This window comes from Amycolatopsis alkalitolerans (genome assembly GCF_006152065.1).
GTDB lineage: Bacteria > Actinomycetota > Actinomycetes > Mycobacteriales > Pseudonocardiaceae > Amycolatopsis_E > Amycolatopsis_E alkalitolerans.
Genome location: NZ_VDFW01000008.1, coordinates 55,956 through 165,433, shown reverse-complemented (window position 1 = coordinate 165,433; position 109,478 = coordinate 55,956). Strand labels below are relative to the sequence as shown.

At 70.5% G+C, this 109,478-nt stretch carries 119 protein-coding genes and 2 pseudogenes (2 of these 121 cut by a window edge); 69 read left to right on the top strand and 52 right to left on the bottom strand.

The window, feature by feature from the left end; genetic code table 11:
- On the bottom strand, window positions 1-545 hold the 5' portion of the coding sequence (locus FG385_RS12420; protein ID WP_139096837.1) for an IclR family transcriptional regulator. Its footprint begins 244 nt before the window's first position; 545 of the gene's 789 nt are visible here — the first part of the coding sequence; it begins with the start codon at window positions 543-545; its stop codon lies beyond the left edge, outside the window.
- An 87-nt stretch (window positions 546-632) separates the two neighbouring features.
- Here FG385_RS12420 and FG385_RS12415 point away from each other — a divergent pair, with 87 nt between their 5' ends.
- Genes FG385_RS12415 through FG385_RS12400 form a run of 4 tightly spaced genes read left to right on the top strand, consistent with a single transcriptional unit; the run spans window position 633 to window position 4,465 of the window.
- Window positions 633-1,688, top strand: coding sequence for a hypothetical protein (locus FG385_RS12415; protein ID WP_139096836.1), 1,056 nt, complete (start codon window positions 633-635; stop codon window positions 1,686-1,688).
- 12 nt (window positions 1,689-1,700) lie between these two features.
- Complete coding sequence (locus FG385_RS12410) at window positions 1,701-3,137, top strand: aldehyde dehydrogenase (NADP(+)) (protein ID WP_139096835.1); 1,437 nt, start codon at window positions 1,701-1,703, stop codon at window positions 3,135-3,137.
- 15 nt (window positions 3,138-3,152) lie between these two features.
- Window positions 3,153-3,752, top strand: coding sequence for a sulfite oxidase-like oxidoreductase (locus FG385_RS12405; RefSeq protein ID WP_139096834.1), 600 nt, complete (start codon window positions 3,153-3,155; stop codon window positions 3,750-3,752).
- Window positions 3,722-4,465, top strand: coding sequence for a ferredoxin reductase (locus FG385_RS12400; protein ID WP_139096833.1), 744 nt, complete (start codon window positions 3,722-3,724; stop codon window positions 4,463-4,465). The genes FG385_RS12405 and FG385_RS12400 overlap by 31 nt, the downstream gene beginning before the upstream one ends.
- A 21-nt stretch (window positions 4,466-4,486) precedes the next feature.
- On the opposite strand, the pseudogene FG385_RS12395 reads toward FG385_RS12400, so the two are convergent.
- Together FG385_RS12395 and FG385_RS12390 are read right to left on the bottom strand one after the other, a co-directional pair.
- Window positions 4,487-5,329: pseudogene (locus FG385_RS12395) on the bottom strand (ABC transporter permease).
- Window positions 5,326-6,303, bottom strand: a complete 978-nt coding sequence (locus FG385_RS12390) for an ATP-binding cassette domain-containing protein (RefSeq protein WP_200834418.1) — start codon at window positions 6,301-6,303, stop codon at window positions 5,326-5,328. The pseudogene FG385_RS12395 and the gene FG385_RS12390 overlap by 4 nt, the downstream one beginning before the upstream one ends.
- 101 nt (window positions 6,304-6,404) lie before the next feature.
- Here FG385_RS12390 and FG385_RS12385 point away from each other — a divergent pair, with 101 nt between their 5' ends.
- Window positions 6,405-6,986 carry a TetR family transcriptional regulator gene (locus FG385_RS12385; RefSeq protein ID WP_139096830.1) on the top strand — a complete coding sequence of 194 codons (582 nt, stop codon included), beginning with the start codon at window positions 6,405-6,407 and terminating at the stop codon, window positions 6,984-6,986.
- Here the strand turns inward: FG385_RS12385 and FG385_RS12380 are convergent.
- The 7 genes from FG385_RS12380 to FG385_RS12350 form a co-directional block, all read right to left on the bottom strand.
- The gene (locus FG385_RS12380; RefSeq protein WP_139096829.1) at window positions 6,963-8,702 is read right to left on the bottom strand and encodes a pyruvate dehydrogenase; all 1,740 of its coding nucleotides are present in this window, start codon (window positions 8,700-8,702) and stop codon (window positions 6,963-6,965) included. The genes FG385_RS12385 and FG385_RS12380 overlap by 24 nt on opposite strands.
- A 70-nt stretch (window positions 8,703-8,772) precedes the next feature.
- Window positions 8,773-9,738 (bottom strand): pirin family protein, encoded by a 966-nt coding sequence (locus FG385_RS12375; RefSeq protein WP_139096828.1) that lies wholly within the window; start codon window positions 9,736-9,738, stop codon window positions 8,773-8,775.
- Between the two features lie 299 nt (window positions 9,739-10,037).
- Window positions 10,038-11,132, bottom strand: a complete 1,095-nt coding sequence (locus FG385_RS12370; RefSeq protein WP_139096827.1) for a CaiB/BaiF CoA transferase family protein — start codon at window positions 11,130-11,132, stop codon at window positions 10,038-10,040.
- 1 nt (window position 11,133) lies between these two features.
- A complete protein-coding gene (locus FG385_RS12365) occupies window positions 11,134-11,967 on the bottom strand; it encodes an acyl-CoA thioesterase (RefSeq protein WP_139096826.1) in 834 nt (277 codons plus the stop codon).
- 9 nt (window positions 11,968-11,976) lie between these two features.
- On the bottom strand, window positions 11,977-12,741 hold the full coding sequence (locus FG385_RS12360; RefSeq protein WP_139096825.1) for a crotonase/enoyl-CoA hydratase family protein: 765 nt from the start codon (window positions 12,739-12,741) through the stop codon (window positions 11,977-11,979).
- 14 nt (window positions 12,742-12,755) lie between these two features.
- On the bottom strand, window positions 12,756-13,907 hold the full coding sequence (locus FG385_RS12355) for an acyl-CoA dehydrogenase family protein (protein WP_139096824.1): 1,152 nt from the start codon (window positions 13,905-13,907) through the stop codon (window positions 12,756-12,758).
- Window position 13,908: 1 nt separating this feature from the next.
- Window positions 13,909-14,961, bottom strand: coding sequence for an alcohol dehydrogenase catalytic domain-containing protein (locus FG385_RS12350; protein WP_139096823.1), 1,053 nt, complete (start codon window positions 14,959-14,961; stop codon window positions 13,909-13,911).
- An 85-nt stretch (window positions 14,962-15,046) separates the two neighbouring features.
- On the opposite strand from FG385_RS12350, the gene FG385_RS12345 reads away from it, so the two are divergent.
- Complete coding sequence (locus FG385_RS12345) at window positions 15,047-17,050, top strand: alpha-ketoacid dehydrogenase subunit alpha/beta (protein ID WP_235022534.1); 2,004 nt, start codon at window positions 15,047-15,049, stop codon at window positions 17,048-17,050.
- Between the two features lie 143 nt (window positions 17,051-17,193).
- Here FG385_RS12345 and FG385_RS12340 read toward each other — a convergent pair whose 3' ends face one another.
- The gene (locus FG385_RS12340) at window positions 17,194-17,853 is read right to left on the bottom strand and encodes a TetR/AcrR family transcriptional regulator (protein WP_139096822.1); all 660 of its coding nucleotides are present in this window, start codon (window positions 17,851-17,853) and stop codon (window positions 17,194-17,196) included.
- Window positions 17,854-18,045: 192 nt separating this feature from the next.
- Between FG385_RS12340 and FG385_RS12335 the strand changes: the two genes are divergently transcribed.
- The 8 genes from FG385_RS12335 to FG385_RS12300 are packed head-to-tail and all read left to right on the top strand — an operon-like array spanning window position 18,046 to window position 26,436.
- Entirely contained in the window at window positions 18,046-18,312 is a 267-nt protein-coding gene (locus FG385_RS12335) for a hypothetical protein (protein WP_235022533.1), read from the top strand.
- A gap of 19 nt (window positions 18,313-18,331) precedes the next feature.
- Window positions 18,332-20,362, top strand: a complete 2,031-nt coding sequence (locus FG385_RS12330) for a hydantoinase/oxoprolinase family protein (RefSeq protein WP_139096821.1) — start codon at window positions 18,332-18,334, stop codon at window positions 20,360-20,362.
- A gap of 10 nt (window positions 20,363-20,372) precedes the next feature.
- Complete coding sequence (locus FG385_RS12325; RefSeq protein WP_139096820.1) at window positions 20,373-22,304, top strand: hydantoinase B/oxoprolinase family protein; 1,932 nt, start codon at window positions 20,373-20,375, stop codon at window positions 22,302-22,304.
- 19 nt (window positions 22,305-22,323) lie between these two features.
- Window positions 22,324-22,710, top strand: coding sequence for a carboxymuconolactone decarboxylase family protein (locus FG385_RS12320; RefSeq protein ID WP_235022540.1), 387 nt, complete (start codon window positions 22,324-22,326; stop codon window positions 22,708-22,710).
- Window positions 22,707-23,414: an SDR family NAD(P)-dependent oxidoreductase gene (locus FG385_RS12315; protein WP_139096818.1), complete on the top strand. Its 708-nt coding sequence runs from the start codon at window positions 22,707-22,709 to the stop codon at window positions 23,412-23,414. The genes FG385_RS12320 and FG385_RS12315 overlap by 4 nt, the downstream gene beginning before the upstream one ends.
- 3 nt (window positions 23,415-23,417) lie before the next feature.
- Complete coding sequence (locus FG385_RS12310) at window positions 23,418-24,191, top strand: SDR family NAD(P)-dependent oxidoreductase (RefSeq protein WP_139096817.1); 774 nt, start codon at window positions 23,418-23,420, stop codon at window positions 24,189-24,191.
- On the top strand, window positions 24,191-25,702 hold the full coding sequence (locus tag FG385_RS12305; RefSeq protein ID WP_139096816.1) for an acyl-CoA synthetase: 1,512 nt from the start codon (window positions 24,191-24,193) through the stop codon (window positions 25,700-25,702). Before FG385_RS12310 ends, FG385_RS12305 begins: the two co-directional genes overlap by 1 nt.
- Window positions 25,699-26,436, top strand: a complete 738-nt coding sequence (locus FG385_RS12300; protein ID WP_139096815.1) for an SDR family NAD(P)-dependent oxidoreductase — start codon at window positions 25,699-25,701, stop codon at window positions 26,434-26,436. Before FG385_RS12305 ends, FG385_RS12300 begins: the two co-directional genes overlap by 4 nt.
- Here FG385_RS12300 and FG385_RS12295 read toward each other — a convergent pair.
- From FG385_RS12295 to FG385_RS12275, 5 genes are all read right to left on the bottom strand, one after another.
- Complete coding sequence (locus FG385_RS12295; RefSeq protein WP_235022532.1) at window positions 26,433-27,038, bottom strand: hypothetical protein; 606 nt, start codon at window positions 27,036-27,038, stop codon at window positions 26,433-26,435. The genes FG385_RS12300 and FG385_RS12295 overlap by 4 nt on opposite strands.
- Window positions 27,039-27,079: 41 nt before the next feature.
- Window positions 27,080-27,733 (bottom strand): M15 family metallopeptidase, encoded by a 654-nt coding sequence (locus tag FG385_RS12290; protein WP_200834417.1) that lies wholly within the window; start codon window positions 27,731-27,733, stop codon window positions 27,080-27,082.
- Window positions 27,734-27,916: 183 nt separating this feature from the next.
- Window positions 27,917-28,237 (bottom strand): GNAT family N-acetyltransferase, encoded by a 321-nt coding sequence (locus FG385_RS12285; protein ID WP_139096813.1) that lies wholly within the window; start codon window positions 28,235-28,237, stop codon window positions 27,917-27,919.
- Window positions 28,234-29,199: a pirin family protein gene (locus tag FG385_RS12280; protein WP_139096812.1), complete on the bottom strand. Its 966-nt coding sequence runs from the start codon at window positions 29,197-29,199 to the stop codon at window positions 28,234-28,236. Before FG385_RS12280 ends, FG385_RS12285 begins: the two co-directional genes overlap by 4 nt.
- A 30-nt stretch (window positions 29,200-29,229) precedes the next feature.
- A complete protein-coding gene (locus tag FG385_RS12275; RefSeq protein ID WP_139096811.1) occupies window positions 29,230-29,751 on the bottom strand; it encodes an ArsR/SmtB family transcription factor in 522 nt (173 codons plus the stop codon).
- A gap of 55 nt (window positions 29,752-29,806) precedes the next feature.
- On the opposite strand from FG385_RS12275, the gene FG385_RS12270 reads away from it, so the two are divergent.
- From FG385_RS12270 to FG385_RS12250, 5 genes are all read left to right on the top strand, one after another.
- Window positions 29,807-30,175 carry an MFS transporter gene (locus tag FG385_RS12270; RefSeq protein WP_235022531.1) on the top strand — a complete coding sequence of 123 codons (369 nt, stop codon included), beginning with the start codon at window positions 29,807-29,809 and terminating at the stop codon, window positions 30,173-30,175.
- On the top strand, window positions 30,172-30,495 hold the full coding sequence (locus tag FG385_RS12265) for a hypothetical protein (protein ID WP_139096809.1): 324 nt from the start codon (window positions 30,172-30,174) through the stop codon (window positions 30,493-30,495). Before FG385_RS12270 ends, FG385_RS12265 begins: the two co-directional genes overlap by 4 nt.
- 267 nt (window positions 30,496-30,762) lie before the next feature.
- Window positions 30,763-31,110 carry an ArsR/SmtB family transcription factor gene (locus tag FG385_RS12260; RefSeq protein WP_139096808.1) on the top strand — a complete coding sequence of 116 codons (348 nt, stop codon included), beginning with the start codon at window positions 30,763-30,765 and terminating at the stop codon, window positions 31,108-31,110.
- Complete coding sequence (locus FG385_RS12255) at window positions 31,100-31,585, top strand: SRPBCC family protein (protein WP_139096807.1); 486 nt, start codon at window positions 31,100-31,102, stop codon at window positions 31,583-31,585. Before FG385_RS12260 ends, FG385_RS12255 begins: the two co-directional genes overlap by 11 nt.
- Window positions 31,585-32,205: a dihydrofolate reductase family protein gene (locus tag FG385_RS12250; protein WP_139096806.1), complete on the top strand. Its 621-nt coding sequence runs from the start codon at window positions 31,585-31,587 to the stop codon at window positions 32,203-32,205. The genes FG385_RS12255 and FG385_RS12250 overlap by 1 nt, the downstream gene beginning before the upstream one ends.
- A 17-nt stretch (window positions 32,206-32,222) precedes the next feature.
- On the opposite strand, the gene FG385_RS12245 is transcribed toward FG385_RS12250, so the two are convergent.
- Window positions 32,223-32,840 carry a LysE/ArgO family amino acid transporter gene (locus FG385_RS12245; protein WP_139096805.1) on the bottom strand — a complete coding sequence of 206 codons (618 nt, stop codon included), beginning with the start codon at window positions 32,838-32,840 and terminating at the stop codon, window positions 32,223-32,225.
- A 48-nt stretch (window positions 32,841-32,888) separates the two neighbouring features.
- Here FG385_RS12245 and FG385_RS12240 point away from each other — a divergent pair, with 48 nt between their 5' ends.
- Window positions 32,889-33,770 (top strand): LysR family transcriptional regulator ArgP, encoded by an 882-nt coding sequence (locus FG385_RS12240; protein WP_139096804.1) that lies wholly within the window; start codon window positions 32,889-32,891, stop codon window positions 33,768-33,770.
- On the opposite strand, the gene FG385_RS12235 is transcribed toward FG385_RS12240, so the two are convergent.
- Entirely contained in the window at window positions 33,767-34,324 is a 558-nt protein-coding gene (locus tag FG385_RS12235) for a helix-turn-helix domain-containing protein (protein ID WP_139096803.1), read from the bottom strand. The genes FG385_RS12240 and FG385_RS12235 overlap by 4 nt on opposite strands.
- A gap of 31 nt (window positions 34,325-34,355) precedes the next feature.
- Here FG385_RS12235 and FG385_RS12230 point away from each other — a divergent pair, with 31 nt between their 5' ends.
- Window positions 34,356-34,877 carry a GNAT family N-acetyltransferase gene (locus tag FG385_RS12230; RefSeq protein ID WP_139096802.1) on the top strand — a complete coding sequence of 174 codons (522 nt, stop codon included), beginning with the start codon at window positions 34,356-34,358 and terminating at the stop codon, window positions 34,875-34,877.
- 144 nt (window positions 34,878-35,021) lie between these two features.
- Here FG385_RS12230 and FG385_RS12225 read toward each other — a convergent pair whose 3' ends face one another.
- Together FG385_RS12225 and FG385_RS12220 are read right to left on the bottom strand one after the other, a co-directional pair.
- The gene (locus tag FG385_RS12225; protein WP_160148779.1) at window positions 35,022-35,558 is read right to left on the bottom strand and encodes a MarR family winged helix-turn-helix transcriptional regulator; all 537 of its coding nucleotides are present in this window, start codon (window positions 35,556-35,558) and stop codon (window positions 35,022-35,024) included.
- A gap of 47 nt (window positions 35,559-35,605) precedes the next feature.
- Window positions 35,606-36,148 (bottom strand): MarR family winged helix-turn-helix transcriptional regulator, encoded by a 543-nt coding sequence (locus FG385_RS12220; protein WP_139096800.1) that lies wholly within the window; start codon window positions 36,146-36,148, stop codon window positions 35,606-35,608.
- A 94-nt stretch (window positions 36,149-36,242) separates the two neighbouring features.
- Here FG385_RS12220 and FG385_RS12215 point away from each other — a divergent pair, with 94 nt between their 5' ends.
- Both FG385_RS12215 and FG385_RS12210 read left to right on the top strand, forming a co-directional pair.
- Complete coding sequence (locus FG385_RS12215; protein WP_139096799.1) at window positions 36,243-36,794, top strand: flavin reductase family protein; 552 nt, start codon at window positions 36,243-36,245, stop codon at window positions 36,792-36,794.
- Window positions 36,791-38,245: a 4-hydroxyphenylacetate 3-hydroxylase family protein gene (locus FG385_RS12210; RefSeq protein WP_139096798.1), complete on the top strand. Its 1,455-nt coding sequence runs from the start codon at window positions 36,791-36,793 to the stop codon at window positions 38,243-38,245. Before FG385_RS12215 ends, FG385_RS12210 begins: the two co-directional genes overlap by 4 nt.
- Window positions 38,246-38,288: 43 nt before the next feature.
- Here the strand turns inward: FG385_RS12210 and FG385_RS12205 are convergent, their stop codons facing one another.
- From FG385_RS12205 to FG385_RS12190, 4 genes are read right to left on the bottom strand one after another with little or no spacing between them, the layout of a single operon-like run.
- Window positions 38,289-38,630, bottom strand: coding sequence for a cupin domain-containing protein (locus FG385_RS12205; RefSeq protein ID WP_139096797.1), 342 nt, complete (start codon window positions 38,628-38,630; stop codon window positions 38,289-38,291).
- 11 nt (window positions 38,631-38,641) lie between these two features.
- On the bottom strand, window positions 38,642-39,274 hold the full coding sequence (locus FG385_RS12200; protein WP_139096796.1) for a DUF2848 family protein: 633 nt from the start codon (window positions 39,272-39,274) through the stop codon (window positions 38,642-38,644).
- 11 nt (window positions 39,275-39,285) lie between these two features.
- On the bottom strand, window positions 39,286-40,188 hold the full coding sequence (locus FG385_RS12195; protein ID WP_139096795.1) for an ABC transporter substrate-binding protein: 903 nt from the start codon (window positions 40,186-40,188) through the stop codon (window positions 39,286-39,288).
- A gap of 32 nt (window positions 40,189-40,220) precedes the next feature.
- Window positions 40,221-41,567: an MFS transporter gene (locus FG385_RS12190; RefSeq protein WP_139096794.1), complete on the bottom strand. Its 1,347-nt coding sequence runs from the start codon at window positions 41,565-41,567 to the stop codon at window positions 40,221-40,223.
- Between the two features lie 186 nt (window positions 41,568-41,753).
- On the opposite strand from FG385_RS12190, the gene FG385_RS12185 reads away from it, so the two are divergent.
- Window positions 41,754-43,268, top strand: a complete 1,515-nt coding sequence (locus FG385_RS12185; RefSeq protein ID WP_160148778.1) for a UbiD family decarboxylase — start codon at window positions 41,754-41,756, stop codon at window positions 43,266-43,268.
- On the opposite strand, the gene FG385_RS12180 is transcribed toward FG385_RS12185, so the two are convergent.
- The 10 genes from FG385_RS12180 to FG385_RS33885 all read right to left on the bottom strand — a co-directional run bounded on the left by FG385_RS12180 (window position 43,199) and on the right by FG385_RS33885 (window position 52,487).
- Entirely contained in the window at window positions 43,199-43,882 is a 684-nt protein-coding gene (locus FG385_RS12180) for a DUF6338 family protein (protein ID WP_139096792.1), read from the bottom strand. The two genes, FG385_RS12185 and FG385_RS12180, sit on opposite strands and share 70 nt — an antisense overlap.
- Before the next feature lie 69 nt (window positions 43,883-43,951).
- The gene (locus tag FG385_RS12175; protein ID WP_139096791.1) at window positions 43,952-44,449 is read right to left on the bottom strand and encodes a LeuD/DmdB family oxidoreductase small subunit; all 498 of its coding nucleotides are present in this window, start codon (window positions 44,447-44,449) and stop codon (window positions 43,952-43,954) included.
- Window positions 44,446-45,633 carry an aconitase family protein gene (locus FG385_RS12170; protein WP_139096790.1) on the bottom strand — a complete coding sequence of 396 codons (1,188 nt, stop codon included), beginning with the start codon at window positions 45,631-45,633 and terminating at the stop codon, window positions 44,446-44,448. The genes FG385_RS12175 and FG385_RS12170 overlap by 4 nt, the downstream gene beginning before the upstream one ends.
- Window positions 45,630-46,901: a 3-isopropylmalate dehydratase large subunit gene (locus FG385_RS12165; RefSeq protein ID WP_139096789.1), complete on the bottom strand. Its 1,272-nt coding sequence runs from the start codon at window positions 46,899-46,901 to the stop codon at window positions 45,630-45,632. Before FG385_RS12165 ends, FG385_RS12170 begins: the two co-directional genes overlap by 4 nt.
- A 76-nt stretch (window positions 46,902-46,977) precedes the next feature.
- Window positions 46,978-47,472, bottom strand: a complete 495-nt coding sequence (locus FG385_RS12160; RefSeq protein WP_139096788.1) for a LeuD/DmdB family oxidoreductase small subunit — start codon at window positions 47,470-47,472, stop codon at window positions 46,978-46,980.
- The gene (locus tag FG385_RS12155; RefSeq protein WP_139096787.1) at window positions 47,469-48,548 is read right to left on the bottom strand and encodes an ornithine cyclodeaminase family protein; all 1,080 of its coding nucleotides are present in this window, start codon (window positions 48,546-48,548) and stop codon (window positions 47,469-47,471) included. The genes FG385_RS12160 and FG385_RS12155 overlap by 4 nt, the downstream gene beginning before the upstream one ends.
- The gene (locus tag FG385_RS12150) at window positions 48,545-49,465 is read right to left on the bottom strand and encodes a hypothetical protein (protein WP_139096786.1); all 921 of its coding nucleotides are present in this window, start codon (window positions 49,463-49,465) and stop codon (window positions 48,545-48,547) included. The genes FG385_RS12155 and FG385_RS12150 overlap by 4 nt, the downstream gene beginning before the upstream one ends.
- Window positions 49,465-50,586: a M24 family metallopeptidase gene (locus FG385_RS12145; RefSeq protein ID WP_139096785.1), complete on the bottom strand. Its 1,122-nt coding sequence runs from the start codon at window positions 50,584-50,586 to the stop codon at window positions 49,465-49,467. Before FG385_RS12145 ends, FG385_RS12150 begins: the two co-directional genes overlap by 1 nt.
- Window positions 50,579-51,976: an MFS transporter gene (locus FG385_RS12140; RefSeq protein WP_160148777.1), complete on the bottom strand. Its 1,398-nt coding sequence runs from the start codon at window positions 51,974-51,976 to the stop codon at window positions 50,579-50,581. Before FG385_RS12140 ends, FG385_RS12145 begins: the two co-directional genes overlap by 8 nt.
- Before the next feature lie 40 nt (window positions 51,977-52,016).
- Entirely contained in the window at window positions 52,017-52,487 is a 471-nt protein-coding gene (locus FG385_RS33885) for a MarR family winged helix-turn-helix transcriptional regulator (RefSeq protein WP_160148776.1), read from the bottom strand.
- A gap of 195 nt (window positions 52,488-52,682) precedes the next feature.
- Here FG385_RS33885 and FG385_RS12130 point away from each other — a divergent pair, with 195 nt between their 5' ends.
- The 8 genes and pseudogenes from FG385_RS12130 (at window position 52,683) to FG385_RS12100 (ending at window position 60,698) form a co-directional block, all read left to right on the top strand.
- Window positions 52,683-53,624 (top strand): ABC transporter permease, encoded by a 942-nt coding sequence (locus tag FG385_RS12130; RefSeq protein WP_160148775.1) that lies wholly within the window; start codon window positions 52,683-52,685, stop codon window positions 53,622-53,624.
- Window positions 53,621-54,337: a cupin domain-containing protein gene (locus FG385_RS12125; protein ID WP_139096781.1), complete on the top strand. Its 717-nt coding sequence runs from the start codon at window positions 53,621-53,623 to the stop codon at window positions 54,335-54,337. The genes FG385_RS12130 and FG385_RS12125 overlap by 4 nt, the downstream gene beginning before the upstream one ends.
- A 27-nt stretch (window positions 54,338-54,364) precedes the next feature.
- Window positions 54,365-55,435 (top strand): LacI family DNA-binding transcriptional regulator, encoded by a 1,071-nt coding sequence (locus FG385_RS12120; protein ID WP_139096780.1) that lies wholly within the window; start codon window positions 54,365-54,367, stop codon window positions 55,433-55,435.
- Between the two features lie 305 nt (window positions 55,436-55,740).
- Window positions 55,741-56,446 (top strand): annotated as a pseudogene (locus FG385_RS35595) (DUF993 family protein); the annotation flags it as partial.
- Window positions 56,447-56,480: 34 nt separating this feature from the next.
- Complete coding sequence (locus tag FG385_RS34800) at window positions 56,481-56,966, top strand: DUF6807 family protein (RefSeq protein ID WP_235022530.1); 486 nt, start codon at window positions 56,481-56,483, stop codon at window positions 56,964-56,966.
- Window positions 56,963-57,940, top strand: coding sequence for a DUF6807 domain-containing protein (locus FG385_RS12110; protein ID WP_139096779.1), 978 nt, complete (start codon window positions 56,963-56,965; stop codon window positions 57,938-57,940). The genes FG385_RS34800 and FG385_RS12110 overlap by 4 nt, the downstream gene beginning before the upstream one ends.
- Window positions 57,941-58,090: 150 nt before the next feature.
- Entirely contained in the window at window positions 58,091-59,491 is a 1,401-nt protein-coding gene (locus FG385_RS12105) for an MFS transporter (protein WP_200834416.1), read from the top strand.
- On the top strand, window positions 59,469-60,698 hold the full coding sequence (locus FG385_RS12100; RefSeq protein WP_139096778.1) for an alpha-hydroxy acid oxidase: 1,230 nt from the start codon (window positions 59,469-59,471) through the stop codon (window positions 60,696-60,698). The genes FG385_RS12105 and FG385_RS12100 overlap by 23 nt, the downstream gene beginning before the upstream one ends.
- Here the strand turns inward: FG385_RS12100 and FG385_RS35590 are convergent.
- The 5 genes from FG385_RS35590 to FG385_RS12080 all read right to left on the bottom strand — a co-directional run bounded on the left by FG385_RS35590 (window position 60,645) and on the right by FG385_RS12080 (window position 63,803).
- The gene (locus FG385_RS35590; RefSeq protein WP_160148781.1) at window positions 60,645-61,028 is read right to left on the bottom strand and encodes an MmyB family transcriptional regulator; all 384 of its coding nucleotides are present in this window, start codon (window positions 61,026-61,028) and stop codon (window positions 60,645-60,647) included. The genes FG385_RS12100 and FG385_RS35590 overlap by 54 nt on opposite strands.
- 239 nt (window positions 61,029-61,267) lie before the next feature.
- On the bottom strand, window positions 61,268-61,816 hold the full coding sequence (locus FG385_RS12095; protein WP_139096777.1) for a YceI family protein: 549 nt from the start codon (window positions 61,814-61,816) through the stop codon (window positions 61,268-61,270).
- A gap of 33 nt (window positions 61,817-61,849) precedes the next feature.
- Complete coding sequence (locus FG385_RS12090) at window positions 61,850-62,539, bottom strand: ABC transporter permease (RefSeq protein WP_139096776.1); 690 nt, start codon at window positions 62,537-62,539, stop codon at window positions 61,850-61,852.
- Entirely contained in the window at window positions 62,536-63,423 is an 888-nt protein-coding gene (locus FG385_RS12085; RefSeq protein ID WP_139096775.1) for an ABC transporter ATP-binding protein, read from the bottom strand. The genes FG385_RS12090 and FG385_RS12085 overlap by 4 nt, the downstream gene beginning before the upstream one ends.
- Window positions 63,420-63,803, bottom strand: a complete 384-nt coding sequence (locus FG385_RS12080; RefSeq protein ID WP_139096774.1) for a GntR family transcriptional regulator — start codon at window positions 63,801-63,803, stop codon at window positions 63,420-63,422. Before FG385_RS12080 ends, FG385_RS12085 begins: the two co-directional genes overlap by 4 nt.
- A gap of 138 nt (window positions 63,804-63,941) precedes the next feature.
- On the opposite strand from FG385_RS12080, the gene FG385_RS12075 reads away from it, so the two are divergent.
- Genes FG385_RS12075 through FG385_RS12040 form a run of 8 tightly spaced genes read left to right on the top strand, consistent with a single transcriptional unit; the run spans window position 63,942 to window position 71,940 of the window.
- A complete protein-coding gene (locus tag FG385_RS12075; RefSeq protein WP_139096773.1) occupies window positions 63,942-64,316 on the top strand; it encodes an NADH-quinone oxidoreductase subunit A in 375 nt (124 codons plus the stop codon).
- Entirely contained in the window at window positions 64,307-65,422 is a 1,116-nt protein-coding gene (locus FG385_RS12070) for a hypothetical protein (RefSeq protein ID WP_139096772.1), read from the top strand. The genes FG385_RS12075 and FG385_RS12070 overlap by 10 nt, the downstream gene beginning before the upstream one ends.
- Window positions 65,419-66,339, top strand: a complete 921-nt coding sequence (locus FG385_RS12065; protein ID WP_139096771.1) for a complex I subunit 1 family protein — start codon at window positions 65,419-65,421, stop codon at window positions 66,337-66,339. The genes FG385_RS12070 and FG385_RS12065 overlap by 4 nt, the downstream gene beginning before the upstream one ends.
- Before the next feature lie 18 nt (window positions 66,340-66,357).
- Window positions 66,358-66,921, top strand: a complete 564-nt coding sequence (locus FG385_RS12060) for an NADH-quinone oxidoreductase subunit J (protein ID WP_139096770.1) — start codon at window positions 66,358-66,360, stop codon at window positions 66,919-66,921.
- The gene (locus tag FG385_RS12055) at window positions 66,918-67,223 is read left to right on the top strand and encodes an NADH-quinone oxidoreductase subunit NuoK (RefSeq protein WP_139096769.1); all 306 of its coding nucleotides are present in this window, start codon (window positions 66,918-66,920) and stop codon (window positions 67,221-67,223) included. Before FG385_RS12060 ends, FG385_RS12055 begins: the two co-directional genes overlap by 4 nt.
- Window positions 67,223-69,046, top strand: a complete 1,824-nt coding sequence (locus FG385_RS12050) for an NADH-quinone oxidoreductase subunit 5 family protein (protein WP_235022528.1) — start codon at window positions 67,223-67,225, stop codon at window positions 69,044-69,046. The genes FG385_RS12055 and FG385_RS12050 overlap by 1 nt, the downstream gene beginning before the upstream one ends.
- Window positions 69,047-69,049: 3 nt before the next feature.
- Window positions 69,050-70,531 (top strand): complex I subunit 4 family protein, encoded by a 1,482-nt coding sequence (locus tag FG385_RS12045; RefSeq protein ID WP_139096768.1) that lies wholly within the window; start codon window positions 69,050-69,052, stop codon window positions 70,529-70,531.
- 5 nt (window positions 70,532-70,536) lie between these two features.
- A complete protein-coding gene (locus FG385_RS12040; RefSeq protein WP_139096767.1) occupies window positions 70,537-71,940 on the top strand; it encodes an NADH-quinone oxidoreductase subunit N in 1,404 nt (467 codons plus the stop codon).
- Window positions 71,941-71,946: 6 nt separating this feature from the next.
- Here the strand turns inward: FG385_RS12040 and FG385_RS12035 are convergent, their stop codons facing one another.
- A complete protein-coding gene (locus tag FG385_RS12035; RefSeq protein ID WP_139096766.1) occupies window positions 71,947-72,573 on the bottom strand; it encodes a sulfocyanin-like copper-binding protein in 627 nt (208 codons plus the stop codon).
- A 148-nt stretch (window positions 72,574-72,721) separates the two neighbouring features.
- Between FG385_RS12035 and FG385_RS12030 the strand changes: the two genes are divergently transcribed.
- Window positions 72,722-73,930 (top strand): FAD-dependent oxidoreductase, encoded by a 1,209-nt coding sequence (locus tag FG385_RS12030; protein ID WP_139096765.1) that lies wholly within the window; start codon window positions 72,722-72,724, stop codon window positions 73,928-73,930.
- 123 nt (window positions 73,931-74,053) lie between these two features.
- On the top strand, window positions 74,054-74,860 hold the full coding sequence (locus FG385_RS12025; RefSeq protein WP_139096764.1) for an SAM-dependent methyltransferase: 807 nt from the start codon (window positions 74,054-74,056) through the stop codon (window positions 74,858-74,860).
- Here the strand turns inward: FG385_RS12025 and FG385_RS12020 are convergent.
- Both FG385_RS12020 and FG385_RS12015 read right to left on the bottom strand, forming a co-directional pair.
- The gene (locus FG385_RS12020) at window positions 74,853-75,677 is read right to left on the bottom strand and encodes a hypothetical protein (protein ID WP_139096763.1); all 825 of its coding nucleotides are present in this window, start codon (window positions 75,675-75,677) and stop codon (window positions 74,853-74,855) included. The two genes, FG385_RS12025 and FG385_RS12020, sit on opposite strands and share 8 nt — an antisense overlap.
- A gap of 152 nt (window positions 75,678-75,829) precedes the next feature.
- Window positions 75,830-76,216: a DUF302 domain-containing protein gene (locus tag FG385_RS12015; protein ID WP_139096762.1), complete on the bottom strand. Its 387-nt coding sequence runs from the start codon at window positions 76,214-76,216 to the stop codon at window positions 75,830-75,832.
- Window positions 76,217-76,306: 90 nt separating this feature from the next.
- On the opposite strand from FG385_RS12015, the gene trxA reads away from it, so the two are divergent.
- Together trxA and FG385_RS12005 are read left to right on the top strand one after the other, a co-directional pair.
- Entirely contained in the window at window positions 76,307-76,669 is a 363-nt protein-coding gene (trxA, locus tag FG385_RS12010) for a thioredoxin (protein ID WP_139096761.1), read from the top strand.
- Between the two features lie 45 nt (window positions 76,670-76,714).
- A complete protein-coding gene (locus FG385_RS12005; RefSeq protein WP_139096760.1) occupies window positions 76,715-76,987 on the top strand; it encodes a metal-sensitive transcriptional regulator in 273 nt (90 codons plus the stop codon).
- On the opposite strand, the gene FG385_RS12000 is transcribed toward FG385_RS12005, so the two are convergent.
- On the bottom strand, window positions 76,974-79,325 hold the full coding sequence (locus tag FG385_RS12000) for an aminotransferase class V-fold PLP-dependent enzyme (RefSeq protein WP_160148774.1): 2,352 nt from the start codon (window positions 79,323-79,325) through the stop codon (window positions 76,974-76,976). The two genes, FG385_RS12005 and FG385_RS12000, sit on opposite strands and share 14 nt — an antisense overlap.
- A 127-nt stretch (window positions 79,326-79,452) precedes the next feature.
- Between FG385_RS12000 and FG385_RS11995 the strand changes: the two genes are divergently transcribed.
- Complete coding sequence (locus tag FG385_RS11995) at window positions 79,453-79,848, top strand: carboxymuconolactone decarboxylase family protein (RefSeq protein ID WP_139096758.1); 396 nt, start codon at window positions 79,453-79,455, stop codon at window positions 79,846-79,848.
- Here the strand turns inward: FG385_RS11995 and FG385_RS11990 are convergent.
- Entirely contained in the window at window positions 79,810-80,361 is a 552-nt protein-coding gene (locus FG385_RS11990) for a dTDP-4-dehydrorhamnose 3,5-epimerase family protein (protein ID WP_139096757.1), read from the bottom strand. The two genes, FG385_RS11995 and FG385_RS11990, sit on opposite strands and share 39 nt — an antisense overlap.
- Window positions 80,362-80,407: 46 nt before the next feature.
- Between FG385_RS11990 and FG385_RS11985 the strand changes: the two genes are divergently transcribed.
- The 16 genes from FG385_RS11985 (at window position 80,408) to FG385_RS11910 (ending at window position 97,391) form a co-directional block, all read left to right on the top strand.
- Window positions 80,408-81,487, top strand: coding sequence for a class I SAM-dependent methyltransferase (locus FG385_RS11985; protein ID WP_139096756.1), 1,080 nt, complete (start codon window positions 80,408-80,410; stop codon window positions 81,485-81,487).
- A 188-nt stretch (window positions 81,488-81,675) separates the two neighbouring features.
- The gene (locus tag FG385_RS11980; protein WP_139096876.1) at window positions 81,676-82,935 is read left to right on the top strand and encodes a class I SAM-dependent methyltransferase; all 1,260 of its coding nucleotides are present in this window, start codon (window positions 81,676-81,678) and stop codon (window positions 82,933-82,935) included.
- 4 nt (window positions 82,936-82,939) lie between these two features.
- Window positions 82,940-83,725: a glycosyltransferase family protein gene (locus tag FG385_RS11975; RefSeq protein ID WP_139096755.1), complete on the top strand. Its 786-nt coding sequence runs from the start codon at window positions 82,940-82,942 to the stop codon at window positions 83,723-83,725.
- On the top strand, window positions 83,722-84,747 hold the full coding sequence (locus FG385_RS11970) for an NAD-dependent epimerase/dehydratase family protein (protein ID WP_139096754.1): 1,026 nt from the start codon (window positions 83,722-83,724) through the stop codon (window positions 84,745-84,747). The genes FG385_RS11975 and FG385_RS11970 overlap by 4 nt, the downstream gene beginning before the upstream one ends.
- A gap of 64 nt (window positions 84,748-84,811) precedes the next feature.
- Complete coding sequence (locus tag FG385_RS11965; protein ID WP_235022527.1) at window positions 84,812-85,768, top strand: glycosyltransferase family 2 protein; 957 nt, start codon at window positions 84,812-84,814, stop codon at window positions 85,766-85,768.
- Window positions 85,755-87,917, top strand: coding sequence for a glycosyltransferase (locus FG385_RS11960; RefSeq protein ID WP_139096752.1), 2,163 nt, complete (start codon window positions 85,755-85,757; stop codon window positions 87,915-87,917). The genes FG385_RS11965 and FG385_RS11960 overlap by 14 nt, the downstream gene beginning before the upstream one ends.
- 33 nt (window positions 87,918-87,950) lie before the next feature.
- On the top strand, window positions 87,951-88,307 hold the full coding sequence (locus FG385_RS11955) for a hypothetical protein (RefSeq protein ID WP_139096751.1): 357 nt from the start codon (window positions 87,951-87,953) through the stop codon (window positions 88,305-88,307).
- Window positions 88,304-89,557, top strand: a complete 1,254-nt coding sequence (locus FG385_RS11950; RefSeq protein ID WP_139096750.1) for a lipopolysaccharide biosynthesis protein — start codon at window positions 88,304-88,306, stop codon at window positions 89,555-89,557. Before FG385_RS11955 ends, FG385_RS11950 begins: the two co-directional genes overlap by 4 nt.
- A complete protein-coding gene (locus tag FG385_RS11945; RefSeq protein ID WP_139096749.1) occupies window positions 89,554-91,557 on the top strand; it encodes a hypothetical protein in 2,004 nt (667 codons plus the stop codon). Before FG385_RS11950 ends, FG385_RS11945 begins: the two co-directional genes overlap by 4 nt.
- Complete coding sequence (locus tag FG385_RS11940) at window positions 91,554-92,087, top strand: acyltransferase (RefSeq protein WP_235022526.1); 534 nt, start codon at window positions 91,554-91,556, stop codon at window positions 92,085-92,087. Before FG385_RS11945 ends, FG385_RS11940 begins: the two co-directional genes overlap by 4 nt.
- Complete coding sequence (locus FG385_RS11935) at window positions 92,084-92,314, top strand: hypothetical protein (RefSeq protein WP_139096748.1); 231 nt, start codon at window positions 92,084-92,086, stop codon at window positions 92,312-92,314. The genes FG385_RS11940 and FG385_RS11935 overlap by 4 nt, the downstream gene beginning before the upstream one ends.
- A 22-nt stretch (window positions 92,315-92,336) precedes the next feature.
- On the top strand, window positions 92,337-93,191 hold the full coding sequence (locus FG385_RS11930) for a glycosyltransferase family 2 protein (RefSeq protein WP_139096747.1): 855 nt from the start codon (window positions 92,337-92,339) through the stop codon (window positions 93,189-93,191).
- A 34-nt stretch (window positions 93,192-93,225) separates the two neighbouring features.
- Window positions 93,226-94,041 (top strand): glycoside hydrolase family 16 protein, encoded by an 816-nt coding sequence (locus FG385_RS11925; RefSeq protein ID WP_139096746.1) that lies wholly within the window; start codon window positions 93,226-93,228, stop codon window positions 94,039-94,041.
- A gap of 96 nt (window positions 94,042-94,137) precedes the next feature.
- Entirely contained in the window at window positions 94,138-94,764 is a 627-nt protein-coding gene (locus FG385_RS11920) for a malonic semialdehyde reductase (protein WP_139096745.1), read from the top strand.
- Window positions 94,765-94,839: 75 nt separating this feature from the next.
- Window positions 94,840-96,867, top strand: coding sequence for a threonine--tRNA ligase (gene thrS / locus FG385_RS11915; protein WP_139096744.1), 2,028 nt, complete (start codon window positions 94,840-94,842; stop codon window positions 96,865-96,867).
- Window positions 96,864-97,391 (top strand): HIT family protein, encoded by a 528-nt coding sequence (locus tag FG385_RS11910; RefSeq protein WP_139096743.1) that lies wholly within the window; start codon window positions 96,864-96,866, stop codon window positions 97,389-97,391. The genes thrS and FG385_RS11910 overlap by 4 nt, the downstream gene beginning before the upstream one ends.
- Window positions 97,392-97,439: 48 nt before the next feature.
- On the opposite strand, the gene FG385_RS11905 is transcribed toward FG385_RS11910, so the two are convergent.
- A complete protein-coding gene (locus tag FG385_RS11905) occupies window positions 97,440-97,982 on the bottom strand; it encodes a YceI family protein (protein ID WP_139096742.1) in 543 nt (180 codons plus the stop codon).
- 98 nt (window positions 97,983-98,080) lie between these two features.
- On the opposite strand from FG385_RS11905, the gene FG385_RS11900 reads away from it, so the two are divergent.
- The 6 genes from FG385_RS11900 to FG385_RS11875 all read left to right on the top strand — a co-directional run bounded on the left by FG385_RS11900 (window position 98,081) and on the right by FG385_RS11875 (window position 102,363).
- Window positions 98,081-98,620 (top strand): MarR family winged helix-turn-helix transcriptional regulator, encoded by a 540-nt coding sequence (locus FG385_RS11900; protein WP_139096741.1) that lies wholly within the window; start codon window positions 98,081-98,083, stop codon window positions 98,618-98,620.
- A gap of 103 nt (window positions 98,621-98,723) precedes the next feature.
- On the top strand, window positions 98,724-99,335 hold the full coding sequence (pgsA, locus tag FG385_RS11895; RefSeq protein WP_139096740.1) for a phosphatidylinositol phosphate synthase: 612 nt from the start codon (window positions 98,724-98,726) through the stop codon (window positions 99,333-99,335).
- Window positions 99,332-100,258: a phosphatidylinositol mannoside acyltransferase gene (locus FG385_RS11890; protein WP_139096739.1), complete on the top strand. Its 927-nt coding sequence runs from the start codon at window positions 99,332-99,334 to the stop codon at window positions 100,256-100,258. The genes pgsA and FG385_RS11890 overlap by 4 nt, the downstream gene beginning before the upstream one ends.
- Window positions 100,255-101,394 carry a glycosyltransferase family 4 protein gene (locus FG385_RS11885; protein WP_139096738.1) on the top strand — a complete coding sequence of 380 codons (1,140 nt, stop codon included), beginning with the start codon at window positions 100,255-100,257 and terminating at the stop codon, window positions 101,392-101,394. Before FG385_RS11890 ends, FG385_RS11885 begins: the two co-directional genes overlap by 4 nt.
- Window positions 101,395-101,411: 17 nt before the next feature.
- Window positions 101,412-101,885: an NUDIX hydrolase gene (locus FG385_RS11880; protein ID WP_200834423.1), complete on the top strand. Its 474-nt coding sequence runs from the start codon at window positions 101,412-101,414 to the stop codon at window positions 101,883-101,885.
- A gap of 10 nt (window positions 101,886-101,895) precedes the next feature.
- Window positions 101,896-102,363 carry an XdhC family protein gene (locus FG385_RS11875; RefSeq protein WP_139096736.1) on the top strand — a complete coding sequence of 156 codons (468 nt, stop codon included), beginning with the start codon at window positions 101,896-101,898 and terminating at the stop codon, window positions 102,361-102,363.
- Here FG385_RS11875 and FG385_RS11870 read toward each other — a convergent pair.
- From FG385_RS11870 to FG385_RS33875, 4 genes are read right to left on the bottom strand one after another with little or no spacing between them, the layout of a single operon-like run.
- Window positions 102,360-103,868, bottom strand: a complete 1,509-nt coding sequence (locus tag FG385_RS11870) for a sodium:solute symporter family protein (protein ID WP_139096735.1) — start codon at window positions 103,866-103,868, stop codon at window positions 102,360-102,362. The two genes, FG385_RS11875 and FG385_RS11870, sit on opposite strands and share 4 nt — an antisense overlap.
- Entirely contained in the window at window positions 103,865-104,095 is a 231-nt protein-coding gene (locus FG385_RS11865; protein ID WP_139096734.1) for a DUF3311 domain-containing protein, read from the bottom strand. The genes FG385_RS11870 and FG385_RS11865 overlap by 4 nt, the downstream gene beginning before the upstream one ends.
- A gap of 41 nt (window positions 104,096-104,136) precedes the next feature.
- Complete coding sequence (locus FG385_RS11860; protein ID WP_139096733.1) at window positions 104,137-105,402, bottom strand: amidohydrolase; 1,266 nt, start codon at window positions 105,400-105,402, stop codon at window positions 104,137-104,139.
- Window positions 105,399-105,542, bottom strand: coding sequence for a hypothetical protein (locus FG385_RS33875; protein ID WP_160148773.1), 144 nt, complete (start codon window positions 105,540-105,542; stop codon window positions 105,399-105,401). Before FG385_RS33875 ends, FG385_RS11860 begins: the two co-directional genes overlap by 4 nt.
- Window positions 105,543-105,593: 51 nt before the next feature.
- On the opposite strand from FG385_RS33875, the gene cuyA reads away from it, so the two are divergent.
- A complete protein-coding gene (gene cuyA / locus FG385_RS11855; RefSeq protein ID WP_139096732.1) occupies window positions 105,594-106,601 on the top strand; it encodes a D-cysteate sulfo-lyase in 1,008 nt (335 codons plus the stop codon).
- Complete coding sequence (gene cuyB / locus FG385_RS11850) at window positions 106,598-107,326, top strand: cysteate racemase (RefSeq protein ID WP_139096731.1); 729 nt, start codon at window positions 106,598-106,600, stop codon at window positions 107,324-107,326. Before cuyA ends, cuyB begins: the two co-directional genes overlap by 4 nt.
- Here cuyB and FG385_RS11845 read toward each other — a convergent pair.
- From FG385_RS11845 to FG385_RS11835, 3 genes are all read right to left on the bottom strand, one after another.
- A complete protein-coding gene (locus FG385_RS11845; RefSeq protein WP_139096730.1) occupies window positions 107,286-108,233 on the bottom strand; it encodes a LysR family transcriptional regulator in 948 nt (315 codons plus the stop codon). The genes cuyB and FG385_RS11845 overlap by 41 nt on opposite strands.
- Window positions 108,234-108,305: 72 nt before the next feature.
- On the bottom strand, window positions 108,306-108,971 hold the full coding sequence (locus tag FG385_RS11840) for a DUF4097 family beta strand repeat-containing protein (protein ID WP_139096729.1): 666 nt from the start codon (window positions 108,969-108,971) through the stop codon (window positions 108,306-108,308).
- 139 nt (window positions 108,972-109,110) lie between these two features.
- Window positions 109,111-109,478 carry the 3' portion of an elongation factor G-like protein EF-G2 gene (locus tag FG385_RS11835; RefSeq protein ID WP_139096728.1) on the bottom strand. The gene runs 1,750 nt beyond the window's last position, so the window shows 368 of its 2,118 coding nt (coding positions 1,751-2,118); the start codon falls outside the window, past its right edge; it ends in the stop codon at window positions 109,111-109,113.

Here is a 109,478-nt window from a genome sequence, read left to right as displayed (position 1 = left end):
TCCAGCGAAGTGATGGTGCGCGGCGTCAGCGCGGGCAACCCGGCGGGGAACAGGGCACCGATCTCGGCCTGGGTCAGTTCGGCGAGCAAAGCCTTGCCCAGCGCCGTCGCATGCGCGGGGAGCGTGCGCCCGACGCGCGACACCAGGTGCGTCGAATGCCGGGACTCGCGGGTCTCCAGGTACACCACCTGCGCGCCGTCGCGGCGCGCGTAGTGCGCGGTGAACCCGGTCCGCTCGCGCACCGCTTCGAGCGCCTCGGTCGCGTACGGGATCGCGGGATCGCGGTCGAGATACGCCGTGCCGCAGATGAGCGCCCGGACGCCGAGCCGGTAACGCGCGGTGCCCGGGTCGGCCTCGAGCCAGCCCGCCTCATACAGCGTGCGTAGCAGGCCGTGCAGGCTGGACCGGGGAAAACCGGTCTTCGCGTGCAGGTCGGACAGCGACAGCCAGGCGTCCTGCGCGGCGAAGGTTTCCAGGAGTTCGACGGTGCGCCGCGCGGACTTGACGCCCGACGGTTCACCCGCGATCGCTGCCAGTTCCGCCATGGATCCCCTCCGTTGACTCGCGACGCCCGCGATACTAGCGTTCCCAGACGCTGTTCAATACACGGATTACGTTCATGGATGTGAAACGTGAAGGTCGTCGGCTACGCCTACCCGTGGGACGTGATCGAACCCGGTTTCGTGGACAGGGTCAGGCGGCTCGGCGTGGACGAGGTGGCCGTCGCGGTCGCCTACCACTCGGCGCGAGCCGCGACCCCGTGGTCCCGAACCGGGACCGCGGTGCACGCCCGGCACGCGGCGTTCTACCGGCCGGTCCGCGACGAGCGCTGGTCGCGGCTGCGCCCCGTCACCCCGGACTGGATGGACTCGCCTGACAGCGCCGCCGCCGCGGTCGCCGTGCTGGACGAGGCCGGGATCCCCGCCGCGGCCTGGCTCGTGCTGACGCACAATTCCGTGCTGGGTACGGAGTTTCCGGAACTGACCGTGCGGAACTGCTTCGGTGAGCGGTATCCGTGGGCGCTGTGCCCCGCCCACGAGCCGGTCCGGGATTACGCGGTGACGCTGGTCGAGGAAGCTTTGGCTGGGTTGGACTTCTCCTCAGTCGTTCTCGAGGCCTGCGGGCAACTCGGCGTGGTTCACCAGTGCCGCCATGAGAAGACCGACGCCGTGTGGTCGCCTGCGGCGGCGAAGCTGCTGTCCGTGTGCTGCTGCGAGGCATGCGGCGTGGAAGAATCTTTCCGGGAAGATGTTCTCCGGCTAATCGCTGACCCGCGAGAGGATGCGGTCCTGGACGAGGCGCTCCTGACGGCGAGGCACACCGCCACCGACCTGCTGCGCCGTGCCGTCCTCGACCGGATCGATCTCCCGGTGGCCCTGCACGGCGATCTCGACCCGTGGGCGACCGGCGCGCTCCCGGGCTTGACCGCGAGCGCGGCGGAGGAGGTCGGCACCGTCGTGCTGCCGTGCTGGCAGCCAGGGGAGGAAGTCGTCAGGGCGGCGCGCACTCGACTACCGTCGGTGGAGATCGGGGCGTACGTGACGGCACTCGGCGCCGCGCCCGACCTGAAGGCGTACACCGGGCGACTGCGGGAAGCCGGAGCCGACCAGGTGCACCTGTACCACCTTGGGCTCGCCGGCCCGGCCCGATGGGAAGAGCTGCGAGGCGCCGTGGAAGCCGCGGCCTAGAGAAAGGAAACGATGGACACCGAGACGACCGAGTTGCACCGCATCCTCGCCGCCGCAGCCGAAGCCGCGCCGAAGCTCGCGGAGACGACCCCCGTGCAGCGGGCGGCATGGCTGGTCGCGGTCGCCGACGCGCTCGACGCCGCGGCCGAGGAGCTGGTCCCGCTCGCCGCGGAGGAGTCGCATCTGCCGGCCGCGCCGAGGCTGAAGGGCGAGCTCGCGCGCACCACGTTCCAGCTGCGCCTGTTCGGCGGCGTGCTGGACGACGGGACGTTCCTCGGCGCCACGATCGACCACGCCGACCCGGAGTGGCCGATGGGCCCGCGCCCGGACATCCGCCGCACGGTCGTGCCGATCGGCCCGGTCCTGGTGTTCGCCGCGAGCAACTTCCCGTTCGCCTTCAGCGTCGCCGGCGGGGACACCGCGTCCGCGCTCGCGGCGGGCTGCCCGGTGGTGCTCAAGGCGCACCCGGGCCACCCGAGGCTGTCCGCGCGCACGGGCGAGATCGTGCGTGACGCGCTCATCGGCGCGGGTGCCCCCGAGGGGATCTTCGACGTGATCTTCGGCGTGGAGCCGGGCGTCACCGCGCTGAAGGACCCGCGGATCTCGGCGGCGTCGTTCACCGGTTCGGTCCCCGGGGGCCGCGCGCTGTTCGACATCGCGGTATCCCGGCCGACGCCGATCCCGTTCTACGGCGAGCTCGGCAGCGTCAACCCGGTCGTGGTGACGCCCGGTGCGGTGCGGGAGCGGGGCGAGCAGGTCGCGAAGGCCTACGTGAGTTCGTTCACCCTCGGGGCCGGGCAGTTCTGCACGAAGCCCGGGCTGCTCTTCCTGCCCGAGGGGCACGGGCTCGACGGCGCGCTGACCGAGGCGGCGCAGGCGGTCGGCGCGCAGCCGATGCTCAACGAGCGGATCGCCGAGGGCTTCCAGGCCGCGGTGTCACGGGTGCGTGAGCAGCCCGCGGTCACGGTGCTCGCCGCGGGCGACCCGTTCGCGCCGACGCTGCTCTCGGTGCGAGCCGCGGACTTCCTCAAGGCGGACGAGGTGCTGCGCTCGGAATGCTTCGGCCCCGCGTCGATCGTGGTCACCTACTCGAGCCAGGACGAGCTGCTCGAAGCGCTCGGAGAGCTGGAGCCGGGGCTGACCGCGACCGTGCACGGTGAGGAGTCCGAGGCCGAGGACGTGCGGAAGGTCCTGCCCGCGCTGACCCGGCTCGCCGGCCGCCTGCTGTGGAACGACTGGCCCACCGGCGTCACCGTCAGCTGGGCCCAGCAGCACGGCGGCCCGTACCCGGCGACGACCGCGCCCACGACCACGTCGGTCGGCACCGCGGCGATCGAGCGGTTCCTGCGGCCGGTCGCCTGGCAGGGCTTCCCGGACACGCTGCTGCCGCCGCCGTTGCGGGAGGCCAACCCGTGGCAGTTGCCGAGGCACGTCGACGGTCGGCGCTGAGGTAATTTCGTCCGTATGGGAGTGATCTCACCGGGTTTTCGGGGGCGCCGGCGTGACGAGGGCGTCGTGCTGCCGCCGGGGCAGTACCTGACGAAGGACTTCCCGGTGCTCTCGGCCGGCCCTACCCCGCGGGTGGCCACCGAAACGTGGGAGTTCACGATCACCACGGAGGCCGGCACGGTCCACCAGTGGTCGTGGCCGGAGTTGCTGGCGCTGCCGAGCGAGACGCCGGAAGTGGACATCCACTGCGTCACCAAATGGTCGAAGCTCGGAACGCGCTGGCGCGGCGTCTCGCTGGACGTCCTGCTTGAGGACGTCGAGACGGCGGCGGAGTACGTCGTGGCGCACTCCTACGACGGCTACACCACCAACCTGCCGCTGGAGGACCTCCTCGACGGCCGCGCGTGGATCGCGTACGAGTTCGACGGTGACGAACTGGAGCCCGAACACGGCGGGCCCGCGCGGTTGCTCGTGCCGCATCTGTATTTCTGGAAGTCGGCCAAATGGGTGCGAGACCTCGAGCTGACGCTGACCGACGAGCCGGGCTTCTGGGAAGCGGGCGGCTACCACGACTACGGGGACCCATGGCGCGAGCAGCGGTATCAGGGCGACTGAGCTGGCGCGTGGCGCGGCTCGCGGAGGTCCGGGAGGAGACGCCGAGCGCGCGCACGCTCGTGCTGGACGTCCCGGGCTGGCCCGGGCATCTGGCCGGGCAGCACGCCGACGTCCGGCTCACCGCCGAAGACGGGTACACGGCGCAGCGCAGCTACTCCCTTTCGGCTCCGGCCGATGGCGAGCGCATCGAGCTGACCGTGCAGCGTGTCGAGGACGGCGAGGTTTCGCCGTACCTGATCGACGTGTTCTCGGTGGGCGATCGGGTCGAGGTGCGCGGCCCGATCGGCGGCTGGTTCGTGTGGCGCCCGGCCGATCCGGCGCCGGTGCTGCTCATCGCGGGCGGTTCGGGGATCGTGCCGTTGATGGCGATGATCCGCGCCCGCCGTGCGGCCGGCTCGCGGGCCCCGTTCCGGTTGCTGTACTCGGTACGCACGCCGAAGGAGCTGTACTACGGCGACGAGCTGCGCGCTGCGGCACTGTCCGGGGTCGAAGTGTCCTTTGTGTACACCCGAGAGGTGCCGGACGGCTTTTCGCGCGCGCCGGGCCGGATCGGCGTCGCCGATGTGAACACGAGCGGCTGGCCGGCGTCGTTCGAACCGGCGTGCTTCGTCTGCGGGCCGACCGGGTTCGTGGAGGCGGTGTCGGACATGCTGCTCGCCCTGGGCCACGACGCCCGCCGGGTGAAGACGGAGCGCTTCGGGCCGACGGGGTAGCGCTCCCGAACGTCGAGTTGGTTATTTGCGGTTGTAGAGGCGCATGGTGAGGGTGCCGAAGACCGCCAGCAGGGCGGCCGACGCGAGGAGCGTCCACATGACGTCGCCGCCGGCCGGGGTGCCCGACATCAGCCCGCGCACACCGCCGACGAGGTGCGTGATCGGGTTGACCTCGACGAACGCGCGCAGCCAGCCGGGCATCGTGGCCGGGTCGACGAACACGTTCGACAGGAACGTCAGCGGGAACAGCACCATCATGCTCACGCTCATCACGGACTTCTCCGTGCGCAGCAGCAGCCCGAACATCGTCCAGATCCACGAGAACGCGAACGAGAACACCACCAGCAACGCGACCCCGCCCAGCACGCCGAGCACCCCGCCGCCGGGCCGGAAGCCCAGGATCAGCCCGAGCGCGAGGATCACCGCCGACGCGACCGTGTACCGGAACACGTCGCCGAGGATCATCCCGACCAGCGCGGCCGGCCGCCACACCGGCAGCGAGCGGATCCGGTCGAACACGCCCTTCTCGATATCGATGTTCACGCCCAACCCGGTGTACATCGTGATCATCACGACGCTCATCACCAGTACCCCCGGCAGCAGGAACTGCAGGTACAGCGTCACCGAACCCGCCAGCGCCCCACCGAAGAGGTAGGTGAACATCAGCGTCATCATGATCGGGAACGCGGTCACGTCGAACAGTTGCTCCGGCACATGCTTGATCTTCAGCATCGCCCGCCAGCCGAAGGTGAACTACGCCGACAATGCGCTCGGGCGGGGCGGTTGCTCCCCGGCCGCGAGTACGGCGTGGAACCCGGCTTCGGCCGGTCTGTACGAAGTGGACGGTTCGGTCGCCGTGCTCACGCCGGCACCTCCTTTGCCGTGGAATGTTCGGTCAGCGCCAGGAACACCTCGTCGAGGCTCGGCTGGCCAAGGGAGAAGTCGTCGACGGTGACGCCCGCGTGCGCCAGTTCGGCGAGCGCCCGCGAGGCCTGCTCCGCGGCCGCGAGATCGCTGCTCTCCCCGGAGATCCGCGCGGTCACCGCGAGCGGGTCGGCACCGGACTGCACGACGGCGCCGAGCGTGCGGGCCAGTACGCGCTCGGCCTCCTCCCGCTGCCCGGCGTCGCGGAGCCGCAGGTGCACCGCCCCCGCGCCGACCGAGGACTTCAGCTCACCCGGCGTGCCCTCGGCGATCACCTTCCCGTGGTCGATCACCGCGATCCGCGCCGCGAGATGATCGGCCTCGTCGAGGTACTGGGTCGTGAGCAGCACCGTCGTCCCCTGCGCGACGATGATCCGCACGATCTCCCAGACCTGGTTGCGGCTGCGCGGGTCCAGCCCCGTCGTCGGCTCGTCGAGGAACAGCATGTCCGGGGTGCGGATGATGCTCGCCGCGATATCGATCCGCCGCCGCATCCCGCCCGAGTAGTTCTTCACCTGGCGCCCCGCCGCGTCGGTCAGCCCGAACGCCTCCAGCAGCTGCGCGGCCCGCTCCCGCGCGGCCGGTTTGCGATGCCCCAGCAACCGTCCCAGCAGCACCAGGTTCTCCGTGCCGGTCAGATCCTCGTCGACGGACGCGAACTGCCCGGTCAGGCTGACCCGGCCGCGCACCGCGTCCGCCTCGTGCACCACGTCGTGCCCGAACACCCTCGCCTCGCCCCCGTCGGGCCTGGTCAGCGTCGCCAGCATCCGGACCGCGGTCGTCTTCCCCGCGCCGTTGGGCCCGAGCACCCCGTACACGGTGCCGGCGGGCACGGCGAGGTCGATCCCGTCCACGGCCCTGGTGGTGCCGAAGACCTTGACCAGGGCCGAGGTTTCTATCGCAAGCTCCATCACCCCTCCTTTGCCCGCAGGGTAGGTCGGTTTGTCCGGTTCCGGCATCTCCATTCTTGCGCCGCTTCCGCGAACCCCGAACTACGTCGCGGTACGCTCACCCGATGACCACCCTGCGTGAGCGGATCCTCGACGCCGGTGTCGAGCTGATCTGCACCGAGGGCTGGGACAAGGTGACGATGTCCCAGCTCGCGCAGCGCGTCGGGGTCAGCAGGCAGATGGTGTACAAGGAGATCGGCGCGCGCGGCATCCTCGCGAGGGCGATCGTCACGCGGCATGCCGACCGGTTTCTCGCCCATGTCGCCGAGCACATGCGCGCTCATGGGGCCGACATCGCGGGCGGTATCGGCGCGGCGGCCGGCTATGTCCTGCACACGGCCGCGGACGACCCGCTGATCAGGGCGATCCTGTCCGCCGCGCACGGCAGCGGGCAGGATCTGCTGCCGCTGCTGGCGATCGAACCGGGCCCGGTGCTGGAGCGTGCGATGGGAACCGTGCTCGGCGAGTCGCACGCCCTCTACGACGACCTCGGCCTGTCCCGGCTGCCCGAGCTTGTCGAGATCGTCGTGCGGCTGACGCTGAGCCACCTCATCCAGCCGTCCGGGCCGGTCGAGCAGGCCGTCGCCCAGGTCGACCGTGTCGTGCGCGAAGCGCTGGCGGCCTCAGGGACGCGGGATATTGCGTAGGTTCGACCGCGCCAGGTCGATCATCCTGCCCACGCCGCCAGTCAGCACGACCTTGCTCGCCGCGAGCGCGAATCCCTTGAGCTGACCGCCGGTGATATGCGGCGGGATCGACAGCGCGTTCGGATCGGTGACGACGTCGACGAGCACCGGGCCCGGATGGTCGAGCGCTTCGCCGAGCGCGTCGCGCACCTTGCCCGGGTCGGTGACCCGGATGGCGTGCAACCCGGCACCGCGCGCGATCGCGGCGTAGTCCACGGCTTCGTGGTCGGTCTCGAAGTCGGGCAGCCCGTCGACGAGCATCTCCAGTTTGACCATGCCGAGCGAGGAGTTGTTGAACACCACGATCTTCACCGGCAGATCGTGCAGCCGCACGGTGAGCAGCTCACCCATCAGCATGCCGAGCCCGCCGTCGCCGGACATCGAGATCACCTGCCGGCCGGGGGAGGCCAGCTGCGCGCCGATCGCGTGCGGCAGCGCGTTCGCCATACTGCCGTGCAGGAACGACCCGATAACCCGGCGGCGGCCGTTCGGGGTGAGGTAGCGCGCGGCCCACACGTTGCACATGCCGGTGTCCACGGTGAACACGGCGTCGTCGGCCGCGAGTTCGTCGAGTACGTCGGCGACGTACTCCGGGTGGATCGGGACCTGCTTCTCCACGTTGCGGGTGTAGGCCTCGACCACGTTCTCCAGCGTGCGGGCGTGTTCGCGGAGCATCTGGTCGAGAAACTCCCGGCCCGGCTTCTGGGAGATCTCCGGCAGGACCGCGCGCAGCGTCTCGCCGAGATCGCCGTGCACCCCCAGCTCCAGGGGCGTACGCCGGCCCAGCCGGGTCGCGTCGTGGTCGATCTGGATCGTGCGCGCCTGCGGCAGGAACCCGTCGTACGGGAAATCCGTGCCCAGCAACAGCAGCAGGTCTGCCTCGTGCATCGCGCGATAGCAGGCGCCGTAGCCGAGCAGGCCGTTCATCCCGACGTCGTAGGGGTTGCCGAACTGGATCCATTCCTTACCGCGCAGGGTGTGCCCGATCGGCGAATGCACGCGGCCGGCCAGCTGGAGTACCTCGTCGTGCGCGTCCTTGACGCCCGCGCCGCAGAACAGCGTGACCTTCTCCGCGCCGTTGACGGCGTCGGCGAGGGCGTCCACCTGGGACGCGGGCGGGACGATCGTCGGCCGTTCGATGACGAACGAGCCGGTACCCGTGGGCAGCTCCGCGTCCAGATGCGCGACGTCGCCGGGCAGCACGAGCACCGAGACCTCGCCGCGGGTCAGCGCGTGCTGGATCGCGATGCGCAGCACGCGGGGCATCTGGCCGGGCTGGGTGATCTGCTCGCAGTAGCCGCTACAGTCGACGAACAGCCGCTCGGGGTGGGTCTCCTGGAAGAACGACGTGCCGATCTGGTTCGCCGGGATATGCGAGGCGAGTGCCAGCACGGGCACCGCGGAGCGGTTCGCGTCGTAGAGGCCCTGCACGAGATGCGTGTTGCCCGGCCCGCAACTTCCCGCGCACACCGCGAGGCGCCCGGTCAGTTCGGCCTCGGCCGCGGCGGCGAAGGCCCCCGCCTCCTCGTTGCGCACGTGCACCCATTCGATGCCGCCGGTACGGCGGATCGCGTCGACCACCGGGTTGAGGCTGTCGCCCACCACCCCGTAGACGCGGGACACGCCCGCCTGGACGAGCACCTGCACGAACTGTTCGGCGACAGTGGGTCGCGCCATTACCGGGCCTCCGCCTTCTCCGGTGATCCTCCGGTGCCGATTCTGGTGGCGCGACCGCGCCGCCGCATGGTCAGTCCGTGTGGGGCGTGTGCGCCGCCGGGATCACCCCGAACCGGCCGGACTGGTAGTCCTCGAAGGCCTGCGCCACCTCTTCGCGGGTGTTCATCACGAACGGTCCGTACTGCACGACCGGTTCGCGGATCGGCTGCCCGCCCAGCAGCAGCACCTCGAGGTTCGGCTCGGGTTCCGCGGCGGGCGTGGCCGCCGCCGCGAACGCCAGGGCGCCGCCCTCGCCGAACACAGCGAGCTGGCCCTTGCGGATCGGCCGGTCATCGGTGCCCACCGTGCCGGCACCCGCCAGCACGTAGCCGAGCGCGTTGAAGTCCTCGCGCCACGGCACTTCCAGCCGCGCGCCGGGGCTGACGGTCGCGTGGATCATCGTGATCGGGGTGTAGGTCGAACCGGGGCCGTGGTGGCCGCCCAGCTCACCGGCGATGACCCGCAGCAGCGCGCCGCCGTCGGCCGAGGACAGCAGCTTGGACTCGGTCGCGCGGATGTCCTGGTAGCGCGGCGGGACGAGCTTGCTCGCCCGCGGCAGGTTGACCCACAGCTGCACACCGTGGAACAACCCGCCGGACACCACGAGCGCCTCCGGCGGCTTCTCGATGTGGAGGATGCCGCTGCCCGCGGTCATCCACTGCGTGTCGCCGTTGGTGATCACCCCGCCGCCGCCCTGGGAGTCGTTGTGCTCCATGACCCCGTCGAGCATGTACGTCACGGTCTCGAACCCGCGGTGCGGATGCCACGGCGTGCCCTTCGGCTCACCGGGCGCGTACTCGACCTCGCCCATCTGGTCCATGTGCACGAACGGGTCGAGCACGGTGGAGGGCACCCCGGCGAACGCGCGCCGCACGGGGAATCCCTCGCCTTCGTAGCCGGTCGGTGCCGTGGTGATGGTGCGGACCGGCCGCCACGCGACGCCCGCCGGGGCGTCCACGCGGGGCAGGGTCAGGGTGTCGGCGGTGATGGCGGGCATCGCGGGCCTCCAAGTAGTTCGGCTCTCAACTTCTTGCGAGGAAAACGCCTCGGGTCCGCATCTGATTCCCGCCTAGTGTCGTGTGATCCTGTCCGGTTTACGTTGCCGTGTTTGCCCGTAGGGTCGCCGAGTTGGCCCGGGGCGTCACCGAGTTGGCCGACCGCTGCCGCCGAGGGCAAACTCGGCCACCAGACCAGCCAACTCAACACCGCAACGGGCGAACTCACCGACCCCAAGGGCCAACTCGGTAGCCTGGCAAACAAACACACCGCGCGCAAAGACAACAAGATCACGAAATATTAGCAGGACCAGTCGTCCAGCGCGGTTTCCGTGTCGGCACCCGGAGCGGGTGGTGAGGCCGGCTTCGCGGCCGGGGTACGGGAGAACCGGGGCGCCGGCGCGGCCTGGGCGACCCCGTCGAGCGTGATGATGGTGTCGCGGGCCGCGAGATGCGGATGCTCGGTGGCCTCCTCGAAGGTCAGCACCGGCGTGACGCAAGCGTCGGTGCCCTCGAAGATCTTCGCCCATTCGTCCCGCGGCTTGCTCACGATCACGGCGGTGAACCGGGCGCGCAGCACCGGCCAGCCGGCGCGGTCGCCCTGGGCCGGGAGGTTCTCCCCGTCGAGGCCGAGGCCGTGCAGGAAGGCCGCGTAGAACTGCGGCTCGAGGCAGCCCACCGCGAGGTACCGGCCGTCGGCGCAGGTGTAGGTGTCGTAGTAGGGAGCGCCGCCGTCGAGCAGGTTCGTGCCCCGCTCGTCGCTCCAGCCCCCGGCCCCGCGGAAGGCCCACATCATCTGCGTCAGCACACTCGCGCCGTCGACCATCGCCGCGTCCACGACCTGGCCCTGCCCGGACAGGTTCCGTTCCCACAGCGCGGCGAGCACACCCGCGACCAGGAACATCGACCCGCCGCCGAAGTCGCCGACCAGGTTGAGCGGCGGCACGGGGCGCTCGCCCGCGCGGCCGATGGCGTGCAGGGCGCCGGTGAGCGAGATGTAGTTGATGTCGTGCCCGGCGCGTTGCGCGAGCGGGCCCGCCTGGCCCCAGCCGGTCATCCGGCCGTAGACCAGCCCGGGATTGACCTCGTGGCACTGCTCCGGCCCGATCCCGAGCCGCTCGGTGACCCCGGGCCGGAAGCCTTCAAGCAGCACGTCGGCCTTCGCTACGAACCGCATCGCCGCCGCGAGGCCTTCCTCGGACTTGAGGTCCGCGGCGACCGAACGCCGGTTGCGCAGCAGGAAGTCGGGGCTTGAGCCGGTGGGGTCGAACCCCGGCTGCGGGCGCTCGATGCGGACGACGTCGGCACCGAGGTCGGCCAGCACCATCGCCGCATGCGGCGCCGGGCCGATCCCCGCCAGTTCGACGACCCGCAACCCGGCGAGTGGTCCGGCCATCTCAGGCCTCCTTCCGCGCGTGGATCAGACCTTCCTGCGCGGCGGTCGCGATGAGCGTGCCGTCGCGGTGGAAGAACCTGCCTTCGGCCAGCCCGCGCAGGTGCCCCGCGGCCGGGCTGCTCTTGGCGTAGTACAGCCAGTCGTCGAAGCGGACCTCGTTGTGGAACCACAGCACGTGGTCCAGCGACGTGAACCCGGCGATGTCGCTGCGCCGTGCCCGGCGCAGGATCGAGCTGACGAAGGTCAGATCGCTGAAATACGTCAGCACGGCGGCGGCGCTGACCCGGTCGTCGAGCTTCCCGGACTTCGGCCGGAACCACAGATCCTCGACGAAGCGCGGGCGGCCGTCGCGTTCGGGCACCGCGGGCCGGACGTCGAACACGTCGTGCGGTTCCAGCGACCACTTCGTCGGATGCGGGAAGGAGAACGGCGCACAGTCCGCCGGATCCGGCGCTTCGGGCGCGGTGACCTGGTGATCGGCGCCGGACCGGTCGGTGGTGAACGAGCACTCCAGGCACAGGATCGGCTCGCCGTGCTGGATCGCGGTGACCCGGCGGCGCCGGAAGTTGCGCCCGTCCTGCAACCGGTCCACCCGGAACACCACGCGTGCCGCGGTGTCGCCGGGACGCAGGAAGTAGGCGTGCAGCGAATGTGGCGTGGTCTCCGGTGGCGCCGTCCGCTCGGCGGCGACCAGCGCCTGCGCGCATACCTCACCGCCGAACAGCCGCCCGCCGGGATCACCGGTCGAGCGGCTGCGGAAGATGTCCTCTTCGATCGCCTCCAGATCGAGAAGGTCGAGCAGGGGGACCAGGCCCGTGTCGCCAGGCTGTGCCATCTGCCTCCTTCATTCGCCGCGCCATTCCGGCGCGCGCTTCTCCGCGAAGGCCCGGGCGCCTTCGCGGGCGTCAGCCGATTCAAACACAGCACGCACGATCGGCTGCTGCCGAGTGAAAGCTTCGTCACCATGCCAGTCGGCGGACCGGGTGATGACCTCCTTCGTCGCCTGGATCGCGAGCGGCGCGTTCGCGGTGATCCGCTCGGCGAGCGCGAGCGCCCCCGCGAGCGCATCGCCGGGCGGGGTCAGATGGTTGACCAGGCCGTAGCGGTGTGCGTCGGGGGCGGAGAAGAAGTCGCCGGTCAGGGCGTACTCCATGGCCAGATGCGGCGGGATCCGGCGGGGGAGCCGCATCAGCCCGCCGGCCGCGGCGACCAGCCCGCGTTTGACCTCGGGGATGCCGAACCGCGCGTCTTCGGCGGCCACGACGAGATCACACGCGAGGACGAGTTCGCAGCCGCCCGCGAGCGCGTATCCCTCGACCGCGGCGATCATCGGTTTCCGCGGCGGGCGTTCGGTCATCCCGGCGAGCCCGCGGCCCGGGATCGACACGGACTCGCCGTCGAGGAACGCCTTGAGGTCCATGCCGGCGCTGAAGGTGCCACCGGCCCCGGTCAGGACGCCCAGCGAGAGGTCCTCGCGCTCGTCGAGCCGGTCCAGCCCCGCGGCGACGGCTTCGGTGACGGCCGCGTTGATCGCGTTGCGCGCCCGCGGCCGGTTGATCGTGATGACCAGGACCCGGCCGTGCTGTTCGGTCAGTACCTCGTCCGGCATGCCGTCCTCCTCCTTCACCGCGCGCTCAGGGAGCGGGCGATCACGTTGCGCTGGACTTCGCTGGTGCCTTCGCCGATCTCCAGTATCTTCGCGTCGGCGTAGAACCGGGAGATCGCGGATTCGCGTATGTAGCCGTACCCGCCGTGGATCTGCAGGCTCGCGCTCGCCGCGCGGTTGGCGACCTCGGAGGCGTAGAGCTTCGCCATCGCCGCGGCCTGACCGCACGGGCGGCCCTGATCGCCCAGCCACGCGGCGCGGTAGACCAGCCAGCGCGCGGCCGCCACCTCGGTGGCCATATCGGCCAGTTTGTGGCCGACCGCCTGGAACCCCGACAGCGGCCTGCCGAACTGCTCGCGGTCACCGGAATGCCGGATCGCCAGGTCGAGCACTGCCTGCGCGAGCGAGAGCGACAGCGCGGCCACGCTGATCCGGCCCGCGTCGAGGACGTCGAGGAACTGCCGCAGCCCGTTGCCCTCCTCGCCGATGAGGTGGTCCTCCGGCAGATGGCAGCCGGTGAAGACGAGCTCGCGGGTGTCGAGCGCGTGCCAGCCCAGCTTCCGCAGCGGCTGTCCCTTGGCGTAGCCCGGGGTGCCGTCGGGGACGAAGAACGCGCCGTACCGCTTCTTGCCGTCGGCCGCCGTTCCGGTGACGGCGAGGACGGTGACGCCGAGACTCATGTCGGTCCCGGCGTTGCTGATGAACATCTTGGTCCCGTCGAGCACCCAGCCGTCCTCGCTGCGCCGCGCGCGGGTCCGGATACCGGCGGCGTCGGAGCCCGCGGTCGGTTCGGTCAGCCCGAACGCGCCGAGCTTCTCACCGGTCGCGAGCGGCACCAGCCACCGCTTCTTCTGCTCGTCCGAACCGAACCGGGCGAGCGGGAGGGTCGCGATGGTCGAATGCGCGTTCCACGCCGAGGCCACCGACTGATCGGCCTCGCCGAGCGCCTCCATCACGGCCACATAGGACACCAGGCCGGCGTTCGCGCCGCCGTAGGCCTCGTCGACGAGCATGCCCATCAGGCCCAGCTCACCGAGCTTGCGGAACACCTCGGTGGGGAAATGCGCGGCTTCGGACCATTCCGCCGCGTACGGGGCGATCTCCTTCGCCGCGAACTCCCGGCACATCTGTTGCAGGGCAACGGTTTCCTCGGGCAGGTCGAAATCCATGTCAGCGCTCCTCGGGGGCAAGCAGGATCTTCAGGTGGTGGCGCGAGCCGAGCTCGCCGAACGCGTCGAGCCCGCGCGCGAGCGGGTACACGCCGGTCAGCAGCGGCGACGGGTCGAGCCGCGCGGTCGCGATCAGTTCGAGCACGCGCGGGATGTCGAAGTTGTAGCCGAGCGAGCCGAGCACCGTCCGTTCGAAGGGGACGATCTGGGTCAGCGGCAGGGAAGCGGAGCCGCCGCTGATCCCGGCGAGCACGGCGCGCCCGCCACGGCGCACGGTCGTCACGGCCAGTTCGGCCAGCTCCGGCAGGCCGGTCGCCTCGACCACGACGTCCGGCCCGACCCGGCCGGTGCGCAGGAACACCTCGCGCCGCACGTCGGTCCTGCCCGGGTCGAACACCTCGGTCGCCCCGAGTTCGGCCGCGCACCGCGCCCGTTCCGGCACGGGCTCGCTGACGTAGATCCCGGCGGCGCCGGCGAGTTTCAGCGCCAGCAACGCCGCGACGCCGATCGGCCCGGCACCCAGCAGCAGGACGTGGTCGCCGGGCTGGACTGCGGCGCGGCGGACCGCGTGCAGGCCTACGGCGAGTGGCTCGGCCAGCGCGGCGAGCCGGTCGGAGACGCCGTCCGGGATCGGCACGAGCCCCTCGGCGGGCACCGTGACGAGCGGGGCGAACGCGCCGTCGGCGGCGAGCCCCAGGGAACCGCCCTTGGCGCAGATGTGGTACTCGCCGTGCCGGCACCAGCGGCAGACCCCGCAGCGCAGGCACGGGTCCACCGCGACGCGGGTGCCCACGCCGATGCCCGGGACTTCGCCGCCGAGCGCGACGACCCGGCCGCTGAACTCGTGCCCCAGGGTGAACGGCGGGGCGAGGCCGGTGAGGGGATGGGGCCCGGTCCGGATGAGGTTCGGGCCGTGGCGGTACTCGTGCAGATCGGTGCCGCAGATGCCGCTGTAGGCCACCTCGACGATCGCCTGACCCGGCCCGGGCTCGGGCGGCTCGGGCACCTCCTCCAGCCGCAGATCGCCTCTTCCGTGCCAGCGCAACGCTCGCATGCCGACCCACCTTCGCGCCAGGAGTTGTTTTTTCGAACAGTCGGTACAAGAATCAAGGTTCCTCGCCGGATGTCAAGGGGGCGAGGTGAAACTCCCAGACCGCAAGGGCATGAACGCGATGACTTCCACTCAGGCGAGCGACACCGGCGTCGGAACCGGCGCGCTTACCGAGATGTACCGGCGGATGCGGCTGATCCGGCAGTTCGAGGACCGGGCTTCGCGGCTGTACCGCACCAACGAGATCCCCGGCTTCCTGCACCTGTCGACCGGGCAGGAGGCGAGCGCCGTCGGCGCGTGCTGGCCGCTGGACGAGCGCGACGTGGTGACCTCGACCCACCGCGGGCACGGGCACTGCATCGCCAAGGGCCTCGACGTCACGGGCATGTTCGCGGAGCTGATGGGGCGCGCGAGCGGCACCTGCCGGGGGCGGGGCGGCTCGATGCACATCGCCGATCCGCGCCGGGGGATCTTCGGCGCGAACGGGATCGTGGCCGCCGGGCTGCCCATCGCGACCGGGGCGGGCACGGCCGCGCAGTTGCGCGGGCGCGGGGGAGTGGTGGTGGCGTTCTTCGGCGACGGCGCGGTCGCGCAGGGGATGTTCCACGAGGCGGTGAACCTGGCGGCGGTCTGGCGCCTGCCGGTGATCTTCTGCTGCGAGAACAACCACTACGCCGAGTTCTCCGCCGCCTCGGACCAGCATCGCGCCACGCTCGCCGACCGGGCCCGCGGCTACGGCGTCGACTTCGCGCACGTGGACGGCAACGACGTGGTCGCGGTCGCCGAGACCGTCACCGAGCTCGTGCGGGACCTGCGCGAGGGTGCGGGGCCGGTGCTGCTGGAGGCCGAGACCTACCGCTGGCACGGGCACTACGAGGGCGACCCCGAGCGCTATCGCGAGCCCGCCGAGCTGGCCGAGTGGAAGGCCCGGGATCCCCTGGTACGCCTGGCGTCCCGGCTCGACGCGGACCTGGTGGCGCGGATCGACGACGAGGTCGGCACGGTCATCGAGTCGGCGGTCGAGGAGGCCCGCGCCGCCGCGGAACCCGCGCCGGAGACGCTGCACCACTACGTCGGCGTGCCGCGCGAACCCGTGCCCGAACCGCCTGAGCCGGACGGCGAGATCTTCCGGACGATGGACGCCGTCCGGGAGGCGCTCGAGCACGAGCTGAGCACCGACGAGGACGTTTTCGTGGCCGGGATCGACGTGGGCGCCGGGGGCAACGTCTTCGGCCTGACCCGCGGGCTCGCCGAGCGGTTTCCCGGCCGGGTGCGCGACACGCCGATCTCGGAGAGCGCGATCGTCGGCGCCGGGGTGGGCGCGGCGATGGCCGGGCTGCGGCCGGTAGTGGAGCTGATGTACTTCGACTTCCTGGGCGTGTGCCTCGACCAGCTGATGAACCAGGCGGCGAAGCTGCGCTTCATGACCGGCGGCGCGGTGCGGCTGCCGCTGGTGGTGCGGACCCAGTTCGGCGCGGGAAAGTCCTCGGGCAGCCAGCATTCGCAGAGTCTCGAGGCGCTGCTCGCGCATATCCCCGGGCTGACGGTGGTGATGCCGTCCACCCCGGCGGACACCTACGGGCTGCTGCGCGCGGCGATCCGCGACCCGAATCCGGTGGTGTTCGTGGAGAACCGCTTGCTGTACGGGAAGAAGGGGCCGCGGCCGGCGCCGGGGCATCTCGTGCCGCTGGGGCGGGCGGCGGTCCGGCGGCCGGGCACGGACGTGACGCTCGTGTCGTACTCGAAGCTCGTGCACGACTGCCTGGCCGTGGCCGAGGAGGTGGCCGCCGAGGGGATCAGCACGGAGGTGATCGACCTGCGCACGATCGCCCCGCTGGACCGTGAGACGGTGTTGCGCTCGCTGGCGAAGACCAATCGGCTGGTCGTGGCGCACCAGGCGGTGGAGGAGTTCGGCGTGGGCGCCGAGCTTGCCGCGGTCGCGGCGCACGAGGGCTTCTGGCACCTGGACGCCCCGGTGATCCGCGTCGGCGCCGCGTCCACCCCCGCCCCGTATGCCCCCTCCCTGGAACGCGCGTGGCTCCCGGACCAGGCCCGCATCGCCGCCGCCGTCCGCCAGTCCGTCCTCACCTGACCCGCGCGAGATCTACCTCCCAGACGCCGAGTTCGACGTTCGGGACGCCGAGTTCGACGTTCGGGACGCCGAGTTCGACGTTCGGGACGCCGAGTTCGACGTTCGGGACGCCGAGTTCGGGACGGTCAGCGATCTTGTGGGGGTCAGCGGGTGGTGCGGGTGCGGTAGGCGGTGACGCGGTCTTCCAGGTCGTCGGCGTCGTAGGTGGGGCTGCGGAAGCCGGAGATGAGCGTCGCGCAGTACTCGCGGGAGAGGAACTCCGCGTCCCAGTCGCCATCGGGTTTGGCCCACTGGTACGTGTGGTTGTGCATGTTCAGGAACTGCAGCATCGCCAGCCGCGGGTCGAGCTTGCGGAACGCCCCGCTGTCCATCGCGGCGATCAGCAGGTCCTGCACGATCTTCTCGAACTCGCGCCGCTGGCGCAGCAGCCGCGCGCGGTTCGCACCGCGCAGGTGCCGGTAGTCGTGCTCGTAGACCCAGATGTGGTCCAGCCGCGCCAGGATGAGCTCCAGCAGCGTCTGCGACAGCAGCCGCAGCCGTAGCACGGGCTCCTCGTCCAGTGCCGCGATCCGCCGCGCGGCGGCCAGCAGCGGGCGCAGCACGCGATCCTGGATCTCGACGAGCAGGTTCTCCTTCGAACCGATGTAGTAGTACAGCGCGCCCTTGGCCAGCCCGGCGACCTGGCCGATCTCGGCGATACCCGTCGCCGCGTAGCCCTGTCGGGCGAACAGTTCGGCGGCCTGGTCGATGATCTCCTGGCGCTTGATCTCGTAACCCGGCCCGTGCCCCGGTGGTCTCGGCATGGCTCAACAGCCTATTCCGCCCGGCGTGGCCGGCCGGAACCGCCTGGCGATGTCCATTTCGGTCCTGCCCTTCTCACCCGGTCCGGGCTTGTCAGCTCGCTCCCCGGGCCTTAAAGTGCTTCCCGTCACCGTTTCGTAGACCGATTGGTACACGAAACTCGCCACCGGCACAACACAGTGGAGTGATGGCCCGTGAGTGATCAAGAAACCGCTGTCCCGCAAGGGCTTTCCGTGCCCAGGGAACAGGTGTCCGAGGACGAGCTGCGTGCGCTCGGCGTCGACCTCGCCCGCGATTTCCCGGGCAGCACCGCAGCCGACTTCCGCCGTTACCCGGTGCTGTCCGAGGGCGGCTGGTTCGTCGCCGTGAAGCACCAGAAGACGCTCGTCTCGGTCGCGCGTGAGCCGTGGCAGCTGCTCGGCCCGATCACGCTGGCGTCCGACGGCCTCGACGTCTACTGACAAGAAGGAGAAGGAACCCATGATCGGAGTCGACGTCGGCGGCACGTTCACGGACGTGGTCGCGATCGAGGACGGGAAGATCAAGACCGTCAAGGTGGCCACGGACGTGCGCACCACCGAACGCGGCGTGCTCGCCGGTGCCGAGGAGATCGGCGTCGGCGCCGCCGAGGTGTTCAACCACGCCAGCACCCACGGGCTCAACGCGATCATCACCCGGCGGCTGCCGAAGATCGCGTTCCTGACCACCGACGGCCACCGCGACATCCTCGACGTGGGCCGCACCTGGCGCCCCGTCGAGGGCCTGACCAACCCGGCGTGGCGCCGTTCCTACGGCGACGCGAACCGGCCGCTCGTCCCGCGCTACCTGCGCCGGGGCATCCGCGAACGGCTCACCGCCGACGGCGGCGTGCTGATCCCGCTGGACGAGGAGCAGACCCGCGCCGAACTCGCGGTGCTGCGCCGCTGCGGCGTGGAGGGCGTGGCGATCTGCCTGCTCAACGCCTACGTCAACCACCACCACGAAGACCGGCTGCGCCAGCTGGTGCACGAGGAGCTGGGCGACATCCCGGTGTCGATCTCCAGCGAGGTCTCGCCGCTGGCGAAGGAGTTCGCGCGCGCCTCGACGACCGTCATCGACGTGTTCATGCGCCTGATCTACGACGACTACACCCACCGCCTCGACACCGGCCTGCGCGAGCTGGGTTTCGGCGGCGACCTGAACTTCGCCGACTGCGCCGCCCAGCTGGTCCGCTCGGACGTGGCGATGGAGCACCCGTTCCGCATCGTGTTCGCCGGACCGGCGGCCGGCACGGTGTCCAGCGCGCATTTCGGTGCCCTCATCGGCGTGGGCAACCTCCTGTGCGCGGACGTCGGCGGCACCTCGTGCGACATCAGCATGGTCACCGACGGCAGGCCGTTCGTGAACACCACGTTCGAGCTGGAGCACGACCTGATCGTCAACGCGCTGTCCAACGAGGTCGCCAGTATCGGCGCCGGCGGCGGCAGCCTGGTGACGATCAGCCCGGCCGGTGAGCTCAAGGTCGGCCCCGGCAGCGCGGGCGCGGACCCCGGGCCGGCCTGTTACGGCATCGGCGGCACGCAGCCGACGACCACCGACACCTGCCTGCTGATGGGCATCATCGACCCCGACGGGTTCGCGGGTGGCCGGATGAAGCTCGACCCGCGGCTCTCGCGGCAGGCGTTCGAACAGCTCGACACGAAGCTCTCGTTCGAGCAGCGGGTGTCGTACGCGTTCAACATCGGCATCAACAACATCGCCGAAGGCGTCGTCAACATCGCCATCCAGCACGGCGTGGACCCCCGCGACTACAGCCTCGTCGCCTACGGTGCGGCCGGGCCGATGCTGCTGCCCGCGGTGCTGGACCTCGTGCATGCCGCGGAGGTCATCGTGCCGCCGCACCCCGGGTTGTTCTCCGCGCTCGGCCTGGTCAGCTCCGACCTCGTCTACGCCGACAGCCGCAGCGCGTACACGCTGCTGACCGGCGAAGCGGCGGAGTCGATCGACAAGGTGTACACGTCGATGGAGCAGCGGCTTTCCGAGCGGCTGAAGGAAAAGGACCGCGGCGACGTCACCTTCGTGCGCAGCTTCGACGGCAGGCTCGCCGGGCAGACCTGGGAGACCCCGTTCATCTCGGTGCCCGACGGCAAGATCACCGCGGACGCGGTCGGGCACATGGTCGCGAACTTCCACGAGGCCTACGCCGAGCGGTCGGGCAACAAGTTCGAGGCGCTGCCCGTGCAGGGTGTGACCTACCGGGTCCAGGCCGTCGTGCACGCGGACAAGGTCGAGTACCCCGAACTGCCGGAACGGCCGGCGGGCCAGCGTCCCGAACCGACCCGCACGCTGACCATCCGGTACCTGACCGGTGCCGATCTGCAGGCGGCCGAGTACCAGCGCGCGGACCTGCGCGCGGGCGACGAGATCCCCGGCCCCGCCGTCATCCGCGAACCGCTGTCCACGACGTTCCTCGTGCCCGGCCAGACCGCGCGCGTGGGCGCCCACGGCGAGCTGCGCATCCGCAAGGACTAGGAGAATCCCGATGGCTGTTTCCCTCAAAGACCTCGACGACGCGCAGTTCTCCGAGCTGTACGGCGCCGACCGGTTCACCGCGTCGGTACTGGCCAGCCGGATGCGCTACATCGTCCAGCACATGTGCACGGGCCTGCTGAACAACGCCTTCTCGCTGATCCTGCGCGACTGGTACGACTTCGCGGCGACCATCTCCGGGCCGCCCGAACAGAACTACCCGATGTCCTCGGTGAGCAACAGCCTCGCGATGTTCCTCGGCACGATGTCCGAGGCCGTGCGCAACACCGTCGAGGAGTACGGCCCGGAGAACCTGCGGCCGGGCGACGTGGTTATCTGCAACGATCCGTACCGCGCGGGCAACCACGTCAACGACATCTGCTTCATCCGGCCCGTCTTCCACGGCGGCCGGCTGATCTCGTTCGTCACGCTGCGCGCCCACCAGCTCGACATGGGCGGGGTGGTGCCCGCCGGGTTCAGCGGCACCAAGCGGAACGTGTACGAGAACGGGCTGGTCATCGCGCCGACCCTGCTCTACCGCGACGACCAGCCAGTCAAGTCCGCGTTCAACCTGATCTTCGACAACGCCCGTTACTGTGCGCTCCTGCTGCCCGACATCAAGACGATCTACGCGAACCTCCTGCTGGGCGAGCAGCTGATCACCGAAAGCGTCGAGCGGTACGGCGTCGACGCGTACCTGGGCGCGATCCGGTACAGCACCGACGTGTCGGCGGAGACCATGCGCACCGCGCTGGCCGCGCTCCCGGACGGGGTGTACGAGGCCGAAGAGGGCATCGACTGCGACGGGATCGACGATTCGGTCGAGTACCGGATCAAGGTGCAGATCACCAAGGCCGGGCCGCGGATGGAGCTGGACTTCAGCGGGACCTCGCCGCAGGCCCGCACCAGCATCAACGCCGGGATCCTCGACACCAAGACCGCGGTCGGGGTCGCGCTGAAGTTCCTGATCGACCCGGCGACCCCGTTCACCTCCGGCGCCTACCGCGATATCGACATCGTGCTGCCCGCGGGCACGTTCATCAGTGCCACCCCGCCGGACGGCGCGGTGTTCCTGTACTGGGAGAGCACCGGACCGGTCCTGCTCGCGGTGTTCAAGGCACTCGAGAAAGCCTTGGGGCACAAGGCCGTTGGCGGTGACTACGGTTCGCTGAACATCCACAACGCGAACGGGGTGCTCGAGGACGGCACGCCGTGGGTCACCACCGCGCAGTGCGGTGGCGAGCACGGGCCGTGGGGGGCCACCGAAGCCGGGGACGCGGACAGCTATTCCGTGATGTACCAGGCGAACAACCTCGACCCGGCGACCGAGGCGATCGAGTCCGAACTGCCCGCGGTGGTGCTCCGCAAGGAGTACCTCGCCGACACCGGCGGCGCGGGCACGAACCGGGGCGGCGCGGCGGTCATGAAGGACACGCTGTATCTCACCGAGGCCGAACACTGGTCGAGCCCGCTGCACACCAAGAGCGCGAGCGGGGTCGGCGTGTACGGCGGCCGCGACGGCGGTCTCGGCGCCACCTGGGTGTTCCATCCGGACTACCTGGACGTGGTGCGGCGCAAGGATCTCATCGCCACCACCGGCGATGTCTACGCCGGCGCGACGCCGGTCGCCGGGATGCTCGACCCCGAGACCAAATGCGTCGATCCGGACGGCGAGTACTTCTACTTCGCCAGCACGCCGGTCTGGCATACGAAACCGCATGCGGTGTTCCGCTACCTGACCAACGGGGGCGGCGGCTGGGGCAAGCCCACCGAGCGCGACCCGGAGCGCGTCAAGAACGACGTGCGTGACGAGTACGTGACGGTCGAAGGTGCTTACCGCGATTACGGCGTGGTGGTCACCGGTGACCCGCGTACCGATCCCGAAGGCCTGCTGGTGGACCTTGCGGCGACCAAGAAGCGCCGCGCCGAAATGACAGCCCGGTAAGGAGAATCGATTGTCCTCTGTGGAGTTGACAGACCGGCAGCGGGAGCTGCGCGAGCGGTTCGTGTCCGAGCGGGGCTACTGGAACCAGTTCTGGGAGGGCCTGCTCAGCCTCGACCAGGAGTTCTTCGAGGCGTACCTGAACTTCTCGGCCGTGCCGTGGCGCAAGGGGGTGCTGGAGCCCAAGATCCGGGAGCTGATCTACACCGCGATCGACGCCTCCACCACGCACCTGTACGAGCCGGGCCTGCGCCAGCACATCCGTAACGCGCTCGGCTACGGCGCGACGAAGGAAGAGATCATGGAGGTGCTGGAACTGACCAGCGTGCTCGGCATCCACACCTGCACGCTCGGCGTCCCGGTGCTGATGGAGGAACTGGCCGCGCACGAGCAGCGCACCTCCTCGTGACCGGCGAGTACGCGGTGGTCACCGGCGCCGCCCGCGGGATCGGCGCCGGGGTCGCGCTCGAACTGGCACGGGCCGGAGCCGAGGTGACGGTCGTCGACGTCCGGGACCCCGGCGAGACGGTGTCGGCGATCGAAGCCGAAGGCGGTAAGGCGACCGGCCGGGTCCTTGACGTCACCGACCGGGTCGCCGTGTGCGAGGCCTTCGCCGCCCTGCCGGGCCTGGACGTGCTGGTGACCTGCGCGGCGATCTACGGCGACACGGTCTCGCTCGACGAGCTCGAAGAGTCCGAAGTAGACGCTGTACTCGGCGTGAACGTCAAGGGCACGCTGTGGTCGATCCGCGCGGCGCTGCCGTTGCTGCGGCGGCGCGGCGGGCGCGTGGTGTGCATCGGCTCGGTCGCCGGCAAGGTCGGCGGGGTGCTCGCCGGGCCGCACTACGTGGCGAGCAAGGGCGCGGTGCACGCGGTGGTCAAATGGCTCGCCAAGACCGAGGCCGCGCACGGGATCACCGCGAACGGGGTCGCGCCCGGGGTGGTGGACACCGAGATGGTCGCCGGGCGCGGGTACCGGCCGGACTACTGCCCGCTCGGCCGGCTCGCCCGGCCCGAGGAGATCGCGCGGGTGGCGGCGTTCCTCGCCTCGCCCGCGGCCAGCTACATGACCGGCGCCGTGGTGGATGTCAACGGCGGCTATGCGATGGGGTGAGAGATGGACTGCGCTGTGATCACCGGTGCGGGCTCGGGCATCGGGCGCGCGTGCGCGCTGCGGCTCGCCGCGACCGGTGCGACGGTCGCCTTGCTGGACGTCAACGGTGCCGCCGGGACCCGGCAAGCGGTCGAAGAGAAGGGCGGCAAGGCGGCCGAGTTCGCCGTCGATGTCACCGACGACGACGCCGTGGCGAGCGTGGTGAGCCGCCTGCCCGGACCACCGCGGGTGCTCGTCAACGCGGCGGGCGTCATCGTCCGCAAGAAGCTGCTCGAATCCACTGTGGAGGAATGGCGGCGGGTGCTCGACGTGAACCTGACCGGGTACTTCATCCTGCTGCGGAATGTCATCCCGGCCATGGCCGCGGCTGGGGGCGGTTCGATCGTGCAGATCGCCTCGATCGCGGGGCACACCGGGTACGGGTTCTCCTCCTACACCGCGGCCAAGGGCGGCGTGCTCGCGCTGACCCGCCAGCTCGCGGCGGAGCTGGCGCCGCAGGGTATCCGGATCAACTCGGTCAGCCCCGGCGTGGTCCACAGTGGGCTGAACCGGGACACCCTGTCCAACGAGACGATCCGTGCGGCGACCCAGGACGCGATCCCGCTGCGCCGGATCGGCGAACCCGACGACATCGCGCGGGCCGTCGAGTTCCTGGCCGGGCCGGGCGCGGGCTTCGTCACCGGCACCGATCTGGTGGCCGACGGCGGGATGATCAGCACGATCCACTGGGGCAACGCGGGGGACGAGCTGCACAGCTTCCACACGAGGGAGGGCTGATGTACAACTTCGCCGGTGTCCTCGACCACAACCTGGGCCGCGACCCGGACAAGATCGTGCTGTCCCACGGGGATCGGCGAGTGTCCAACCGGGAGCTGTCGGCCCGGGTTGGCGCGCTGGCCGCCGGGTTCCGCGAGCTCGGCATCGGCCGCGGCGACATCGTGGCGCTGCTGCTGTACAACCACGTCGAGTTCGTCGAGACCCTGTTCGCGCTCAACCGGATCGGCGCGGCCTTCCTGCCGCTGAACTACCGGCTCTCGCCCGCGGAATGGGAGTTCATCCTGGATCACGCGGGCGCGGCCGCGCTGCTGACCGAGCCCGAGTTCGCCGACGCCGTCGCCACGATGCCCGTGCGGCACAAGCTCCTGCTCGGGTCCACACGGGACGGCTGGCTGTCCTATGACGAACTGCTGTCGCGCCACGCCGGTGAAACCGTGGCGGTCGAGGACGTCGGCCCGGACGACCTGCAGCGGCTCATGTACACCTCGGGTACCACCTCCCGGCCGAAGGGCGTGCGGATCAGCCATGCCAACCTGCTGTACAAGAATCTCGGCCACCTCGTCGAGTTCGGCCTCACCGCCGCCGACACGACGCTGGTCTGCGGGCCGCTGTATCACGTCGGCGGGCTGGACCTCCCCGGCCTCGGCACGCTGCACGCGGGCGGCGCGCTGGTGCTGCTGCGAAAGTTCGACGCCCGCGAGGTCGTCGACGCGATCGAGCGCGAGCGGCCGACGAACGTCTGGCTCGCGCCGTCGATGATGAACGCGCTGCTGCAGTTGCCGGACATCCGCGAGCGGGACACCTCCTCGATCCGGTTCATCATCGGCGGCGGGGAGAAGATGCCGGTCCCGCTGGTCGAGCGCATCCGCGCGGCGTTTCCCTCGGCGTGGTTCGCCGACGCCTACGGGCTCACCGAAACCGTCTCCGGCGACACCTTCAACGACGCCGGGCACATGCTCTCCAAGGTCGGTTCGGTGGGCAGGCCGGTCGTGCACCTGCGGGTGCGCATCGTGGACGAACAAGGCGCGGAGGTGCCGGTGGGTGAGCTCGGCGAGATCGCGCTGTCCGGGCCGAAGGTGTTCGGCGGGTACTGGCGTGATCCGGAGGCCACCGCGAAGGCGCTGCGCGACGGCTGGTTCCACACGGGGGACATCGGCCGCGTCGACGAGGACGGCTACCTCTACGTCGAGGACCGCAAGAAGGACATGATCGTTTCCGGCGGGGAGAACATCGCCACCCCGGAAGTCGAGCGCGTGCTCTACGAGCATTCCGACGTCGTCGAGGCGGCCGTCGTCGGCAGGCCGCACGAGCGGTGGGGCGAAGTGCCCCAGGCTTTCGTGGTCCTGCGGCCCGGAGCGACGGTCACCGCCGGTGAGCTCGCCGGGTTCTGCCGCGAGCGATTGGCGAAGTTCAAGGTGCCCGCCGAGATCCGGTTCCTGAACCAGCTGCCGCGCACCCCGTCGGGCAAGGTGCTCAAACGCGAGCTGCGGACGTCACCGGTGGTCGCGTGAAGGAGTTCGATCTGAGCGGCCGGACCGCGTGGGTCACGGGCGCGGGCAAGGGGCTCGGCCGCGCGATCGCCACCGCGCTCGCCGCCGCCGGGGCCACCGTCGCGGTCACCTCCCGGACCAGCGCGGATCTCGTCTCGCTGGCGGAGGAACTGGGGGAGCGCACGGTTGTGCTGCCCGGTTCGGTGGCCGAGCCGGGCTTCGCCGAGCAGTGCGTGGCGCGGCTGGGCCGGGTGGACGTGCTGGTCAACTGCGCCGGGATCAGCCCGGTGTTCAAACGCAGCGAGTCGCTGTCCGGCCAGGAGTGGCAGGAGGTCCTGCGGGTGAACCTAGACGGCACGTGGTTCTGCTGCCAGGCCGCGGGGCGGCGGATGCTCGAACAGGGCGGGGGCAGCATCGTCAACGTCTCGTCGGTGCACGGCACCACCGGGTTCGACCGGATCGCCGCCTACGCGGCCAGCAAGGGCGGCGTCGAAGCGCTCACCCGCGTGCTGGCCGTGGAGTGGGCGGATCGCGGGGTCCGGGTCAACGCCTTGGCCCCGGGCTATTTCGCGACGGACCTCTCGCACGGGCTGATGCGGAGCAGCTGGGGCGAGATCATCCGCCGCGCCGTGCCACAGGGGCGGGTCGGCGACGCGGGCGAACTGGGCGGGGCCGCGGTCTTCCTCGCCGCCGACGCGTCGTCGTACGTCACCGGGACCACTTTGTACGTGGACGGCGGCTGGACCGCGCGCTAACCGAACGGGCGGAAGGCTTCGCCGCCGGAGTCGCGCAGCAGTCCGGCGAAGGTGTCGATGAGGACGAACGGGGGTTCGGCGGTCGCCGGGATTTGCCGGATCGCCGGGTACACCTGCTCGTCCACGACCACGGGCCGCGAGGTCTGCAGCAGGGCCGGCTCCTGAGCGGCGTCGAGGGTGACCACCACGGCCGTGGTGTCGACCAGCCGCATGATCGTCGTGCCGGTGGTCTTGAGGTCGGGGGCCATGAACCGGGCGCCGGTGCCCAGGTAGAACCCGCGCAGGTCCGGGTCCACGCGCCGCCAGCGGTCGTCCACGCCGTCGACGAGGCGCGGGTCGCCGGAGGACGTCAGCTCCTCGCGCACGTCCTCGACGACCTGCCGGATGGGGGCGTTGACGTCGACCGGCTGGACCACCTCGTAGAGCTTGAACCGCGTCTCGCCGGATCCGGGCGGCAGCAGGAACAGGTGCAGCAGGGTGAAATGGCCGTCGGCCGCGCGCGTCGAGTCGATCAGCTGCCGGACGACCAGGCCCCGCAGCCGGGCGGCTCGCTCCTCGCTCATCGCCGCGATGGTCGGGGCCAGCGACTTCACGGCTGACATCCGCATGCCTCGGCGGGGTGAGAGGGGTGCACACTCGCACCCTACAAAGGTCGCTCTTCGTGTTCGCGCGGGCTCACTGCGGCATACACCGTCGCCGGTCGTCCGGTTGTGTACGCCCAGTAACGTTCCCCGTACGACCAGTGCCACCATTCCGTCGGGTAGTTGATCAGACCCGCTCCCGCGAGCGCGGCGGCCAGCATGTCCCGGTTGGACCGGGCCTCGGGCGAAATGCTCGTCGCCGCGGTGTAGCAGGCGTTGGCACTGGCCTCGGGGCTCGCATTGATCGCGGTACCCATGTCGAGGCGTGCACCGGTCGCGGTGGCGAGCGTGAGGTCCACCGCGCCGCCGGTGCAGTGGGGCGCGACGTCCGGCGGTGAGACGAACTTGCTCGCCTCGGTGTGCAGCCGTTCGCCGGTCCAGCCGGGGTACCGCGCGCGCAGCTGTTCGCGATAGTCCGAAAAGTACCGATGCTGCACGCCCGGCGAGCGATAGCCCTCGTGGATCAGTAACCGCAGCCCGGCCGGGAGCGCGGCCTGCGCGACGAGCAACCGCTCCAGAACCCCTTGCCGTACCAGGGAACCGGGTGGATCGGCGTCGGCCCGCAGTTCGGGTACCTCGGCGGCGTCCACCAGCGGCTCGCCGGTTTCCCGCGCGGTGATGGCGGCGATCCGCGGATCCGACAGCAGCACGGTCATGATCACATCCTGCTTTCCCGGTGCGGCGCCGGCTACCCGGTTAGCCGGTTCAGTCGAGGAAATCCGACAGGGGTTCGGACGAAACGCCCGACGGTCGAACCCGACACTCGCCGCCGGGCGGCTGGTGGAACTGGACGGCCGGACCGAGGCCGGGCGGCGTCCGAGTGCTCCGGCCGAGTGAGCTCAGGCGAGCGTCTTGTCCAGCCAGCCGAGGACGTCCGGGGTGACCCGGTCCGCGATGTCAGCCTCGTCCGGATGCTTGCGCAGGTACGCGGCCACGAACGGGCATACCGCGACGACCCGCTTGCCCGACGCCCGCACCTGCGCGAGGGCCTCGCTGATCAGCTGGGCGCTCAGGCCGCGGCCACCGAACTCGTCGGCGATCTTGGTGTGGTAGAAGACCCGCTGGTCACCGCGGTCGGCGTACTGGGCGTAACCGGCGACCTGGCCATCGACGCTGATCTCGTACCGGCTCTTCTCGTCGTTCCGGCGAATCTCGTTCATCGTGCCCCTCCGGTGGGATTGCGGCGCGGGGTGAGGCGGGCGTTGGGCAGCGGGGGCGCGGGCAGGCGCTCGCCGGGGTAGCCCTCGACACGGCCGAACTGCTCGGATTCGGCTTGCCACGCTTCCCGGAACGCGGCGATCTCCTCGTGGCTGCGGCCCACGAAGTTCCACCACATGACGATCTCCTCGGTGAACGGCGCGCCGCCCAGCACGAGCACCTGCGCCGGCTCGGCGCCGGTGTTCGCCAGTTCGAGCCGCGGTGCGCCAGGCGCCAGGTAGGCGAGATCACCTGTGGCGAGCGGCGTCCCGGACACGGTGACGGAGCCGATGTCCTGGAGGACGCCGTGCTCGAACCCGGGATCGACGCCGAGGACGAGCCGCGCGCCCGGGTCCAGGGTCAGCTCGGCGCCCAGCAGGGGAGTGAACACCGGCACCGGCGAGGTCTCCCCGGCGAGGCTGCCGAGGAACACCCGAGCCGACGCGCCGGGCAGTTCCAGTAGCGGCGGGGCGTAGTGGCGGAAGTCGCGCGCGGTGCGCCGGTCGGCGTCCGGCAGTGCGATCCACAGCTGAACCCCGTGCAGCGTGGTGGTTTCCGGGGTCGACACCTCCGAATGCGCGATCCCGTGGCCGCCGGTCATCAGGTTGAGCTCGCCGGGCCGGACGATCGCGTGCGTGCCCAGGCTGTCGCGATGCTCGACCTCGCCGCGGAACAGCCAGCTCGCCGTCTGCAGCCCGGTATGCGGATGTGGCGCGACGTCCATGGCCGTGTTCGCGGGCCCGTAGTGATCGGCGAAGCACCACGCGCCGATCAGCGAACGCTGCCGCTGCGGGAGGGTGCGACGGACCCGGATCGCACGCGGGCCGCCGAGCGGGACATCCCTCGCGGCGAGGACGGTGACACCGTTCGCGCCGGGCCGGTCCTGGCAGACCAGTTCCGGCGGTGCCTGTTCCAGATTGCTCACCCGCCTATTGTGCTCGCGAGGCCCGCCCTGTCACTTCGCCAGTTCGTGCAGGACGACAAGGCCGCCGTGGGCCGGCTGGTCGAGCCGTTCGTGGTCGGTGGCGAGGTACTCGTCGAGGACCGCTTGGATGCGCCGGCCCAGTTCGGCGGCGTCCTCGGCCGACAGGTGCAGCGCGAACCGCGCGAACGTCCTGACCGAGGCGGGGCCCGCGGCACGCAGCTCCTCCGAGAACGCTTCGACCGGGGCGAACGCGGCCTCCGCGCCGGTGCCCGGCGGATCGTCGAGCCACCACGAACGCGCCTTGGCCCGGTACGGCTTCTCCAGGGCACCGGTATCCCCGGTGCGGACCGGCGCCGGTTCCAGCAGACCCGCGTCCGCGAGCTGCCGCACGTGGTAGAGCACCGTGCCCGGATCGCGGTCGAGCCGGTCCGCGAGCTGCTTGTTCGTCAGCTCCGCCTGCCAGCACAACCGCAGGATCCGCAGCCGCAGCGGATGCGCCAGCGCCTTGGCCTCACGCTCGGTCGCTTCACGCCGGGGCAGCTGATCCGTCATGCTCCGCGATGCTAGTCGATGGAGCTTTCTCAATCGATGTGCGATCCTCAATCATGTGGACTACGGGCGGCTGTGGACCTCATCGGCGTGCTCGAACCTCGCCGACGGGGTGCTCAAGGTCGCGCTGCCGCTCGTCGCGCTGGGCTTCACCCGGTCGCCGTCGCTGATCGCGGGCCTGGCTTTCGCGTTCACGCTGCCGTGGCTGCTGTTCGCGTTGCCGGCGGGCGTGCTCGCCGACCGGTGTGACCGGCGGCGGCTGATGCTCGTCGCGAACCTCGCGAGGGCGGCGCTGCTCGTGCCGACGGTGGCGCTGCACGGCGGGTCGATCGCGGTCCTGTACGCCGTCGCGTTCGCGGCCGGGACGGCGGAGACGGTGTACGACACCGCCGCGCAGTCGATCGTGCCGCAACTCGTCCCGCGATGAGCCACAGCGGGACGAGCCTGGAGCACAACGTCACCGAGGAAGCGGTGCGGACCTTCAAGCTGACGACCATCCGCGTCATGGAGAACCTCGGCGCGGCCGTCGCCCGGAGGTACCCGAAGCTGACCGAGCGGGAGGCGTTCGAGCTGGTGGCGGTGGCCGCCGGGCTCGCGGGGATGCTGTACCCGTCGGCGAACCCGCCTCCGGTGCTCGTCGAGTTGTACGCGAAGGATCCCGAGGTTGCGGCGGCCTGCATCCCGTTCGAGCCCACGCTGAAACGGGCGCTCGCCGTCTTCGCCGCGGGGCTGCCCGCCGTGCGCTAGTGTTTCGTGATCTTGTTGTCTTTGCGCGCGGGTGTGTTTGTTTGCCAGGCTACTGAGTTGGCCCTTGGCGTCGCTGACTTGGCTCGGGGCGTTATCGAGTTGGCTGGCCGCTGTCGCCGGGGGCACAGTCAGCGACCGGACCAGCCAACTCGACACCGCAGCGGACAAACCCACCGACCCTACGGGCAAACACGGCAACGTAAACCGGACAGGATCACACGACACTAGCCGGTTGACGCATTCCGATATAGGCATATGATGGCCGTCATGGCACGGGCGGCGACGACCTCGGACGCGTTCAACGCGATCGCCGAACCGCAGCGGCGGGAGATCCTGGTGCTGCTGCGGGGCGGCGAGCGGCCGGTGACCGACCTGGCGCGGGGCCTGGGGATGACCCAGCCGCAGGCGTCGAAGCACCTGCGGGTCCTCCGGGAGGTCGGGCTCGTGCGGGTCCGCGAAGCGGGCAAGCAGCGGCTGTACGGCCTGGACGCTCGCGGGCTGCGGCCGGTCCACGAGTGGGTTGGCGGCTTTGAGCGGTTCTGGAGCGAGAGCTTCGACCGGCTGGACGAGTACGTGCAGGGTTTGAAGCAGGAGGAGCCATACGATGACCGGTAACGGCGGCGAGGCCGCGCACGCGACCGCGGATCGCGAGATCGTGATCTCCCGGGTGATCGGCGCCCCGCGGGACCTGGTGTTCGAGGCGTTCACGCAGGTCCGGCACCTGTCGCGGTGGTGGGGACCGGAGGGCTTCACGACCACGACGCGGTCCTTCCAGTTCCGCATCGGCGGGGTCTGGGACTTCGTGATGCACGGGCCGGACGGGACCGACTACCAGGAGTGGATCACCTGGCGGGAGATCGTCCCGCCGGAGCGGATCGCGCTGCTGCACGGCGAGTTCCGCGACGACCCGAACGCCTTCGAGTCGGTCCTGACCTTCGAGCCGGCCGGCGAGCAGACCCGGATCGTGCTGCACACGGTGTTTCCCACCAAGGAACTGCGCGACGAGGCCGTGGAGAAGTACCACGCGATCGAGGGCGGCGAGCAGACCCTGCGCAACCTGGCGGCTTATGTCGAAGGGACGGTGCGTTGATGGCCGGGAAGGTGTTCTTCAGCGTGACGATGTCACTGGACGGCTTCATGGCGCCCGAGTCCCTCGACGACTTGATGGGTCCGAAGTGGATGGAACTGCAGGCGTGGGTTTTCCCGCTGCGGTGGTTCCGGGAGAACCTCAAGCTCGGCGAGGGCGGCGAGGAAGGCCTCGACAACGACATCGCACGGGCGACGTACGAGCGCACCGGCGCGAGCGTCATGGGCAAGCGGATGTTCGACGCCGGCGAGCTGGCATGGCCGGAGGAGGCGCCGTTCCACACCCCGGTTTTCGTCGTCACCCACACCAGGCGTGACCCGTGGGAGCGGCCGGGCGGCACCACCTTCCACTTCGTCAACGACGGCATCTCCAGCGCCCTCGACCAGGCCCGCGAGGCCGCCGGCGACCGCGACGTGCGCATCGCCGGCGGCGCCGAGACGATCCAGGAGTACCTGGACGGCGGCCTGGTCGACGAGTTCTCGGTTACCCTCGCGCCCGTGCTGTTCGGCACCGGCATCCGCCTGTTCGACCGCGTGGACCCCGACCGCCTCGCGCTGGAGCAGGCCCGCGCGGACATATCGTCCCGGGTGACCCACCTGACCTACACCGTCGGGAAGCGGTAGCCCTCGAGGGCGGTAAGTCAAGCGCCTGACAGCACCATCGTGCCGACCGTGACCATCGTCGCGGCGACCAGGCCGTCGAGCACGCGCCACGAGGCGGGGCGGGCGAAGAACCCGGTGAGCAACCGGGCGCCGAAGCCGAGCGCGGCGAACCAGCACACGCTCGCCAGCAGGGCGCCGAACGCGAACTCCCAGCGCAGCGCGCCGTGGGTCGCCGCGATGGAACCGAGCAGCAGCACGGTGTCGAGGTAGACGTGCGGGTTGAGCCACGTCATGGTCAGGCAGGTGAGCGCGGCGCGGCGCCGTGAGCCGGCCGTCGTGCCCTCGACGGTCATCGCCGCGGGCTTGCGCAACCGGCGCACGGCGAGCACGCCGTAGCCGATCAGGAACGTGCCGCCGAGGAGCCCGACGATCTTGAGCGCCGCCGGCTGCGCGTGCACCACCGTCCCGACCCCGGCGACCCCGAGCGCGATGAGCACGCCGTCCGACACGGTGCAGATCGCCACCACCAGCGGGACCGCCTCGCGCCGGATGCCTTGGCGCAGCACGAAAGCGTTCTGCGCGCCGATCGCGACGATGAGGGAGAGCCCGGTGCCGAACCCGGCGAGGATCGTTATCACGAGTCCGACGCTAAACATCACCGCGTTGCCATTCCAGCTAAAGATTCTTACGTATCATTAGCGTTCATGATGTCGTTCCTGCCGCTGGACCAGGTTCGCACGCTGCTCGCCGTGGTCGACGAAGGCACCTTCGACGCGGCGGCGGCCGCGCTGCACGTCACGCCCTCGGCGGTGAGCCAGCGGGTGAAGGCGCTGGAACAGGGGACCGGGCGCGTGCTGCTGCTGCGCACGAAACCTGTGCGGCTGACCGGGTCCGGTGAGATCGTGGTCCGGCTCGCGCGGCAGTTGACCCAGCTCGAGCGGGACGCGCGGGCGGAACTGGGGATGGCGCGGGACGGTGAGCCGGTGACGCTGCCGATCGCGGTGAACGCCGATTCGCTCGCCACGTGGTTCCTGCCCGCCCTGACGCGCGTGCCCGGCGGGATCTGCTTCGAGCTGCATCGCGAGGACGAGGAGCGGACCACCCGGTTGCTGCGCGAGGGGCTGGTGATGGCGGCGGTCACGTCCTCGCCGGATCCGGTGCAGGGCTGTTCGGTCACCGCCCTCGGGCGGATGCGGTACCTGCCGGTGGCGAGCCCGGAGTACGTGGCACGGTGGCTGCCGCGGCCGTTCCGGCAGCTGGTCGGTGAGGTTCCGGTGGTGGCCTTCGACCGCTACGACGATCTGCAGGACCGGTTCGCGCGGTCGCTGCGACGGCGCGGCGCCGGCCCGGTGCGGCACTACGTGCCGGCTTCGGAAGGGTTCGCGGACGCGGTGGCGGCGGGGCTCGGCTGGGGGCTCGTGCCCAGCGCGCAGGCCGCGCCCCGGCTGGCTTCGGGCGCGCTCGTGCTGCTCGATCCCGAGCGGGCGGTCGAGGTGCGGTTGTACTGGCAGCAATGGAAACTCGACTCGCCCGCCCTGGCCGCCACGGCGGAGGCGGTGGCCGCGGCGGCGAAGGAGTCGCTCTAGCGTTTCGCGATCGCGACGACGTAGCGGCATGGCTCACGCGTCGCGTTGACGTAGGTGCACGGGGCGGGCGGGCCGAGCTGGAGGCAGTCGCCGGAGCCGAGGTCGTGCACGAACTCGCCTTCGTGGAAGGTCAACCGGCCGTCGAGCACCCAGATCTGCTGGTGGATGAACGTGTAGGTGTCCGCGGAGACCGGGACCCTGGCACCCGGGGGCAGTTCGATCTGGACGAGTTCCAGGGGGCCGCCGGCGGGCGGGGAGATCGGGCGGCGCCGGTAGCCGGTCTCGGGATCGACCCAGACCTCCTGTTCGGCGGCGCGGGATACGCGGCGTTCGTCCCCTTCCGCGCGGGCGATCAGCTCCGACAGCGTCAGCCCCAAAGTCCCCGAGAGCCGGGCGAGGAGCGCGGCGGTCGGCTGGACCTCGCCGCGTTCGATCTTGCCGATCATGGCGCGGGAGATACCCGATCGCTCGGCCAGCGCGGAGACCGGCAGACCGTGCGCGACGCGGGCCTCGCGCACGGCGAGGGCGAGCCGGTCGCTGAAAACATCTGTCACTATCGGATCCACCTTGGCTACTATAGTCGCCATGTTGACGACCCGTGACGCGACCGGGAGCGATGGGGAAGCCTGCGCCGCGATCTATGCGCCCTACGTGACCGGTACGGCGATCAGTTTCGAGCTGGAACCGCCGGCCCCGGAGGTGATGTCCGCGCGGATCGCGGCCGCCGCGGCGCATGCCTGGCTGGTGCTGGAGGACACGGGCGAGGTGATCGGATACGCCTACGGCCACCCGTTCGCCGAGCGCGCCGCCTACCGATGGACCTGCGAGACGAGCATCTACCTCGCGCGGGACCGGCGACGCGCCGGCGGCGGGCGGTTGCTGTACCGGACGCTGCTCGATCGCCTCGCGGCGCGCGGCTACCGGCGGGCGATGGCGGGGATGACCCTGCCCAACGAGGCGAGCGCCGGGCTGCATCGCGCACTCGGGTTCGAACCCGTTGGGGTGTATCGGAAAGTAGGCTGGAAGCACGGCGCCTGGCACGACGTCGCCTGGGTGCAGAAGACCATCGTGCCCGACGAGGCGCCACTGGTGGAGCTGCCCGCGTGACGCTCGATGCCGAGTCCTTTTCGGACAGTACCGGGGGCTCGTGCCGGGCGCTCCCGGCGAGGAGCCACCGATGCGACTCGCGCTCGTGAGCAACACCCTGGCCTCGCTCGCGGAGGGTTTCCTGCTGTGCTACCGGCCGAAGAGCTAATGCCGGTGGCCCGCGGCGGTGAGCAGGAGGGCGAGCCCCGGGTCGGCGTCCAGGCCGAGGTAGAACGCGAACGTGGCGAGCGCGCCGAGCTTGCCCTCGTCGGACAGTTGACGCTGGAAATGGTCCACCCGCACGTGCACCGAGGCGTCGATCTTCCGCAGTAGCTCGATCCCGGCGTCACTCGCGTGCACTGCGAGGACCCGTCGGTCGCCCGGGACGCGGGTGCGCTCGACGAGCCCCTTGTCCTCAAGTTGGCGGATGAGCCGCGAGGCCAGCGCCGGCGCGATGTCCAGCCGGTCGGCCACCTTGTTCACCGGCAGCGGGCCGTCCGCGCCGTAGATCTGCAGCAATGCCTGATGCTGCAAGGGTTGCAGCCCGCCGGCGACCGCCTGCTCGTCGAGCAGGCGCAGGATCCGGCGCAGCACGAACCGGCCGTGCGCGACGGCCTTGACGTGGCTGGCGAAGTCGAGGTCACTCGCCGCGTCGGCGCCCTGGCCCCACAGCGCCAGCAACTGCGCGGTCGAGTCCTCCACCGGGCGCCTCCATGGTGATCTCAAGTCATTGACTTGGGATCACCATATCAGCCGGCTTCGTCCGCGGCGGCCCGGATCGCGGAGGCGATCTCCGAATCGGGATCCAGGCCCACGTAGAACGCGAAGATCGACAGCGCGGACAGGCGCTCGTCCTCGCGAAGCTGGTGTTGCAGGTACGCGACGTGATGGTGCACGTCGTTGTCGATCGCGGCGAGTTTCTCGGCGGCGGCCTCGGTGGCGACGACGATCGTCGCCCGCTTGTCCTCTGTCGAGGGTTCGCGGCGGACCAGGCCCATCTCCTCGAGGCGGCGGACCATCCGCGAGGCGAAGGCTGCCGCGACGTCGAGCCTTGCGGCGAGGCTGCTCACCGTGATGCCGTTCGCCTTGTTCGCTCCGTAGACCTGCAGGAGTGCTTGGTGCAGCAAGGGTTCCAGGCCGTGGGCCTTCGCCTGCTCGTCGACGATCCGCAGCACCTTGCGGGTGACGTAGCGGGCGTCGGCGATGTTCTTGACGTACGCCTGGAACTCGCGGGTGCGTTTGGCGTCGCTGATATCGGCCCACTGGGTGTAGGCGCGCATTGCCTCGTTCATAGCGGGCGGATCCTCTCACCGGGTCGAACCGGGCGATCATACGGCAGCTCCATTTGATTGACTAAAGTACATTATTTTAGTTAGTCTTCTGGTCATGGGACTGCATCCCGTCGAAGCCGGGCCCGGCGCGTTCAAGGCGGCGCTGGGCTCGCTGGCCGCGAGTGTCACCGTGATCACGCTGTCGGGCGCGGGCCGGCCGCTGGGCATGACCGCTACGGCGTTCTCGTCGGTTTCGCTCGATCCGCTCCTGATCCTGGTGTGCGTCAACAGATCCACCCGGAGCTACGAGCACATCGCGGCCGCGGGCCGGTTCGGGGTGAACATCCTCGGCTCGGCCGCGCGCGAGATTTCGGACCACTGCGCCCGGCCCGGCGCGGACAAGGCGCTGCGGCCCGAATGGCTCGCGCCCGAGGACGGCTGGCGCAGCCCGGCGCTCGCGGGCGCCCTCGCGTTCCTCGACTGCGCGATCGAACGGGACGTGCACGCCGGGACGCACGCGGTGCTGATCGGTGCCGTGGACGGGATCGGGCTCGGCGCCACCCATGAACCCCTGCTGCATTTCCGGGGGACTTACCGGCAGTTGCGGGCGAGAAACCACCATCCGCGGCCACGGCCACTACCGATCACACTGGAGGAACCCGCGTGACGCGTTCAGGCAAGGAGTACATCGAAGGGCTGCGGGACGGCCGCCGCGTGTTCATCGACGGCGAGTTCGTTTCCGACGTCGCGAACCATCCCGCGTTCAACGGGGCCGTCGCTTCGATCGCCCGCGTTTACGATCTGGCGAACGACCCGGACAACGCCGCGGCGATGACCTTCCCCTCGCCGGTGACGGGGGCGCCGGTCAACCTGTCGTACCTGATCCCGCGCGACGAGGACGACCTGCGCAGGCGCCGGATCGCCTTGCGCCGTACGGCGGAGACGACGCTCGGGCTGATGGGCCGCGGGCCGGAACACGTCGCCGGGTTCCTCGCGGGCTGGGCCGGGCGGGCGGACGTGTTCGGCGCGGGCGGGCAGCGCTTCGCCGACAACGTCACGCGGTTCTACGAGTTCGCGCGGGACAACGACCTGTACTGCTCGTACGCGATCGTGCCGCCGCAGATCGACCGCAGCAAACCCGCGCACCAGCAGGAGGATCCGCACCTGTATGCGGGGGTGACGCAGGAGCGCGAGGACGGCATCGTCGTCTCCGGGGCGCAGATGCTCGGCACCGGCGCGGCGATCTCGGATTACCTGATCCTCAGTTGCATCGTGCCGCTGCAGCCCGGCGACGAGGACCAGGCGATTTCCGTCGCGGTCCCGATCGGCGCCGAGGGCCTGAAGATCTACTCGCGGCGCGGGTACGCCGAGGCCGCGCCCAGCGTGTTCGACTATCCACTTGCGACCCGGTTCGACGAGACGGACGCGCTGATCGTGTTCGACGACGTTTTCGTGCCCTGGGAACGGGTTTTCGTGTTCCGGGACCGGCAGCTCACCAGCGACCAGTGGAACCGCACGCCCGCGCACATGCTCGGGAACAACCAGGCGCAGATCCGGTTCTCGGTCAAACTGGACCTGCTGGCCGGGCTCGCGATGCGGGTCGCGCGGATGAACGGTTCGGACAAGTTCCCGCCGGTGCGCGCCACGCTGGGGGAGCTGGCCGCGCACGCGTCGATGGTCACCGGACTCGTCTACGCGCAGGAGCAGAACTGCGAGATCGACGAGTTCGGCGTCGCCTGGCCAGGACGAGCCGAATGCTTCGCGACGATGACGCTGCAGTCGGAGTTCTACCCGAAGCTGCTGCACCTGGTCCGCGACCTGTGTGGCGGCGGGGTGATCCAGCTGCCCTCGTCGGCCGCGGACTTCGCGAACCCGGAGGCGAGGGCCGACTTCGAACGGTACGTGCGCTCGCCCGGCTATCCCAGCACCGAGCGGGTACGGTTGCTGAAACTGGTGTGGGACCTGGTGGGCTCGGAGTTCGCGAGCCGGCATCAGCAATACGAGATGTTCTACGCCGGTGCCCCGTTCCTGGTGCGCTCACGAATGAGCCAGGTCTACGACTTCGACCGGGCCGACACCCTGGTAGAGCAGGCACTGGCGGGGTATGAGCTTGCGTAACGGGTGGCGACCACGGCCGATGGTGGCCGCGGTCGCCACCCGGTCAGGGGCGGTATCGGACTTCGAAGGTGGTACAGCCTTCCGTGCTGGTCCAGGGGCCGTGTGCCATTCCGGGTGGGCGGCAGGCGTAGTCACCGGCCGAGAAGGTCTTGCCCAGCCTCGTGTCGGTGAAGGAACCTTCCAGGATGTAGACCTCCTCCCAGAAGTCGTGCACCTGCACGCCGTTCGGGCTCGTGTCGGTGCCCGGTTCGAAGTGCAGGATGCGGGTCGCGACACCGCTGCCGTCGGACGCGAGGATGCGCTCGGTCAGCTCGGCGACCTTGCCTTCGCAGGGGGTGAACGGGACGTCGGTGGCCGGGAAGAACTCGTGTTCCGGCTTCGCCATCTGACTTCCTTTCAGCGTACGGAGTAGGAGTGCGCGAGTTCGTCCCCGCCGGGCAGGGTCATCGACAGAGTCCATTCGGTACCGGCGACGAACTCTCCGTTCAGCAACGGAAGCGTCCCGCACAGCATCACCAGGTCACCCGCGCCGCCCTGGTACAGGTCCAGCACGTCGGTCGGCACGCGCAGGGCGGTCAGCAAGCCGTCCTGGTAAGCGGCGCCGTCCACAGTGGACGTCATGCTGATCGCGTCCCAGTCCGGATCGTCGACCGGCACGACCTTCGTGCCGACGGGTTTCGGGCAGGCGGCCTTGGACCTGGCCACGCTCTCCACCTCGATGTCGCGGTCGGTGTGGTCCGAGCCGACGGTCAGGTACCGCTTCCCCGATGCGCGGATGAGCACCGGTTCGACCTCGCCCGAGGTGTTCGGGCCTTCGACGGTGATCTCCCCGGCCTGCGTCGCCAGCGAGGGGTCGAGCGGGTAGAAGGCGGGCACCGAGTCCGGTGGCGCGACGCCGATCGCGGCGAGTTCGTCGATGTGCTTCTTCACCGAAGCCTCGTCCCGGCCGGTGTAGCCGGCGACGACGAGGTCGTACCGGTCGAGCACGAGCCTCTCGCCCGAGCCGGTCACGCTGAACGTCAGGGCCATGCTTTCGCTCCTCACCACAGGTCCCGGAGGCTTGCCGCGACCACGTCGTCGTAGCCGGGTTCACGCTCGGTCAGACCGCTCGCACGGCCGAACGCGATCAGGCCGGCGGCCGCCTCGGGGCTGATCGCCGGATCGTAATAGCCGAGGTCGCGTTCGATCAGCCCGGCGATCAACTCGGCCTCCATCTCGGGGAACAGCGCGCGGCCGACCTTGGTCGCGAGCGTGATGTCGCGGCGCAGTTCGCGCTGAGCGCGGACGATCCCGCGGACGGCCGCCGCCGTGGTCTCCGGCTGTTCGCGAACCATCCGGCCCGACGTCATGAGCGCGGGGAAGGTGAACAGGGCAGCCTCTCCGCCCTCCCGCCGCGCGTCCACGATCACCTTTCCGGCCCCGGTGCGCACCGCGACCTCGGTGCCCATCCCGTTGGCCCAGAACGCGTCGATCTCGCCGTCCCGCAGCGCCTGCGCCGCCGTGACGCCGAACGAGACGTTCCCAGCCGTTCCGGGCACCGGGGCGATGGCGACGTTCGCCAGGTCGACGCCCTCGGTCTCGAGCAGCCGCCGCAGGCCGAGGTCGGGCCCGGGTGCCGCGCCGATCCGGACGTCACGCAGCTTCGGGAGCGTCTCCCTGGTCACGTCCAGATCCGGGCGAACGACGAGAAACCAGTACATGTTGCCCGCCAGCGACGCGAGCAGCCGCGTGTCGCCCCAGCCGGGATCGGCGTAGAACGGGGCGTGCGCGCAGCCGGCGAGGAAGTCGATCTCCCCCTCGCGCAGGGCGACGGCGGCGTCGGTGACGGGGAAGAGGAGGTCCAGTTCCACGTCGAGTCCCTCGTCCCGGAGGTAACCCAGTTCCGCCGCCGCGATCGCGGGAAAGTAGGAGTTCGAGACGAGATCGGGCACGGCAAGGCGCATGGTCGGCTTTCTGGTCGCGACGGTATGCGTACTCAGATAACGTACTTAAGTTCAGTATTTGCGGTCAAGGGCGGCCGGACGGCCCGCAGCGCGATCGCGGTGATCGCGCATAGCACCGCCGGGATCGCGAACACGAGGAAGTACACCGGGAACGGCAGGTCGAGCCTGAGCAGGAAACCGCCGATGAGCGGGCCGAGCAGCCCGCCGAGCCGGCCGATGCCCAGTGCCCAGCCGAGTCCCGTCGCCCGTGCCTCGGGACCGTAGGTCGCCATCACGAGCGTGTGCACGACATTCTGCCCACCGATGATCAGCGCGCCGGCGAGTGCGTTGAGCGTGTAGAGCGCGACCAGCGAGGTGGCGAACCCGAAAAGGGTCAGGCACACGCCGCCCGCGGCGAACGCGACCGCGAGGGCGAAGTACGGGTTGACCCGGTCGAGGACCCAGCCGATGGCGAACCCGCCGACCGTCGCGGCCGCGGCCTGTTCGATCGCGTACGAGTAGCTGCTCACCAGGGACAGCCCGTGCTTCACCAGGAGCGAGACCATCCAGAAGTCCAGCGCGTAGACGACGAACTGCAGGAAGAGGTACAGCAGGGACAGCGCGACCGTCGAGCGCCGGTACCGGCGTGTCCACAGCGTACGGAACTGGATCTTGCCGTCCTTGGGGCCGGAGAAGAAGGTTTCCGGATCCGCGTCGCGCGCGGCCGGCCAGATCGCGGGGTAAAGCCTCCGGACCGCGGCGAGCGCCCGGTCGAACATGCGCCGCGTCGCGAGGTACTGCGGCGTCTCCGGCACCAGCCACGCGATCAGCGCCGCGACGATGAGGGCCAGGTAGGACAGGTGGAACAGCGGGCGCCAGCCGAAACGCGGGACCAGTACGATGGCGGCGATCGCGGCGACCATGAACCCGAAGGTGAAGCAGCCGGCGGAGATCGCGATCATCCGGGCGCGCCGCCGCACCGGGACGTACTCGCTGAGCATGGCGATAGTGCCGGGCAGCACGCCGCCCATGCCGACGCTCGCGCAGAACCGCAGGATCGCGAACTCGGTGTAGCCGCGCGCGAACCCGGCGGTGCCCATGAACAGGGCGAACACGATGACTCCCACCACGATGGTGCGCTTGCGGCCCCACCGGTCGCCGAGCGCGCCGAGGCCGACCGCGCCGGCGAACAGGCCGATGAAGGTGTACGTGGCGAGCAGTCCGGCTTGGACGGGGGAGAAGTGCCAGCTCGCGATGAGCTTCGGCAGCGCGTAGGACAGCGCCTGCAGGTCGTAGCCGTCGAAGATCACGGCGGTGCTCGCGATCGCGGCGATGCCCAGGACGCGGCGGGGGAGCGGCGTCTCGGCGAGGCATTGGTCGTAGGTCGGTGCTGGTCGCATCCGCGCTCCTCGGGGCCCGGGAGGGAATTTACGTTACTCCAGTACTTGACTTGACAACACTAAATATGGGAGAGATGCTAAGCGCTGCCCAAACCGGTGTCAACGCCGGGTTTGGCTTCACCGCAAGGAAAACGGAGTCCTGTGTTAACGGGCTCCGTAACATTCGAGACGGCGAGGAACCACGGCGTGACGAGTCCCTACGGCGACCTCCGCGAGTACCTGGCGGAACTGGAGAAGCGGCGGCTACTGGTCCGGGTGAGCAGGCCGGTCAACAAGGACACCGAACTGGTTCCGCTGGTGCGCCTGCAGTTTCGCGGGCTGCCTGAGTCCGGCCGCGTGGCGTTCTGGTTCGACAACGTGGTCGACTCGTCGGGCCGGCGCTACGACGGTTCGGTCGTGATGGGCGCGTTCGCCGCGTCACGGGCGGTGTACGCGACGGCACTCGCCGCGGAACCGGAGGAGGTCGCGGACCGCTGGGCGGCGGCGCTGGGCGGGCCGGTGGATCCCGTGCCGGTACCGTCGGGGCCGTGCAAGGAGGTCGTCCTCACCGGACAGTCCCTTCTGGACAGCGGCGGGGTCGAAGGGTTCCCGCACCCGATCTCGACCCCGGGCTTCGATCCGGCGCCGTTCGTGACCGCGCCGTACTGGGTGACGAAGGATCCCGAAACCGGCGCGTACAACGTGGGCATCTACCGGGGCATGGTCAAGGGGCCGGACCGGATCGGGCTGCAGATGGACACGCCGACCCAGCACATCGCGATCCACCTGGAGAAGGCGCGGCGAGCGGGACGGAAGCTCGAAGCGGCGGTCGTGGTCGGGGCGGTGCCCGCGGTCGGGTTCGCGAGCGCGCAGAAGATCCCGTTCGGCGTCAGCGAGTACGCCGTCGCGGGCGGGCTGATGGGACGTCCGCTCGAGGTGGTCCGCGGTGAGACGGTCGACCTCGACGTCCCGGCGCACGCGGAGATCGTCATCGAGGGCGAGATCGATCCCGAGCACTTCGAGTCCGAGGGACCGTTCGGCGAGGCGAGCGGCTACATGGGCGCCCGGACGATGTCGCCGGTGTTGACGGTGCGGGCCATCACGCATCGCCGCTCGCCCGTCGTGCAGGCGTTCATCAGCGAGTTCCCGCCGAGCGAGTCGACGCTCATGCGGAAGATCGCCTTCGAGAACGTGTACCTGCGCTTTCTCCGGCAGTCCTGCAATATCGACGCGGTGCGGCGGGTGGTCACCTACGAAAGCGGCACCTGCAACATGTTCTTCGTGATCCAGCTGAAGGATCCACGGCCGGGGCAGGCGAGGCAGGCGCTGTACGCCGCGTCCGGGTACGAGGCCTCGATGGGCAAGACGATCATCGCGGTGGACGCCGACGTCGACCCGGAGGACCTGAACTCGGTGGTGTGGGCGATGAGCTTCGCCATGCAGCCGGCGCGTGACGTGACCGTGCTGCCCGGCAAGCTGCCACGCCTGGACCCGTCCGCGGACGGCGAGTCCTCGGCGCTGCTGATCGACGCGACCCGCAAGCGGCCGTATCCGCCGACTTCGCTGCCGGCGCGGGAATATATGGAGAACGCGCTCGGGATCTGGCGGGAGCTCGGGCTGCCCCCGCTGTCGCTGGCGAATCCCTGGTACGGCTACGAGCTGGGGGAGTGGTCCGATGAGGACCGTCGCAACGCGACGGACGCTACTTCGCCGGACTCGTAGCTGACCGTCAGCAGGGTCAGGCGGCGGGCGCTGATGGCCGCCGCGCCGACGTCGGGGAGCACCGCGGACGTCGTCTCACGCGGGGCGCGGTAGGAGATCGGGCCGGTCAGGGTGAGGTCCCGGTCCCGGCCGTCCTCGGCCGTGCGGCTGTAGCCGCGCAGGCGCCCGGTCACGTAGCTGCCGTCGTCGAGGAGGCAGCCGACGTGGATGCGCGCGCCGGGATGTCCGGTGAACAGCTGCGTCCATCCCGACGTGGAATCCTCGTGCTCGCGGGGCGACCGGGGCCTGGCCACGAGGAGCGCGAGCACGGTCGCGGCCACCAGCAGCCCGGCGCTCCACGCGGCCACCGCGCCGAGATGGTCGATACCGTAGCGGCCGGGGTCGCGCAGGAACTGCTGCACGTCGGGCGTCCACGACGGGGCGAACACCCGCACGACCACGAAAAGCCCGAGCACCACGGCATCCGCGACCACGCTGACGAACGCCAGCCGGACCGTCTGCCGGAAGGCGGAGACCTCCCGGCCCGGCGTGAGCCGTTCCCGGCGCAGCGTGTAGGCGAATCCGGGCACGAGCAGGACCACGAAGACCAGCAGCCCGACCAGCGTCGTCGGCACGGCGAAACCTCTCCGTCATGGTGCGCGTGCCGGTAGCCTAGAGGCTCGGGGGACTGACCGCGCGGCGGATCAGGCGAACAGGTCCGCCCGGCTCGCGGCCAGTTTGATCAGCCCGCCGGCGCCGAGCATCTGCAGCAGGAACGGGTCCGCGGGCGCACCGGTCCCCGTCGCACCCGTGGTCTCGTTCCGGAACTCGCCCGTCGCGATGTCCACCGTGACCTCATCACCGTCCGTGACAAGCGACGTGACGCCGTCGAGGGCGAGCGGCGGCAGGCCGATCTCGAAACAGTTCCGGTAGAACGTCCGGGCGAACGTGTCCGCCACGACACAGCCGATTCCCGTCGCCTTCAGTGCCTTCGCCGCGATCGCGCGTCCGGAGGACTGACCGAAGTGCCGCCCGGCCACCACGATGTCCCCGGGCCGCACCTGCCGCGGGAACTCGGGGTTGAGATCCTCCAGCACGTGCTTGACGATCTCCGTCATCGGCTCGAACACGTAGTGCGATTTCACGAGCCGGTCGGTCGGGATGTTGTCGCCGAACTTCCAGCAACGGCCGGTGAACCTCATGCCCGCACCTCTCCCGTGATCTGCCCGGCGATCGCCGAGGCCGCGACCGAAGCCGCCGAAGCCAGGTACATCTCGGCCTCCGGACTCCCGTTGCGGCCGGGGAAGTTCCGCGAATGCGTCGAGATCATCGCCTCGCCCGAGGCCATCGCGCCCATGTTGATCGCCTGATTCGAACCCGTGCTCGCCGGGAACCACGTCGCCCCCGCTTCGTGCAGCGGACCGACGAGCCCTTCGGCCACCGCCTCCGCGAACACTTCACGGCTCGACGGCACGATGTTGAACCGCACCGAAGGATGCACCTTCCGCCCCTGTAGCACCGAAGCCGCGACCCGGATGTCCTCCAGCCGCCCGCCGCCGTGCCCGCCGAGTTCCGCCCAGTCGATCGCCTTCCCGGCCACTTCGCCGACCGCCTTCACATTGCCCACCGTGGGCGGGCAGGCGACCTGTGGCCGCACGTCACCGACGTCGAACCGCAGCACCCGCGCCGGGTCGCCCGCCTCGGCGGACTCCGCGAACGCGCATTTCGCACCGAGATCCACGCACAGCAAGGGAAACAGCCACCGGTCCCAGAACCCGAGCTGCTTGACGTACGGTCCGGTGAACTCGATCGACGCGTAGTTCAGCTCGCCCTCGCCGATCTGCCCGACGAGCCACAGCGCGATATCCCGCGCCGACGTCTCCGGCCGCGGCGTGCCGGTCAGCTCGATCCGCACCGTATCCGGCACCTTGAACCACGCCTTCCCGTACGGCATGACGGTTCCCGCATGGGAGTCGTTGCCGAGCGCTACCGCGAGCGCGCCGGCCGTGCCGTGCACGGGGGTGTGGCTGTCCGAGCCGACCACGATCATCCCGGGTTTGACCAGCCCCCTGCGCACGAGCACGTGATGGATGTTCCCGCTGCCGCAGTCGAACAGGTGGACGCCCTGGCGGCGCGCCCAGTCGCGAGTGGACTGGAGCACCTTCGCCTGCCGCTCGGTCGGCGGTGAGAAGTGGTGGTCGAACACGATCACCACGCGGTCGGGGAAGCGGACCTTCCCGCCGACCTCCCGGTCGAACACGCCCGCGGTCAGGTACCCGGACAGGTCGTGCATGATGAGCCGGTCCACGTTGGCGATCACGATCTCCCCGGGCTCCACAGTGGACCTCCCGCTCGCGCGGGCGAGGATCCGCTCGACCGTGTTCATCGCGCCACCGCCATCATCTCCGCCGGGTCGGCGATACTGCCCTTGATCGCGGTCGCCGCGGCGGTCGCCGGGCTGCCGAGGTAGATCTTCGAATCGTAACTTCCCATGCGCCCCTGGAAGTTCCGGTTCGCGGTGGAGAACGTGACCTCCCCGTCGGCCATGGCGCCGCCGTTGCCGGCGCAGGCCCCGCAGCCGGGGTTGGTGATCATCGCGCCCGCTTCGATCAGCGTGGTCACGATGCCCTCCGCGGCGGCCTTCGCCATCACCGAGGCCGAGGCGGGCGTGACGATGAGGCGGACCCCGTCCGCGACCCGGTGCCCGGCCAGCACCTGGGCGGCGATCGCGAGGTCGTCGTACTTGGCGTTCGCGCACGAGCCGATGAACACCTGGTCCACCTTCGTCCCGGCGACTTCGCCCACCCCGACCACGTTGTCCACCGTATGCGGCACCGCGACCTGCGGGGACAGGGCCGAACCGTCGACCGTGACCGTGTTCCGGTACTCCGCGCCCGGATCGGGCAGCATGATCTCGTAATCCCGCGCGCCCACCTGCGCCAGATAGTCCACAGTGGTCTGATCGGGTGCCACGAACGCGTTCTTCGCACCCATCTCCATCGCCAGGTTGCAGAAGGTCATCCGCTCGGAGACCGACATCGAATCGGTGAACGAGCCCCCGAACTCGACCGAACAGTACGTCGCGCCGTCCGCGCCGAGGTCGCCGATCAGCCGCAGCATCACGTCCTTCGGGTACGTGCCGGGCGGCAGCTCGCCCGAGATCTCGACGCGGATCGACTGCGGCACCTTCATCCACAGTTTCCCGGTGACCCACGCCGCGGTGATCTCGCTGAAGCCCACGCCGGTGCCGAGCGCGCCGAGCGCGCCGTAGATCGTGGAATGCGAGTCGGTGCCGATGACGAGCTCGCCCGGCTTGATCAGACCGTGCTCCATCAGCACGATATGCGCTATCCCGGCGTTGACGTCGAAGAAGTGCTTCACGCCCATCTTCGCGGCGAACTCGCGGCACAGCTGGTGGTCCGCGGCCGTCTTCGCGGTCTGCGCCGGGGAGATGTGGTCCATCACCATCGCGATGCGGTCCACGTCGTACAGTCGCTCGACGCCCATCTTCTCCAGCGTGCGGATACAACGCCAGCTGGCCGTGTGGCTCATGTACAGATCGGGATAGGCGTCCACGATCTGCCCCGGCACCAGATCCTGCTCGCCCGAGGCACGTTCGAGTGCCTTCTGCGCGAACGTCTTCTCCGCGCTCATGCTGGACACCCGCACCCGGTCGGTCCTCCTCGCCGCGTTCGCAAGCTCCCGCTTGCTGCGTGCGGTGCCTTCAGTGTCATGCTTTCCTCCGCATCAGGTAGGGGATGAGCCCGCCGGCCGCCAGGATGTCCTTGATGCCCTGTGGATACGGGGCGAAGTGGAAGCTCTTCCCGGCCACCTCGACGACCCCGGCGTCGTGGTCGACCCATACGGGCGTGTCCTCGCCGACCGCGGCCACCGCCTCAGGGCATTCGACCGCGACCAGCCCGGTGTTGATCGCGTTGCGGAAGAACACTCGCGAGAACGAGGCCGCCACGACGGCCTTGATCCCCGCGCCGATCAGGCAGCTCGCCGCCTGCTCGCGAGCGCTGCCGCAGCCGAAGTTGCGTCCGGCGACCACGACGTCACTGCGCCGCAGATGCGCCTGGACCCCGGGGCCGAGCGGTTCGAACGCGTGGGTGCCCAGCTCCGCCGGATCGATGCTGACCAGGTACCGGCCGGGAATGATCACGTCGGTGTTCACGTCGTCGCCGAACACGATCGGCGCGCCACCGGTCCTCGTTTCCGTCACGGGCTCGTCTCCTCCAGGAACCAGTCGGTGGGCACGACATGCCCCAGCTCGCGCTCCTCCGCCAGCTTGAGCGCGCGGGCGCAGACGGCCGCGAACTGGATGCCCATCCCGGTGTTGTTCGCGAAGATCGTCACGTCGTCGTGCCGCGCGCGGGCGGGCGAGTCATCCAGCAGGATGTCGCCCAGTTCCTTGATGTCCTCCCAGTTCATCCGGCCGCGTTCGACCGGGCCGAGGATGTCGAACTGCTTGTCGTGGTGGACCTGCTCGCGCGAGAGCACCACGATCCGGTCGGCCCGGTCGAAGGTCGCGTCGTCGAGTTCGCGCCGGGTCGCCGTGCCGTCGGGGGAGGTGATCGCCGTGACGTGGGTGCCGGGTTCGAGCCACGCGCCCTCGAAGCACGGGTCCATCGCGGCGGTCGCGCACGTGACGATGCCGCAGCCTTCGACGGCTCCGGCGGGGCTTTCCGCCGCGACGATCTTCCGCCCGGTGCGCTCGCTCCAGGTCTTCGCGAACTTCGTGCGATGTTCGGGCGTGGGACTGTAGACCCGGACCTCCTCGATGCCGGGCCGGACCATCAGCAGGCACTCCAGATGTGCCTCGGCCTGCCAGCCCGAGCCGAACATCCCGGCGACCCGGACGTCCTCATTGGACAGCTCGCGGATTCCCAGCGCGGAGGTCGCGCCCACGCGCATCTTCTGGATGAAGCTGTCGTGCAGGATGGCCAGGGGCTCCAGGGTTTCCATGCTGTAGAGCGTGACCAGCCCGACGTACCGCCCGCCAGGCGCGGCGGGGATCAGGCGGCGGCGCTTCACCCCGCTGGGCAGGGTCTCCACCCCCGCGATGTCGGAGGTGATGCGCAGCGCCCACACTCCACTCGAGACGTTCCCGCCCTCCTGGGACTTGAAGCGGAAGCGGAACCCGGGATGCCGCGGATCCTCGACCGGGAAGTAGGTGTGGTTGCGGGGGCGGTTGGCGCCGAGGCCCGAGGAAAGCTCGCGGTACGCGGTTTCCAGCGCATCGATGGTCTCATCGGGGGTGAGCACCTTCTCGATGTCCGCATTGGACAGGATCCTCATGCGGTGAGGACCTCCTTTCCGGATTCGGTGACGAGCACGGTTTCGGCCGCCACGGCCTCACCGCGTTCGACGGCGACCACGACGACCTCACCGGCGTTCAGCACGCGGTCGGCCGGCTGGTCGGCGTACTCGCCGTCGGTGGACAGATCCGCGTGGTGCACGATGCGGGCGCCGGGGACGGAACCGGCCTTCACCCCGGCGCGGACGGCATCGACCGCGTCCCGCAACTGCGGCGAAAGTGCGCTGTCCCTGGCCACGCGCAGCCAGCTGTTCCGGTACTGGCCGGTGATCTCGACGGACGAGTCCGAGGCCCGGATCAGCACGTCGGTGAACCCGCCCGAGCGCACGATCTTCTCGGCGGCGGAAATCTTGTCCTGGCGCGGCAGAGCACCGGTCGCGGCCGCGGCTTCGGCGAGCACGGCACCCGCCTGCCGCAGCAGAGCCCTTTCGGCGTCGGACGGCCGGAGCCGGAACTGCCGGACGAGCCCTTCGAGCGGGCGCACCTGCCAGCCGGAGGCCGCCTCGGTCACCTCGTCGATCAGCGCGGCCGGCCACAGGCTCGCGTCGACGAGACCGAGCGTGCCGGGCTCGCGGCCGTCGAGGAAGGCGGTGACCAGCGCACCGAAAGCCTTGCCACTGCGCAGATCCGTCAGCGTGGACGTGCGGCGCATCCAGGGGTGCACCCGGGGCGAGAGCTTGGTGAGGAACGCCGGCTCGTCATCGGCCGGGATCGCCAGGATGCCTTCGTTCCAGTAGATGCACAGGTTGGTCAGGTACGCGATGTCGTCGGAGCGGTACACGTCGCCGTAGACGAGCGCCACGTCCGCGCCGAGTTGCCAGCGGACCCGCTCGATACGCTGCCGCCACTCGGTTTCCGGGATCTCCGCGGGGTCGCGGACGACCAGACCTCGCTTCATCAGGCGTTCACCTCGCTGGTTTGGAAGAGCTTGCGCTCGGTCTCGAGCAGGACCTCGTACCCGTCGGCGGTCACCCGCACCGGGTCGCCGAGCACGTGATAACCCGCGATGGGCGTGTAGGTGTTGGGATGGATGATGAACACCGCGTTCTCCGGCAGCACCGTGTGGTTGCCCTCGATGATCGGCGTCTCGTCGAGGTGCAGCCCGTGCCCGTGCCCGCGCACGCGGGTGTACTGGCTGGTGCAGTACTCGCCGTAGCCCTGGCGGCGGAACACGTCGTTCTGCGCCACCGCGATCTCGTGCGCGGTCACGCCCGGTTTCACCACCGCCATACCGGCCTCGACCGCCTCGTTGAACAGGTCGAACGAGCGTTTCTGCGCGTCGCTGGCCTTGCCGACCACCGCCGAGCGGCAGATCTGCAGCCAGTAGCCGTCCATCTGCGGGGTCAGTTCGGTGCGGACCATGTCGCCGTCCTCGAGCAGCCGGGCCGACGGCGGGGTCATCCCGCGCACCTCGTCCTTTCCGGACGCGATCAGCATGAAGTTGTCCTCCGCGCCGAGCCGTTTGATCTCCGCCTCCACGGCGGCGACGATCCGGTACTCGGGCAGGCCGGGTTCGAGCGCCTCCACGAAGGCTCGCCAGCCCGCGGCGCACACCTTCGCACTGCGCCGCATCCGGGCGAGCTCCCACTCGCTTTTGACCATGCGCGCGGCGTCCAGCAGCGCGGTCGCGGACACGATCTCGGCGGTCGGCAAGGCTTCCTCGACGAGGTTCAGCAACCTCGACGGCACCAGTTCGTAGTGCGCGATGCCCACCCGCGTGGCCCGGGTGTCGCCCAGCCTGGTGCGGAACTCGGCCGGGTCCAGGAAATGCGCGTCGGTGACCCAGCCGCGGGCGGCGATCTCCGGAGCATCCTGTGGCCGGGTCGAGTACGCGCTCAGGTCGCCCTTCGCCGGTAGCGCGACGAAGGCCGCGCTGCCCGTGACCCGCGCGTCGCTCAGGTAGCGCACGTTTTCGCGGCGCCAGCCCGGTCCGAACGCGAGCAGCAGGTCGAGTCCCGCCTCGGCCATGTGAGCGCGGACCTTGCGGTAGCGCAGGTCGCGCTCTGCCAGATCAGTCATTCGTCCTCGATTCCACGGTGGCGGTGACAAGGTGTCCGGAGTCCGGAGTGGACAGTTCGGCGGCGATCTGCTCGACCGTCTTCCCGCGCGTCTCCAGCGTCGCGATCGTCCCGGCGACCGCGGCGATCACCGAGATGACGGCGAAGAACACGAAGAAGACATACGAGGACAGGTGCCAGGACAGTACGAACCCGACGGTCACCGGCATGAGCAGGCCGCCCACCTTCTGCCAGGCCGCCGCCCAGCCGAGCCCGGTCGCCCGGTTGGCCGTCGGGTAGAGCTCACTGGCGTAGACGAACAGGGTGCTGCCCGCGATCCCGCTGCCGAAGAAGGTCGCGAGCGCGCCGGTCACGACGACCGCCGCGGTCCCGGACACGCCTCCCCACAGCAGGCACAGCAGGCCGCTGGCCAGGAAGGCCGGTGCCAGGGCCACGCGGCGCCCGACCCGGTTGACCAGTTGCCCGGCGACCACCGCCCCGGCGACGCCGGACGCCGTGATGATGCCGGTGTAGCCGAAGCTGGACAGCAGCCCGATCCCGCGCGACTTCAGCACGGTCGGCAGCCAGGTGGACAGTCCGTAGAGGAACGCGCCGGCGCAGACCTCCATCACCCAGACGGCGATCGTGTAGCGCCGGTACCTGCCACGGACGAGGTCGCGTACCGATCCGCCGGCGCCGCCGTGTGCCGCCGGCATCGTGGCGCCCGCGGCGGGGCGCCCGGTGAGCTGCTCGACGATCCCGGTCGCCTTGCGGTGCCGGCCCTTTCGTGCCAGGTACCGGACGGACTCCGGCAGGGTCAGCGCGACCAGGAGCGCGATCAGCACGGGCAGCGCGCCGACGTAGAACAGGGCGCGCCAGCCGAGTGACGGCACGATCGCGATCGCGACCCCGGAGGCCACCGGCAGGCCGATGAGCCAGGCCGCGGTCGCGAGCGTGATCAGGGGCCCGCGTTGCCGGCTGGGCACGAATTCGGCGATATACGGCAGGACTATCGCGATCTCCGCGCCGAGCCCGACGCCCTGCAGGGCACGGGCGGTGACCAGCACGGGGTAGCTCCAGGCGGCCGCCGCCAGCAGCGAGAACCCGCCGAAGACGAGGATCGAGGCGGCGAGCGGGTACCGCCGGCCGAACCGGTCGGAAACGATCCCGGCCGCCGCCGCGCCGACGAGCATGCCCGCGAACAGCGCGGAGCTCAGTGCCCCGGCCTCGCCGCTGGTGATCGCGAACGTCGCGATGACCCCGGGCAGCGCGAACCCGGTGAGGTTGATGGTGAATCCGTCGAAGAAATGTCCCGCGAGCGCGGTCAGGTAGATCCGGGCGTGCCGCGGGGTGAAGGGGGAGTGGTCCAGACGGTGTAGCAGGTGCCCGTCCGTCCCGGTTGTACCAGCCATCGGTGGTGACACCTCTCTGTGCACGACCACCCCTCGGCCGTCATTGCTCGAGCCGGCTCTCCATTTCGGTGTAGAGCCGGCGCGTGACGGCGAGGAGATCGTTCCTGATCTGCTCGTCCAGCCCGGAAGTGAGCTCCGTGCCGAACTTCTCCAAGGCCAGGCGCCCGGCCTCATGGGCCTCGCGCCCGGCCGCGGTCAGCGCCAGCACCATCGTGCGGCGGTCCGCGGCCTCGGTCTCGCGGGTCAGCAGTCCCTGCCTGACCAGCTTGTTGACGCTCTCGGACATCGTGGGCGGGTTCCGGTGCGCGAGGCGGCACAACGCCATCAGCGAGGTGTACCCGGCATCGACCCTGGACAGGATCCGGTACTGGCGGATCGTCAACGGGACCTCGAGCCCGGCCAGGGTCTCCGTCTCCAGGCGGGCGAGCCGGCCCGCGAACGACAGCATCATCTCCCCCAGAGGGTGCGCGGCGGGCGTACTCGGCGCCGCCGGACGTTCTCGTCTACTCACTTCGCTCACCAGAACTTTCGGTGCCCGAAACATTGACGAGGCGACAGTACCGCTGCCGCCACGTCTGGAGCAAGAGAGACATTTGACCCGGCGGTTCCTTGCCGCACCGCGGTTTCCTCTCGCGAACGTCGGCGACTGTGGCCCGTTGCACATCCGGGGAGGAGTGTCGTACGGTTCGGGAAAGCGATTTCCGAGATGACAGCGAAGTCGTCGTCGCGGGTTCACAGGAAGGTTCAGCCCAGTGGCTCGTCGAGGTCGTGCCCTGATCCTCGCCGTCGTGGCCGTGCTCGCGGCGGCGCCGTTTTCCAGCACATCTACCACGATTTCGCCGCGACGCATCCGGATCTGGTCAGCGACATCCGGTGCGAGACGGCGTCCTCGCCGGACATGCTGGGCAAGCTGCGGGCGCAGGAGCTGAGCAAGCACGTCGGGACTTCGCTGATCCTCGGCGGCACGGATATCGTCGGCGCGCTGCAGCAGCAGAAGCTGCTCACCCCCCTGCTGCCGGAACACCAGGATCTGCTGCCGGAGCACGATCCGGCGTACGGCGTGTCGAGTCACTTGCTCACCACGTTCGAGATCGGGCTGAGCGTCATCGCGATCTCGAACGCCGCGGGCGTCCCGGCCGCGTATGTGCTGGCGCGGCGGAGCTTCCCCGGCAAATCGCTCATCATGGTGCTGCTCGCGCTGCCGATCCTGCTGCCGCCGCTGACGTACGCGACCCAGCTGTCCTCGCTGATCTACACGATCGGTCTCGGCAGCACGCTGCCCGGCGTGATCCTGTCGAACCTCGTGCGCCCGGACGTCGAGCAGGCCGCGCGCATGTGCGGGGCGAACACGTGGCAGCTGTTCCGCCGGATCATCGGCCCGCTGCTGTTGCCCGGCGCGCTCGCGGCGGGCATCCTGACCCTGGTGCGGGTCTTCGGCGCGTTCGAGCTGACGTTCTTCGTCTCGGGCCCGCGGAGCGAATCGCTGATCGTCGCGGTGTTCGGCGCCGCGCCGAACCCGGCGGGTTCGACGCCACCGCTCGTGGCGGCGATGGCCGTGTGCTACATGGCCGCGTCGCTGGTGGTGTTCGCGGTGGCACTGTCCTTTGTGAATCCGACGCAGATCGTTTCGCGCGAGAGGAAGTCATGAATCCGTTGCTGCCCGGTGGACTCGGGCTGTCCCGGCTGCGCGTGTACCCGTGGGAAACCGAGGACGGACTGCCCGGCGGCTCGCCGCATATGCACCTGACCGGTACCGAATGCTATGCGGTGCAGAGTGGCACGGGACGGCTGCACACGCTGACGGCCGAGGGGCTGCGGAAGGTCCCGCTCGCGGCGGGCGACGCGGTGTGGTTCACCCCGGGCACGATCCACCGCGCGGTCAATACCGGTGATCTGCGCGTGCAGATCGTGATGCAGAACGACGGCCTGCCCGAGGCGGGTGACGCGGTGATGACGTTCCCACCCGAGTACCTGGAAAGCCCGGATGCCTACGCGTCGGCCCTTTCCCTGGGCGAGGGCGATCCCGCCGAACGCGCGCGGCGGCGCCGGGATCTCGCGATCACCGGGTTCGGTGAGCTGGTCGCCGGTGGCACCGAGGCTCTGGAGCGGTTCTACGCGGCGGCGGTGGCGCTGGTGGCCGGGCGGCTGGACGAGTGGGAGAAGGCCTGGCGGGACAAGGCACTCGCGGCCGCGGAACGGACCGGCGCGCAGATCGACGCGTTGCGCCGCGGTGACGGGAGTCATCTGCGCGAAGCAACGGTGGCGCGGCTGGCGGCTCCGGCGGAGAGCGCGTTCGGCATGTGCGGGTATCTCGCGCCCTATCCGCGTGAGCGCGCCGTTACCCCACCTCCCGCGACTTGACCGGCGACGGCTGGCAGGATCGGGTCCATGTCGCAGGAGCAGGCCGAGTCCGGCCGGCGGGCACGTCCCGCACGGTCCAAGTCCTCCGTGACGCTGCTCGACGTGGCGCGCGAAGCCGGTGTTTCACTCGCGACGGCTTCACGGGTGGTCAACGGAAGCGTGAGCCGCCGCCCCGCGCCCGAGCTGATCGAAAAGGTCACGGAGGCGGCGGTGCGGCTCGGTTACAGCGCGAACGCCTCGGCGCAGGCCATCGCGCGCGGGGTCAATTCGGTGGTGGGGCTCATCGTCTCCGACATCGCGGACCCGTACTTCTCCTCGATCGCGGCCGGGGTGACCGCCGAGGCCGAGGAGCAGGGCCTGCTGGTGACGCTGGCGAGCACGAAGGGCAGGCCGAACCGCGAGGTCGACTATCTCAGCGCACTGCGCAGGCAGCGGCCGATGGCGATCCTGCTGGTCGGCAGCCGCCGCGCCGATCCGGCCGCCGAGCAGCGGCTGAGCCAGGAACTGCGCGCGTTCCGCGAGGACGGCGGCCGTGCCGCCGCGGTCAGCCAGCCGACGCTGGGCATCGACACCGTCGCGGTGCGCAACGCCGAGGGCGCGGCCGATCTCGCGCGGGCGCTGGTGGCGCAGGGGCACACTTCGTTCGGCGTGCTCAGCGGGCCGGCGGACCTGCAGACCGCGGCCGACCGGGTGGCCGGTTTCCGCGGCGGGCTGCGCGCGGCGGGTGCCCGGCTGGCGGCGAAGAACCTCCAGCACGGCGGGTTCACCCGGGACGGCGGGAAGCAGGCGGCACGCGAACTGCTCACCCGCTCGCCGGACATCGGCTGCCTGTTCGCGGTCAACGACGTCATGGGGATCGGCGCCATGTCGGCGGCGCGCGAGCTCGGCTACCGCGTCCCGGAGGACCTGGCGATCGCCGGGTTCGACGACATCCCGTCCGCGGCGGACACGTTCCCCCCGCTCACCACGGTCCGGCTCGATCTGGAGGCGGTTGGCCGCGATGCCATGCGGTTCGTCCTGGAACAGCCCGGCGCGGGCACCCCGCGCGTCAAGTACGTGACCGGCGACGTCGTCCTGCGCCCCAGCACCACCCGCTAACCCAGCCCCCAGCCCCCAAGACCCCACCTTCGCCCGAGCCGAGATCTACGTTCCAGACAACGAGTTCGACGGTGGGGACGCTGAGTTCGACGTTGGGGACGCCGAGTTCGACGGTGGGGACGCTGAGTTCGACGTTGAGGACCGCGAGATCTACGTTCCAGACTCCGGGTTCGACGTTCACGGTCATCCCAAGCGAACCCGGACAGACCCTTGCTCCGGGCGAGGTCGCCGCCCTACGATCGGAAAAGCGCTTTCCGCACTTTCGACGCCGGGAGCTGTCACGGTGAACGCCGTGACGATCCCGGGTGCCCGGCGGCACCCGGCGGCTCACCCTGCACGAGCCGTCGGAGTGGCCGAAACCCGTCGGTCCGGCGACGAGCCGGGTGGCCTACGCCGCCGCCCATGTCGTCGTGGATCCGTGTGGTGACAACGGGTTCGGCGCGCCGACGGCTCTCGACTGGGAGTCCACTTTGGCCTTCCGGCGGCACCTGTTCGCCTACGGCCTCGGCGTTGCCGAGGCGATGGACACTGCACAGCGCAACATGGGCCTGGACTGGCCCGCGACGCGGGAGTTGATCCGCCGCAGCGCCCGGCAGGCGCGCGAGCTGGACGCCCGGATCTGCGCCGGGGCGGGCACCGACCACCTGCCCGCCGAGGTCGGCTCCCTCGACGAAGTCGTCGCGGGGTACGAGGAACAGCTCGCGGTCGTCGAGGACGCCGGGGCGCCCGGTGCTGATGGCGAGCCGTCAGCTGGCACGGATCGCCCGCACGCCCGAGGATTACCTGACGGTGTACGGCAGGCTGCTCCGCCAAGTTCGGGGGCCGGTGATCCTGCATTGGCTGGGCGAGATGTTCGACCCGCAGCTCGCCGGGTACTGGGGTTCGGCCGACCGTCCACAAGCGACGGCGACCGTACTGGCGCTGGTTCGCCAGTACGCGGCCGTGATCGACGGGATCAAGACCTCGCTGCTCGACATCGGGCACGAGGTCGGCCTGCGGCGCACGCTGTCGCCCGGCGTCCGTGCGGGTGCTCGACGGTGCGTGGGTGCTCGGCTTCGGGAGCGAACTGACCAATATGGACTCCCGGCCCGTGGTGCTCGGCAGCCGGGCGACGAAGGGCCGTCCGGCCGCGGGTTACGGCGGCCTGTTCTGGCGCGGGCCGCGGTCGTTCACCGGCAGCGCCCAGGTCGTCGTGCCCGGCGGGATCGGAGGCGACGAGCTGATGGGCGAGGAGGGGCCGTGGATGGCGATGCGTGGCCGCCACGACGGGAGCGACCGCGGCAGCACGCTTGTGTTCGCCGACGCGCGGGCCGATCCGCGGCTGCCCACCCGCTGGTCCGTCCGCGTGAACCCCTACGCGTGCCTGGGCACCGCCCCGTTCTTCGACACCGAGTACACGTCCGAGCCGGGGGACACCGTCCGGCTGCGTTACCAGGTGGCCGTCGCGAACGGCCTACTCGATCCCGGCGAGTGCGAGGCGCTCGCCGGGAAAGCGTTTCCCGAGGTTGACGAGGAGGAGGGACAGCCGTGACCGCAGGACTGGAGCTGGGCCGCGTCGCCGGCCCCGGCGGACAGGAGCCGGCCGAGCCGGGCCTGAGCCTGGTGCACGAGCAGAACAAGGCGCTCACCGTGCGCTGGCACGACGTTGATCTGTTCCGGTACGTGTACCGGCCGTGGGAACCGCAGCTGGAGGCTCCGAAGCCGTACTTCCACCCGCTGCGCACGCTCAGCGGCGATCTGGTGAGCCTGTACCGGCCGCACGATCATGTGTGGCACAAGGGGATCTCGTGGTCGCTGTGCCACGTCGGCACGGAGAACTTCTGGGGCGGGCCGACCTACGTGCGTGGCGAAGGCTACCGCCAGCTCGACAACGACGGCACCCAGAAGCACACCGGCTTCTCGCGGCTGGACTCCGGCACCGATCAGGTCGAGGTCACCGAGGAGCTGGAGTGGGTCGCGCAGGCCGGGCAGCTGATGTTCACCGAGGTGCGGCGGTTCTCGGTCAAGGCACATCCGGACCTGGGCGCGTGGCAGCTGGCATACTCCTCGGAAATGCGCAACACCACCCGTGACACGGTCGCCTTCGGCAGCCCGACGACGAACGGCCGGGAGGCCGCCGGGTACAGCGGCCTGTTCTGGCGCGGCCCGCGCTCCTTCTCCGGCGGCTTCGTGGTGACCCCGGACGGCACCGGCGGGGACGAGATGATGGGGTGCACCGCGCCGTGGCTCGGGTTCGTCGGCAGGCATGACGGGGCGGGCGTCGGGTCCACCGTGGTGTTCAGCGACCACCCGTCGAACTACTGCTACCCGACGAAGTGGTTCGTCCGCGCGGGCATGTACGCGGTGGTCTGCCCGGCGCCCTTCTACGACACCGAACGCGAAATGCCCCCCGGCGAAACCCTGTCGCTGCGCTACGACGTGCTGATCGCCGACGACGTGCGCGACGTCGCGGGATGCGGCCGGCAGGCCGACCGGGCGGCCGCCACCGATCTGCTCGCGCCCTGAGTATCCACTGTGGACTTCGGGCTGGCCCGGCGCATGTCCGGTTTGGGTGGGCCCGCTCCACATCGCGGAAAGGTATTGACCAACTCTGGACAGAGCCCGTTGGCGGTGTGACACTTCCGGCTGTTGTGGTTGTCGGCAAAGGAGCCGGGTGTGGACCAGGCGGAACTTCGTGCGCTCAGCGACCGGGCGGCAAGGCATGTGCTGAACAAGGAAGGCACCGACGGCGGCCGTCGGGCCGGCTGGCTGATGATCTCCACGATCCTCATCGAGGCGTGGGATCTGTACGCGATCTCGTTCCTGTTGCTGTTCATCAAGAGCGAGCTGCACCCCAGCTCCGCGATGCTCGGCCTGGCCTCGGGCGCGGTACAGGCCGGGGCGCTGCTCGGTGCCGTGTGCGGCGGCTGGATCGCCGACCGGCTCGGGCGGCGACGGGTCTTCATCACGACCATGGTGCTGTTCGTCGTACTCGCGGTCGCGCAGGGCTTCGCGGCGAACATGTGGGAGCTGGTGATCATCCGGTTCCTGCTGGGCTTCCCGCTCGGCAGCGACATCTCGACCGGCTACGCCTACATCATGGAGAGCATGCCCAAGGGCAAACGGGAGGTCATGGGCAACCGCTGGCAGTTCATGTTCGGGCTCGGCGAGATCATCGCGATCATCGTCATCACGATCATGTACCTCTCGGGTGTCGACCACGACCTCCTGTGGCGCATCGGCCTCGCGCTCGGCGCGCTGCCGGCGCTGGCGTTGCTGATCTTCCGGCTCGACGTGCCCGACACCGCGCTCGCGCTCATCCAGCGCGGCCGGTTCGCACAGGCCAAGAAGGTCGCCCGCGACATGTTCGACGACGACCTGGAGATGTTGCCGGACCAGGACTTTCGCATCGAACGGCCGCGCACCAGGGACTTCCTGCGGCATATCTGGGCCGACCGCACCCGGCGCCGGGCGAGCATCTTCGGCTGGATCTCCAACGCGATGCAGGGTGCGGAGTTCTCCGCGTTCGCCTTCTACCTGCCGACGATCCTGGTGCTCACCGGCGTGTCCGGGATCGCCGCGACGAACTTCCTCACCGCGGGGATCTACATCATCGCGACCATCGGCGGGTTCACCGCCCCGCTGGTCACCCCGAAGATCGGGCACCGGGGAATCGCTCGTGTCGGGTACGGGATGGCGTTCGTGTCGCTGCTGCTCGCCGCGCTGTTCCTGCAGGTCGACTGGAAACCGCTGGTACCGCTCGCGGCGGCGGGCCTGATGTTCGGCCACTACTGGGACGCGTCCAACGGGATGACGATCACCTCGATGGTCGCGCCGTCGCGGTACCGCGCCACGGCGTCCGGGTTCGGCTACATCTTCGTGAAGGGGGCGTCCTTCGTGACGATCTTCTTCTTCCCGATCATGTTCGACGCGCTCGGCGTGCCGCTGGCGACGGTGCTCGTCTCGTTGCTGTCGCTGACGGGTTTCCTCGCGGCGCAGTACATCCTGCCCGAGGTTTATGGTTACGTGGAGCAAGAAGAGGCCGAACAGGAGAATGCCGTCCGTGACGCGAGCTGAACGTACCGGCCGTCTGTCCGGAGTCCGGCAGGTGCGCGAACTGGTCCGGTTCCGTTCGTTCGTGCTCGACCCGGTCGAGCGGCGGCTCGCGCGGGCGCTGACCATCGAGGATCTGCGCCGGATCGGCCGCCGCACCACCCCGCGTGCGGTGTTCGAGTACGTGGACGGGGCGGCGGACCGGGAACGGACGGCGGCGCGGAACGTAGCGGCGTTCGAAAGCGCCGTCTTCGTGCCGGAGGCGCTGAACCCCGTGCGCGATCCGGACCTGTCGACGACCCTGCTCGGCCGGAAGATCGCGCTGCCACTGGTGTTCGGCCCGACGGGCTACACGCGCATGATGCACCACGAGGGCGAGGTCGCGGTTGCCCGTGTCGCGGCGCGTAACGGGATCCCGTACGCCCTCTCGACCGTCGGCAGTTCGACCGCGGAGGACGTGCGGCGCGCCGCCCCGGACGGCGACAACTGGTTCCAGCTGTACATGACCAACGACAAGCCGCTCAACCGGAAACTGGTGGACAGCGCGCTGAACGCCGGGTTCGGCACAATGGTGCTCACGATCGACACGGCGGTCGCGGGTCGCCGGCTCAAGGATGTCCGGAACGGGCTCACGATCCCGCCGACGCTGAGCCTGCGGACCTTCCTGGACATGTCGCGCTTTCCCTACTGGTGGTTCAAGAAGCTCATGACGGAGCCGATCAGGTTCGCCTCGCTGGAGGACTTCCCGGGCTCGTCGGCCGACGTGGCGCAGCGGATGTTCGATCCCTCGCTCAGCGAGGAAGACCTCGTCTGGCTTCGCGAGGCGTGGCCGGGAAAGCTTCTGGTGAAGGGGATCCTGCGGCCCGGCGACGCGAAACGGGTGATCGGCCTTGGCGCGGACGGGGTCGTGGTCTCCAACCACGGCGGCCGCCAGCTGGACCGCACCCCGTCGACGCTCGAGGTGCTGGCGAGTATCCGCGCGGCGGTCGGGGACGATGTGCCGGTCCTGCTGGATGGCGGTGTCCGCCACGGCCAGGACATCGCGGCGGCGGTGGCGCTCGGTGCGGACGCGGTGCTGTCGGGCCGCGCCTATCTGTACGGCCTCATGGCGGGCGGGGAACGCGGGGTCAGCCGCGCGCTGCAGATCCTGCGCGAGCAGTACCAGCGCACCCTGCAGCTACTGGGCCTCGACGCGACGGCGAAGCTCTCCGGCGCGCACGTCCATCTGTGACAGCAACAGCAGCGCCGCTTCCGCCGGGGAGCCCGGTGCCGCGCTGTAGAGCAGCATCCGCAGGCCAGGCTGGTCCGGTAGCGCGAGCGCCTCGAACTGGAGGCTGTGCGCACCGACCTCGCGAGGGCGGAAGTGCTTGATGCCGGAAACACCGTTGGTGACCGGGTGTCTTGCCCACAGTGCCGCGAATTCCGGGCTGCGCAGGACGAGTTCGCCGATCAGCTGCGCGAGTTGGCGGTCGTCGGGGTGCCGCCCCGCGACCAGACGCAGCGACGCGACCGCGCGCGCCGCCTCGCCGGTGCTCGGCCAACTCGGCGTCCAACGCCCGATTGAGTACCCGCTGCGTCAGCTGGGTCAACAGCCGGTCCGGGGCCCAGCAGTTGCGCCTGATCGGCATCGGCCCGATCCACAAGCTGCTCGGCCAGCTGTTCGACATCCTGGCGCTCACCAGCGGCGGTGTTGTCCTCGGTCACGGTCCTTCCCCGGTGGCATGCCCTGCGGCCGCGCCACCCTGCCAAAGCACGAGATCAGCTCACACAAAGATCCCTACAGGCCCGGGCCGTGTGCGGTCAGCCGGTTTCGCCGGGGCCGTGTGAGGTCAGGTCGAGAGTGAGGTCGAGGTAGCGCCCGGTCATCCCGGGCTGGGCGGTGATGCCGAACTCGGTGCGGTCGATCCTGGTGGTGGCGCTGGCGGTCAAGCGGCCTCCGGTGAGCTCGCACTGTTCGATCGCGAGCCGTACCGGCCGCTGCGTGCCGCGTACGTCGAGCACCCCGGTCAGCGTCCAGGCGCCGTCTGCGGTGGCCGCGTCCTGTGAGGTGAACCGGATGAGCGGATGGTTGGCGGTGTCGAGGTATTTCGCGGAGCGGACGGTGCGGTCACGGGTAGCGTTCCCGGTTGTGAAGCTGTCGGCGGCGATTTCCGCCTGCGCGGTGGATTCGGTGGGCGGATCGAGCACGCTGATCTCGCCCCCGCGAAGCGCGAACGAGCCGTTGACAGCGCCGAGCCCGAACATGTGCCGGGTCCGGAAGGTGATCGTCGAGAGGTCCGGGTCGAGGCGGTAGTGCCCGGCGGGCGGAATCTGGACGGCGCGCGTGGGTCCTGGCGATGTGGCTGACATTGCGTGTCTCCTGGGTTGGTTGTCGAAGGTCGTTCAGACGGTGACGCGGCGGAGGGTGCCGAAGCCGCCGAGAGCGAGGGCGACGGCCACGAGCGCGAGCATCCCGGTGAACGCGGGACCGGTGACGGTGCTCAGGAAAGCGCCGACGGCGGACCACGACCGGGTCAGCGAGATCGCGGTGAGTGCGGCCAGCACCACGAGCACCTGCGCGCCGACGAACGCCACCGCACCGAACAGGTTCCACCGGCGGTACACGAGCCCGTAACAGATGCCGTAGCAGTAGCACAGCACCAGCAGCACGAACGAGGTCGCCCAGGTCAGATACCAGGGACCGTCGAGGATCCACGGCACCCGGAAGTAATGCATCCGCAGCCCCCAGCCTCCGCTGGCGGTTTCGACGAGTTGCAGCAAGGCGAGCGCGAGCCCGTAGACCACGCTCAGCGCAGCCACCACCAGAACGGTGCCGAGGTAGTAGGTGCGGCGGCTCAGCCCGAGCGCCATCCCGAACGGCAGCGACCGGGTCATGCTGAGCGTGCCGAGGGCGAGCAGGAACGCGAACACCGTGGCGAGCCCGCCGGCGTAGTAGTCATCCGACCCGAGGGGGAGCACCGCGGCGACGGCTACGTTGACCGCCCACGTGAACGTCACGATGAGCGCCGGCAGCCCGACGTAGTTCATCCGGTTTACCAGGTGATAGCGAGCGACTTTCAGCAGGGTGTTCATGCGCTCACCTTCTCCTCGCCGTCCCGGCCGGCGGCGAGGACCAGGAGTTGTTGCAGCGACAGCGGTTCCAGTGCGAGGCGCAGTGCGTGCGCGCGTGCGGTGTCGTCCGCGTCGAGGCGGCCGCTGAACGTGATGGAGGCGCGCGAGCCCAGGTGTTGCCGACGCCAGACCGCGCGCCCGGCCACGAACTCCTCGACCGCGACGGCCGGGCCGCTCACGGTCGCGGCGGTGCCGCGGACGTCTTCGGAGGGGGCGTCGAGGACGACCCGGCCGCGTTCGAGCACCACGAGGTGCTCCAACAGGCCGGCGACCTCGTCGACCAGATGCGTGGAGAGCACCACCGTGCGCGGATGTTCGGCGACGTCGGCCAGCAGGCGGTCGTAGAACAGCCGCCGTGCCACCACGTCCAGCCCGGCGTACGGCTCGTCGAACAGGGTCAGTTCGGCGCGGGAAGCCAGGCCGATGACGAGACCCACCGCCGAGCGCATCCCGCGGGAGAGTTTCCTGATCGGCCGCCGCGGCGGCAGCCCGAACTCGGACAGCAGTTGACCGGCCAACGCGCCGTCCCAGTTCGAGTAGAACCAGGAGGCGGCGGCGATCGCATGCCGGACCTGGATGTCCGGATAGGTCTGGTCCTCGCGGACGAACACGATGCGGCGCAGAACCGCGTCGTTCTCCGTGGGCGGCTCACCGAACACCCGGACGCTGCCGGCCGTGGGGAATTCCAGGCCCGCGACGATGCGCAACAGTGTGGTCTTGCCCGCTCCATTGCGGCCGAGCAGCCCCGTGACCGTGCCTGGCGCCACGGTCAGGTCCACGCCTTCGAGGCCGAGCTGATCGCGGTAGCGGCGCCCCAGACCGCTCGTGGAGATCGCCGGAATCATCTGCTGCTCCCCCCATTGCGCCAGTCCGCACCCTTGACCAGGGACATGACGGTGTCGAAGTCGATACCCAGCCGCTTGGCCTCCGCCAGCATGGGCTCCAGAAAGGTTTCGGCGAAGCGTTTTCGGCGCTGCGCCAGCAACTGCTCGCGCGCGCGTGCCGCGACGAACATCCCGATCCCGCGGCGCTTCTCCAGTACGTTTTCGTCCACCAGCAGGTTGATGCCCTTCGCGGCGGTCGCCGGATTGATCCGGTGGAAAGCGGCCAGCTCATTGGTCGACGGCACCCGCGCCCCCTCCTTCAGTACCTCGTCGACGATGTCGTCGGCCAACTGTTCGGCGATCTGCATGAACAGCGGCCTCCCCTCGTCGAACGCCGGCATCTGCTACCCCTCTGGTTCAGAGGTTAATTACTCTACTAATGTACCCTGTAACCGGGGTGAGTGCAACCCTGGGCGCGAGCGTCCTTTTCGGACGCGAGCGGCCAGGAGCGAAGGCTGTTAGCCTTACCCGGTATCCGTATGCTCCACTTCGTCGAGAGCACGGGAGGCCAGGTGGGTGGTGTGGTCGCCGCGCTGGTTGCCGTGGTCGCGCTGGTCGCCGCCGGCTACGGGATTTCGCGCTTGGTCCGGCTGGCTCCCGCCGCGCGCGACCTGCGCCCGTTCCTGTCCGGCGGCGAGCCCGGTGAGCACGCGGTCTCCCGGTACCACGTGCGGTGGTACGCGGTCACGATGCTGTTCCTCGCGTTCGACATGGAGATGGTGTTCATGTACCCGTGGACGCTCGTCGTCGCGGAGATCGGCACCGCGGCGGTCGTGGAGATGTTCCTTTTCCTGACGCTGCTGTTCGCCGGCGTCTGGTATGCGTGGCGGGAGGGGGCCCTGCGGTGGACCTGACCACGTGGCTGCTCGGCCGGACTCCCGCCCGTCCGCTGGTCGCGGCGGTCCCCGGCGGTACGGGTGCCCGCCTCGCCGTGGAGCGGGAGATCCGGGTGCGCGGCTGGGTTCCCGCGCTGAGCCCGGCCGAAGCCACCATGCTGGTCGTCGCCGGAGCGCCGGACAGTGCGACGGAGGCGGGCGTCGAGGCGGTGTGGCGCCAGATTCCCGCGCCTCGTGCCCGCGTGGATGTGGCCGACCCGGGCGAGGTCGCCCGTGCGCTGGATCGGGCCGAGCGCGTTCTGCGGTCACCGGAGCATCAGCGAGACGCTGGGGCGGAAACCCACCAATCCGGTGGCGGGACGCATCCCGCCGATCACGACGTGGGTGGCCGTGACTTGCCCGGCCACGGCATGGGCCAGATGGGCGAGCACGGCATGGGCGGTGGCCACGGCATGAGTGGCCACGGCGCGGGCGGGCATGACATGACCGGCCACGAGATGCACATGGGCGGGATGGAGATGCCGGGCGGGATCGGGATGGCCGACCGCGCGCCCGACCGGGACGGGCTCCGGCTCGACCGGCTGACATTCCGACTCGGTCCGGTCCTGGCGGCGTGGCCCGAGGGGCTTGTGTTGCGTGTGGACCTTCAGGGCGACGTCGTCCAGGAAGCCACTATCGAGCGCAGCCCGGGCAGCACGGCTCAGTTCTGGGAAACCCTCGGCGAAATCCCCCGACTCGCCGCGTGGCGGCTCGACAGTTGCGCCCGGCTGCTGACCCTCGCTGGGTGGGACGCAGCCGCGATCACCGCCGCGCGGCTGCGCGACGACATCCTCGCGGGGGAGCGGCCGTCGGCGGCCTTCGCCCGGTGGGCGCGCCGGGTCCGGCGTTCCCGCGTGCTGCGGTGGTCGTTGTCCGGCCTCGGCGTGCTCGACGGCGGCGACGTCCGGGGCCGGTTGCTGCGCTGGCTCGACGAGGCGGAAGCGGATCTGCGCTCACCGGACCGGTTCCCCGCGCACGACCCCGGACCCGCCGCGGCGCTCCCGGGTCTGCTGACCGGGGCCGAACTCGCCTCCGCCCGGCTGATCATCGCCAGCCTCGACCCGTACCCGGGCGGCCGCCCATGATCGACCGGCTTCCGTTCTGGGGCGGCCTGCTGCTGCCCGCCGTCCTGCTGGCGCTCGCCTGGGCCGGGGCGGCGTGGGACTCGGTGCTGCGGGCGCGCCTGGCTGGCGCGCCCGCCGCGCCCGCAGCGCCGGTGCGCGCGGTGGCCGGACTGCTGGTGCAGCAGCGCCGGACGACGCTGGCGGCCGACGGGTTGCTGTGGCGGGGCGGACTCATCGCGCTGGTGGTCGCCGGGGTGCTGGCTTCGCTCGTGACCCCGCTCGGGCGCTGGGCCGTTGCCGACTTCCCGGTCGGGATCGTGTGGTTCAACGCGATGGAGGTGGTGGCCTGGGCCGCGGTGTGGCTGGCCGGATGGGGCGCGAACTCGGCGTACGGGCTGGTCGGCGGGTACCGGTTCCTCGCACAGGGGCTCGCCTACGAACTACCGCACATGTTCGCGCTCACCACCGTGGCCCTGGGGGCCGCTTCGCTGCGGGTCGCGGATGTCGTGGCGGCCCAGGGTTCGGTGTGGTTCGTGGTGTCGATGCCCGTCGCGTTCGCCGCGTACCTGCTGTCCGTGCTCGCGATGGCGTTCTGGGGTCCGTTCCACACGCCGGTGGGGGCGGACGTCGCGGGCGGGGTACTCGCCGAACTGTCCGGAGTGGACCGTCTGCTGCTGGTCACGGGCCGCTGGCTGCTCCTGGTCTCGGGCGCCGCCTTCGCGGTCCCGCTGTTCCTCGGCGGCGGCGCGGGGCCGGTGCTGCCGTCGTGGCTGTGGTCACTGGTCAAGACGCTGGCGGTGCTCGCGGCCCTGGTGTGGGTGCGCAGGCGGGTCCCAGCGGTGCGGATGGAACGGTACGAGGAGTTCGCCTGGCTCGTATTGATCCCGCTGACGCTGCTGCAGGCGCTCGTCGTGGCACTCGTGGTGCTGGCGCGGTGAGAGAGGAGACCGGACCGAATGTGGGCGCAAATCCTGTTCTGGCTCTGCGCGGCCGGATCGGTGGCGACCGGGATCGCCGTGTTCCGGGTGGACTCGATGGCCAGGGCGACCTTCGCGCTGCTGGCCTCGTTCGTCTTCGCCGCGGGCACGGTGCTGTTGCTGAACCTCGCCTACCTGGGGGTGCTCGTGATCCTCATGATGATCATGGAGATGGTCATCATGGCGGTGTTCATGATCATGTACATGATGAACCCGGCCGGGCTCATGCCGATGTCCATGGTGCACAACCAGAAGGGCGCGCTGGTGATCGCCGGTGCGGTGTTCGCCGCATTGACCACCGGGATCTTCCTCGTGCCGTGGCCGTCGCCGGCGGGCCGCCCGCCCGCGGACGCCACTCGCGCGCTCGGTGAGGCGCTGATGGGTTCGAAGATGCTCGTGATGATGGTGCTCGGGCTGGGCCTGTTCGCCACGATGGTCACCACCGTCGTCCTGGCCACCCAGCGCGGCCGCTACGACCGCTACGGCGACCGGCTCGATGCCGCCAAACCGGACGATCCGGTACCCGGAGGGCTGAACCGGTGATCCTGCAGGCGTTCCTCGTCCTGGCCGCGGCCCTGTTCAGCGTCGGGCTCTACGGCGCGCTGTCGCAGCAGTCCATCGTGATGATCATGATGGGGCTCGAGTTGATGGCCGCGGCCGTGATCGTCGCCGCGGCCGCGTTCTGGTACTTCGTCTCACCCGCCCGCCCGGACGGCCAGGTCGTGGTGGTGGTCGCGCTCGTGCTGATGGCGGTGGACATGGCGGCCGGGTTCGCGGTGACGACGGCGATCTTCCGCCGTCGCGACCTGGACGTGACCGACTCGGCCACGGATCTCAAGGGCTGATGCCGGTGATCCTCTGGTTCCTCGTCGCGGTGCCGCTGGTGGCCGGGGCCTCGCTCCTGGTCGCGGGGCACGCCGCCGACCGCGTCGCCGCCCTCCTCGGTGTGACCGTGGCGGCCGTGACCGGGGTACTGGCCATCGTCGCGGCGGTCACGAGGCCGGCGGTCTCCGTGCCACTGCTCGCGGGCATGCCCGCCGGCCTGGCGGTCGACGGGCTTTCGGCCGTCCTGGTGGTGACCGTCGCCGCGGTGCTGATCGCGGTGCTCGTGTTCGCCGCCGGTGAGTTCGGCAGCGCCCGCTTCCACGGGCTGATGCTCGTGTTCGCCGCCGCCATGCTGGTGACCGTCACCGCGCGGGATCTCGTGGTGCTGCTGATGGCGTGGGAAGTGATGGGCGCCTGCTCCTACGCGCTCATCGGCTTTCACTGGCGGGAACGGCGGCCGGCAGTCTCCGGCGCCGTCGCGTTCCTGACCACCAGGGCGGCGGATCTCGGGATGTACTTCGCGGCCGGTGCGGCGCTGGCCGGTGGTGTGGGCGGGCTTTCGCTGGCGGGCCTGCCGGGAGCGGCTGGGGGATGGCGGGACGCGATCGCGGCCGGGCTGGTCCTCGCGGCGGTCGGCAAATCCGCCCAATTGCCGTTCAGTTTCTGGCTGTCGCGCGCGATGGACGGCCCCAGCCCGGTGTCGGCGCTGCTGCACTCGGCCACGATGGTGGCCGCCGGGGCGTATCTGCTGCTGCGGATCGAGCCGCTGCTCGCCGCGACCGGCTGGGCGGCCACCGTGGTCGCGTGGGCTGGAGCAATCACCGCGCTGGCGCTCGGCGCGGTCGCGGTCGCGCAGCGCGATCTGAAGCAGGTACTCGCGGCCTCGACGTGTTCCCAGATCGGTTTCATGGTGCTCGCCGCGGGCGTGAGCGGCGTGGCGGCCGGGACGGGTCAGCTCGTGGCGCACGCGGCGACCAAGAGCCTGCTGTTCCTCGTCGCGGGGGCCTGGCTCATCGCGCTCGACACCAGGGATCTCGAGCGGCTGCGGGGAGCGGCACGCCGGTTTCCCTTCCTGGGTACGGTTTTCACGATCGGGGCGCTCGCGCTGGCCGGGGTGCCGCCGCTGTCGATCTGGGTGACCAAGGACGCAGTGCTCACCGCCGCGCTGGCCGATTCCCCGGCCCTGTATGCGGTCGGGCTGGCGGCCGCACTGGTCAGCGGCGCGTACGTCGGCCGTGTCCTGGCGATCCTGTGGCTGCCCGCGGAACCCGGGCCCGGCCGGCCACTGAGCGCGCTGCTGCTCGGGCCGCTGCCCGTGCTCGCCGCCGCCGCGGCCCTGCTCGGTCTCGGCGGTCTGCCCGGACCTCGCCGGTCGTTCGAGGGACTCGTCGGCAGTGCGGAGCCTGCCTCGGGCTGGGCGGAGCTGCTGGTGTCGGGCGTGATCGCGATCGCCGGGGTGCTGGCCGCGGCGGCGTGGACGCGGTCGCGCAGTCTGGCGGGCACGGCCGTGCTCGCGGGCTGGTTCGGGCTCGAAGGGTTCGCGCGCCGGTTCGTCGCAGTCCCGGCGCTCCGGTTCGGCACGGCGCTCGCCCGGTTCGACGACCGGGTGGTGGACGGGGGCGTGCGCGCGGCGGCGGCGACCGGGGCCGCGCTCGGGCGCCTGGCCGACACCCGGATCGAGTGGTCGGTCGACGGTGTGGTCCGTGGTGTGGCACGCGCGACGGCCGCGCTCGGGCGCCTCGCGTCGAGACCGCAGACCGGGCGCCTGCACCAGTACTACGCCCAGGCCGCGGTCGGGCTGGGTGTGCTCGCGATACTCCTGATCATCCTGAACGTGAGGTGAGGCGTGCTCAGCCTGGTGGTGTTCCTGCCGCTGGTGGCCGCGGTGCCGCTCGTCGTGGCGCCCCGCGTTTCCGCCCGGTTCGTGCGCTGGTGGTGGATCGCCGTCGCCGCGGCCGATCTCGGGCTCGTGATCGCGTTGTGGGTGCGCTATCCCGGCAGCGGTTACGCGGGAGAGGTCGATCTGCGGTGGATCCCGAGCGTCAGCTCCGGGTACCACATCGGGGTCGACGGGCTGAGCCTGCCGCTCGTCGCGCTGACCGCGAGCCTGTTCCTCGCGTGCGCGGTGTACTCGCTGCGGCAGGAGTCCCGGGTGCGCTTGTTCACCGTGCTGTTCCTGTTCCTGGAAACCGTCAGCCTCGGCCTGTTCGCGGCGCTCGACCTGATCCTGTTCTTCGTGTTCTTCGATCTGTCCATTGTGGGCATGTACTTCGTCATCGCCGGCTGGGGCCACCGGGACGCCACGCGCGCCGCGACGAAGTTCTTCCTCTACACCTTCATCGGCTCGCTCGCGCTGCTGGTCGGGTTCATCGCGCTGTATCTGACCGCGAACCCGCATACGTTCGACATCGTCGAGCTCACCCGGCAGGCGCCGCTGGCCGGGCGAGGCTGGCTCGCGGGCGGTGTGCTGCTCGCACTCGGCCTCGGCTTCGCGATCAAGACCCCGACCGTGCCGTTCCACACGTGGCTCCCGCCCGCGCACACCGAAGCCCCGGCCGCCGGGTCGGCGATCCTGGCCGGGGTGCTGCTGAAGATGGGCACCTACGGGTTCGTCCGGATCGCGATGCCGATCCTGCCGGACACCTGGCGGCGGTACGCGGTGGTGTTCGTCGTAGTCGGGGTGGTCAGCGTCCTGTACGGCGCGTTCGTCGCGCTGGGGCAGCGGGACTTCAAGCGGATGATCGCCTACACCTCGGTCAACCACATGGGTTACATCGTCCTCGCGGTCGGCGCCGCGGGTCTCGTCGCCGGCTCCACCGCCGATGCCCGCCGGCTCGCGGTGACCGGGGCGGTCACGCAGATGGTCAGCCACGGTCTCATCACGGGCGCGCTGTTCTTGCTCGCCGGCGTGCTCTATGAGCGTGGCGGCACGTACGACATGGATCGCTACGGCGGGCTGGCGGCCGCCGCGCCACGGTTCGCCGGGCTCACCGCCGTGGCCGCGTTCGCGTCGCTCGGGCTGCCGGGATTTTCCGGGTTCATCGCCGAGTTCCAGATCTTCACCGGCGCGCTCGGCGTGGCTCCGGTCGCCACGGCGCTGGCCCTGCTCGGCATCCTGGTGACGGCCGCGCTGTTCCTGCGGGCGTTCCGGAAGGTGTTCCTCGGCGCGTCCCAGGGGCCCGGCCCGATAGCGGATCTGACGGCGGCGGAAGGGTTTTCGATCGCGCCGCTGCTGGTGCTCGCGGTGGTCGTCGGCGTGTTCCCGCGGTTCCTGCTCGACCTGATCGAGCCCGCGTCGCAGGCGGTGCTCGACCTGCTGGGCCGGTGAGCACGATGAACGAGAACCCGGCGGCGCTGCTGCCCGAGATCGTGCTGGCGGTGGCCGCGGTGGTGGCGTTGCTGCTGGGGTCCTACCTGCCGCGCCGCCGCCAGTGGCCGGTCCGGCTGCTCATCGTGCTCGCGTGTGCGGCGGCCCTCGCCGTGACCGGGGCCCGCTGGTCGCGACCGGACACCACGGTGTTCGGCGGCAGCTACGCGATCGACGTCGCGACCAACGCCGCACGCGCGATCGTGCTCGTCGCGGTGCTGATCACGGTGGGCGTCACCGCGGCCGCGTTCGCCGGTGCCGCCCGCGAAAGCGAGTTGTACGTGCTGATCCTGCTGGCGGCGCTGGGCGGCATCGTGCTGGCCGGGGCGAACGACCTGATGATGCTGGTGGCCGGGTACCTGCTCGCGAGCATCCCGCTCTACGCGCTGGCCGGTTTCGCGAAGGACGACACGGGGACCGAGGCCTCGCTGAAGTTCTACCTGCTCGGCGCGTTGCTGGGGATCACCATGCTGGCCGGTGCCACCGTCGTGTTCGGCGTCGGCCGCGCCACCGGCTACGGCGAACTCGAACTCGCCTCCGCGCCGTCCGCCGCGGTGGCCGTGGGGTTCGTCGGCGTGCTCGGCGGGCTGCTGTTCAAGATGGGCGCGGTCCCGGCGCAGTTCTGGGTGCCCGACGTCACGGAGGGCACCAGGCCACCGGTCGCGGCGTTCCTCACCACGGTGCCGAAGATCGGTGCGGTGATCGCCGCCTATCGGCTCGTGGTGTCCGCCTTCGGGCATTGGGCGGCGGACTGGTCGCTGCTGCTCGCGATCATCGCCGCGGTCACCATGACGCTGGGCAATCTCGCCGCGTTCTTCCAGCGCGACGTGCGGCGGCTGCTGGCTTATTCGACGATCAGCCAGGTCGGCTACCTGCTGATGGCCGTCGCCGTGGCTGGGCGCGGGGCGCTCCCGCTGCCCGCCCTCTTGCTTTACCTCGCCGCGTATGCCGTGACCAATCTCGGTGCCTTCGCGGTGGTGTGCGCGCTGCCCGGCGTCACCGCGATCGAGGACTACCGCGGTCTGCTCGGCCGCCGCCCGTGGCTTGCCGTCAGCCTCGCCGTCTGCCTGCTCGGGCTCGTCGGCACCCCGCCGACGGGAGTGTTCGCCGGAAAGCTGACCGTGTTCACCGCGGCGTTCGGCGGCGGGTACGCCTGGCTGGTCGCCGTCGCCGCGGTCAACACGGTGGCCAGCGTCTTCTATTACCTGCGCTGGATCGCCCCGGCCGTGCGCGGCGGGTCGCCCGCCGTGGCCGCAGGCGAGAAGTGGGCCGCCGTGACGGCGTACGTGTGCGCGGGCGGCTCGGTCGCGGTGGGGCTGCTCGCGGGCCCGCTGCTCGCGCTGTTCCGGGGTGGGCTCATCCTGCGCTGAGCACAGTCACTGATCGCTTCCGGTCACGACGAAGGCCCCGGCCATCCCGGCCGCGGCGTGGCCGGGCACCGGGCAGAGGTACTGGTACCGGCCGGGGACGCCGGCGGTGAACGTCTCGGTGGCGGTGCTGAGGCCGGCCGGGCTCGCCTGGGCCAGCGTCCACACGGCGGCCCCGGGGAACGATGGAACCGTGGTCATCATCGGCATCGGGCCGGCGGCGGCTTGCCCGGACGTCACGACCAGGCCGTGTGGCATGTCGTCGTCGGCGTTGACGACCTCGATGCTCACGCGCGCGCCTCGCGGGATCTCGATGACCGGATTGGTCATCCCGGCGACGCCGAAGGTGTACATACCTTCGTCTGGCGGGCTCGCCACGGCGGTGAACGCGACCGTCGAAGTGTGGAAGACCAGCGTGTTCCCGGCGCTGTCGACACTCGCGCCGGCAGGCACCCGGGCGGCCAGCCCGGCCGCGCTGCCGTCGCTGACGATCCCACCACGCGCGGGCGTGGCGCCCATCATCGGTCCGTACGCGGCCGTGCCAGGCCCGGTCGTGGTCAGTGCGATGGTCCCGGCGATCGCGAGCGCGCCGGCTGCGAACACGGCACCAGCGATGGCGAGTTGTCGGCCGCGCATGTCAGCCCTTTTCCGCGGTGTTCCCGGAACAGAGCCTCAGGCGCGCACACGCTTCGGCGGTAGGGACCTCCGTCCCGCGAGGCGAGGACCGAGGCCAGACTCCGCTACACTAGGGCGATCGTTCAGGGCGATTGACCAGGGAGCGGTGATGACGAGGAGAATCGTGGTCTGCGGGGCCGGTATCGCGGGGCTCGCGGTGGCCCACCGGCTGGCGGCCGACGGCGCGGAGGTCGTGGTGCTGGAACGGGCGCCGCGACCGAGGACGCAGGGGTACATGATCGACTTCTTCGGGCCGGGCTACGACGCCATGGAAGCCATGGGCCTCGAGCCCCGGCTGCGCGAAGTGGGGTACCCGTTCACCGAAGCCACCTATTTCGACGAGCGCGGACGGCGCCGTGCCGGACTCCGCTACGACCAGTTCGCCACGGCGATCGGCGGCCGCCTGCTGAGCATCATGCGACCCGATCTCGAGCAGGTGCTCCGTGAGGCGTTGCCGGTCGGGGTGCGCCTGCGTTTCGGGACGAGCCTCACGGGCGTGCGCAACGAGGCCGGGGGAGTCGAGGTGGAACTGGCCGGCGGCGAAACCATCGAGGCCGACCTGCTCGTCGGCGCCGACGGGATCCATTCCACGGTGCGGCGCCTGGTTTTCGGGCCGGAGCGGGAGTTCTTCCGGTACCTGGGGTTCCACACGGCCGCGTTCCTGGTCGAGGACGCGGAGATCCACCGCGTGGTGGCGAACCGGTTCGGTCTCACCGACACGGTGGACCGTCAGATGGGCTTCTACGGTCTGCGAGACGGCCGGGTCGCCGTGTTCGCCGTGCATCGCGAGAGTGACCCCCATCTGCCGCACGACGCGCGCGAAGCCGTCCGCCGCGCCTACGGCTCGCTCGGCTGGGTCGCGCCGCGGGTGCTCCAGGAGTGCCCGCCCGCCGGCGAGGTGTACTACGACCAGGTCGCGCAGATCGAGATGCCGGAGTGGAGCGCCGGGCGGGTGACCCTCGCCGGTGACGCCTGCCAAGCGGTGTCGCTGCTCGCCGGTCAGGGCGCTTCGCTCGCGATCGCGGGCGCGTACGTGCTGGCCGATCAGCTGGCCACGGCGGGGCCGATCGAGGCGGCACTGGCCGGCTACGAACGGCTGTGGCGACCGGTGGTCATCGAGAAGCAGCAGGCCGCCCGGCGCGGTGTGCAGTGGTTCCTGCCCGGTTCGCGACTCCAGTTGCGGATGCGCCGGATCGCGCTGAAGCTCGCCCGTCTCCCCGGGATCGACCGGTACGTCGCGGGCACGCTCGCCGGGAAGTCGACCACGCTCATCGGCCAGCTCGCCCAAGCCCGCGACCAGCGCCAGCCGGTGCGCTGACGTGGGGAGGACTCTGCCCGGGTGGGCGGACGCCCGTTCCCGCCCGTGTCGACCACCGTCCGGACATGCCCGGTAACGTGCAAGACGCGACGTGTCACGGCTTGACGTTACGGAGGAACTGGGATGGCGGAACAGGAACTGGGGGTCCGTGACCTGGACCTGGACAAGCCGAACTCGGCCCGCGTGTACGACTATCTGCTCGGCGGCACCCTCAACTACGCGATCGACCGTGAGTTCGCCGAGAAGGTGATCGAGCAGCTCCCGCGGGCCCGCCTGATCTGCCGGCTGAACCGGGCGTGGCTGCAGCGGGTCGTGCGCTTCGGGCTCGACCAGGGGATCCGTCAGTTCCTCGACGTCGGCTCCGGGATGCCGGCCGTGGGTCACGTGCACGAGATCGCGCACGCGCGTGATCCGGAGGCGCGCGTGGTCTACGTCGACAACGAGCAGGTGGCGATCGCGCACAGCGAGCGAGTCCTCGACGGCAACGAGTACGCCGCGATGGTCCCCGCGGACGGCGAGCACCCCGAGGACGTGCTGGCTCACCCCACCAGCCGGCGGCTACTCGACCTCTCGCAGCCGGTGATGGTGATCCTGGCGGCGTTCGTGCATTTCATCCCGCCCGAGCGCGACCCGGCCGGGCTGATCGCCCGCTATCGCGACGCGCTGGCCCCGGGCAGCTACCTCGCGGTCTCCTCCGATACCGGCGACGAGCAGGACGAAGAGATGTACCGCGCGGTGGAGATGTACAAGAACACCACGAACCCGCTGTACCTGCGCGGGCGCGACGAGATCGGGGCGCTGATGGACGGGCTCGACATCGTCGAACCCGGCGTCGTGTTCACCCCCCAATGGCGGCCCGATCGCACCGAGGACGTCGGCGACCGTCCCGAGGAGGCCGGCATCCTGGCCGCGGTCGGGCGCGTCAGCTGACCGGGACCCTGACGACAGGGGGCAGCGGCTCGCGGTTGGTGAAGCGCAGCTGGGGCAGGTCCTCGCCCCGAGCCCAGGCATTGAACGCCTTGAGGTAAAGGGTGACGTGCTCGCGGGTGTCGCGGCGTTTGAGCACCTGGCCGGCCTGCTTGCGGGCGAGCCGGAACATGTGGTTGCGGAACGTCAGGCGCGGGTCCGCGCGCTTGAGGCCGGCGCCGCCGATGATGCCCTCGAACCAGTCGTCGAGGTCGGCGCCCTTGTTGGCGTCGTGGACGAGGTAGCTGGCGGCGCCGGCCGCGGACTTGATCATCGCGGCCTCGGCGGCGATCCGCTCACCGAGCTTGACGTACTCGCGGATCGTCGGGTTCGCTTCGAGGGTTTCGACGATCTGGTGGTTGGTGACCAGGGCATTGGCGCCGGACCAGCTGACCTCCGGGCGGTTCTGGTACAGCCACACGGTGCGCAGCATCGAGGCGAGCATGTGGCTGTTCGTCTCGCCCTCGATGGCCAGCGCGTCGGCGGCATTGCGCTTGCGCCCGGTGTCGAGCACGTCGAACGTGTCCGGCGGGACGTCGGTGAACACGGTCAGTTCCACCGGAAGGTCGGCTTCGATGATCGCGGCGAGCCGGTGCTGGCCGTCGACGAGCACCCCGTTGGCGTCGAAGGCGATGCCCTGGTGAGTCACCCTCCAGTCGCCGCGCCGCATGGCCTCCGCGAACGAACGCACCAGTGGCCTGGACAGAGGCCGGTTGGCGGTATTGGCGGCGAGCATCTCCTCCGCCTTCTTCGGGGTGATCTTCTGGATCCTGGTCCGCATTGTGGGTGACTCCTCTGCCGGCCGTCGTCGCCGGCAATTATGCCAACTCACCACGTACCCGGCTCGCCGGTTCGGCGCGCCGAGTCTCATGTGGACCTACTTGGTCAATCTGCTGATCGACAACCAACGTCCCCGAGTGAGCTACCGCCGGTTCAGCTGAGCGCGTCCAGTGCCTTGCGCAACCGTGTGGCGGCCTCCGTGGCGACCGGTTCGAAGCCGGATTCGCCGGTCGCGCTGACCATGATCTCCGGATCGAGTGCCTCGACGAGCGTGCCGCCCTCGGTCTCCCGTACGACCACATTGCACGGCAGCAGCAGCCCGATCTGCCGGTCGACGCCGAGCGCGCGATGGGCGAGTGGCGGGTTGCAGGCGCCGAGGATCACGTACCGCTCGGTCTCTTCGCCGAGCTTCTCGCGCATGGTCTTCTGCATGTCGATCTCGGTCAGCACCCCGAAGCCCTGCTCCTTGAGCGCGGCACGGGTCCGTTCGACCGCCTCGTCGAAGGGCACGCCGACCCGAACGCTGATACCGATGTCCATGGGACCTCCTCGCCGTGTACCGGGAATGCGTTCCCGGTCTCCTGTGTTCTAACCTCAAGATACCCCTACAGGTATATCCGGGAGAGTGAGATGGCAACCGTAGAGCTGACCAAGGAGAACTTCAACGACGTCGTCGGGGCCGACGGCATGGTGCTCGTGGACTTCTGGGCGTCGTGGTGCGGGCCGTGCCGGATGTTCGCGCCCGTGTACGACCGCGCGTCGCAGCAGCACACCGACATCGTCTTCGGCAAGGTGGACACCGAGGCGGAGCAGGAACTGGCCGGCGCGTTCGGGATCTCCTCGATCCCGACGCTCATGATCATCCGCGACGGTGTGGTGCTGTACGCGCAGCCGGGTGCGCTGCCCGAACAGGCGCTGGAGCAGCTGATCGAGCAGGCCCGCGGGGTGAACATGGACGAAGTACGCGAACAGGTGGCCGCGCAGCAGAGCTGAATCGGGTATGGTGATACCCCTGGGGGTAGAAACAGGGAGGTTGCGGTGAAGTTCGAGGCGGACGAGCTGTCCGACGTGGTGAAGCGGTTGCGGCGGGCGCAAGGGCAGATCGGCGGGATCATCCAGATGATCGAATCCGGCCGGGACTGCCAGGACGTGATCACTCAGCTGGCCGCCGCGTCCCGCGCGCTGGACCGGGCCGGGTTCAAGATCATCTCGACCGGAATGGACAAATGCCTGGTGGACGAGCGCGCCGGAGCCCCGGAGGCCGAGGCCAACCGGGCGCAGCTGGAGAAGTTGTTCCTCAGTCTCGCCTGATCTCCGGCTGCGTCAGGCAGCCCGGGGGCAGGTGGAACCACCGCAGCTCCTCGAAGTCGGCAGCCAGGCCCGTCGGCCCGCTCTCGATGCCGTCGGGCCTGGCTTCGAGGAGTTCACGCGCGTGCAGGAGCTGTTTCGGCAGCACGTCCTCATCGGCCTGGATCCGGTGGTGCGGGTAGACGAGCCTGCCCTCGCCGTCGTAGCGCAGGTCGCTCAGGCGTAGCGCGGGGCCGGCGGGGCCGGCGCGGTGCCGCCACAGCCCGGTGTGCGGTTCGAAGGTGTAGTCCGGCAGGAGCCGGTGACCGAGCCGGGCGAGCAGGTCCACGGCGTCGATGAGGTAGTCCCGCACGGCGTCGGAGATGAAGTAGTTGAAGTTGACCCGGGTCCAGCCGGGTTTGATCCCTTCGCAGCCGGCCGACACCTCGCGCTCGAAGGCGTGCGAATGCTCGGTGTCGATGGACAGCAGGCGATGGCCGTAGGGCCCGGCGCACGAGCAGCCGCCGCGTGCCTGGATCCCGAGCAGGTCGTTGAGCAGGGCCACCACGTAGTTGTGGTGCAGGTACGAGCCGGCCACGTGGATCCGGAACGACACGATGGACAGCCTGCGCGCGTGCCGGTTGCCCAGCAGTTCGATGTTCGGGTTCGCCTCCCAGCGTTCCAGCGCACGCCGCCACAACCGCTCCTCGCGAGCCTGGATGACGTCGGTGCCCACCGCCTGCTTGAGCCCGAACACCAGACCGGCGCGGATGGACTCGATGATCGCCGGTGTCCCGCCTTCCTCGCGGGCGACGGGATCGTCGAGGTACTGGTGACCGAGCGGGTCGACGAAGGCCACCGTGCCGCCGCCCGGAATCGTCGGCACGCGGTTGGTGACCAGTTCGCGCCGCACCACGAGCACGCCCGGGGTCTGCGGTCCGCCGGCGAACTTGTGCGGTGACAGGAATATCGCGTCCTTGTGATCCCCGCGTCCCGGCGCGCTCTCGGCGACCCGGATCGGGACGTACGGCCCGGCCGCGGCGTAGTCCCAGAACGACAGCGCGCCGTGCTCGTGCAGCAGCGCGGCGATCCGGTCGGCGTCCGAGAGCAGGCCGGTCACGTTGGAGGCGGCCGAGAAGCTGCCGATCCGAAGTGGACGGTCACGGTAGCGGACGAGTTCGCCGGCCAGCGCGGCGAGGTCGATATGGCCGTCGGGGTCCTCGGGAATGACCACCACGTCGGCGATGGACTCACGCCAGGGCAGTTCGTTGGAATGGTGCTCGAACGGGCCCACGAACACCACGGGCCGCTCGCCGGGCGGGATCCGTTCGGTCAGCTGGTATCGCTCGTCGAGCCCGGCGGGCAGGCGCAGTTCGAGGATGCCGACGAGCTTGTTGACCGCGGCCGTCGCCCCCGAACCGCAGAAGATCACCAGATCGTTCTCGCCGCCGCCCACCGCGTCCCGGATGAGCCGGCGGGCGTCCTCGCGGAGCACGCCCGTCTGCAGCCCGGTCCCGGAGCTTTCGGTGTGCGTGTTGGCGTAGCGGGGGAGCACCTGCTCGCGCAGGAAGTCCTCGATGAAGTCCAGTGATCGCCCGGACGCGGTGTAGTCGGCGTACACCACCTTCGCCGGGCCATACGGCCCGTCCAGCACCTCGCCGTCACCGATGATCCCGTGCCGGATCCGCTCCAGCAAAGGGGTTGCGTCCTCGGTGAGCAGGTGGACGTACTCGCGGTCGCCGAGCAGTTCCAGCCGGCGGCGCAGCACCGGGTTGTCGGAGGACTGGCTGTGATGGCAGGCGATGGCCTGCCACTGCAGCGCGCGGTCGACCTTCAGCGGCCGGGACAGTTCGCGTTCCGGCCGGCCGGCGAAGCGAGCGCCGAACTCCTCGTTCAGGGTGGTCGCGACCTGTTCGGGCAATGCCCAGGCCAGCACGGGCAGACTGTCGGCGGCGGCGAGCGCGGCTTCGGTCGCCCGCCGGTGATCCGGGTGGCCGGTGATGCCGCCGGTGTCGAAGACCAGCAGGTGCGTCGGCCGGAACCGGCGGATCGCGGCCCGTACCTGGCCGGCGAGTTCCGTCAGCGGGACCTCCGCGAGACGGCCGTCGGGATAGTCGAGGAGGCTGGTCGTCTCGACCTCGAGCACCTTCGCCGCGGCGGTGAGTTCGGCGGACCGGATGGTGGCCAGTTCTCCGGGCCCGTCGTGCAGAGTCGACGCTTCGCCGCGGGTGAAACACAGCACGGCCGACGCCGCGCCACGGGCCGTCAGCGACCCGAGCAGCGCGCCGAGGCCGAACGACTCGTCGTCGGGATGCGCCACCACGACCAGCACGCGCCGGACGTCGTCAAGCAGGGACTCCATCGTTCCCATAGTACCCGTGGGGGTATGTCCGGGAAGGGTCCGTGTTCCCGTGATCAGGGGACCGAAGTCCGTGGCCGCCACGGCCGGGCCGGCGCACGCTCGGGGCGAGCGACGGAAGAGGGATGACATGAGCTACGGCAACGTGGTCCGGGAAGAGCTGCGCAAACCCACGCGCGAGCTGCGGCACGCGATCCCCGGGGTGTACGAGGGCTACCGGCACCTGCACGACGCCGCGCTGGCCGCCGGTGCGGTGGACGCGAAGACGAAAGAACTGATCGCGCTGGCGATCGCGGTGAGCAAGGAATGCGATGGTTGCATCGCCGCCCACGCGCGCGGCGCCGTCCTCCAGGGCGCCGAGCCCGCCGAAGCCGCCGAGGCCATCGGCGTGACTTTCCTGATGAACGGCGGTCCGGCGACCGTCTACGGTGCTCGCGCCTACGCGGCCTTCGAGGAGTTCTACGCGGCGCGCGACGAGCGTGATCGCTCACCCGCGTCCCAAGCCGGCCAGCAGCTCGCGCCATGAGGGGGCCTGCGCGTCCCGGGCGCTGACCTGGCTCACCGGCAGCGGCCAGGCGATCGCGAGGTCGGGGTCGTCGTACCGGACGGCGAGGTCCTCCGACGGATCGTGCGGCCGGTCGATGCGGTAGCAGACGTCCGCGGTGCCGGACAGCGCCTGGAACCCGTGCAGCATCCCGGGCGGCACGTACAGGTGCGCGAACTGGGTGTCGTCGAGCCGGAACTCGCACCGGCGCCCGAAGGTGGGCGAGTCCGGCCGGATGTCGATCACGGTGTCGAGCACCGCCCCGTGGGCGCAGCGCACCAGCTTCGCCTCGCCGCGTCCGGACCGGCCGTGCAGCCCGCGCACGACCCCGAGCTTCGAGCGGGACTGCGAGTCCTGAGCCTCGGGGCCCAGTTCGATCCCGTGCTCGCGGGCGATCGCGGCGTCGAAGGTGCGGGTGAAGAACCCGCGGTCGTCGTGGTGGGGTTGCGGGCGGAACACGAACACGCCCGCGATCTCGGTTTCGGTGACCTGCACGGCTAAGTTGCTCCTGTCGGTGGAATGTCGAGCTCCGGGAGACCCCATGCCATCATGCCGGTCCTGCGGCACGACCGCGGGCGGGTACGTCCTCGATCTCGGCGAGCAGGCGCCCTGCGACCTGTTCCCGCTCGCGACCGACCCTGGTCCAGACCCGCTGTTCCGGCTGCGCATGTGGCTGTGCGGGCAGTGCTCGCTCGCCCAGCTCGTCGAGGATCCGGGCACCGCCGAGGAACCCGCCGGAGTCGAACCGCGGGCACTGACCGAGCAGGCCGCCGACGCGGTCCGCGCGCTGACCGCCGCCGGGATCGCGCGGCCGGGCGCGACGGTGGTCGAGTACGGCAGCCCGCACGGCGGCTCGTGGCTTCCGTTGCTGCGCGCGGAAGGTATGCGCGAAGCCGGTCCTGGCGAGCGGGCCGACCTCGTGCTGGACTGCTTCGGGCTGATGCACGAACCGGACCAGCGGGCCGCGATGGCGGCGCGCGCCGGGCGGATCGCGCCGGGCGGCGCGCTGCTGATGCAGTTCCACTCGCTGGCGTCGATCCTCGCGCAGCGGCAGTGGAACGCGTTGCGGCATGGGCATTTCGCCTACTACTCGACGCCGGCCGCGGTCACGCTCGCGGGCACGGCGGGGCTGCGTCCCGGCCGCAGCTGGTCGTTCCCGCTCTACGGCGGCACGGTACTGCTCGAGCTCGGCCCGGACGCCGAGCCCGCCCCCGGCACCGAAGACCTCCTGCGCCACGAGACCGCCTCGGGCGTGACCGACCCGGAGGCGGTCGCCGGGCTCGGGCGCGCGGCGCGCGAGGGTGCCGGCCGGTTGCGCGAGCAGCTCACCGAGTACGCGAAGGCGGGCCGGCGGGTGCTCGGCTACGGCGCCGCGTCCCGGGCGGTCGCACTGCTGCGGCACGCGCGCATCGATGCCGGACTGTTGCCGGCCATTGTGGATGTTTCCGCCGCCAAACACGGGCGCCGGATGCCGGCGAGCACGATTCCGATCGTCGGCCCGGAGGTCTTGCGGCGCGATCCTCCGGACGCGCTGCTGCTGTTCGTGCCCGATCTTCTGGCGGAGGTGCGGGCGGCCTTCCCGGCCCTCGACAACAATCACTGTGAGTGGCTCGTTGCGTAGCGTATTCGCGCAGGTCAGGGAACGTCGGACCACGAAAGCATTACGTGGTGTTCCAACTTTCACCCAATAGGGGTCAGGCTCTCACCTAGTTGCGCGTAACACTGAAGGGTGTCACCCCTATAGTCACGGTGAACCAAACTCCGGGTGTGGGCCCCGGGGCAGCCGGGACGAGGGGTGTCACCGCGATCATGCAGAGCGACCAGCGGCCGTCATGCCGCCTGTGCGGGGCGTCGGGCCTGGTCAGCGTGGTCGACCTCGGGGCGAGCCCACCGTGCGAGTCGTTTCTCGCCGAACCGGAACTGGCCGCTCCCGAATTAACACTGCCGTTGCATGTGCGACTGTGTACGAAATGCTTTCTCGTCCAGTTGCCGCCGTTGCTCGACCCGGTCGAGACATTCACTGAGTACGCCTATTTTTCGTCATTTTCCAACTCGTGGCTGAAACACGCCGAGACGTTCGTGACCACCGCCGTGGACCGCCTCGGGCTGACCGGTTCCGCCTTCGTCGTCGAGGTCGCGAGCAACGACGGGTACCTGCTGCGCAACGTCGTCGAGCGGGGCCTGCGGTGCCTGGGCATCGAGCCGTCGGTCAATGTCGGGCAGGCCGCCCGGGAGGCGGGCGTGCCCACGCTGACGGCGTTCCTCGACCCGGACACCGGCGCGGCGGTCCGGCGCGAGCACGGGCCCGCGGACCTGGTGGTGGCCAACAACGTCTACGCGCACATCCCCGACATCCTGGGCTTCACCCGCGGGCTGCGGGAACTGGTGGCCGACGACGGGTGGCTTTCGATCGAGGTGCAGCACCTGCTGACCCTCGTCGAGTCGACCCAGTACGACACGATCTACCACGAGCATTTCCAGTACTACACGGTCGCCACGGCCCGGCGAGCACTCGAGACCGCCGGGCTCGCGGTCGTCGACGTCGAGAAGTTGCCCACGCACGGCGGATCGATCCGGCTGTGGGCGCGGCCCGAGGCCGTGGCCGGCGAGGCGAGCGAGCGGATGCGCGCGATCCTGGCCGAAGAGAAGGCGGCCGGTTTGCACGATTCGAGCGGGTACGAGGATTTCGCCGCGCGGGTGGAAAACGTCCGGCTCGATTTGCTGGAATTCCTGGTCCGGGCCCGCCGCCGCGGTGAGACCGTCGTCGGCTACGGCGCGCCGGGCAAGGGGAACACGCTGCTCAACCACTGCGGTATCCGCCCGGATCTGCTGCCGTACACGGTCGACCGCAACCCGTACAAGCACGGGCGGTACACGCCCGGTACCCGTATCCCGATCTTCGCGCCCGAGCGGATCGCGGCCGACCGGCCCGACTACGTCCTCGTCCTGCCATGGAACCTGCGGGCCGAGTTGTGCGCCCAACTCGGGTACGTCGCGGACTGGGGCGGGCGGCTGGTCTTCCCGATCCCGCGGCTGGAGATCGTGACCCCCGACGGAGAGGTGGACTGACTCGATGAAGGTGGTGCTGTTCTGCGGCGGTTACGGCATGCGCATGCGCAACGGCCCCGCGGACGACGTGCCGAAACCGATGCAACTGGTCGGTCCCCGGCCGCTGCTGTGGCACGTCATGCGCTACTACGCCCACTTCGGGCACAAGGACTTCGTGCTGTGTCTGGGTTACGGCGCCCGGCACATCAAGGACTTCTTCCTGACCTACACCGAAACCGCGTCGAACGACTTCGTCATGCGCGAGGGCCGGGTCGACCTGCTCGCGACCGATATCAGCGACTGGTCGATCACCTTCGTGCACACCGGGGTCGAGTCCACGATCGGCGAGCGGCTGCGGCGCGTGCGCGACTACGTGGCCGATGAGGAGATCTTCCTCGCCAACTACGCCGACGTGCTCACCGACGCCCCGCTCGACGAGATGATCACGAACTTCGCCGGGGCCGACGCGGGCGCCTCGATGATGGTCGTGCCACCGCAGTCGACGTTCCACTGCGTCGAACTCGAGGGCAGGCAGGTGCGCTCGATCAGCCCCGCCAGCCGCCTGCCGGTGTGGGAGAACGCCGGATTCTTCGTGCTACGCCAGGAAGTCTTCGACCACCTCCCGGAAAACGGTGATCTCGTCGAGGACGCGTGCGGCACGCTCGCCGAGAAGGGACGGCTGGTGGCCTACCCGCACCAGGGGTTCTGGCAGCCGGCGGACACGTTCAAGGAGCGCGCCGCGCTCGACGCCGCCTATGACAGCGGCGCGCGGCCATGGATGTTGTGGGAAAAGACTCGGGTGGTCGCGTGAAGGTACTGCTGACAGGACATCAGGGCTATCTCGGCTCGGTCATGGCGCCGGTGCTGCGCGCGGCCGGGCACGAGGTGGCCGGGCTCGATTCGGGTCTGTTCGCCGACTGCGTGCTCGGCCCGCGCCCGGACGACCCGCCGGGTGAGCCGGTGGATCTGCGTGACGTGCCTGCCGGACGGGTCGCCGGGTTCGACGCGGTGATCCACCTGGCCGCGCTGTCCAACGACCCGCTCGGCTCGCTCGCGCCGGAGCTGACCTACGACATCAACCACGCCGCGTCGGTCCGGCTGGCGCGCCTGGCCAAGGACGCCGGGGTGCGCCGGTTCCTTTACGCCTCGACGTGTTCCGTGTACGGCGCGGCCGGCGAGGAGCTGGTGACCGAGGACGCGCCGCTGCGCCCGGTGACGCCGTACGCCGAATCCAAGGTGCGGGTCGAGGACGATCTGCACGAACTCGCCGACTCGTCGTTCAGCCCGGTGTACCTGCGCAACGCCACCGCGTTCGGGTTCTCGCCACGGCTGCGCGCCGACATCGTGCTCAACAACCTGGTGGGCCACGCGGTGCTCACCGGTGAGGTGCGGGTCCTGTCCGACGGCACGCCGTGGCGGCCGCTGGTGCACGCACTCGACATCGCGGCGGCCTTCACCGAGGCGCTCGCCGCGCCCGTGGACGCGGTGCACGACACCGCGTTCAACGTCGGCACCGAGGTCAACAACCTGACGGTGCGCGAGATCGCCGAAGCCGTGGCCGACGCGGTTCCCGATTCGAAGCTGCTCATCACCGGCGAAGCCGGGCCCGACCCGCGCTCCTACCGCGTGGACTTCTCCCGCATCCGCGCGGCGATGCCCGGGTTCGAAGCGCGCTGGACGGTGCCGGCAGGCGCGCGGGAACTCGCGGACGCCTACACCCGGTACGGGCTGACCGTGGCCGGGTTCGAGCAGCGGTTCACGCGGCTGGCCTGGCTGCGCGAACAGCGAGATCGCGAACTGCTGGAGCACGATCTGCGCCGACGGCGAACCTGAACTCCCGCCAGGCGTCTGATCACCATCTCCCTCCCCGAAACCCCGCCCCGTGAGGAACCATCACGTGACGATCACCGACTCCCCACGCTCGTTCACCGGCCGGCCCGAGTTCGAGAACCTCGGCGACGCGATCGCCCGCGCGTCTCGGCGCGTCCCGAAGCGCCGCCTCGAACCCGAGGTGACCATCGTGGTGCCGGCCAAGAACGAGGCGGAGAACCTGCGGCTCGTGCTGCCCGAGTTGCCGCCGGTGCACGAGGTGCTCGTCGTCGACGGGCACTCGCACGACGACACGCTCCAGGCCGCGCACGAGGCACTGCCCGGCGTCCGCGTCATCCAGCAAACCCGGCGTGGCAAGGGAAACGCGCTCGCGTGCGGGTTCCAGGCCGCCTCCGGGGACGTGATCGTCATGTTCGACGCGGACGGCTCGGCCGACCCGGCGGAGATCCCGCGGTTCGTCGACGCGCTCGTCGGCGGCGCGGACTTCGCGAAGGGCAGCCGGTTCACCGCGGGCGGCGGCAGCCATGACATCACCGCCCTGCGCGCGGCGGGCAACTCCGGTCTGAACCGGCTGAGCAACACCCTGTTCAGCGGCGGGTTCACCGATCTCTGCTACGGCTACAACGCGTTCTGGCGCGATCTGGTGCCGGGACTGGCGCTCCCACCGGTGTTCGACCCGCCCGGGCAGGCGATGGCCTGGGGCGACGGGTTCGAGATCGAGACAGTGATCAACTGCCGGGTCGCGGCGCTCGGACTGTGGATCACCGAGGTGCCGAGCGTGGAGCGAAAGCGCATTCACGGCGAGACGAACCTGCGCACGTTCTCCGACGGAGGCCGCGTGCTGCGCACCCTCGTCGCGGAATGGCAGCGCGTCGGCAGGCAGCGCCGTACCCGCCGGTTCGGCGAACTCCTTCCCCCCGAAGCGAGTAGTGCCGTGAGGGGGTCCCTCACGGCCGATTCGGGCATGAGGGGGTCCCTCACGGCGGTTGTCCGGCGGGGAGGGGGCTTGGGTGGGAGAGCCTGATCCCGCGACCACTGTCGTGATCTGTGCCTACACCGAGCGACGCTGGGACGACGTGGTCGCGGCGCTCGTGGCGGTGCGGGCCCAGACCGCGCCCGCGGGCGAGATCATCCTCGTGGTCGACCACAACCCGGCGTTCGAACAGCGGGCGGCCGCGGAGTTCGACGACGTGCTGGTGGTCGCGAACTCGGGGCGGCGCGGGCTGTCGGGGGCGCGCAACACCGCGATCGAACTCGCCAAGGGCGAGGTGATCGTGTTCCTCGACGACGACGCCGTGCCCGAACCCGACTGGCTCGAGGAACTGCTCGCCGGCTACCGGGATCCGCGGGTGCTCGGCGTCGGCGGCTCGGCGCGGCCGGTGTGGCCGGACGGGCACCGCTCGCCGCTGCTGCCCGCGCGGGGTAGCGGCACCGGCGAGCTCGACTGGGTCGTCGGCTGCACGTACACCGGCCAGCCCGAGGCCGAGGCGCCGGTGCGGAACCTCATGGGCTGCAACATGTCGTTCCGCCGCGAGGTGTTCGAGCTGGCCGGGTTGTTCACCGAGGATCTGGGCCGGGTCGGCCGCACCCCGCTGGGCTGCGAGGAAACCGAACTGTGCATCCGGCTCCACCACGCTTCCCCCGATTCGCTCGTCCTGTTCCGCCCGTCGTCGGTCGTGCGCCACCGCGTCACCCCGGACCGGCTCACCTGGCGCTACCTGCGTCACCGCGGCTGGGGCGAAGGCGTGTCGAAGGCCCTGGTGTCGCGGTCGGTCGGCGCGGACGCGGCGCTGGCCACCGAGCGCGACTACCTGCGCCGGGTCATCCCGGCCGCGATGCTGCGCGAGCTTTTCCGGCTGCCGCGAACGCCGGGGTTGTTCGCGCTGTTCCTCGTCGTCGGCGCGACGGCGGCGGGCTACGTCCGTGGCAAGCTGAGCCGCAAGCGGCTGAGGATCCGGTCCAGCAGGCCGAAACTCGTGCACGGCCCGGTGCACGTCGCGGCCGTCGACGTCCACAACATGCCCGCGCGGCTGCGGGTCCCGCCGCGCTCGGTCGGGCACTACCGCGCGGCGCAGCTACTCGTCCGCGACGGGCGGCGCACCCTCGACGTGGTGCTGCTCCCGGTGCGCGACGGGGTGGTCCGGCTCGACCTGATCGGCACCGGAATCCCTGCCACACCGGCGAAATCGGGGTTCGAGCGGCCGCTGATCAGCGTCGTGGTCCCGACCGCGCACCGCAAGGGCCAGGCGCTGGCCAGCGTGCGCGCCGCGCTCGCCGCCGGTTATCCGAAGCTGGACGTCATCGTGGTGGACAACTTCCCGCCCGGTCCGGACGGGGACGATTGGCTGCGCGAGGAGGTGGAGAAGCTCGGCGCCCACTATCTGGTCGAACCGCGCAAAGGGGTGAGCGTCGCGCGCAACACCGGTGCGGCGGCGAGCACCGGTGATTTCGTCGCGTTCCTCGACGAGAACATCAGCGTCGAACCCGGCTGGTTCGACGCGGTCGCCGAGGAGTTCGTCGCCGATCCCGAGGTGGGCTGCGTGACGGCGATGGTGCTCCCGGCGAGCCTGGAGACCGACGCCGAGGTGCTGTTCGAACGGCTCAAGGGCTACAGCCACACGGTGCGCCGCCAGCGGCTCGACCGCGAGACGGTCGGCGAGGACCCGCTGTATCCGCTGTCGATGGCGCGCTACGGCCCGGGCAGCTGCACGACCTGGCGCCGCTCGACGTTCGAGGGCCTGCGCGGTTTCGATCCGTTGCTGGGCGCGGGCACCCCAGCGATGGCGGGGGAGGACCTGGACCTGTTCGTGCGCCTGGCCCGCGCCGGCGGCACGGTCGTCTACACCCCGCACGCGGTCGCCCGGCACACCCACCGGGCCGGCTGGCTCGAACTGCGCGAGCAGATGCGCGGCTACGGCGTCGGCCTTTCGGCGATGCTGCTGCTTTCCGTGCTACGGCGGCCGATCGGCGTGTTCTCGATCCTGGCGCGGCTCCCGCGCGGGCTCGCGCGGCTGCGCTCGCGGAGCCCGGAGCTGCCGCTGTCGGATCGCGCGGCCCGGTCCCGGCTTCGGCAGCTGCGCCGCGACGAGCGCTATGGCATGCTCAGCGGCCCGCTTGCGCTGGCGCGGGCGTGGAAGCGGCACCGCGTGGACGCCCGTTCGGGCCCCCGGTAGAGAATCGCCGACGGGTTTGATGGAAGGAAGGCAGTGGCCGAGCAGCTCAGGATCCGGCGGATCACGGCGTACTGCCTCCTCGGTGTCTGTTTCGTCACCGCCCTCCTGATCGTGCTGAACCTGCACACTCCGGTCCGCACGATCGCGGTGCTCTTGTTCACCGGGACGGCGCCGGGCTGGGCGCTCATCTCCTACGTCAACGTCCGGCACCTGTCGGTCACCTGGATCGGCGCGGTCGGGCTCTCGCTGTCGGTCGGCCTCGTGGTGTCGCAGGCGCTCGTGCTGACGCATGCCTGGCATCCGGAGGCCGCCGTGCTGGGCCTGGTGTTCGCGACGGCGGCATTGCTGGCGCATCACGTGCTGCGGAGCCGCCCGCGGAGCGTGCCGTGACGCAGGCAGGCAATGAGGCGGAGACCGCTCCCAGGCGGGGCTCGGCGAAAGGGGTCGTCGCCGACGGGCTCGCCCTGTCGGCGAGTGCCGCGATCACCGCCGTCGCCGGGATGATCGGCTGGGTGCTCGCCGCCCACCTGCTGCCCGCGGCCGAAGTCGGTGACACGTCCGCGTTCGTGTCGGGATTCCTGCTCATCGCGGGGGTCGCGGAACTCGGGCTGGGGCCGGCGATCCTGCGCTGGCTGCCGCGTTCCGGCGCGCACAACCGACGGCTGCTCGCCCGCGGCTATCTCGCGGTCCTGCTCGGCGGCCTCGCCGGATCGGCGGTGTTCGTGCTCGTGCCGGCGGGTGCCGAGGTCGTGGACCGGCTCCCGGCGGGTGTCCTGCTGTTCATCCCGGCCGCGGTCGGCTGGACGCTGTTCCAGTTCCAGGATTCGGTACTGACCGGACTCGGCCAGGCCCGCTGGGTCCCGGTCGAGAACGGCTCGTTCAGCGTGCTGCGGCTGGCCCTGCTCGGCGGGCTCGCCCCGGTGATCGGTTCGCTCGGGCTGGTGCTGTCGTGGATGGTGCCGACCGTGCTCGGCGTCGCCGTGGTGACCGTGCTGGTGTTCCGCCGCGTGCGGCCCGGCCCCGGCCCGGGCGAACTGCCGGACCGGCGGGAACTCGTGCGGCTGCTCGCGCCGACCTATCCGGCGACGGTCTGCCTGGTGGTGCTGTACAACCTGGTGCCGCTGATCATCCTGCACCGGTTCGGCGCCGAGGCGAACGCCGTGTTCTTCGTCGTCTGGACCGCGATCAACGCGCTCGACGTGGCCGCCACCGCGTTCGTCAACCCGCTGGTCGTCCGGCTGTCCGCGGAACCCGGCCAGGCCCGCGGTCTGGTCCGCGAAGCCGGCGGGCGGCTCGTCCTGGTCTTCGCGCCGCTCCTGCTGATCGGCGGAGTGCTGGCGGGCGTGCTGCTGGCGATCTTCGGCCGCGAGTACACCCAGGGCGCCGACCTGCTCCGCATCCTGCTCGTCGCCCAGTTGCCGCGGCTGGCCGTCGTGCTCGGCGTCGCCGTGCACCTCGCGTCGGGCCGCGGGCTCGGGGTCGCGGCACTGCACGCGGTGACCGCGCTGGCCGCCGTCGTGCTGGCCCTGGTGATGCCGAGCCAGTTCGCGTTCGGCGCGGGAATGCTTGTCGCGCAAGGAGTTCTCGCCGTCGTGGTGCTGGCGGACCTGCGCACCCGGCTGCCGGGGGTACGACGGTGACGAACCTGCCGACCCGGTTGCTGCGGCCTTTCCGCCCGAACCGGCCCATCCGCCGCTACCCGGGCCGCAACGAGCCCGTGCACTACCCGCCGTCAAGCGGCGGCCCGACGCGCTACATCCCGGCCGCCGGGAAGCTCGCGCCCCCGCCCGAGGACGCCCGGCCGCCGCGCCGCGCGGTCGAGTCGCAGCCGCGGCTCGGGACGGGCGCGGGACGTCCGGCGTTCCTGGGCGATCCGTTCTTCGGGCCGGCGCTCGCCGGGGTCGCGCTGATCCTGTGGGTCGTCGGGCTGCACCCGATCCCGCCCTCGGAGATCGGCGGGATGGGTCTCGTCGCCGAGTTGTCGATCCCGACCCTGCTGTCGTACCCGGTGCTGGTCGCCGCGGTCGTGCTGGAACTGCTGCGCTACACCCCGCGCACCTGGTTCCTGTCCGCGTACACGCTGCTCGGTGTCGTGTTCGTCTACGGCCTGCAGCCCGCGGTCGAACAGGTCGCGCGGCTGCCCGTCGGCTGGCTGCACGTCGGGTTCGCCGACTACATCGCCACGCACGGCGACATCCTGCACAACTACGACGCGCGGTTCTCCTGGGCCGGGTTCTTCTCGCTCGTCGCGATGATCACCAAGGCCGCCGGGATCCCCGACGCGGTTCCGCTGCTGAACTGGGCTCCGGTCGTGCTGTCCGGGCTGATGGTGCTCGGCGTGCGGGCGCTGGCGGTCTCGGCACTGGGCAACCGCCGCGCGTCCTGGATCGCGCCGTGGCTGTTCCTCGCCGCGGACTGGACCGAGCAGGACTACTTCTCCCCGCAGGCCGTCGCGATGGTGCTGCTGCTCGCGGCGCTCACGCTGACCTTCCGCCACCTGATCCGGCCTCGGCTGACCGAGTCCGTGAAAGCCCGGCTGCGCGCGCGGCTGGCGCCGCGATCGAGTCCGAAGGCGCGGCTGGTCGCCCAGGGCGCGGTGGTACTGATCGGGATCGCGCTCTCGTTCACCCATCAGCTCACGCCGTTCCTGCTCGGCGCGCTGCTGCTGTTGCTGCTGCTGTTCGGGCGGCTGTGGCCGGCGTGGCTGCCGTTCCTCGTTCTCGGCGCCGCCGTCGTGTGGTTCTCCCTCGGTGCCTCGGAGTTCTGGAGCGGGCAGCTGATCCAGATGATCCTCAGCCCGTTCGGCGACGTCAGTTCCTCGGTCGACGAGGGCATCGTCAACCGGTTCGCCGGCGGCACCGGGCATCTGATCGTGCTCGTCGTGCGCGTCGCGGTCACCCTGTTCGTGCTGGCGCTCGGGGCGGCGGGCATCTGGCTGATGCGCCGGGACGCACTGCGATCCTGGCTGCTTCCCGTGCTGTGCCTCGCCCCGTTCGGCATCGCGGTCGCCCAGCCCTACGGCGGCGAAGTGTTCATGCGCTGCTTCCTGTATTCGCTGCCGATCGTCGCACTGCCGGCGGCGATCGCGCTGGAACGGGCCGCCACGAGCGCGCGCCGGATGCGCTGGCACAACCGCCCCGGCCGGACCATCGCGCTGGCCGCCATCCCGTGGGTCGTGCTCACCGGGCTGATCGCCTCGACCGTGACCGCGCGCGGCGGCAACGACGCGTACACGAGCTTCACCCGCAGCGACATCGCCGCCGCGACCTGGGCCGTCGAGCAGGCCCAGCCGGGGCAGCGGGTGGATTCGCTGGTGAACTCGGTCCCGCTGTCGTTCATGCGGGTCGGCGAGGTGTCCCAGTACGAAGTGGACGGTTACTGCACGCGGCTGGACCAGCTGGATCCCCTTGTCGGGTGCATCCGCGAGTCGGGGCCGGACTATCTCGTGCTGACCGGGCCCCAGCTCGCGTACCTGAAGATCTTCGACGGTGTGCCGGCGGACTACGGTGACCGGCTGGTGAAGGGCCTGGAGGGCACCGGTCTGTACCGGCTCGCGTTCAGCGACGACGGATCGCTGGTGCTGGCCAGGACCGTCCCGGCGGAGGACAACGTGCAAGGCAGTGGTGGAGGAACAGGGTGAGCAGGCTGGCGGGGCAGGTGCGGATCGAGCTGTGGGCGATGACCGTCGGCGCGGTGGTCAACGGCGTGCTGGGCAGCGCGCTCATGCCGCGCCCGCTGCGGCTGGCGGGTTACCGGCTGCTCGGCGCGCGGGTGCGCTCCGGCAACATCTTTCCCGGCCTGCGCGTGTACGGATCGATGCGCAACCTCGAGATCGGCAGGCGGACCTTCGTCAACGCCGAGTGCTACCTGGAGCCGGTGGCCCCGATCCGGATCGGTGAGGCCTGCCAGTTCGGCCCGCAGGCGATGATCGTCACCTCGCACCACCCGAGGATGCCCGACGGCACCGTGTCGCGCGTGTCCGAGGGCCGCGCGGTCCGGATCGGGGACCGGGTGTGGGTCGGTGCGCGCGCCCAGATCCTGCCCGGCGTCACGATCGCCGACGACGTGGTGATCGCCGCCGGCGCGGTGGTGACCAGAGACTGCCCGGTGCCGGGGGTGTACGCCGGGGTCCCGGCCCGGCTCGTGCGTGAGACGAGCGTCGCCACATGAACCCGGCGGATGTGCTCACGCTCGTCACGGCGCTCTTCGGGGTGGCGCTGCTGGGCGTGCTGATCGTGCGCACCGTGCTCAAGGAACTCGCGGTCGGCCGCCGCTCGACCGACTCGGCCAGCGCGCGCACGAGCCGCATCCGCACGCTCGACATCGTGGCGCTGGCGCTCACCGTGGCGACCGTGATCGGCGCGGTGTGGCGGATCGTGGCCGGGCTGACGTCATGAGGACAGGTCAGGAGGAATCGTCGTGAGTACACCCGCGGTGTCCGTCTGCGTTCCCGCTTACCAGGCCGAGCGGTACCTCGCCGACGCGGTGCGCAGCGTCCTGTCGCAGACTTTCACCGGATTCGAGCTCGTCGTGCTGGACAACGCCTCCACCGACCGCACGCCCGAGATCCTCGCGGGGTTCACCGACCCCCGGCTTCGCGTGGTGCGCAACGAAAAGGTGCTGCCGCTGGCAGACAACTGGAACCGGGCCGTCGCGGAAACCACCGCGCCGCTGGTGAAGCTGCTGTGCGCGGACGACCTGCTGCACCCGCACTGTCTCGAACACCAGTCCACGGTGCTCGCGACCGATCCGGGGCTCGCGCTCGTGTGCAGCCGCCGCGATCTGATCAACGAGGAGGCCCGGCCGATCAGCCGCAACCGCGGGCTGCGCGGGCTGCTGGGCAGGCAGCGGAACGCCGAGGTGATCCGCAAGATCGTCCGCCACGGCGGCAATCCGCTGGGCGAACCGGGCGGCGCGCTGTTCCGCCGCGAGCATTTCGACGAGGTCGGCGGCTTCGACGCGCGGTGGCGGTTCCCGATGGACCTCGCGCTGTGGATCCGGTTGCTCGAGTTCGGCGACTTCTTCGGGATGCGGGACTCGCTGGCCGCGTTCCGCGTCGGCCGCGGTTCGGTGTCCTCCCAGGCGCAGCGCGCGGAGTACGCGGAGCAGCGCAGCCTCAGCGAGTCCCTGGCGGCTTCCCCCGACTGGCCGGTGCGGCGGCGAGACCGTCTCGTCGGGGTCGCGAAGGCGCCAGGGGCACGGTTGCGCCGCCAAGCGTTGTTCCTGCTTGCCAAGGTGCAGGCGGAACGCGAGGGAAACCCGCCGATCCGGTGACGGCCACCCGATCGGGGGAGGTATTTTGACGCGGGTGAAACGCCGAGTGATCGTCCTCGTGGTCGGTGCCCTCCTGGCCGTCGGTGCGGTGTTCGCGGTGCGGGCCACCGCGGAGCGATTCGGCTCGTCCGACGCGCAGGAGGCGGCACCGACGCTGGGGTCGAGCCTGCCGAGCGTGATCCCCACCCGCCCGTCCACCGGCGAAGCGGCGCTCAACCTCGGCTGGCAGCGCATCGACGGTGACGAGTTCGACGGCGCGAAGGTCGACACGACCCGCTGGCGCGTCTACGACGGCTACAACGCGGCGTCGAAGGAGACGCTGAGCGCGAAGCAGTGCAGCGTCTCGGGAGGGGTGCTGACGATCACGGGCCTGGCGAACGCGGCCGGTACCACCTGCGGCATGGCCTGGAAGCAGAACCGGACCTTCGGCCGCTGGGAGGTCCGTGCCCGTTTCCCCGCGCCCGCCGACGCCGGTTTCAACCCGGTGTTCCTGCTCTGGCCCGCCGACGACGCGAACTGGGCCGCAACCGGCGAGATCGACTTCGCCGAGGAGTACGACACGGCGCGGCAGTACGTGCAAAGCTGGCTGCACGGTCCCGGCAACACCGACGGCGGCTACTACCAGAGCCACCGGTTCGACATGACGCAATGGCACAACTACGCGGTGGACTGGCAGCCCGACCGGATCACGCTCTACCTCGACGGCCAGCCGTGGGGCGCCTACCTCGACCGGCCGTTCATCCCCCAGAAGCCGATGCATCTGGTGATCCAGCAGAATTACAACCGCAAGCATCCGGGTATCCCGCTGCAGTCCTCGGTGCAGATCGACTGGGTGCGCATCTACCGCTGAGCGTGACGACCGACACACGGAAGGTGCGAAATAGTCAAGCGCTCAACTAGGTTGGGCAGAGGTGACGCATTCCCAATGCCCCGAAGGGGAGACCCAATGACCTCCACAGCCAGCCCGGCCGCTCTGGCCGGCGCGCTCAACGTCCCGCACGACGTCCAGGATCTGCTGTTCCGCGAGGCCCGCACGGCCAACAGCTTCAGCGACGAGCCGGTGACCGACGAGCAGCTCCAGGCGATCTACGACCTCGTCAAGTGGGCGCCGACGTCGATGAACACCCAGCCGCTGCGCGCGCTGGTGGTGCGCAGCCCGGAGGGCAAGGAGCGGCTGGTCAAGCACATGGCCGAGGGTAACCGCGCCAAGACCGCCAGCGCCCCGGTCGCCGTCGTGCTGGCCGCGGACACCGACTTCCACGAGAACCTGCCGAAGACCTTCCCGCACAAGCCGGACGCCAGGGACATGTTCTCCGGCAGCGAGGCGGGCCGCGAGGGCTTCGCGCGGCTGAACTCGCTGCTGCAGGTCGGCTACTTCATCATCGGCGTCCGCGCCGCGGGCCTGGCCGCCGGCCCGATGACCGGGTTCGACAACGCCGGGCTCGACGCCGAGTTCTTCGGCGGCACCAAGTGGAAGTCGCTCGTCGTGGTGAACGTCGGCAAGCCGGGCGAGAACCCCTGGTTCGACCGCCTGCCCCGCCTCGACTACGACGAGGTCGTGGAGACTGTCTGAGTCTCCCTGACCGCAGCCGGCCGGCGGGCGGCGGATAGCATCGGTGGGTACCCACTTCGTTCGAGGGAGCCCATCGTGAACCAGCCGTCGTCCGTCGCAGCCGCACCCGCGCCGAGCGTGGTGGTACCGGCCGGGACCACGGCGGGAGCAGCCGTTCGCGACGCGGGCCTGCCGACGAAGGGCGCGGACGCGATCGTGGTCGTCCGTGACGCCGAGGGCCGCCTGCGCGATCTGGCCTGGGCGCCCGAGGCCGGCACCCAGGTCGAGCCCGTCGCCGCGAACACCGAGGACGGCCGCAGTGTCATCCGGCACTCCGCCGCGCACGTCCTCGCCCAGGCCGTCCAGCAGCAGTTCCCCAAGGCGAAGCTCGGTATCGGGCCGCCGGTCAAGGACGGGTTCTACTACGACTTCCAGGTCGACACCCCGTTCACCCCCGAGGATCTGCAGGCGCTGGAGAAGCGCATGAAGCAGATCGTCAAGGGCGCGCAGCAGTTCTCGCGCCGGGTGGTGGACTCGGTCGAGGCCGCCCGCGAGGAACTGGCCGACGAGCCGTTCAAGCTCGAGCTGGTCGACCTCAAGTCCGAAGTGGACACCTCCGAGGTGATGGAGGTCGGCGGCGGGGAACTTACGATCTACGACAACCTCGACCCGCGCACCAAGGAACGCGTCTGGAGCGATCTGTGCCGCGGCCCGCACGTGCCGACCACCAAGTACATCCCGGCGTTCAAGCTGACCCGCGTCGCCGCCGCGTACTGGCGCGGGGACGAGAAGAACCCGCAGCTGCAACGGATCTACGGCACCGCGTGGGAGTCCGGCGAAGCGCAGGAGCAGTACCTGGAGCGGATCGCCGAGGCCGAGCGACGCGACCATCGCCGGCTCGGCGCGGAGCTGGACCTGTTCTCCTTTCCCGAGGAGATCGGCTCCGGCCTCCCGGTGTTCCACCCCAAGGGCGGCATCATCCGGCGCGAGCTGGAGAACTACTCGCGGCGCCGCCACGAGGAGTCCGGCTACGAGTTCGTGAACACGCCCCACATCACCAAGAGCGGGCTGTTCTACACCTCCGGTCATCTGCCCTACTACGCGGACACCATGTTCCCGCCATTGCGCCTGGAGGACGAGGAGTACTACCTCAAGGCGATGAACTGCCCGATGCACCACCTGATCTTCCGCTCGCGCGGACGCTCCTACCGGGAGCTGCCGCTGCGGCTGTTCGAGTTCGGCACGGTTTACCGCTACGAGAAGTCCGGGGTGGTGCACGGGCTGACCCGGGTGCGCGGGCTGACCATGGACGACTCGCATATCTACTGCACCCAGGAGCAGATGCCCGGTGAGCTGCGGTCGCTGCTGCGGTTCGTGCTCGACCTGCTCGCCGACTACGGCCTGTCGGACTTCTATCTGGAACTGTCCACCCGCGGCGACAGCGACAAGTTCATCGGCAGCGACGACGAATGGGAACAGGCCACCGAGACGCTGCGGCAGGCGGCCGTCGACTCGGGCCTTGACCTCGTGCCGGACCCCGGCGGCGCGGCCTACTACGGCCCGAAGATCTCGGTGCAGGCCAAGGACGCGATCGGCCGGTCTTGGCAGATGTCGACCATCCAGCTCGACTTCAACCACCCCAAGCGGTTCGAGTTGCAGTACGCCGCGGCCGACGGGAGCCGCAAGCAGCCGGTGGTGATCCACCGCGCGCTGTTCGGGTCGATCGAGCGGTTCTTCGGGGTGCTCACCGAGCATTACGCGGGCGCGTTCCCGGCGTGGCTCGCCCCGGTCCAGGTGGTCGGCATCCCGATCGCCGACGAGCATGTCGACCATCTGCGGTCGGTGGAGAAGGCCTTGCGCGCCAAGGGAATCCGCGTCGAGGTCGATACGAGTGACGACCGGATGCAGAAGAAGATCCGCACCCACACCACGCAGAAGGTGCCGTTCCTGCTGCTCGCGGGCGGCAAGGACGTCGAGGCGGGCGCGGTGTCGTTCCGGTTCCGCGACGGCGGGCAGATCAACGCCGTCCCGGTGGCCGACGCCGTCGAGGCGATCGCGGACTGGATCGCCCGCCGCGAGAACAGTTCGCCGACCGCCGAAGCATTCGGGGCGGTTCTCGGGTGAGTGAGCCCGAACTCGTTCCCCAGGACGGCGCCGGGGTCTCCGACGCATTGCAGCGGCTGTGGACCCCGCATCGCCTCGCGTACGTGCAGAACCAGGAGAAGTCGGAGGGCTGCCCGTTCTGCCGGCTGCTCGGCCTGCCCGACGAGGAAGCGCTGATCATCGCGCGCGGTGAGCACGTGTGGGCGGTGCTGAACCTGTACCCGTACAACCCCGGGCATCTGATGGTGCTGCCGTACCGGCACATCGCGGACTACCCGGACCTGACCGCCGAGGAGACCGCGGAGCTGGCGGAGTTCACCCAGCACGCGATGAAGGTGATCCGCTCGGTCTCGGGTGCGCACGGGTTCAACATCGGGATGAACCAGGGCCCGATCGCGGGCGCCGGTATCGCCGAGCATCTGCACCAGCACGTCGTGCCCCGCTGGGGCGGCGACGCGAACTTCATGCCGGTCATCGGGCACACGAAGGTGCTGCCTCAGTTGCTGGGGGAGACCCGCGCGCTGCTGGCCGACGCCTGGAAATGAACGAGGGCCGGCCGTCCGCGCGCGGAAGCCGGCCCTCGTGCCCGTGGCTCAGTCCTGCAGACCGGCCTCGATGTCCAGTTCGATCTTGATCTTGTCGCTGACCACCGCGCCCGGCACGCCGGCGCCGACGGCGAAGTCGCCGCGGTTGATCTCGGTCGAGGCGGAGACGCCCAGGACCTTGCCGTTCGGGCTGTCCCCGAAGCCACCGAGTTCGGCGGCCAGCGTGACCGGCCTGGTGACGCCGTGGAGGGTCAGGTCACCGTCGATGAAGAAGTCGCCGTCGTCGGCGCGGACCCCGGTCGAGGTGAAGGTGATCGTCGGGAAGTTCTCGGCATCCAGGAAGTCCGCGCTGCGGACGTGGCCGTCGCGCTGCTCGTTGTTGGTGTCGACGCTGGTGGCGTGGATGGTCGTGGTCACCGTCGAGTCCAGCACGTTCTCCGCGGTCACGATGGTCGTCTCGACCTGGTCGAACCGGCCGCGGACCTTGGACACGCCCAGGTGCCGGACGACGAAGGTGACGTCGGAGTGGGCTCCGTCGAGTTTCCAGGTCCCCGCGACGTAGCCTGGGATCTCGGTGGTGGGTGCGCTCATGGGGTCTCCTCTTGTTTGACCTGTGCTACCAATTGAGCTCTCAACCACGAGCCTACCGAATTCTGGTTGAGAGCTCAACAACGGGTAGAATCGTCCGTATGGCGGGAACTCGATGGCTCAGCGACGAGGAGCAGCGCGTCTGGCGCGACTTCATGGCGGCCGTGGACATGGTGCGCGGGCACGTCGAAAGTCAGCTCCAGCGCGACTCCGGCATGCCACACACCTACTACGAGGTGCTCGCCGCACTTTCCGAGGAGCCCGGCCACACCCTGCGCATGAGCGAACTGGCGGAGCGGTGCCGTTCGTCCCGCAGCCGGCTCTCGCATGCGGTGGCCCGCCTGGAGGACAACGGCTGGGTCCGCCGGGACCACTGCGCGACAGACAAGCGCGGCGCCTTCGCGAGGCTGACCGCGGAAGGCTTCGCCGCGATCCAGGCCGCCGCCCCCGGTCACGTCGAGGCCGTTCGCCAGGCCCTCTTCGACGTGCTGACCCCCGAGCAGGTGCGCGCCCTCGGTGAGGTGATGCGCACGGTTCGTAACCAGCTGAGCGCACCCTGCGCCGCCGCGATCGCCGAGGAGGACTCCGTCGACGCCGGTTCGGCACGCTGCTCGGCCCGCTTGGGCGCGCCGGGGCGTTAATGCCTGGTGACAGGTGGATAGGCTGCGCTCGACCACATAACCGATTCCGCAGCCAGGTGACCTTGACAGCGATGAGCAAACCGGCCCCTCCTCCCCAGATCTGATGCTGAACATCTTCGCGCGCGCGTCGGTGTCCCGCGCCCTCGATCCCCTCGCCCACGTGCTGCTGCGTGCCGGTATCACACCGAATGTCATGACCGCGATCGGCACGGTGGGCGCCATCGCGTGCGCCATCGGCTTCTTCCCGACGGGGATGCTGCTGTGGGGCACGTTCACCGTGTGGGGCTTCGCCATGCTCGACCTGCTCGACGGCGCGATCGCGCGCGCTCGCGGGCACGGCACCCGGTTCGGCGCGGCGCTGGACGCGACCTGCGACAGGCTCGTCGACGGCGCCCTGTTCGCGTCGATCGCCTGGTGGTGCTTCGCCGACTGGGGCAACTCGCGGGCCGCCGCCGCGACGCTCATTTCCCTGGTGCTGGGCCAGGTCATCTCCTACGTCAAGGCGCGCGCCGAGGCCTCGGGGCTCTCGGCCGACGGCGGCCTGATCGAACGCGCCGAGCGGCTGATCATCGCGCTGGTCGGGACCGGCCTGCAGGGCCTGCACGTGCCGTACGCGGTCGAGGGCTCCCAATGGCTGCTCGCGGTGCTGTCCGCGGTGACCCTGGCGCAGCGGATGTTCTCGCTCGCCGCGTCCGCGCGGGAGGCGCGCCCGTGAGTGCGTTCACCCAGCGCGCGAGCGACCTCGCCTATGCCGCCGGCTGGCGGCTGGCCCGGCGCCTGCCGCCGGGGTTCGCCGATGCCGCCTTCGGGCTGGGTGCCGACTTCGCCACGCGCCGGCGCGGGCCCGGCGTACGGCAGCTACGCAAGAACCTCGCCCGGGTCGTACCGCAGGCGGGCCAGGCCGAACTCGACGAGCTGACCCGGCAGGCGATGCGGTCCTACACGCGGTACTGGCTGGAAGCCTTCCGCCTGCCCACGATGGACGTCGACGCCGTGCGCGGGCGGTTCCAGAGCGCGCTCACCGGGGTGGAGAACCTCGAGGCCGCGCTGACCGAGGGCAACGGGGCCGTGGTCGTGCTGCCGCATATGGGCAACTGGGACGTCGCGGGCCTGTGGCTGGTCGGCTATGCCGGCTCGTTCACCACCGTCGTCGAACGGTTGCGGCCCGAGTCGGTGTTTCGCCGGTTCGTGGCCTACCGGGAGTCGCTCGGGTTCGAGCTCGTACCGGCTTCCGGCGGTACGGGCCCGTTCCGGCTGCTGCTGCAACGCCTGCGCGAGAACAAGGTCGTCTGCCTGGTCGGCGACCGTGACCTGGCGGGCTCCGGGGTGCCGGTGGAGTTCTTCGGCGAGCGGACGAGGATGCCGCCCGGCGCGGCGCGTCTCGCGCTGAGCACCGGAGCGGCCCTGCTGCCGGTCGGCGTGTGGTTCACCGATGACGGCTGGGCCGCGCGCATACACCCGCGGATCCGCGTCACCGCGCGCGCCGAGATCCCCGCCGCGGTGCAGGCGATGGCCGACATCTTCGCCGGGGACATCGCCGCGCATCCCGCCGACTGGCACATGCTGCAGAAGCTGTGGACCGCCGACTTCGGCGACGCCGAGCCGGAGCCCGCGGCCGAGGAGGCGGCGGCCGGGTGAAGATCGGCATCGTCTGCCCCTACTCCTTCGACGTCCCCGGTGGCGTGCAGGGGCACATCGTCGACCTCGCCCGTGCGCTTATCGAACGCGGGCACGAAGTCTCCGTGCTCGCCCCCGCCGACGAGGACGCGGATCTGCCGGAGTTCGTGCACCCCGCGGGCAAGGCGCTCGGCATCCCCTACAACGGCTCGGTCGCGCGGCTGCAGTTCGGCCCCGTGTCCTACGCGCGGGTGCGCCGCTGGCTGCGTGAGGGCAGCTTCGACGTGCTGCATCTGCACGAGCCGACCGCGCCGAGCCTGTCGCTGCTCGCGCTCAAGGTCGCCGACGGCCCGATCGTCGCGACCTTCCACACCTCCACCCCGCGGTCGCGGACGCTCTCGGCGTTCCAGCCGGTGCTGCGGCCGCTGCTGGAGAAGATCACCGCCCGGATCGCGGTTTCCGCGCTGGCGCGGCGGGTCCAGGTCGAACATTCCGGCGGGGACGCCGTGGAGATCCCGAACGGGGTCGACGCGGAGTTCTTCGCGCGGGCGTCCCCTTTGGACGGTTACCCGCGCGCGGGCGGCACTCTCGGGTTCGTCGGGCGGTTCACCGAACCCCGTAAGGGCATGGCCGTCCTGCTCGACGCGGCGCGCCGGATCCTGCCCGAGTACCCCGAACTGAAGCTGCTCGTCGTCGGCCGCGGCGAACCCGAGGAGCTGCGGCGGATGGCCGGGCCGGAGCTGGCGCCGCATGTCGAACTGCTGGGTCAGGTCGACGACGCGATGAAGGCGCGCGCGCTGCGCAGCGTCGACGTGTACTGCGCGCCCAACCTCGGCGGCGAAAGCTTCGGCATGATCCTCACCGAGGCGATGGCCGCGGGCACCGCGGTGGCCGCGAGCGCGCTCGACTCGTTCCGCCGGGTGCTCGACGACGGCCGTGCCGGTGTCCTGTTCCCGGCTGGTGACGCGGGTGCGCTCTCCGACGCCCTGCGCGAGCTGCTCTCCGACCCGGCCCGCCGCTCGTCGCTGGTCGCCGCCGCGGGGGAGCGGGTCACGATGTACGACTGGTCCGTCGTGGTCACGCAGGTGCTGCGGGTCTACGAGACGGCCGTGGCCGCCGACCCGCGGCGGGTCAGCGCGCAAGAGGTGCCCTCGTGACCTGGTTCGTGGCACTCATGGCGCTGCTCGCCGCGATCATCGTCCTCGGCGGGCTCTTCCTGGTGGCGACCGCGAACCGGCTCGACCGCCTGCACGTCCGGCTCGATGCGGGCTGGGCCGCCCTCGACGCCGCCCTCGCCCGGCGTGCGGTCGTCGCCCGCACAGTCGCCGCGGGCGTGCTGAACGGTGACGAGGCCGCGGCCGTGCTGCAGGCCGCGGACACCGCGGAGGCCGCGCCCCGAGCCGAGCGCGAAGACACCGAGAACGAGCTCACGAAGCTCCTGGCGTCGGTCCGGCGCGAAGAGCTGCCGCCGCGGCTGGCCGACGAGCTGGCCGACGCCGAATACCGCGTCGTCATCGCCCGGCGCGTGCACAACGACGCCGTCCGCGACACGCTCGCCTTGCGCCGGCGGCGCAAGGTGCGCTATTTCAAGCTCGCGGGAACGGCGCCGCAGCCGCAGTACTTCGAAATCGTCGAGCCCCAGTTGTAGCTTTGGGGGCATGACTGACCCTGCTTGCGCGGTCGCCCACGGCGAAGCCGAGGCGCCGACCGAGACCCGCACCCTGGTGGCGGTGTTCGACGGCCCGGTCGCCGGGTACCTGCTGAAGTACGCGGCCGACCTGGGCTACCGCACCGTGCTCCACGACCCGAAGAACGGCACGCTGCCCGCGCTCGACGCCACCACCGACGTGGTCGTCACCGACCACCATCGCGACGAACTCGGTGAAGTGCTGCGTGACGTGCTCGCGTACCCGGTCCGCTGGGTCGGCGTCATGGGCAACCCCCGTCACCCCGGCCCGCACGTCGAAGCCCTCAAACAGCTCGGCGTCCCGGCGGAGCAGATCGACCGCGTGCACCGGCCGATCGGCCTCAACATCGGCTCCCGCACCCCACCGGAGATCGCGCTCGCCACGCTGGCCGGCCTCCTCGCCGACCGCAACAACCGCCCGGGCGGCTTCCACTTCTAGACGGAGTCGCGGCCCGCAGGTGCCGAAGTCGCCGGCACGGGCACGGCCTCCGGCGCGTCCGGAAGGCCCACGGCGATGTGCTCGCGCGCCGGGGCCCGGGTAACCAGGCTCACCACCACCACGACCAGGCCGTTGACCAGCAGGGCCGCGAAGCCGATCTCCATCGTGGACACCCGGTGCCACCAGGTGGAGATCTGCGGCACCGCGATCAGGACCACGCCGGTGACCGAGCCGGCGGCGACACCCCAGGTGGTCGTACGCCGCCAGGCGAGCGAGGCGATGATGCCCGGTCCGATCTGGGCGATACCGCTGTAGGCGATGAGCAGCAGGCCGACGATCGTCTTGTTGGAACCGAGCGTGAGGTCGGCGGCCGCGAGCACCCCGAGCAACGTCGCCAGCCGCCCGGCCCACAGCCGGTGCCGGTCGCCAAGCCGCGCGGACGGCCGGTAGATGTTGCGCGCCACGCTCGTGCCCAGCGTCAGCAGCATGACCGTGGACGGTACGACGGCGACCAGGACACCGGTGGCGGCCACCAGCCCGACGAACCACTGTGGATAGTACTTCGCGACCACCGAGACCAGCGCGTTGTTGGAGGTGGTCAGGTGCGGCAGGGTGAGCACCGCGGCGAAGCCGATCACGAAGACGAAGAAGTAGGACAATGTGTAGAGCGGCTGGAAGACCGCATTGCGGCGTACGGTGTGGGCGTCCTTCGCGGCGAGGTTGGCCTGGAACGAATGCGGCCACATCCAGTAGCCGATGTTGGTCATCAGCAGGGCCGACATGAACCACAGCGACGTGTGGCCGGTCGCCGGCTTCATTCCCGGCAGGTTCGCGTAGCTCGGGTGCAGTGCGTCCATATGACGAAAGATGCCGGCGATTCCGCCGAGGCCGGTGGCCGCCCCGATGGTCACGACGATCGCCACGACGGCCGCGATCACGAGCACGTCCTTCACGACCGATGCGAGCGCCGACGAGCGCAGGCCGGCGGTGAAGGTGAACACCACCAGCACCACGGCGCCGATCCCGACCGCGAGCGGTTTGCTCACCGTGCCGTGGAAGAGCACGTTGACGATCGAAGACAGCCCGGTCAGCTGCACCTGGACATAGGGAACCAGGGCCAGCACGCCGATGACCGCGACGAGCGTGGCCAGCCATTGGGTGCCGAACCGGGCGCGCAGGTAGTCGCCCTGGGACAGCACACCGTGCTCGTGCCCGGCTCGCCAGATCTTGGGCAGGAGCCAGTAGCCCAGCACGTAGCCGAGCGGCGCGTTCGCCAGCACGTAGAAGCCGGGAGCGCCGTGCTCGTAGGCCCAGCCGGCCGCGCCGAGGAACGCGAACGTCGTGTAGATCTCGCCGGCCGACAGGAACCAGAGCAGGAAGCTGCCGAAGCTGCGGCCGCCGACCGCCCACTCGGTCAGGTCCATGCGGCGCCGGCGCCGGGCCAGTGCGGTCGACGCGCCGGTGGTGAAGGCGACGACGAACAGGGCGATCAGGATCGCGGTCATCGGCCGGTCACCTCCCGGGCCCGGTCCAGCCGCCAGACCACACCGAGGCAGCCTGTCGTCACGACCACTCCGGCCAGCGCCCACCACAGCAGCAGGGGCACTCCGAGCGGTGCGGCGTGGACGCTGTTGACCAGCGGGATGGCTGCTACCGACCACAGGTACGGCACGAGCAGCAGCAAGCGGTGGCGGTGCCTGCCCGCCCGCGATCGGGTCCGCGGCGTTGTCATGAGCGTCTCCAGGGTCGTGGTGGGGTGACGGGTCGAAACGATCAGCTCAGGTCGAGTCCGCCGCGCAGGACGCGGTCCAGTACGTTCACCGCGACCGGCAGGGCCGCCTCATCGATGTCGAACCGGGTGGCGTGGTGCGGGGCCGGGCTGTCCGCACCGATACCGAGGTAACCGGCCACACCGCCGTGCGCCCGCACCCGGCGCATGAAGGCGGTGGCGTCGTCGCTGGCGATGCCGGCGCCAGGACCGGTCACCGTGGCGCCGGCCGCGCGTGCCGCCGCCTCGACCGCGCGCGCGACGTCCGGGTCGTTCGGCGCGGTGGTGACCGAGCCGACGAGCTCCACGTCCAGGTCCAGCCCGTACATCCCGGCCGCGCCGGTGAGCGTGGCGCGCACCCGGCGTTCGAGTTCCTCGTTAACGGCGCCCTCGTCCGCCCGCGTCTCCAGCAGCATCACCGCCGTGTCCGGCACGATGTTGCTGGAGGTGCCCGAGGTCAGCATGCCGACGTTCACCCTGGTCTCGTGACCGGAGTAGGGCGGCATGGTGTGCACCGCGACCGCGGCCGCCGCCGCTCCGAGCAGCGCGTGCCGCCCGCGTTCCGGCGCCATGGCGGCGTGCGCCGCCGTGCCGTGGAACGTGGCGCGCAGCTTCGAGTTCGCCAGCAGACCCGGAATCGCGGGGCAGACCGAGCCGGTCGGCAACCCGAGCCCGAGGTGGGCGGCGAGGAACACGTCGACGTCGTCCACGGCGCCGGCCTCGACCATCGCGGCTGCCCCCCGGCCACCCTCCTCCGCCGGCTGGAGCACCAGCCGGACCGTGCCCGGGAAGTCCCGGTCGGCCAACCGGCCCGCGATGGTCAACGCCACCGCGACGTGTCCGTCGTGGCCGCACGCGTGCATGGCGCCCGGCCAGAGGGACCGGAAGCCCTCCCTCGCCGGGAGGTGGGCCTCGTCGGCGGACTCGGCCAGCGGAAGGGCGTCGAGGTCGGCGCGCAGGGCCGTGACCGGGCCGGGACGATTTCCGCGCAGTGTGGCCAGGACACCGGTCAGCCCGCCGCGCATGGCAGGCAAGAACCGGTCGTCGGCACCGTCGCGGGCGGCCCGCCGGTAGGCCGCGTCCAGCACCGTCGGCTCCGGCACTCCCAGCCGGGAGTCCGGCGCCATCGCGTCGGCCCCCACCAGGACGTCCCAGCCGAGATCGGCCAGGATGCCGGCGGCACGGCTGGCCGTGCGGAACTCGCAGAAGCCGACCTCGGGGTGGCGGTGGAAGTCACGACGCAAATCGACCACGCTCGCCGACGGGGTCATCGATCCTCCAGGTGGTCCTCGGGCAGGATGGCCGGGGCGAAGTGTCGGCGTTCGCGGAAGCGCTGGTCAATGGCCGGGACAGCGTCATGTGAGTTACGCATGATCGCTGCGTGAAACGTATTGGACACCGGCAGCGCCATCCGGTGGACTGAACGCCGCTCACAGGTGAGATCGACCGATGAGGGGTCACGATGGTTCAGCTGGCACGGTTCCCGCGGCGCGCGCTCGGGCATTTTCCGACGCCCTTCGAGCCGCTGAGCCGGCTTACCGACCGGCTGCGCGCGGAACACCGGCAGGTCCCGACGCTCTGGATCAAGCGCGACGACTGCACCGGCCTGGCCACCGGCGGCAACAAGACCAGGAAGCTGGAGTACCTGGTGGGCGAGGCGCACCAGCAGGGCGCCGACACGCTCATCACGCAGGGCGCCACCCAATCCAACCACGCACGCCAGACCGCGGCGGCGGCCGCGCGGGTCGGCATGGACTGCAAGCTGCTGCTGGAGCGGCGCCAGGAACGCGATGAGGACTACGAGCGGTCGGGCAACGTCCTGCTCGACGAGATCCTCGGCGCCGAGATCGTCGACCGGCTGCCGGCCGGCACCGATATGCAGGCCGCGATGGAGGACCTCGCGGACCGGCTCCGCGCCGAAGGCCGGCGGCCGTACGTCATTCCCGGCGGCGGGTCCAACCCCACCGGTGCGCTCGGTTACGTCGGTTGCGCCGCGGAACTGGACTCGGCACCCGTCCCGATCGACTGGGTCGTCCACGCCACTGGCAGCACCGGCACCCAGGCCGGGCTTGTCGCCGGCCTGCGGTTGCGGCACAGCGACGCCAGGGTGCTGGGCATCAGCGTGCGGCAGAAGGAGGACCAGCAGAGCGCGGCCGTGCACGATCTGGCGCGCCGCACCGCGGCCCTGCTCGGCGCCGAGGACGCGATTCCGCGCGACGCGGTGCTGGTCGACGACCGGTGGGTGGGCGGCGGCTACGGCGTGCCGACGGACGCGATGGTCGACGCGGTCCGCCTGCTGGCCACCACCGAGGGCATCCTGCTGGACCCGGTGTACTCCGGCAAGGGCTTCGCCGGGTTGCTCGGCAACATCGCCGAAGGGCGGTTCGCGGCGGACCAGAACGTGGTGTTCGTGCACACCGGTGGCAGCGCCGGGCTGTTCGGCTACCGCGACACGTTCTCCCCGTCGTGACCGCGCGGGCCGACCATCTGGTGGGCGTTCTCGGTGGCATGGGCCCGGCCGCCACCGCGGACTTCTACGCCCGGCTGATCCAGCACACACCCGCGAGCAGGGACCAGGAGCACCTCCGCGTGGTGATCTGGGCCGACCCGACGGTGCCGGACCGGGTAAGCGCGGTGCTCGAGGGCACCGACGGGCCGTATCCGGCGATGCTGGCCGGTGCCCGCCGGCTGTGCGAACTCGGTGTCACGGTTGCCGCGATGCCGTGCAACACGGCACACGTGTTCCTGCCACGCCTGGTGGCCGACACCGGGTTGCCGTTCGTCGACATGATCGAGGAGACGGTCGGCGCCCTCACCCGGGCCGGCACGGCGCCGCGTGCCGTCGGGCTGCTGGGGACCCGGGGAATCGTGCACAGTCGGCTCTACCAGGATCGGCTGCGCGCGGCAGGTATCCGCCCCGTCGAGCCGGGTCCCGAGGTGCAGGCCGAGGTGGACGCGGCCATCCGGGCCGTCAAGCGGGGCGAGCTGGCCACCGCGGGGGACCACGCGGTGGCCGCGGTCCGCCGACTGGCGGGCGGCACGGTGGACGCGGTCGTGCTGGCCTGCACCGAGCTGCCCGTGGCGCTGCGGGACAGCGACCGGGCGGGGCTGCCGCTCCTGGTCGATCCCACCGAGCAGCTCGCCGTCGCCGTGGTCACCACGTGTCTGGGCGCGGAGGCTCATCGCGCGGGGTGACCCCTCGCCGGCCGGCGTCCAGCGCCGCCAGCTCCCAGACTTCGGCCGCGCGCGGGTTGGCCCGTTGCCGGCGGTTGCGGTGCAGCTGCACCTCGAGCTCAGCCGTCCACTCCGGACCGCCGAGCTGGGCCAGTGTGCCGGCGCCGACGTCGTCCCGCGCGAGCACCCCCGGCAGCCAGCCGACCCCGAAACCGGCACGGACCAGCTGCGCCAGTGCCGAGGTCAGGTCACTCTGCACGACCGGGCGCAGGTAGGCGCGGCGCGTGGCGAGCAGCCGGTCGGTGACTCGGCCGAGGAACGCCCCGGCGCCGTGGCTCACGAACGGCACCAGGCGGTTCGGGCTGCCCGGCAGCGCGTACTCGGCCGCGCCGTCCCTGGCCCGCGCGTAGGGCGACAACCGTTCCCTGGCCACGACCAGCGATTCGACCTCGCTGCGGTCGATGCCCAGCGGCTGCGCCGGATCGGCGTACGCCAGCAGCAGGTCACAGCCACCGTGCAGGAGCGCGTCGTAGGCGTCGAGGTTGTTCGAGGGCAGCAGCAGACAGGTCAGTCTGGGCTTGTCCACGGTCAGCGCCGCCCACCACCCGGCGAAGTAGTGGCTGGCCAGCGTGTGGCTGATAGCCAGCCGCACCGCCTCGCGGGGCATGAGCTGGCGCCCGCGCACCTCGTCGCGCACGGCAGCCAGGTTGGCTACCACCTCGTGGGCCTGCGCCCGCAGCTTGACTCCCGCCGGCGTGAGCGAGACCGGGAACGTCGAGCGGTCCACCAACTCGGCACCGGCCCAGTGCTCCAGGGAGCGGATGCGCCTGCTGAACGCCGGCTGGCTGATGTGCAGAGCCTCGGCGGCCCGGGTGAAGCTGCCGTGCTCCAGCAGTGCGAGCAGGCTCTCCAACCACGCGACATCCACGTGCGGAGCCTAGTCCCGGCCTTTGCTGGGCAAACGGATCCCGGGCCGCCGAGCCGGCTGCCTGACCGCGCTTCAGAGGCTGCGGGCGACTATGTCGCCGTAGGCCGTGGTCGCGTGGATGTCGAGTTCGGCGGCGCCGTCGTTCTTGAGGGCGTTGCTGATGCGGCCGTGGGTGGTACCGGCGTCCAGCGAGGCCGCGACGCCGGCGGCGGCGGCGACCGAGATGCCCCCGGACTGGGTGCGCAGCACGACCGTGCCGCGTACGGCCTCGGCGACGCGGATGTCGCCCCTGGTGGTACTGATCTGGGCGGGGCCGTCCAGCCGGCCGACTTCGACGTCCCCGTCCACCGCGGTGAGGCGGACGCTGGCCGCCTCGTCGATCTTGATCTGGCGGTACGCGCCGTCGAAGGCGACGTCGCCGAGGCGGCCGGCGCCGCGGACTTCGGCGCCGGCGGCCCTGGCCTCGACGCGCGAGCCGGCAGGCAGCTGGATGGTGACCTCCAGGGATCCCGAGGGCCCGAAGTACTGGTTCTTGGACTCCGAGGTGCGGATCCGCAGAACACCGTCGCCGTAGGTGGCGGTGGTCCGCTCCGCGGCTTTGACGTCGCGGCTCTTCGACGGGTCGGCGGGCCGGACCTCGACGGTGGTGTCGGCGCGGTCGGTGGCGACGAGCTGGACGCGCCCGGCGGGAATGTCCAGCACGGCGGCGATCGGGGCGGGAGTGTCGAACGTGTGCATCGTGGCTCCTGCTGTCGGTGTCGGTGCGATCGACAACCACACTCGCCCGCCGTCCTGACACCGGACGGCCACTGTCCTGACACGCCCTCTGACACGGATCCCGGCACGTTCGCCGCGATCGCCAACGGGACCGCGCCGGTTACCCGGTCTTCACTCCCTCCGGCATCGGGTCGAACCGCGCGTGCTTCCGGGTGAACGTCGCCGTGCCCGAGGTGAGCGACCGCAAATCCGTCGCGTACCGGAGCAGCTCCGTCGCCGGGACCTCCGCCTTGACGAGCGTCCGCCCGCCGTGCGCGGCCTCCGTGCCGAGCACGCGCCCGCGCCGGGACGACAGATCACCCAGCACCGTGCCCAGATGCTCGTCCGGCAACAGCACCGTCACCTCGTCCACCGGCTCCAGCAGGGAGATCCGGCTGTTCGCGGCCGCGTCCTTGAGTGCCAGCGCACCGGCCGTCTGGAACGCCGCGTCGGACGAATCCACGCTGTGCGCCTTGCCATCCACCAGCG

What these genes read in the sequence shown, in the direction of transcription:
- FG385_RS12015 (WP_139096762.1), bottom strand. Translation starts at nt 76,216, where the DNA reads ATGGACATCGGTATCAGCGTTCGGGTCGGCGTGCCCTTCGACGAGGCG.
- FG385_RS12295 (WP_235022532.1), bottom strand. Translation starts at nt 27,038, where the DNA reads ATGTCAGCCGTGAAGTCGCTGGCCCCGACCATCGCGGCGATGAGCGAG.
- FG385_RS12205 (WP_139096797.1), bottom strand. Translation starts at nt 38,630, where the DNA reads ATGGCGAAGCCGGAACACGAGTTCTTCCCGGCCACCGACGTCCCGTTC.
- FG385_RS12060 (WP_139096770.1), top strand. Translation starts at nt 66,358, where the DNA reads ATGTGGGCGCAAATCCTGTTCTGGCTCTGCGCGGCCGGATCGGTGGCG.
- FG385_RS12170 (WP_139096790.1), bottom strand. Translation starts at nt 45,633, where the DNA reads ATGAACACGGTCGAGCGGATCCTCGCCCGCGCGAGCGGGAGGTCCACT.
- FG385_RS11975 (WP_139096755.1), top strand. Translation starts at nt 82,940, where the DNA reads ATGAAGGTGGTGCTGTTCTGCGGCGGTTACGGCATGCGCATGCGCAAC.
- FG385_RS12025 (WP_139096764.1), top strand. Translation starts at nt 74,054, where the DNA reads ATGGCGGAACAGGAACTGGGGGTCCGTGACCTGGACCTGGACAAGCCG.
- FG385_RS12385 (WP_139096830.1), top strand. Translation starts at nt 6,405, where the DNA reads ATGACCACCCTGCGTGAGCGGATCCTCGACGCCGGTGTCGAGCTGATC.
- FG385_RS12245 (WP_139096805.1), bottom strand. Translation starts at nt 32,840, where the DNA reads ATGTTTAGCGTCGGACTCGTGATAACGATCCTCGCCGGGTTCGGCACC.
- FG385_RS11880 (WP_200834423.1), top strand. Translation starts at nt 101,412, where the DNA reads ATGGCGCTGCTCGCCGCGATCATCGTCCTCGGCGGGCTCTTCCTGGTG.
- FG385_RS12040 (WP_139096767.1), top strand. Translation starts at nt 70,537, where the DNA reads ATGAACGAGAACCCGGCGGCGCTGCTGCCCGAGATCGTGCTGGCGGTG.
- trxA (WP_139096761.1), top strand. Translation starts at nt 76,307, where the DNA reads ATGGCAACCGTAGAGCTGACCAAGGAGAACTTCAACGACGTCGTCGGG.
- FG385_RS12195 (WP_139096795.1), bottom strand. Translation starts at nt 40,188, where the DNA reads ATGCGCCTTGCCGTGCCCGATCTCGTCTCGAACTCCTACTTTCCCGCG.
- pgsA (WP_139096740.1), top strand. Translation starts at nt 98,724, where the DNA reads ATGCTGAACATCTTCGCGCGCGCGTCGGTGTCCCGCGCCCTCGATCCC.
- FG385_RS12020 (WP_139096763.1), bottom strand. Translation starts at nt 75,677, where the DNA reads ATGCGGACCAGGATCCAGAAGATCACCCCGAAGAAGGCGGAGGAGATG.
- FG385_RS12370 (WP_139096827.1), bottom strand. Translation starts at nt 11,132, where the DNA reads ATGGCCGGACCACTCGCCGGGTTGCGGGTCGTCGAACTGGCGGGGATC.
- FG385_RS12190 (WP_139096794.1), bottom strand. Translation starts at nt 41,567, where the DNA reads ATGCGACCAGCACCGACCTACGACCAATGCCTCGCCGAGACGCCGCTC.
- FG385_RS12350 (WP_139096823.1), bottom strand. Translation starts at nt 14,961, where the DNA reads ATGCGAGCGTTGCGCTGGCACGGAAGAGGCGATCTGCGGCTGGAGGAG.
- FG385_RS11840 (WP_139096729.1), bottom strand. Translation starts at nt 108,971, where the DNA reads ATGCACACGTTCGACACTCCCGCCCCGATCGCCGCCGTGCTGGACATT.
- FG385_RS12140 (WP_160148777.1), bottom strand. Translation starts at nt 51,976, where the DNA reads ATGGCTGGTACAACCGGGACGGACGGGCACCTGCTACACCGTCTGGAC.
- FG385_RS11905 (WP_139096742.1), bottom strand. Translation starts at nt 97,982, where the DNA reads ATGAGCGCACCCACCACCGAGATCCCAGGCTACGTCGCGGGGACCTGG.
- FG385_RS12400 (WP_139096833.1), top strand. Translation starts at nt 3,722, where the DNA reads ATGGCGCGAGCAGCGGTATCAGGGCGACTGAGCTGGCGCGTGGCGCGG.
- FG385_RS11980 (WP_139096876.1), top strand. Translation starts at nt 81,676, where the DNA reads ATGCAGAGCGACCAGCGGCCGTCATGCCGCCTGTGCGGGGCGTCGGGC.
- FG385_RS11860 (WP_139096733.1), bottom strand. Translation starts at nt 105,402, where the DNA reads ATGACCCCGTCGGCGAGCGTGGTCGATTTGCGTCGTGACTTCCACCGC.
- FG385_RS12355 (WP_139096824.1), bottom strand. Translation starts at nt 13,907, where the DNA reads ATGGATTTCGACCTGCCCGAGGAAACCGTTGCCCTGCAACAGATGTGC.
- FG385_RS12330 (WP_139096821.1), top strand. Translation starts at nt 18,332, where the DNA reads ATGATCGGAGTCGACGTCGGCGGCACGTTCACGGACGTGGTCGCGATC.
- FG385_RS11935 (WP_139096748.1), top strand. Translation starts at nt 92,084, where the DNA reads ATGAACCCGGCGGATGTGCTCACGCTCGTCACGGCGCTCTTCGGGGTG.
- FG385_RS12310 (WP_139096817.1), top strand. Translation starts at nt 23,418, where the DNA reads ATGGACTGCGCTGTGATCACCGGTGCGGGCTCGGGCATCGGGCGCGCG.
- FG385_RS11865 (WP_139096734.1), bottom strand. Translation starts at nt 104,095, where the DNA reads ATGACAACGCCGCGGACCCGATCGCGGGCGGGCAGGCACCGCCACCGC.
- FG385_RS12130 (WP_160148775.1), top strand. Translation starts at nt 52,683, where the DNA reads ATGACAGCGAAGTCGTCGTCGCGGGTTCACAGGAAGGTTCAGCCCAGT.
- FG385_RS12255 (WP_139096807.1), top strand. Translation starts at nt 31,100, where the DNA reads ATGACCGGTAACGGCGGCGAGGCCGCGCACGCGACCGCGGATCGCGAG.
- FG385_RS11900 (WP_139096741.1), top strand. Translation starts at nt 98,081, where the DNA reads ATGGCGGGAACTCGATGGCTCAGCGACGAGGAGCAGCGCGTCTGGCGC.
- FG385_RS12365 (WP_139096826.1), bottom strand. Translation starts at nt 11,967, where the DNA reads ATGGCACAGCCTGGCGACACGGGCCTGGTCCCCCTGCTCGACCTTCTC.
- FG385_RS12220 (WP_139096800.1), bottom strand. Translation starts at nt 36,148, where the DNA reads ATGAACGAGGCAATGCGCGCCTACACCCAGTGGGCCGATATCAGCGAC.
- FG385_RS12080 (WP_139096774.1), bottom strand. Translation starts at nt 63,803, where the DNA reads ATGCCGGCGTTCGACGAGGGGAGGCCGCTGTTCATGCAGATCGCCGAA.
- FG385_RS12145 (WP_139096785.1), bottom strand. Translation starts at nt 50,586, where the DNA reads ATGACTGATCTGGCAGAGCGCGACCTGCGCTACCGCAAGGTCCGCGCT.
- FG385_RS12215 (WP_139096799.1), top strand. Translation starts at nt 36,243, where the DNA reads ATGGGACTGCATCCCGTCGAAGCCGGGCCCGGCGCGTTCAAGGCGGCG.
- FG385_RS11985 (WP_139096756.1), top strand. Translation starts at nt 80,408, where the DNA reads ATGCCATCATGCCGGTCCTGCGGCACGACCGCGGGCGGGTACGTCCTC.
- FG385_RS12085 (WP_139096775.1), bottom strand. Translation starts at nt 63,423, where the DNA reads ATGATTCCGGCGATCTCCACGAGCGGTCTGGGGCGCCGCTACCGCGAT.
- FG385_RS12155 (WP_139096787.1), bottom strand. Translation starts at nt 48,548, where the DNA reads ATGAGGATCCTGTCCAATGCGGACATCGAGAAGGTGCTCACCCCCGAT.
- FG385_RS12260 (WP_139096808.1), top strand. Translation starts at nt 30,763, where the DNA reads ATGGCACGGGCGGCGACGACCTCGGACGCGTTCAACGCGATCGCCGAA.
- cuyA (WP_139096732.1), top strand. Translation starts at nt 105,594, where the DNA reads ATGGTTCAGCTGGCACGGTTCCCGCGGCGCGCGCTCGGGCATTTTCCG.
- FG385_RS12000 (WP_160148774.1), bottom strand. Translation starts at nt 79,325, where the DNA reads ATGGAGTCCCTGCTTGACGACGTCCGGCGCGTGCTGGTCGTGGTGGCG.
- FG385_RS12375 (WP_139096828.1), bottom strand. Translation starts at nt 9,738, where the DNA reads ATGCCCGCCATCACCGCCGACACCCTGACCCTGCCCCGCGTGGACGCC.
- FG385_RS12090 (WP_139096776.1), bottom strand. Translation starts at nt 62,539, where the DNA reads ATGAACACCCTGCTGAAAGTCGCTCGCTATCACCTGGTAAACCGGATG.
- FG385_RS12230 (WP_139096802.1), top strand. Translation starts at nt 34,356, where the DNA reads ATGTTGACGACCCGTGACGCGACCGGGAGCGATGGGGAAGCCTGCGCC.
- FG385_RS11920 (WP_139096745.1), top strand. Translation starts at nt 94,138, where the DNA reads ATGACCTCCACAGCCAGCCCGGCCGCTCTGGCCGGCGCGCTCAACGTC.
- FG385_RS12120 (WP_139096780.1), top strand. Translation starts at nt 54,365, where the DNA reads ATGTCGCAGGAGCAGGCCGAGTCCGGCCGGCGGGCACGTCCCGCACGG.
- FG385_RS12410 (WP_139096835.1), top strand. Translation starts at nt 1,701, where the DNA reads ATGGACACCGAGACGACCGAGTTGCACCGCATCCTCGCCGCCGCAGCC.
- FG385_RS12325 (WP_139096820.1), top strand. Translation starts at nt 20,373, where the DNA reads ATGGCTGTTTCCCTCAAAGACCTCGACGACGCGCAGTTCTCCGAGCTG.
- FG385_RS12360 (WP_139096825.1), bottom strand. Translation starts at nt 12,741, where the DNA reads ATGCCGGACGAGGTACTGACCGAACAGCACGGCCGGGTCCTGGTCATC.
- FG385_RS12050 (WP_235022528.1), top strand. Translation starts at nt 67,223, where the DNA reads ATGCCGGTGATCCTCTGGTTCCTCGTCGCGGTGCCGCTGGTGGCCGGG.
- FG385_RS12250 (WP_139096806.1), top strand. Translation starts at nt 31,585, where the DNA reads ATGGCCGGGAAGGTGTTCTTCAGCGTGACGATGTCACTGGACGGCTTC.
- FG385_RS12240 (WP_139096804.1), top strand. Translation starts at nt 32,889, where the DNA reads ATGATGTCGTTCCTGCCGCTGGACCAGGTTCGCACGCTGCTCGCCGTG.
- FG385_RS12290 (WP_200834417.1), bottom strand. Translation starts at nt 27,733, where the DNA reads ATGACCGTGCTGCTGTCGGATCCGCGGATCGCCGCCATCACCGCGCGG.
- FG385_RS12030 (WP_139096765.1), top strand. Translation starts at nt 72,722, where the DNA reads ATGACGAGGAGAATCGTGGTCTGCGGGGCCGGTATCGCGGGGCTCGCG.
- FG385_RS11870 (WP_139096735.1), bottom strand. Translation starts at nt 103,868, where the DNA reads ATGACCGCGATCCTGATCGCCCTGTTCGTCGTCGCCTTCACCACCGGC.
- FG385_RS12035 (WP_139096766.1), bottom strand. Translation starts at nt 72,573, where the DNA reads ATGCGCGGCCGACAACTCGCCATCGCTGGTGCCGTGTTCGCAGCCGGC.
- FG385_RS12275 (WP_139096811.1), bottom strand. Translation starts at nt 29,751, where the DNA reads ATGACGGATCAGCTGCCCCGGCGTGAAGCGACCGAGCGTGAGGCCAAG.
- FG385_RS12075 (WP_139096773.1), top strand. Translation starts at nt 63,942, where the DNA reads ATGCTCCACTTCGTCGAGAGCACGGGAGGCCAGGTGGGTGGTGTGGTC.
- FG385_RS12100 (WP_139096778.1), top strand. Translation starts at nt 59,469, where the DNA reads ATGCCGTCCGTGACGCGAGCTGAACGTACCGGCCGTCTGTCCGGAGTC.
- FG385_RS12200 (WP_139096796.1), bottom strand. Translation starts at nt 39,274, where the DNA reads ATGGCCCTGACGTTCAGCGTGACCGGCTCGGGCGAGAGGCTCGTGCTC.
- FG385_RS11875 (WP_139096736.1), top strand. Translation starts at nt 101,896, where the DNA reads ATGACTGACCCTGCTTGCGCGGTCGCCCACGGCGAAGCCGAGGCGCCG.
- FG385_RS12285 (WP_139096813.1), bottom strand. Translation starts at nt 28,237, where the DNA reads ATGAACGAGATTCGCCGGAACGACGAGAAGAGCCGGTACGAGATCAGC.
- FG385_RS12125 (WP_139096781.1), top strand. Translation starts at nt 53,621, where the DNA reads ATGAATCCGTTGCTGCCCGGTGGACTCGGGCTGTCCCGGCTGCGCGTG.
- FG385_RS12095 (WP_139096777.1), bottom strand. Translation starts at nt 61,816, where the DNA reads ATGTCAGCCACATCGCCAGGACCCACGCGCGCCGTCCAGATTCCGCCC.
- FG385_RS12305 (WP_139096816.1), top strand. Translation starts at nt 24,191, where the DNA reads ATGTACAACTTCGCCGGTGTCCTCGACCACAACCTGGGCCGCGACCCG.
- FG385_RS12175 (WP_139096791.1), bottom strand. Translation starts at nt 44,449, where the DNA reads ATGAGGTTCACCGGCCGTTGCTGGAAGTTCGGCGACAACATCCCGACC.
- FG385_RS12065 (WP_139096771.1), top strand. Translation starts at nt 65,419, where the DNA reads ATGATCGACCGGCTTCCGTTCTGGGGCGGCCTGCTGCTGCCCGCCGTC.
- FG385_RS33875 (WP_160148773.1), bottom strand. Translation starts at nt 105,542, where the DNA reads ATGGCGCTGCCGGTGTCCAATACGTTTCACGCAGCGATCATGCGTAAC.
- FG385_RS12340 (WP_139096822.1), bottom strand. Translation starts at nt 17,853, where the DNA reads ATGCCGAGACCACCGGGGCACGGGCCGGGTTACGAGATCAAGCGCCAG.
- FG385_RS12265 (WP_139096809.1), top strand. Translation starts at nt 30,172, where the DNA reads ATGAGCCACAGCGGGACGAGCCTGGAGCACAACGTCACCGAGGAAGCG.
- FG385_RS12150 (WP_139096786.1), bottom strand. Translation starts at nt 49,465, where the DNA reads ATGAAGCGAGGTCTGGTCGTCCGCGACCCCGCGGAGATCCCGGAAACC.
- FG385_RS12405 (WP_139096834.1), top strand. Translation starts at nt 3,153, where the DNA reads ATGGGAGTGATCTCACCGGGTTTTCGGGGGCGCCGGCGTGACGAGGGC.
- FG385_RS11995 (WP_139096758.1), top strand. Translation starts at nt 79,453, where the DNA reads ATGAGCTACGGCAACGTGGTCCGGGAAGAGCTGCGCAAACCCACGCGC.
- FG385_RS12380 (WP_139096829.1), bottom strand. Translation starts at nt 8,702, where the DNA reads ATGGCGCGACCCACTGTCGCCGAACAGTTCGTGCAGGTGCTCGTCCAG.
- FG385_RS12165 (WP_139096789.1), bottom strand. Translation starts at nt 46,901, where the DNA reads ATGAGCGCGGAGAAGACGTTCGCGCAGAAGGCACTCGAACGTGCCTCG.